A 115,343-nucleotide genomic window follows, 5' to 3' on the forward strand; every position below is an offset into this window, starting at 1 on the left:
GAGGTGTTCGGCGGTCCCCCGGTCCGGCACGGTCACCTGCACCGGAAGGTCGTCCGGCACGAGCTCGAGCAGCTCCGCGACGGCCCCGGGGCAGTCCGGATCGCCCCACAGTCCCTCGATGCGGCGGTCCCACGCGAGGGTCAGCGGATGCCGGCAGTCCACCACTCGTCCGGCCGCGACGAGCTGTCCCTCGCGGCGGATCCCCATGGTGCCGTCCGCGCCGCCGTCGGCGACGATGGTCTCCTCGACGTACGTGGCGCCGTGCGCCCGGTCGACCCCACCCGGCGGGGCCGCGCTGGCGAGCTGCTCGGTCAGGACCTCCTGCCAGTACCGCAGCTCGGGTGTGGTGAGCGGCGCCCCGGGCGGGGCCGGCTGGCAACCGGTGAAGATGTCGTCCACCTCCTGTGCTCGTGCGGTGGGCCGGATCCGGGCCCGGAACCCCGGCAGCGAGGCGACGGTAGCGCCGCCGCTGCCCCGGACGGGCCCGTCGACAGGGTGCGGGGGGTAGCCGTAGACGGGCAGGCCCAGGTGGTACCAGACACGGCTCGGCAAGTGCTCGACGGCGGCCAGCGCGAGTCGCGGTGCGCCGGTGACGACCCGTCGGTACATCCGGTCGGTGACGGCCAGCCCGGCCCGCCGCAGTCCCGTCCGCCGCCGGGCGGTCCCGGCCAACCAGCGCAGCCGGTCGGCCTCTTCGGACAGCCCGGTAAGGCTTGCGAGGCCGGCCAGCCGGTTGAGCCCGGCGCCGATCCGGTGGGTGTCGACCTGGCCACGCAGCCAGTCCCAGTCCGGCCGTTGCCGCGCCACGACGATGTAGTCCAGCAGGTCGCGCCCGATCGGGTCGTCCCGCTCCATCAGCTCGACCGCCAGAATCAGCGCCAGTGTCGAGCCGGCGAACACCGGCACGGCCTGCCCTGCGACGGTGACGGTGCGGCGCTGTGCCCACCCTGACTGTCCGATTGCGACACAGGCCGTCCGGTCGATCGCCGGCCCGCCCACGGTCAGATCCAGATACATCGGGTGTTCGAGGTCGGCCCGGGTCTTGTTGAGCGCCACCCCGAGCCAGTTGCCGCCTGCGGCGGGGTCGCGTCGGCACACGATCGGGCGGGCGACCACGTAACCGTCCTCGCCCAACACCCTGAGTGCCGGTCGGACCTCGGCGACCGTCGGTACGACGAGGTCGACGTCGTTCGCCTCGCGCGGCCATCCTCGCGGGTAGCAGGCCGCCAGGGCAGGGCCACGCAGCACGGCGAAGGGTACCCCGTGGGCGTGCAGTAGCCGGCTGACCGAGGCCAACTCGTCGGCGAGGACGGCGGCTCGCCGTCGCTGGCGTGTTGCCTCGGCCATGGCCACGTCGTCGAGTCCACCTCGCGCCGCACGAGCCCACAAATAGGGCGCCGCCACCTTGTGCCGTCGCTGGATCGGCAGATCGGTCTCCGGCAACATCTCGGCGATCGCGACCGGATCCGCCGGCTGGTCCGAGGGGCACTCGCGCAACGCGTTGGCGAGCGCCGTGACCAGTGGGCCGGCGGTGGTTTCGGTCATGGCCGTGGCACCGGGGGATAATGGTGGTCTGCGGCGAAGTGGCGTCGGATCTGCGGCGGCGGAAACGGGGCACCGCGATGCAGATAGCTCTCCACGAACCGCTGCGCGTGCAGCAGGGCGCCCGCGACGCGAGTCGGGTCGAGGCGCTCCGAGACGAGCGCCTGCGCCAGTTCGTCCAGGTCGATCATCCGGTACGTGGGGCCCATTCCCTCGACCACGATGTCCACGTACGCGTCGGTGACGTGGTAGACGGGGTCGGCCGCATCGCCGCGGGTGTCGATCTCCACCACGTCGACGTACCATTCGCCGACCCAGCCGAACGGCTCGTAGACGAGCTGGACGCCCTCGTCGAGCAGCCAGAAGTAACGACGCGGGCCAGCGTGGCGGTGGTATAGCTGGTCCCGGATCAGTACCCTGTCCACCCGCGTCGCGGGCACCGGCCGCCACTCACTGACACCGAACGCGACAGCCGAGGCGACGGCGGTCGCCGTCGTGTCTTGCGCGTTGAACACGCCCACCCCGCCCCCGTAAGACATGGAGGTAGTTCGATGCAATCGAGCATACAAGCCGGCTGCTCAGCGGGCTAGCGATCTTTGGTCGCCAGATTCTCCGCACCTGTCGGGCGATCGGTGCCGATCCCGCCGCGCGGGTCGACGCCGCCCCCCGCTGCACCTCGTCCGACGCCCTCGTCGCCCTCGGCTCACGCCCGCGAAGCGACCCGACACCGCCTCCACCAAACCCGCCCGAGGAAATCTCCCGCACGACGTCAACCATCGCTCGGACCCGCCCCAGGGATCACCGTAAATGATCATGTGCTCCGGGACCTGTCCGAATGGGGTTCGGGCAGGTCAGGTCATGTCCCTTGAGCGCCGTTGACATCCGTTCGACGCCGTTCACCCCCGCCCACCGCACCCCATGATCGAATTCATCAGGCGGGGCAGCCCGGGGGGACCACACCAGCGACGACCCGATTACCCGGCGAACGTTGCGGAATGCGCCCCCACCCACGCGGATCACCGCGCCCGCTCGGAACTCCGGATCGAACTGCCGTCTCGTCTCAGCCATGAACCGCTGTCCCCCGAGCCTTGGCCTTCACGCTACGAGGGGAATGGTGGTACCGCGGTACCACTTCCCCGTCGCCGCACGTCCATTAATCGTCGTCTCAGATTCGCTCGGTACGAACTCGGCATCGGATAAGCGATGTAGCTCGTACTGGAGGCTGTTGATGGCGGTCAACGCAGCGCCGGCCGAGGAAGCGCCGCCCGGTCAGGTGGCCGGCCGGTGGGTGCCGCTGCTGGTGGTCGTCGCCATCGGACTCGGGTTCGGGCTGCTGCTGTTCCTCGTCCGGCTGCACCTGGAGCCGGTGATGAACGTCGACCGCGGTGTCGCCCGGGAGCTCAACGAGGTCGTGTCGCCCCGGTCGTATCTGGTGAACGCGCTCAACGAGATAACCCGGCTGGGTGGGCGGCCGGTCATGCTCTGGCTGGTCGGCGTCGCCGCGCTGCTTCTGCTGATGCTCCCGCGGGTCCGCCTCGCGGTCTACCTGCTGGCCACGACCGCCGGCGCGCTGCTGCTCGACCCGTCGGTGAAGTCGCTGGTCGGCCGGGCGCGCCCGGTGGTCGAGGCACCGGTGGCGGCCGCGACCGGCAACAGCTTCCCGAGCGGGCACGCGCTCGGGTCGATGGTCGTCTACGGCGCGCTGCTGCTGGTGTTCCTGCCCGCGGTGCGCTACCGCAAGCTGTTCACCACCGCCGTCACGCTGATCGTGGTCGCCATCGGGGTGACCCGGATCGCGCTCGGCGTACACTACCTGACCGACGTGCTGGCCGGCTGGCTGCTCGGCGCGCTGTGGCTGAGCGTCACCGCGTACGCGTTCCGGCTGTGGCGGCGCGAGGCGGGGCATCCGGTGGCGCCGCTCGACCGGTGCCTGGCACCGGATGCCGCCGAGGTGATCAAACCAGCGCCGGACTCCACCCGCCCGATCCCGCACCGGTGGGTCAAGGCCACCGAGATCCTGACCGGCTGGGTGTTCACGTTCGGCATCCTGTACGTCGTCGGTTACCTGTTGAAGAACCAGACCGAGGGCACCTGGCTGGGACGTTTCGACGACGGCGTGGTCCGGTGGCTGCAGACATTGCGCACCCCCACCCTGGACGACGTGAGCTGGGTGTGGAGCAAAGCCGGCGACACCCACGCCATCCTGGCCATCTCGCTGGTGTTCTGCCCGATCGCGCTGGCCGTGTGGCGACAGTGGCGACCGGTGGTGTTCGTGGTGCTCACCATGATCGGCGAGCTCACCCTGTTCCTGTGCACCGCGGCCGCCGTCCAGCGGGACCGCTCGCCGGTGCCGCAGCTCGACAACCCGATGCCCACGTCGTCGTTCCCGTCCGGGCACATCGCCGCGACGATGTGCATCTGGGTGGCGATCGCGGTCCTGATCATGGGCCGGGTGAACAGCCGGTGGCGCTGGCTCGCCGTGATGCTCGCGGTCATCATGCCTGCCGGTGTCGCGCTGTCCCGGATGTACCGCGGCATGCACCACCCGACCGATCTGCTCGGCGCCGCGATCCTGACCGCGCTCTGGGTCGGCCTGCTGTGGTGGGTGCTACGACCCAACGCGCGCGGCGCCGGCTGAGGTGCATGGGTGACCCTGCGTCCCGTCACCTGGAACATCAAGACCGGCGGGACCGACCCGGGCGCGGCGACCGGCTCGGCTGGGGCGGCGGCATACGTACATGGCCTTCTCGGCCATGCGTATGCGCAGCCGCCACTCGTACCCCATCTTCTTGGTCACTTGTCGTCCCAGAGGTCGTTGTGGCGGCAGCGCAACGCCCGTTGCACCAGCCGGTTGCGGTACTCGTCGGATACCCCCCTCTGGCGACGTCGGATATCACAACTGTCGGAATGGGTAGGTCGTGTGGGGCCGTGTCACTGGGCGGACCCGCGACGGTCCGTCGCTGATTGGTCGATCACTGATTGGTCGATCACCAGGATCAGGGTGCGTACGTCGTCATTTCTCGGTGGCGCCCCTGCGCGCCGCTTGCCATCATGCGTCCGTGATCGATGATCCTCTCCTTGACCGCGCGCGGCGGCTTTGGACCGGCCTGGCCGGGGCGCCGGTCGCGTTCAAGGATGCGGCGATCGACGTGACAGTCTCTCCCCGGTCATTGCTGTGCCCGCCAGGTTGGGTGGGCGTCGTCGGTCTCGGAAGCGCGGCGATCGGGACCGCGCCTGATGGCGACACTGCCGAGATCGTGCGGGGTGGTCTGAGTGGTCTCCCGTTGACCGCCATGACTGACCCTGCGGTGGTCGATGGCAGGTTGCCTGTCGTCGAGATTCTGGGGCCGGCGAGCTTGGCTTACTGCGATGTGGCCGGTTTCCGCCCGGTCGGGTTCGGCCTGGTGGAGATGGTCCCGGCGGGCCCGGCCGAGCTGGGAGTTCTGCTGGCTTCGGTGCCGGCTGAAGACGCCGGCGAGTCGGGCCTGGCCGAGGTCACCTCACCGATGTTCGTCGTGCGTGCTGGGTCGGAGGTCATTGCGGCGGCGGGCTATCGAACGTGGCCGAGCAGCACCGCCCATGTCAGCGTGTTGACCCTTCCGACCGAGCGCGGGCGAGGGTATGCGCGCATGGTCGCCGCCGCAGCCGTCAGTCATGCACTGGATGGTGGTTTGTTACCTCAGTGGCGGGCCCGCCCGGAAGCGTCACGTCGAGTAGCCCGTGCGCTTGGGTTCCGTGAGCTGGGATCGCAGCTGAGCATCCGTCTCCTGCCTGCCGGCGCGGGCCCGTCCGGGGGATCTACAGCCACGTCAGCGCCGTCGTCGAGCAACGTCTCGTGGACGGCCTACAGGCCCGGTGGGAGCAACACGCTCCCCGAACCCGACCCGACGGCGCGTGACAACATTTCCGACCAGGAAGTGCGCAGCCGTGGAGCGGACAATCGGTTAACGGAAGTGGTCACCGCCGGGGACCGGGCCCGCTCCCCGAATGCTCCCCACGTAAGGGCCAGGATCGGAAACGGCCCGTTACCGAAGATCCGATAACGAGCCGTTCGACCTGCTTATATGACTGGTGGAGCTACTGCGTCGTTACTCGAACCGGCGTGATCTCCTGGAACCGCTGGTAGACGTGCTGCGGCGCGTCGAACAGAACGATCAGACCAACGAACCGGGCCTCGGTGAACCTCACAGAAGCGGTGACAACCGGCGCGTCCTGAGCGATGAGGACGTTACCGAGCTGGTTGCTGCGTACCTCGACGGGGCGGCAGTACAGGACTTGGTTGTGCGGTACGACCGGAGCCTGAGCAGCATCAGGCGGATACTTCGGGCAAACGGGGCAAGGCGCTACAAGAGGCGTGACACATAAGGCGCGAGACCAGGCTGCCACGCGCGGGCGGCCTGGTTCATGCTGTCTACCAACGTAAGCAAGGAACAACTACATATGGAACAGATCAATCAACCGAGAGGAGACAAGAACGAAATCACGACGCACGATGAGCCGGTCATCTACGACGCCACCGAGATCGGTGCCAGCATGAGCGGCATGTTCGTCGCCATCGAGGGGCCGAACGGTGTTGGCAAGACCACCGTCGCTACCCTGCTGGCTACGCGCCTGCGGGAACGGTACGACGTACCGGTGTATCTGACCACCGAGCCGTCGAACACGCCACTTGGGCGGCTCCTGCGCTCCTCGGAGGCGGTGCTGACCGGGCGGGCGCTCGCGCTGGCGATTGCCGCCGACCGCTACGCGCACCTCGACACGGAAGTAGTGCCCCTGCTGGACGACGGGCATCACGTCGTCAGCGACCGGTACGTGCAGTCTTCCCTTGTCCTGCAACGGGTTGACGGCCTGAGTCTGTCGGAGATATGGCGGTACAACGCCTACGTGCTGCCGCCCACCGTCACGTTCTACCTCGAAGACGAGCCGGACGTGATCCGGGAACGGCTCACCTCGCGGGCCGAGCTGTCCCGCCTGGAGCTGACCGGCTCTCCCGGCCGCGAGCTGACACTGTACCGCGAAGCAATGGACTTCCTGCGGCGGCACGACTGGGAACAGGTCACGGTCGATTGCCGTGGCAGGACGCCTGAGCGGATCGTCGCCGATATCCTCAAGCGGCTCGACAAGTACCAGAACTGACAGGTGGAGACGCTGTGCTCTCGATCCTGACCGTGAACATCGGAGCGGCCTCGCGCGAGCGGGCCGAGGCGATGCTGCGCTGGCTGGTAGCTCGACCAGAAGACGTGTTCATCCTGACGGAGACAAGCGGTGGCACAGGCACGGCGTACCTACTCGACCGGTTCCTGCAGGCGGGGTACGTCGTGGTGCACACCCCGGACGCCAACGGCGACCGGGGAACGGCGATCGTGAGCCGCATAGCGGTGTCCGAGCCGTTGTCCGCCCGGTTCGCGAGCGTCACCATCCCTGGCCGGGTGGCAGCCGCGGTGCTCGACACCGAGCCGACGACGGCCGTTCTTGGAGTGTACGTGCCGTCGCGTGACCGGAGCGCGGACAAGACCGAGAAGAAGCAGGCGTTCGTCGGCTCGCTGCTGGGAGCGCTTGACGAGCTGCCGCCCGAGCTGCGCGACTGGCTGGTGCTCGGCGGCGACTACAACGTCATTGCTCGCACGCACACGCCCCTGCATCCGGGCTTCCTGCCCTTCGAGTTCGGCTTGCTTGACGCCCTGGAGGCTCACGGCCTGGTCGACGCGCACGAACGGTGCTCGCCCGGCGAGCAGGCGTATTCGTGGATCGGGCGCACCGGAGACGGCTACCGGTACGACTACCTCCACGTCGGCCGGGAGCTGGCCGGACGTATCACGGGTTGCGCTTACCTGCATGAGACGCGCGAACAACGGCTAACCGACCACGCGGCCGTCACGCTGAAGCTGGGCGTGGACAAGGTGAAGCTGCTGACAACGGGCAACCCGGCCGAGGAAGAAGCGGCGACGCTGTTCTAGAAGCCGGTTACGGCGCGTCACGAAGGCGGCTCACGTCCAGAGTGGGAGACTGCCCGGCGTGAACCGCCCATCCCTCCTGCGATACATGCCTCGGTGGCTCGTAGAAGCCCTTGTCACCGCTACAGCCTTCTTCCTGGCCTACCGGCCGCTTCAGGGTCGCCCGGAAGCGCTGTCCCTTGCCCTGACCGCCATGGCCGCAGTTGGCTACACCGCCCTGACCTTCGAGCTAATGCTGCTGGGTCGCCGACAGGTACTCACGCTCACGGAGCAGGTGGCGACGCAGCGAGAGGAGCTGGAGCAAAACCAGGCCGCGCTGGAACGGCAACGGGAGGAAGCCGCGCGGCAGGCCGAGCACGCCGAGGAGGCGCGTGGCGCAGCCCAGCGTACGTTCTTGGAGAGCGTGTACGCCAGGTACGACGCATCAGCGCCGCAGGTCTCGATTTCCGTGCAGGGCGGGCAGCTTCACCGACATCTCGAAGACACGGACGGCAAGATCATTCACGCCCTGCCCGCTTACGTCGAGCAAGACGACTTCGACAACCTGAAGCTGTTCGTGATCGTGTCGATCGACTTCTACAACTTCGGCCCGAACGCCGTTCTTGTGACAAACCGTAGGCCGACGAGTGGCCGCTTCACCGATAGCAGCGACAACCCGTGGCCGGACGTTTGGCTCCTCAAGCCGTCTTATGGGCCTGACCCGGTTTGACGGACATCCGAGATCAGGGGGCTGTGGGCCCTCGGGAGGATGTTCATCATGGAAGGCATGGGTAAGAAGCCACGCCGGCCGCGCAGGGCGTTCACGCCGGAGTTCAAGGCGGAGATCGTGGAGGTGTGTCGGCGGGGTGACCGTACGGTCGGTCAGGTCGCGAAGGACTTCGACCTGACCGAGACGGCGGTCCGGGACTGGGTCAAACAGGCCGACCTCGACGCCGGGACCCGTACCGACGGGCTGGCCAGCGCGGAGCGCGAGGAGTTGGCGCGGTTGCGGCAGGAGAACCGTCGGCTGCGTGAGGACGTGGACATCCTCAAACGGGCCACGGCTTTCTTCGCGAAGGAGACCCGGTGAACGTGTACCCGTTCATCGAGGCGGAGAAGGCGCAGCAGGGCAACGTGAAGCGTGCCTGTGAGCTGTTGAAGGTCTCCCGGTCCGCCTACTACCAGCACCGTGCCGCCGGCCCGTCGCCCCGCCAGCGGGTCGACACCGAGCTGGCCGAACGGGTCGCGCAGGTGTATGACGCTTCGGCCGGCACCTACGGCTCCCCACGGATACATGCCGAACTCCGCGCCCAGGGCCGGCGGCACTCCCGCAAACGGATCGCCCGGCTGATGCGCACGGCGGGTCTGTGCGGTCGGACACCGAAGCGGTGGCGCACCACCACCGTGCCCGACCCGGCGGCAACCCCGCGCCCGGACCTGGTCGGCCGGGACTTCACCACCAGCCCCGCCGACGTCGACACCCGATGGTGCGGCGACATCACGTACATCAACACCTGGGAGGGCTGGCTGTACCTGGCCACCGTCATCGACCTGGCTACCCGCCGGGTCATCGGCTGGGCCACCGCCGACCACCTCCGCACCGACCTGCCCGCCCAAGCCCTGTCCAACGCCATCACGTCACGACGACCGACCGGGCCGGTGATCTTCCACAGCGACCGCGGCTGTCAATATACGAGCGGCCAGTACGCCCACCTCGCGAAGCGGCACAACGTCCAACTCTCAGCCGGACGCAAGGGGCAGTGCTGGGACAACGCCGTCGCCGAATCGTTCTTCGCCACCATCAAAACCGAGCTACTCGACCGGCGGGCCTGGCCCACCCGGGCCGCCGCCCGCACGGCGATCTTCGACTGGATCGAGGGCTGGTACAACACCCGCCGCCGGCACTCCACCCTCGGCTACCTCAGCCCCGCCGCCTACGAGGCCACCGCCTATACCAGCAGACCACTCGGCAAGCTAGCGTGAGATCAACTTATCGACCCTGTCCGTCGAATCGGGTCAAGTCCAGTGGTGAACGTGGGAACCGACCGGCGTCCGCCGATTCCCGTCCGTCCAGGCCGGGGCTGCGCAGGTGTGTTGCCGCTGATGGGCGGCCGGTTGGGGCGGAGGCCTCGTAGTAGTCGCGGGCGTGACGACCCGCCGCCGGGGGATCTACAGCCACGTCAGCGCCGTCGTCGAGCAACGTCTCGTGGACGGCCTACAGGCCCGGTGGGAGCAACACGCTCCCCGAACCCGACCCGACGGCGCGTGACAACATTTCCGACCAGGAAGTGCGCAGCCGTGGAGCGGACAATCGGTTAACGGAAGTGGTCACCGGGGAGCGGGCCCGCTCCCCGAATGTTCCCCACGTAAGGGCCAGGATCGGAAACGGCCCGTTACCGAAGATCCGATAACGAGCCGTTCGACCTGCTTATATAGCTGGTGGCCCTTACCCAGCACAGACTGAACAAAACGATCATCAAGTACCTACGGACCAAAGGCAGCCTGCGCTGAGTCGCGCTGTCCGATTAGGCGCACCCCATCGGGGGTCTTGCGAACCCGGACTACGAGACTCGACGACTCCTGGGCCAGGCGCCGGGCTGGAACGACATCAGCGTTTGAGCTGTTACACCCTGACAGCAGAACTTCCATTTGAGCCCACTACCACAGCCACATGCCCGATATGGGCCAGATTGGTACCCCGTCGGTGGCGATACATCGAACTCTGCTACTTCATCGAACAGAAGAAGCCCAGGCGATACACGGATATTCATAGATGGTTGGTCATCAATCATCCATGGAGGACTTGCCGGTACACTGCCCGGTTGTGCAGTCGCTCGGCGCAATTCGCTCGATACGGATCTCTGGTGTCTGTAAAGCTTCGTCCAGACCGAAAGCGGGTCGCGCGTGCCACCAAGTCGTACCCTGTCGGCAATAACGCCAATCGTTTCGCGGGCAGCACTGCTCCAGCCAAGTTGACCCGTATAGCTGTCAAAAAGTAAGCGCGCACCTATCGAAATAGCACCTGAGGCCAAACCAACCCCTAGCCTGCTGAGGAAGCCGCGCTTTGCTTCTTGCTCTGCTCTGTCCAATACTGGCCGCAGAACGGCTTCTTCGGTTTGAGCGAGGTGGCGAACGTAGCTGTCATCTGCTTGGAATCCTGGCACAGACCGGTACACCTCGAACAGCTTGGCTCGAAACTCGCTGAAGGTGTCGTCATTGCGTACATCAGTAACGATTCGGGGAGTGAGGCCCTGAAATATTGGTAGCTCGGAGTGAAGCAGCGCGTTGGCCACCCTTTGGTGCTCACTCTCGGAGAGCAACGTGTCAAGCCCTTGCTCGCAGAGGTACTGCTCGTAAGCCCAAGGCGCGGCGTACTCTGCGCCATAGCCCCGCGCCAGAAGCCACTCTCTGGAAAAATGAAGCAGGGAGGATTTGATCGCACGCCGAAGTTGGGCTTCCCTTTCCCCGCCTGCGAACACGAACATTCCGCGTACCCGATCGTCTACTGCAAGGTCAGCGGGATGGAATCGACCGGTGATTTCATCGACCTTTGGCGCTAGACGTTCGTAAAGAAGATCTCGAACCTGATCAACAGCTTCCCGGTTGCGTGCAACAAATGTTTCGCTCGGAACAAGGATGAGTGCGCCAGACTCGATGAGTGGACGAAGTGCCTGGAGCGCGGGGATGACGTTCGCTAGGAAACCCCGCGTGCCGACAACATTTGGTTCACCCTGGCTATTGAGGAAACCGGGCCGACCAGCCATCACATGGTCATTGAGATACCTGTCTGGCGAGAACCAGTCGGAAATTGGATCCTTCGCGATAACCTGCCCGCAGTACAGTAGTGACGATAGGACAAGCTCGCCTTGATCCGCGAAAAAAAAGTTGGCAGAAGGCCAGCCGCCGATGTAAATGGGAAAATTTCCCGCCTCGGCTCGCGGTGGCTCATAGGAGGCAGCGAAGCGCTGTACCTCTTCACCGAGGTGCCAGAGTGCACGTCCCGACAGCCTGTCAACGACGGACGCGCCGGACGCGCTGAGATAGTTGTCCAGGACGTCAAGGATAGTAGCCAATTCCCATGTGCTCCAAATTAGGTCATATTTCAAACTCATTATAGACTACATACGCCACCACGACAGCGTTCAATGGCAGCAGCACTTCCATTACTCTGGCTCGTCCGCCCCCAGGGCGTCCAAGACGGATTCGACCGGGTCTGCAGGGAGGAAGTGTGTGCTCAGCGCGTCCACCAGGTCAATCGCTGAGCGCAGCATCCCATCGAACGCGGCCTGGTGACCGTCCTCCTCGACCCGGAAGTGCCGAGCAGCCTTCTCGTACGCCGCGCCCTTCACATGCGCAGGTCCGCTACGAAGCGCTTGCAGATTGCGCAAGAACTCCAGCCGCGTGCCCGCGGGGTGAAAGCCCTCGGTCGCGAGGAATTTCTCAAATTTGGCGATCCCTTTGTCGCCATCGGCTACCTCGGTACGTTGCGCTAGCTCGGCTTCGTTGAGCCTCTCGATCAGAACCTTGGCAAGTGCCATGGTCTGGTTGTCAAAGTCAGCCTGGTTGCCTTCGCTCGGTATATGCAACGTCCCCAAATAATGTGCGTCGGCAGCCTTGAGAGGCTTATACAGATCCCAGTCGAAAGCTTCTGACCATCGCGTTCGGAACCGCTCATAGCGCAGCTTAAACAGCAGATCGGACGCCTCGGGGTTTAGCCACTGCCCGAGAAAGCTGCGGCCGAAGTATGTATCGCTTATCTTGCCGTCTGGCGGAATGTTGAAGCTACGCCAGTACAGCTGTTCCTTGTGCGGCATGTGGCCGAGGTCGCCGAGGAACACCGTCACGTACTGCGAGTGGTTGTTGTCGATCCGGACACTCCAGAGTCCGCCGCAAGCGATATGGCTGTCCTCCACCGAGTAGCGGCGAGCATCGCCGTAATATTTGTTGAGAACGTCCCGGCGAAAGAACACCGGAGTTAGAAACTGAGGCGCGGATGGATTCTTGCCGAAGAAGTTGCTAAGCTTTTCCTCGTCACAGGTAAAGAGAACATCGTTGCCGTCTTCGTCGAGTCCGATGATGAAATCTTCATATCTGCGCTCGGTCGTCCAAGGAGTGCGTCGACGTTTGGGGTTTCCGCGGATGACCTTCTTTCCGCGAAGGCGGGCGAATGTCTTGTACGAGGTCATCCAATCGCAGGAGTCGACGAAGTAGCGGTGGACGTAGTCGTCTGTCGTCGCCGTCCGTTCGATCCTCTCGATACCAAGTTCGGCCCTGCTCTTGGCGGTATAACGGTCGAACTCGAAGAAGAGCACCAAGCACATATCCCGCGCTGTTAGGTACTCTTTGATTGACCCAAGGCGCGCCTGCACCCTCCTGCCATCAATGCGGACCACCGGAATTTCGTCACCGGCCTCATCAAATGCGAACAGGTTGCCCGTCTTCTTGTCTTCGTAGAGGTTGTGGAAGTGGCGGAACTCCTCGGACATTTCAAAGTACGGTTCGCGCATACCGGAGAAGTCCCGTGAGTAGACAAAGGGCTCAACGGGCTGCTCGCTCATGCGGCGATACTGGTAGGCGTCGTCCCCGTACTCAACAGAGGTTCCGCCCATCGCCCCTATACGAAGATCCCAGTCCAGCTCGGATAGTGATTCGGAGAGATGGTCTGGCGAAACCAGTGCACAGAACCGCGCGTTCTTAGTTCCTGGCCCGTCGTCAATCTCGTAAAGAGTGATCCAGGCTTCCGTCCCCATGCGATCCTCGACATACTGGCGAAGGTCGACAAAGGTCAGGTATTTCTCATCATCAAGTCTGGGGTCCACGCTACCGCTCGATTCCAGATTAGAGTATCTGAACTCATTATCTCACGATCCGCACGACACAAAAACCGAAGCTACTGTCAAGGCGCTGACCCGCCCCGCTACCTCGCAGTGTTCTGCCATACGAGTGGCCGAGCCCTAAGAAACAACGTAAGGGACTCGGTCTCGATCCAGGCACCCCATCACTGCCTCATACTGACTACTGTGCACTACCAGAATCGCCAGACGTTCTGCCCGCGAGGCCGCGACGTAAAGCACCCGCCGCGCCTCGCCCCCCATGTTGCCGCTCCAAAGACTGACCCCCGAATCCTCCGGAGAGGAGTCGCGCGGCGGCGGCCCGACAGCTACGGCTACGGCCGGTGCCTGCAAACCCTTGTAACCGTGGATCGTACGCCATTGGAGTACGCCCGAACCAGGTGCGGGAACGTCAGGCCAGACATCGCGATTCGGTTTTCTCAAACCGGACGTACTTGCCCAGTTCCAACCCAGGGCGGCGAGCAGTCCTTTCACCTGTTCTTGAAACCTTGACGGCGCAGCGATGTATGGATTTGGCAGGGAGGCAAGCCGCAGAGCCCCATCGCGGAAGGTCCGCTGGTCTAATCCTGCAACCTTGAAAAAGTCCTCATCCGGACTGTGATGTAGGGATTCATTGGCCAACTCACGGAGCACCGCCTCGATCCCTATGACGGACTGAGTCCGAACTCGCGTAGTTTGGCCGAGATCCTGGAAGAGCGCTACGCTCCGTGCTAACCTCACCAGACGGCTAGAGGATCGCTCGCTTGGCTCAGGCCCTGCGGCCGAACAGGCACGCGCGACACTTTCCGCATACGCCAGAACCACCGTGTCTGCGGGAGCGATACCGGCCTTGTCGACAAGCGGAACGATCAAATCGTGAGCCTGGTTCCAGTTCGACACTTTCAGCACGAATATCGGCTGAGACTCGGCAGCCCATTTGCCAGACGCCACATCAACTGCGTCGCCGTGCCGAAGGCTGTTCACGAGGTTGCATATCGGTGGCGAGCTACGAAAATTGCCATCGAGTCGCTCGCCACGCGGGACTCTGGCAATCAACCGCCTAACGCCACTTGGCGATGCTCCGCGGAAGTCATAAATTGCCTGGTCCAGGTCGCCAACCATGACGACGTTGATTTTAGCTTCGATCAGGAACTCGATGAGTTGAATATCTGAGTCGCAGCAATCCTGCACCTCGTCAACGATCACTTCGGCGAAGCGGTTTGACAGCAGATAGCGGAGCACGCGGATATGTTTTGCGTCAGTAAGGTACTCAGCCATGAGGAGTCGAGACGCAGCGCAGTCGATAACTCCGTTGGCGTGGAGCCTGTTCCAGAGCTTGGCAGCGCTCGTCTCGGCGCGTCCACGGTCGTGCAGCCCGAGCCCACGTAGCCATGTTCGCAACTCAATGGGAGCTTGTGACGGCACTAACGTCGCCGCTCCGTCGGCGGCAAACGTGAACCATGCTAGCCGAAAGGGGGCGCTGTTAATTCCACTGACGTTGAAGGAGGTGCTCGGAACGGTATCCCACTTGTCCTTGAACGACGGCGCCTTGCCATGTATGGACGAGAAGACCGGCCGCACCAAATAGCGGTTTATGAAGCCGTCGATAGTCCCGACGTAGTTGGGGGCAGCGAGAAGATCGGGTGTATCTACACACCGGGCGCGGGCCTCATCAATGGCTGCGTTCGTGAAAGACAGAAGGGCAACTCCCCGCCGGTCTGTTACGCCTGGCCGCTCCACGAAGCGCTGGACGATACTCTGGGTCTTACCTGCACCGGGGCATGCCTCAACGAACCGACTACCAGGTTCTCGGATGAGCGCGAGTTGTGGATCCGTGAACTCGATCGGCACGCTTATGCACCGCCCTGCTTCAGAGCAGACTCGACAGCTTCCTTCAGATAGCCTGGACACTCGAAGGGCTGCCCCGCGAGGATTAGAGTGGCAACGTCGTGGGCGAACTCGCCCTTGCCGATGAAGCGTTTGGTCTTACGTAGCTTCCGATAGAAGACCTCGGCTGGGCTGTCGGCGTCCTTAACGGTGCGCCAGAATTTTTGCGAGCGAGGCTTCTGACGGCGGAAGGCTGCGCCCATCAGATCACCGTTGATAGCAAACGGTTCCATTAGGTCGGCCTCAAGCGTGAATCGGGACTGCGCGACCGTCAATGCCGACTGCGCTGACAAACTGGCGGCCAGAGCGAGCAGATCAGATTTGCGGTTTAGTACGACGAGATCGTCATCCTCGTCTTCACCTTCGGCGCCGTCGCCCTTGTTTTTCTCGTCGGGTTCTTCGTCGGCGGGAACGGGTGGATCGCCATCAGTGACCACTACCAGGTGGTCCACCAAGCGGACCCCATCCACTTCTTGGAGCATAAGCTTGACGTACGGCGCAAAATCGACACTTCCGACGTTGACTATCGATAACGCATGGAACCTCCGCCGCAATCGCTTGTGCTCTTCGGTGTCGCCCCCGTAGAGACACTTCGTAACAAGAGCGGGAAGCAATACCGCCTCCGCAATCCCCTCAACGAGAATGACGCGGTTAGCGAACAGCAACTCTGCGCGCGTGACGTCGAGGTATTGGTCGATCTTGCGGCGGTCGTCCGGTTCAAGATCGATGCTCGCCAGCGGGAGGGTGGCGGTCGTGCGAACGGTGACCTTGTTGCCCTTTGCGTCCTGTCCCTCCTCGTGAAGCGTCTTCAGCACGACGATGTTCTCAGTACCGACAGCGCTTGCGAGGTTCGGCGAGTGGGTCGTGGCGATCACCTGGATGCGTCCGGCTGGCCCTGCGCTGTCGTCGCGCAGTGATTCGGCCGCTTGGTCCCGCAGGTAGTCGAGCAGTACTGCTTGGAGCTGGGGATGGAGATGCGCTTCGGGCTCCTCGACCAAGAACAGCGTTAGCTCAGAGTCCTTGGCGTTCTGTAGCTCCAGGATGACCGTCGCCATGAACAGTAGGTTCGCGTACCCGAGGCCGGATTCCTCAATGTCCCCTGGCGTTACGTCGTGCTCGGCCATCTTGAGTCGCAGTGCCCGCGCGAGACGGTACAGCTCAAAGGTTTGGAAGCTGACGTCCACGGTCTGAGCGCGCACGCCGTCCGTTAGGTCACTGACGTGGGCCTGGAGCTTGGCGCGCGTGTCCTTGATCGCGTCATGCTTCTCCAGCTCCTTGAACGCCTCATTGGCCTTCTCTACGAAGTCCTCGCGGGGCTTTTCGTTCGTGAGGTACTTCATGATCATCGCTAACCGGCTCCCACGGGCCGAGTCCAGCTCGCGACGGGCGTCGCGCAGCGGCTCCAGGTACACGTGGTTGATCTGGTCACGCTTCTCGGGCTCAACGTCGGGACCGGCTTCCTTGCCCGCCAGGTTCTCGACGCGCGCTCTGGGGGTCGACTCGGACTTCGGGTGGAAGCGGGTGGTGTACCACGCGGACCCGGTGGACACGTCGAGCGCTGTGAGATATTGCCCATGCTGGAACTTCGTCAGTCCCGCGAATTCAGCGACGAGGTCCACATGCTCCTTGCTGCCGAAGGAAGGATCACCGTCCTCGAAGTATCGCGTACGGCGTCGGCTTAGCGGCGTCGTGGCCAGCCGGAGGGCCTCGATAACATTCGACTTGCCAGAGTTGTTCTCGCCAACAAGCAACGTCAGATTCGGCCGAAACGTCACAGCAACGTCGATGCAGGATCTAAAGTTCTTGATCTCGAAGGAGCGCAAGTACATACCCTTGAGGGGCTCGTCTTGCGGTGGAGACGATTTGGTTGACGCCACTTCGGGCATTGGTCGGGCAGGCTCCTTGCCAGTTAGATGATCTCTACTATGCTGATCTTGAAGCAACAAGAGCGGCTCGTCAAGATCGAGAATCGCCGGGCTTGAATCACCGCGTGTGGACGCCCAGGAGGATAGCGCAACGATCCTGAGTTGGGCCTTCTCGGCCAGGTTCGGGGCGAAGATTCACGTCTACGAACGCAACCAGAGGTCCGAACGGACAAGCTGCGCCAACCATGTGACTGACTCTAACCGTGGTCTGGTCAGTACCAGTTTGGCACTGAAGGCCGGAATTCCGCGCAGCGTACCTGGTGCTGACGGACTCTTGAGTCAGCGATCTGTGAAGGCAGCAAAACTCCCGCCTGGAAGCTCCATCATTGCGATGCAACGCCCAGGTGGGATGCCGGGCTTGACGCCCCCGGCGGGCGCTCGTTGCGCGAATCGCGGAGCAAGTATCTCTTCCGTCCCACTTCGATCATTCGATCACGATGTTACTTAATCCCGACCTGGAACCAACCATTGCTGTTGTCCGGCGGGCTCATCCACGTCGGGTTGCTCTGGCCGATCTGGTAGCCGCTGGTCTCGGTCGCCGAGTGGATCTCGACACGCCCGAACCCAACGTTGCGGGTCTTGATAGACCACAGATCTTTGTGGATAGTGTGGGACCATCCGTTGTCCTGCTTCTTGCTGCCGAACCGTGCGCCGCTGTGGTCGGCGGCCTGGTGCCCGTCTACCCCTCTTGCAGCTCCGCCATCGCCCGAGCAATAACCTCCCGCGCTGGCTTGCCGACGACGGCCGACGCTTGCAGGAGTGCAAACGCCCGTGAGTACACGGCGATCTCCCGAGGCTGCGTGACCTCCAACCCGGCCGACATGGTCTCGATTTGCACCATGCGTTCGTCGAAGATCCAGAAGCTGCCCTGCGCCAGGCACTTCCGCTCACCCGCGGCCGGGATGATCCCCAGGCTTACCCGAGGCAGCGACATCACGGCCAGCAGGCGGTCGAGCTGCCCGAGCATGACGTCAGTGCCTCACTGTCGCTCCTGAGCAACGCGTACGAGCTCTACCAGAGCGCCACCCCATCGATCCGACGCCAGCTGAACCAGGCAGTCTGGGGCCCGTTCACTGTGCATGAGGAGGGAGTGCGGGCCGACCTTGTCTTGCCGTTCGGTGTGCTGCTGACACCGCAGCAGGCAGGCGGCAACGAGGCGGTCGAGACCAGTGCGGAGCCGGTGTCTGCCGATGAGACAGGCGTGTCCGGTACGTCATGGTTCGAGGCGCAATTCACCGAAAACAACAACCGCGCCCCCTTGAGGGAGCGCGGTTCTAACTTGATCTATATGGTGGGCGATACTGGGTTTGAACCAGTGACCTCTTCCGTGTCAAGGAAGCGCGCTCCCACTGCGCCAATCGCCCTCGCTTGTCGCCGAGGTGGAGACGGGATTTGAACCCGTGTACACGGCTTTGCAGGCCGTTGCCTCGCCTCTCGGCCACTCCACCGAGGTTGCCCCCGACATGTGGCGGCATCTCCGAGCGGACGACGGGACTCGAACCCGCGACCCTCACCTTGGCAAGGTGATGCGCTACCAACTGCGCTACGTCCGCTTGTCATCCGGTGTTTCCTGGTGACGGATGAGAACTTTAGCCGAGGCCGCGAACAGATGCCAACTCGGGGGCCGCTCGGCGGCGCCGAGCCGGACCCGGCGGCCTTCCGGCTCCCGCCAGCCAGGCAGGAGCCCTTCATCCTACCCGCCGTTCACATCACCGCCGGTGGTGCATCCTAGGAACCTGGGATCTTGTTTCCAGGCAGGACGGCCGCGGTCGAAGTCGATGACGTCTACCTGGCAGCCCCCAGGTCGTCGAGGGCCCGTACGGCACCGCGGTGCAGCGGCACCGGCGCGGTCTTCCGGGCGGTGTCCAGGCTGATCTCCCCGGCCGCCGCGTTGGCCTGCTCCAACTGCGCCTTCCGATCGAAGAGCGCCCTGGTCAGCACGCAGACCAGGTTGGCGTCCAGGTCCTCCTTCACCAGCAGGACGTTCGGCACCACGATGGTCCTGACGTCGGCCGGGGTGCCGTACGTCGCCGCCGGGATCACCCCTTCCTCGTACACCTGGTTGATTCTCTTCAGCTCGGCGAGCAACGGCGTGACGTCCAGGAAGCTGACCCGGTCCCGGGTGGTGGTGAGCAGATCGGTGATGCCCGGGGTGGGCAGGCCGCCCGACCAGAAGAACGCGTCGATCGAGCCGTCCTTGACCCCGTCCACGGTCTTGGCCAGGTCGAGGCGCTGCGCCTGGACGTCCTTTGCCGGGTCGAGACCGGCCGCCTGGAGCAGCCGGTTGGCGATGACCTCGGTGCCCGACTTCGGCGAACCGGTGGAGACCCGCTTGCCACGCATGTCGGCGACCGAGCTGATCCCGGCGCCGTTGCGCACGATCACCTGCGTGTAGTTGGTGTGGATCCGGGAGAGTGCCTGCACCGGCTGCCGCTGCCCCTCGAAACTCCCGGTGCCCTGCACCGCGTCGGCGGCGGTGTCGGCGAGCGAGAAGGCCACCGCGTAGGTGCCGGCGACGAGCTGCTGGATGTTCTGCACCGAGGCTCCGGTCTCGGCCGCGGTGGCCTTGACCTTGCTGCCGGGAGCGTTGGAGACCTGTTCGGCGTAGGCGTTGCCGAGCGCGAAGTAGACCCCGGTGGCGTTACCGGTCGCGATCCCGATCCGGGTCTCCGCGCCCACCTCGCAGGTGACCTCCCCACCCGCGTCGGTGCTGGCAGTGTCCTGCCGGCCGCCGCAGCCGGCGGCACCGCTCAGCCCCAGGCCGGCGGCCGTGACCGCCGCCAGAATCCTCGTCGCACGCTTCGTCCGGCTTCCCGCATCCTTCGTCCGGCTTCCCACAGGCCTCATCTCGGATCCTCTCCTGGTGCGGCGTTCACTCGACGTCCTCGGTCCGGAGCCGGGCCGCCGGGAGCCGGGCCGCCGTCGGCCACGGTGGCGCCGGCCTGGTCGGTAACGGGCGGGGTGGCGGCGGCGGCCTGGTCGGTAACGGGCGGGGTGGCGGCGGCCGATCCTGTCCCGGGCGTACGGCCGCGGCGGAGCAGCGCCGTCAGCACGGCGATCGTGAGCAGCCCGCCGCCGATCCCGATCGACAGCGGGTGCAGGTAGAGCAGCAACAGGCCGGCGAGGGCGCTGAGAATCCGCTCGACTCCGCCGGCCGGTCCGACGCCCAACATCCAGCCACCGGTTGCCATGGCGAGCGCCGCGACGCCGAGGCAGCCGACCAGGCCCGCCCAGAGCACCTCCACCGGGGAGCCCCGGCCGAGCAGGTACTCCCCCGGCCCGGTGAGCACGAAGGCGACCGGGGCGAGGAAGGCCGGCAGGGCGTACTTGAGCGCCTGCCACATGGTCGGCACGGTCCGCCCGCCGGTGATCGCCGCCGCGCCGACCGCGGCCAGCGCGGTCGGCGGGGTGACCTCGGAGAGTACCGAGTAGTAGAAGACGAACATCGCCGCCGCCGGGGCCGGTACGCCGAGCGCGAGCAGCGCCGGACCGATGATCACCCAGCCGATGATGAACGAGGCGGTGACCGGCACGGCGAGTCCGAGCAGTGCGAGCGCCACCGCGGCGAGGAGCACGGTCAGCGCCAGCACCACGGCCGGGTTGTCGGTGACCGCCTCGGCGCCCCGGACCAGCAGCGAGGCGAACTGTGCGCCGAGGCCGGTCTTGGTGGTGGTGGCGGTGATGATGCCGGCCGCACCGCAGACGGCGGCGACCGGGAGCACCCCGCGCACCCCGGTGGAGAGGGCGGTGAAGAGCCGTCGTGGGGTGAGCCAGGCCCGCCGGTCGAGGAAGCTGAGCAGCACCGCCAGCCCGGTGGCGTAGACGACCGCCCGGGTGGCGCTCATCCCGAGCGTGAGCAGCACGACGATGACGACCAGCGAGGAGAAGTGGTAGCCGAACCGGCCCAGCAGCCGCCAGACCGAGCTGCTCGCCACCTCGACCGGGCGTACCGCGAACCGGCGGGCGTCGATCTCGACGGCGAGCAGGATGCCGAGGTAGTAGAGCAGGGTCGGGATCACCGCCCAGCCGAGCACGGTGAGGTAGGAGACCTCGAGGTATTCGGCGACGATGAAGGCGGCCGCCCCCAGGGTGGGCGGGGAGAGGATCGCCCCGACGCCGGCGGCGGCGAGCATTCCGCCCGCGTGCTCGGCCGGGTAGCCGGCCCGGCGCAGGATGGGCCAGGTGACCGCGCCGATGCTGACCGCCGTCGCGGTGCCGGAGCCGGAGACGGTGCCGAGCAGGAACCCGGAGGCGACGGCGGTGCGGCCGGCGGCGCTGCGGGACCGCCGGAAGGCCGCCACCGAGAGGTCGACGAAGAAGCGTCCGGCGCCGGAGAGGTCGAGCACCGCGCCGTAGATCGTGAAGAGCACGATGTAGGTGGCGGCGACGTCCAGCGGGGTGCCGTAGAAGCCGCTGCCGGAGTTGTAGAGTGCGTCGACGATCTGTCCGAAGTCGAGCCCGGCGTGCGCCACCGCCCAGCTCTGCGGCAGCAGCCCGCCGTAGTAGCCGTAACCGAGGAAGAGCAGGCAGACCACCGGCAGGACCCAGCCGGTGGTGCGGCGGCATGCCTCGATCAGCAGCACCAGCAGCAGCGCGCCCATCGCCACGTCGACCGGGGCGAGCAGCCCCTGCCGGTCGAGGAAGGCGTCGTATCCGCCGCCGGCGTCGGCGATCCGCAGCGGCAGCACCGGATAGGCGCAGACCACGAGGGCGAGCCCGGCCAGCAGCCAGTCAGGCACCGTCGGCCGGTCCCGGCGCCGCGCGGGCGGGCCCTCCGGATCGGGTACGTGAACAGCCGTTCCCGCCCGAAGCCGGCTCGTCGCCCAACCCGGCAGCCGGCCCGCGGGCCCGGCCGGCAACCGGCTCGCCAGCCCGGCCGGCAACCGCAGCCCCGAGCGGTACGTGAGGAAGACCAACGGCAGCACGCCGGTCAGAAAGATGATCAGGTAGAACTGGCTGCCCTGGGCGAGTGGCCGGAACACCTGCCAGAGCACCAGCAGCGCGACGGCGAAGGCGACCACCGCCACCCCGAGTCCGACCGGGCCGGTGAGTCGTCGGGCCGGCCGTTCCTCGTCGTCGTAGGTCACGGCGGCGGCCGTGTCCGGAGTGGCCGGTGTGACGCTGTGCCCGCCCATGCCGCCGGGGGTCTCCGGCACCTCGCGCGGGGTGGACCCGGCCGGTGCCGGCCCGGGCGCGGGCTTCGCCGCCGGCGGGGTGTCCGCCACACCGTCTGGCATGAGCGGACATTACTACGGGGTACCGATCGGTGCGGATCTTTGTCTGCCTGGCGGTCGCCCCGGCGGGCCGGGTGGTCGGTGCGGCGGGCCGGGTGGTCGGCCTGCTGCGCCGGACGGTCCGATCCCGCCGCCGACCTCGGCGATGACCGGCGCCGTGGCGCGCGGCTTCTGATGCGCTAGTGGACAGTCTGACCCGCTAGTAACTTATCCGACGTGTTGATGGCTTATTGTCCCCGCCAGAATGGGCTAACGTAGCCGCGTGACGAGACGTGCGGCAGAGGTGCGCCTGGATGCGCTGTTGCGCACCGCCTGCGACGTGATCGCAACGCGCGGACTGGCCAACACGCGCACGGCCGACGTGGCCCAGGCCGCCGGGGTGAGCCAGGCACTGGTCTTCTACCACTTCGCCACCAAGGAGCGGCTGGTCGCCCAGGCGTTCGCGTACGCCGCCGAGCAGGATCTGACCCGGCTCGACGCGGTGCTCCGCTCCGCCGCCACCCCGCTGGTCAAGCTCAAGAAGCTGCTCCGCCTCTACACCCCGCCGGGCCGCTCCCGTTCCTGGGCGATGTGGATCGACGGGTGGTCGGAGTCGCTGCGCACCCCGGAGCTGGAGAAGGTGTCGCGGCGGCTGGACCTGCGCCGGCGGGAGGGGCTCGGCGAGGTGATCGCGGCCGGGGTGGCGGACGCCGTCTTCACCTGCGACGACCCGGCCGGGGCCGCCTGGCGGATCAATGCGCTGATCGACGGGCTGGCCGTGCAGCTCGCGGTGCACGACCGGGTGATCCCGCGCCGCCAGCTCACCGAGTGGGTACGCCTCTCGGTCGCCCGCGAGCTCGGGCTGCTCCCCGACCAGTTGGACTGACCGCACTTCCCGGCGGGCGACTCCGGTTGCGGGCAGAATCGGGCCATGGACCTGTTGACGACCTACCGGCGTACGGTGGCCGACTTCGCCGACCAGGTCGGCCGGGTCGGCTCCGACCAGTGGACCGCGCCGACGCCCTGTGCTGACTGGGACGTCCGGACCCTGGTCAACCACGTCATCGGGGAGGAGCGCTGGTCGGAACCGCTCTTCGCCGGGGCGTCCCTGGACGAGGTCGGCGACCGCTTCGCCGGTGACCTGCTCGGCGCCGATCCCGCCGCTGCCGCCCGGGAGGCGGCCGAGCGGGCCTGCCGGGCGCCGGCCGACCCGGCCGCCCTCGACCGCGACGTGGAACTGTCGGCCGGGCCGACGGCGGGCCGGGAGTACCTGCACCAGTTGCTGGCCGAGCACGTGGTGCACGGCTGGGATCTGGCGGTCGCCATCGGCGTCGAGCCCCGACTCGATCCGGAGGGCGTCCGGGAGTGCGCCCGGTGGTTCGGCGGGCGGGTGCCGATGTACCGGGCCGGCGGGCTGACCGAACCCGGCGTGCCGGTGCCGCCGGACGCGAGCGACCAGGACCGGCTGGTCGCCGCCTTCGGGCGGGATCCGGACTGGCATCCGGAGATGTGAATCGATTCATGAATGTCGCGCATCCCCGGAAGGCGGTCCCGACCAGATGCGGGGCGCCGCCACCTCCATTGACAGGCCCGACCGGCCGGCGGTACCTTCGGGCGGCTTGTTGAATGGTTTCATCACCGCCTCACCACCGGGGCGCGTACGCACCCCTGGGAGGGTGTGCCGCCAGGAGCCGATGGGATAGTCGACCATGACAACTGGGACCCTGCGCAGGCCGCCGCCCCGGCCCGCCGCACCCGACGGCACCGCCGCCGGAGCCCGGGCCCGACACCGGCGCCACCGGCCCGGGATCGCGTACCTCTTCCTCTCCCCGTGGGTCCTCGGTGCGCTGCTGCTGACCGTCGGTCCGATGCTCGCCTCGCTCTACCTGTCGTTCACGGACTACGACCTCTTCACCACCCCCGGGTGGGTTGGCCTGGAGAACTACCAGCGGCTCTTCGCCGACGACGCGCGGTTCCTCGCCTCGGCCAAGGTCACCGCGATGTACGTGCTGATCTCCGTACCGCTGAAGCTGGCCGCCGCCCTGGCGGTGGCGCTGCTACTCAACCGCAAGCGGCGCGGGCAGGGCTTCTACCGGTCGGCCTTCTACGCCCCCTCGCTGCTCGGCACCGGTGTGGCGATCGCGCTGGTCTGGCGGGCGATGTTCACCGACGCGGGCGTGGTCGACTCGGTCACCGGCAGCTTCGGCTGGGACACCGGCGGCTGGATCAACGAGCCGGACTACGCGCTCTACGTGCTGATCATCCTGGCCGTCTGGCAGTTCGGCGCGCCGATGGTGATCTTCCTGGCCGGTCTGAAGCAGATCCCGACCGAGCTCTACGACGCCGCCGCGGTCGACGGCTCCGGCACCTGGCGCACCTTCCGCTCGGTGACGCTGCCGATGCTCTCCCCGATCATCCTGTTCAACCTGGTGCTGGAGACGATCCACGCCTTCCAGGCGTTCACCCCGGCGTTCATCGTCAGCGGTGGCCGGGGCGGGCCGAGCAACTCCACCCTCTTCTACACCCTCTACCTCTACGAGCGCGGCTTCTCGCAGTTCCGGATGGGCTACGCCTCTGCAATGGCCTGGCTGCTGCTGCTCGTCATAGCGATCATCACGGCACTGTTCTTCGGCACCTCGCGCCGCTGGGTGTTCTACTCCGGGGAGGACCGGTGAGCACGCTCTCCGACGGCCTGTCGACCCGCACACCGGCGGATCGCCGACCAGGTACGGTCGCGGCCCGGCTGCGTACGGCCGGCTGGCACGCACTGATCATCGGGGTGCTGGCCCTGCTGCTGTATCCGGTCGTGTGGCTGCTGGCCACCTCGGTCAAGCCGACCGACGAGATCCTGTCGAGCCTGAGCCTGCTGCCGAGCCGGCTGGCACCGGAGAACTACGCGGCCGCGGTGGACGGAATCGCCGGGATCGGCGTCTGGCGGTTCTTCACCAACTCGGTGATCGTGGCGGTCGGCGCGGTGATCGGCAACCTGGTCTCCTGCGCGCTCGCCGCGTACGCCTTCGCCCGGTTGCGTTTCCGGCTGCGCGGGCCGCTCTTCGCGTTCACCCTGCTGACCATCATGTTGCCGTACCACGTGGTGCTGATTCCGCAGTACACGATCTTCCAGAAGCTGGACCTGGTCGGCGGCTTCGTGCCGCTGATCCTGCCCAAGCTGCTCGCCACCGACGCGTTCTTCGTCTTCCTGATGGTGCAGTTCATCCGGGGGCTGCCGCGCGAGCTGGACGACGCGGCGGAGATCGACGGCTGTGGCCCGGTGCTCACCTTCCGGTACGTGATCCTGCCGCTGCTCAAGCCGGCCCTGGTCACCACCGCGATCTTCACATTCATCTGGACCTGGAACGACTTCTTCAGCCAGCTCGTCTACCTCAACGACCCCGAGTCCTACACGCTGCCGCTGGCGCTGCGCCTCTTCATCGACCAGACCAGCGAGTCGGCGTACGGGCCGATGTTCGCGATGTCGGTGCTGAGCATCGTTCCGGTGCTGCTCTTCTTCCTGGCCTTCCAGCGTTATCTGGTGGAGGGGATTGCCACCTCCGGCCTGAAGGGCTGACCGGGTCGTGTGCGGCGGCGCCGGGGACAGCGACGGTTCAGGTCGCCGGAGCGGGCCGGTCCGCGACGCGCTCTGCCGCCATGCCCAACCGCTCGACCTCGGCGCGGGTCAGTTCGCCGTCGGCGACCACGATCCGGTGCCGGCGCCGCACCGCCGTACCGGCCGGGATCGGCAGCGTCCGCGCGAAGGCGAGCGCGACGCAGACCCCGGGATAGATGCCGGTCCGCACGAACCAGTGGTCACCGTCGGCCAGGCCGGCGAAGACCAGGGTGTACGACCGGCCGCCGGCCTCGCCGACCAACGCCAGCCACGGCTCGGTGCTGCCGTTGGCCCGATCCTCCCCCTCGGCGCTGGCGGTGAGGGCCCGATGCCGTCCGGGTGCGACCCGCCAGAAGAAGCCGCCGTAGCCGGCGCCGTCCGGCCGGCCGTTGGTCGCCGGGCTGCCGAGCCGGATGTCCCGGTCGGCCGGGGCGGTGAGGGCGTAGCCGAAGTCGAGCAGCCACGCGTCGGTGCGGCCGGGCAGCTCGGCGGCGACGACCCGCCGCTCCTCGGTCAGCAGGATCCGGCCGGCCGGATCCCGCCAGCAGAGCCGCTCGGCGAACCCGCCGCCGGGAGCGGCTGTCGGCTCCGGCAGCCAGCCGTCGTGGAGGATCCGCCCGTGGTCGTCGCGCCAGGTGTAGCCGGTGCCCCGGACGTAGGTGCGACCGCCCCAGAGGTTGGTGCCGGAGACGTCCTGCATGGCGACCGAGACGCCCAGGTGCCAGCGGTGGTCCTCGGGCAGCGTGTCGGTCACCACCACCCCGGCCAGGGTACGCACCGGATGCAGGTACGGCCGGCGCCCCCAGCGTGGGTCGACCTCGGGATCGTCCAGGACGTACTCCGCGACGGTCCGGCCGCGCACCCGCAGCCGTACTCCGGTCGGCTCGTCCGCCATGCTCCGCCACCCTCCGTCCGGGGACTGTCGAGCTGCCCCGCTTCCGCGCCCGCCTCGCGTGCCGTCCGACGTACGGGTGCGCGGGAGCGTTACTGTCACGTCGCAGGCAGTCGACCGGTCCTGCGGCCGGAGCGCTGTCACCCGCACCCCATGCCGGACCGCCGGCTAATCTTGACACGTTTCAGGCCCGACGTTAGGGCCGCGGGAAGGAGGCGGTGGTGCCCGGACCAGCGGTGAGCATCCGTGACGTGGCCAGCCAGGCGGGTGTGTCGGTCGGCACGGTCTCCAACGTGCTCAACCGGCCCGACATCGTGGCGGCGTCGACCCGCAACCGGGTGCTGGCCGCAATCAACGAGCTCGGTTTCGTGCCCAACGACGCCGCCCGGCAGTTGCGCCGGGGGCGGGGCCGCACCCTCGGCCTGGTGGTGCTGGACGTGGCCAACCCCTTCTTCACCGACGTCGCCAAGGGGGTCGAGGACGCCACCGGCGCGGCGGGGATGGCGGTGATCTTCTGCAACAGCGACGGTGACCCGGTCAAGGAGAGCCGATACCTGGACCTGCTTGAGGAACAGCGGGTCCAGGGAGTGCTGATCACCCCGGTCGACGATGCCAACGAGCGGCTGGTCCGGCTCCGGGAACGCGGCGTACTGGTCGTCCTGCTGGATCGACGATCCACCCGGCCCGACGTCTGCTCCGTCGCGGTCGACGACCGGCTCGGCGGCGAGCTGGCGATGCGGCACCTCGTCGAGGCGGGGCACCGCCGAATCGCCTTCGTCGGCGGCCCGTGGCGGCTGGAGCAGGTGCGGGACCGGTACGACGGCGCGCAGCACGCGCTGCGCGAGGCGGGGCTCGCCGAGGAGCACCTGCGCCGGTTCGAGACGCCGAGTCCGACCGTGGCGGCCGGCCGGGACGCGGCGTCCCGGATCCTCGGCCAGCCCCGGTCCACCCGGGCCACCGCGGTCTTCTGCGCCAACGACCTGCTGGCGCTCGGCGTCCTCCAGGAACTCACCCGCCAGCAGGTCCGGGTGCCGGAGGACATCGCGCTGGTCGGCTACGACGACATCGACTTCGCCGCCGCGGCGGCGGTGCCGCTCTCCTCGGTACGCCAGCCGCGCCAGCGGCTGGGTCAGACGGCGGCGCGGCTGATGCTGGACGAGGCGAACGATCCGGAGAACCACCGTCACCAACAGGTGATCTTCGAACCGGAGCTGGTCGTCCGGGAGTCCAGCCGGTACGCCCGGACCCCCGCCTGAACGCTGCCGGACCGCCGGCCGGTCCGGTTCCTTGACAGTGCAGTGACGTCGCTCGTATGTTGAGTGCGGTTTGTTGAAACGGTTCATTGATTGGGAGGCCGCCGATGCGGCGCGTCTGCTTCGTCCTCCGGGTCCGGCCCGACCGGCTGGCCGAATACCGCGAACGACACGCGGCCGTCTGGCCGGAGATGCTCCGGGCGCTGGAGGCGGCCGGCTGGCACGACTACTCCCTCTTCTTGCACGACGACGGTCTGCTGGTCGGGCACTTCCGCACCGCCGATCTGGCCGCGTCGCTCGCCGCGATGGAGGCGACCGAGGTCAACGCCCGGTGGCAGGCCGAGATGGCCCCCTTCTTCGTGGGCCTTTCCGGCCGCCGCCCCGACGAGGGGTTCGTCGTCCTCGACGAGATCTTCAACCTGGACGCGCAGCTTGCCGCGCTCGACACCACGGAGGCCTGACATGACCGAGACCGACGTCCGGGCCGCGCTGCGCGCACAACGGATCGAGGTGCCCTCCTGGGCGTACGGGAACTCGGGCACCCGGTTCAAGGTGTTCGCCCAGCCCGGGGTGCCGCGCAACCCGGAGGAGAAGATCGCCGACGCGGCGCAGGTGCACGCGTACACCGGGGTGGCGCCGGTGGTCTCGCTGCACATCCCCTGGGACCGGGTCGACGACTTCGGCAAGCTGGCGTCGTACGCGGCCGAGCGCGGCGTGCGGATCGGCACCATCAACACGAACGTCTTCCAGGACGACGACTACCGGCTGGGCAGCGTCACCAACCCCGACCCCCGGATTCGGCGCAAGGCCCTGGGGCACCTGCTGGAGTGCGTCGACATCATGGACGCCACCGGCTCACGCGACCTGAAACTCTGGTTCTCCGACGGCACCAACTATCCCGGCCAGGACGACATCCGGGCCCGGCAGGACCGGCTCGCCGAGGCGCTCGCCGCCACCTACGACCGGCTCGGGCCGGGCCAACGGATGCTGCTGGAATACAAGTTGTTCGAGCCGGCCTTCTATCTGACCGACGTGCCGGACTGGGGCACCGCCTACGCGCACTGCCTCAGGCTGGGCGAGCGGGCCCAGGTGGTGATCGACACCGGCCACCACGCCCCGGGCACCAACATCGAGTTCATCGTCGCCTTCCTGCTCCGGGAGGGCAAGCTCGGCGCCTTCGACTTCAACTCCCGCTTCTACGCCGACGACGACCTGATGGTCGGCGCCGCCGACCCGTTCCAGCTCTTCCGGATCATGCACGAGATCGTCCGGGCCGACGCGCTGCGGGCGGAGTCCGGGGTCAACTTCATGCTCGACCAGTGCCACAACATCGAGCCGAAGATCCCGGCCCAGATCCGCTCGGTGATGAACGTGCAGGAGGCGACCGCGAAGGCGCTGCTCGTCGATGCCGGGGCGCTGGCCGCCGCGCAGGCCGCCGGGGACGTGCTCGGCGCCAACGGGGTGCTGATGGACGCCTACAACACCGACGTACGGCCACTGCTGGCGCAGGTCCGCACGGAGATGGGCCTCGACCCCGACCCGATGGCCGCGTACGCCCGCTCCGGTTACGCCGAGCGGATCGTCGCCGAGCGGGTCGGCGGGCAGCAGGCCGGATGGGGAGCATGAGGATGAGCGACCAGCCCAGCAACCCGGAGGTCGGCGCACTGCTCGGCCGGGGACACCGGCTCGGGGCGGACCGGCGCAACACCAACTACGGCGGCGGCAACACCTCGGCGAAGGCGACCGGCACCGACCCGGTCACCGGCGGCCCGGTCGAGCTGCTCTGGGTCAAGGGTTCCGGCGGGGACATCGGCACCCTCACCGAGGCGGGGCTGGCCGTGCTCCGGCTGGACCGGCTGCGTGCCCTGGTCGGCGTCTACCCCGGGGTGGAACGCGAGGACGAGATGGTCGCCGCCTTCGACTACTGCCTGCACGGCCGGGGCGGGGCGGCGCCGTCCATCGACACCGCCATGCACGGGCTGGTCGACGCCGCGCACGTCGACCACCTGCACCCGGACGCCGGGATCGCGCTGGCCACCGCGGCCGACGGCCCGGAGCTGACCCGGCGCTGCTTCGGCGACCGGGTGCTCTGGGTGCCGTGGCGCCGCCCCGGTTTCCAACTCGGCCTGGACATCGCCGCGCTGGCCCGGGACAACCCGCAGGCGATCGGCGTGATCCTCGGCGGGCACGGCATCACGGCCTGGGGCGCCACCAGCGAGGAGTGCGAGGCCCGGTCACTGGAGATCATCGAAACCGCCACCCGGTTCCTGGCCGAGCACGGCCGGCCGGAGCCGTTCGGCGCGCCGATCGAGGGGTACGCGCCGCTGCCCGCGGAACAGCGGCGGGCCCGGGCCGCCGCGCTCGCCCCGACGCTGCGCGGGCTGGCCAGCACCGACAGCCGGCAGGCCGGGCAGTTCCAGGTCGGGCACTTCACCGACGACCCGGCGGTGCTGGACTTCCTCTCCCGCACCGAGCACCCGAGGCTGGCCGCGCTCGGCACCTCCTGCCCGGACCACTTCCTGCGGACCAAGGTCCGGCCGCTCGTGCTCGACCTGCCGCCGGACGCACCGCTGCCGGACGTACTGGCCCGGCTGCGGGAGCTGCACGAGGTGTATCGGAAGGACTACCGGGCCTACTACGAGCGCTACGCCGGGCCGGACTCACCGCCGATCCGGGGTGCCGACCCGGCGATCGTGCTGGTGCCGGGGATCGGGATGTTCAGCTTCGGCCGGGACAGGCAGACCGCCCGGGTGGCCGCCGAGTACTACCTCAACGCGATAAACGTGATGCGCGGCGCCGAGGCGGTCTCGACGTACGCCCCGATCGACGAGGCGGAGAAGTTCCGGATCGAGTACTGGCAGCTCGAGGAGGCGAAGCTGCGCCGGATGCCGAAGCCGAAGGCGCTGGCCGGAAGGGTCGCCCTGGTCACCGGCGGCGGCTCCGGGATCGGCGCGGCGATCGCCCGGCGGCTCGCTGCCGAGGGCGCCTGCGTGGTGGTGGCCGATCGCAACCTCCAGGGCGCCGCGTCGGTCGCCGACGGGATCGGCGGCGCCGACCGGGCGGTCGCGGTGTCGGTGGACGTCACCGAGGCGACCGGGATCGAGGCGGCCTTCGCCGAGGCGGCGCTCGCCTTCGGCGGGGTCGACCTGGTGGTCAACAACGCGGGGCTGTCGATCTCGAAGTCGCTGCTGGAGACGACCGAGGCGGACTGGGACCTCCAACACGACGTGATGGCCAAGGGCTCCTTCCTGGTCTCCCGGGCCGCCGCCCGGCTCATGCTCGACCAGGGCCTCGGCGGGGACCTCGTCTACATCTCCAGCAAGAACTCGGTCTTCGCCGGTCCCAACAACATCGCCTACAGCGCGGCAAAGGCCGACCAGGCACACCAGGTACGCCTGCTCGCCGCCGAACTCGGCGAGCACGGCATCCGGGTCAACGGCGTCAACCCGGACGGCGTGGTACGCGGCTCCGGGATCTTCGCCAGCGGCTGGGGCGCCCAGCGCGCCGCCGTCTACGGGGTGCCCGAGGAGGAGCTGGGTGCCTACTACGCCCGCCGTACGCTGCTGAAGCGGGAGGTACTGCCGGAGCACGTCGCGAACGCGGTCTTCGCGCTGACCGGTGGCGAGCTGTCGCACACCACCGGGCTGCACGTGCCGGTCGACTCCGGCGTGGCCGCCGCGTTCCTTCGGTGACCGGGGCTGTGCGATGACCGGAACGACCGGTTCGGACGGCTCCACCGGCTCGACCGCCGTCGCGGCGGTGGACCTCGGTGCGGCCAGTGGTCGGGTGATGCTGGCGGAGGTCGGCCCGGCCGGCGTGACCCTGACCGAGGTGCACCGGTTCGACAACGGGCCGGTCCGGCTCCGCGACACGCTGCACTGGGACGTGCTCCGGCTGCACGCCGAGACCCTTGCCGGGCTGCGGGCGGCGGCGGCCCGCCGGTCCGACCTGGCCAGCGTCGGGATCGACTCGTGGGCGGTGGACTACGGGCTGCTCGACTCGACCGGCGCGCTGGTCGGCAATCCGGTGCACTACCGGGACCGGCGTACCGACGGAGTGCCGGAGCGGGTCGTCGGGGCGCTCGGCGCCGACTATCTCTACCGGACCACCGGGCTGCAACTGCTGCCGTTCAACACGCTCTTCCAGCTCACCGCCGAACTCGGTACGCCGGCGCTGGACCGGGCGCAGACGATGCTGCTCATCCCGGACCTGCTCGGCTACTGGCTGACCGGGATCGCGGGCAGCGAGGTGACGAACGCCTCCACCACCCAGCTGCTCGACGTGCGTACCCGGGAGTGGTCGACCGAGCTGATCGCCCGGGCCGGCCTGCCCACCCGGCTCTTCGGGCCGCTGCGCCGGCCCGGCGACCGGGCCGGCGAGCTGCGCCCGGAGGTCCGGGAGGCGGTCGGCGTCGACCGGGCGGTGCCGGTGACCGCGGTCGGCTCGCACGACACCGCCTCGGCGGTCGCGGCGGTGCCGGCCGACGGAGACCGGTTCGCCTACATCTCCTGCGGCACATGGTCGCTGGTCGGCGTCGAGCTGCCGGCGCCGGTCCTCTCCGAGCAGAGCCGGGCGGCCAACTTCACCAACGAGGCCGGGGTGGACGGCACGGTCCGGTACCTGCGCAACGTGATGGGGCTCTGGCTGCTCCAGGAGTCGCTGCGGGTGTGGCGGTCGCGGGGGGTGGCCGGCGACCTGACCGAGCTGCTCGCCGCCGCCGCCCGGCAGCCGGCGCTGGCCGCCGTGGTCGATCCGGACGACCCGGACTTCCTGCCGCCCGGCGACATGCCGGCCCGGCTCGCCCGGGCCTGCACCGAGCGGGGACAGCCGGTGCCGGAGGGGCCGGCGGCGATGACCCGGTGCATCCTGGACAGCCTCGCCCTGGCGCACCGGGTCGCGGTGCGCCAGGCGCAGCGGCTCAGCGGCCGGGACGTGGACGTGGTGCACGTGGTCGGCGGCGGTGCCCGCAACGAGCTGCTCTGCCAGCTCACCGCGGACGCCTGTGGACTGCCGGTGGTGGCCGGGCCGGTGGAGGCGACCGCGCTGGGCAACGCGCTGGTGCAGGCCCGGGCGCTCGGCGTGGTCTCCGGTGGGCTGGCCGAGCTGCGGGCGCTGCTGCGGCGTACCGGATCGCCCCGGACCTACCGGCCGGCCGCCGGCGGCGAGGCCGCGTGGCGGGCGGCGGCGGAGCGGGCCGGCCTGGCCGACGGCTGACCCGTGGGCCGACGAGCCATCTCGGGACCGGCGAAATACGCCCATCGCAGCATTCATCTGTTAAGAAGGGACTTACTGGACACGCTCGCGCCCGGAGGTTGACAGATGGCGACGGAGACGCGGCCACGATCCCGAGGGAAGCTCGCGGCTCCGCCCGGCCATCGGGCGGACCTCACCGGACTCCGGGGCCTGGCGATCGGGTCGCTGCTGCTCGGCACCGCCGGTCCCGCCGTCGTCCCGGGCGGCTTCGTCGGCGTCGACATCTTCCTCGTGCTCGCAGGCTTCCTGGTCACGGGCGCCCTGCTCAACCAGTGGCGCCGCACCGGACAGCTCGGCCTGGCCAACTTCTTCGCCCGCCGGGCCCGCCGCGTGCTGCCGGCCGGCACGCTGGTGCTCGCCGCGTCGCTGCTGCTCGCGCTGGTCTGCCTGCCGCGTGACCGGTGGTCCGCGACCGGCTGGGACGTGTTGGCCGGCGCCGGGTACGTCCTGAACTGGCGTCTCGCCGCCCAGGGTGGGCAGGCGGTCACCGCGGACGGCACGGCCGGCCTGGTGGCCCACCTCTGGGTGGTCGCGGTCGCCGCACAGTTCGTCCTGCTCTGGGCGGTGCTGCTGACCGGCGTCGCGGCCTGGGTGCTCCGCCGTGGCCGGTTGCTCGCCAGCCCTCTGCTGATCGCCGCCGGAGTGCTCGTGGTGGGCTCGTTCGCCTGGTGCGTGGCACATACCGCCGCCGAACCCGGTCGGGCCTTCCTGGCCACCACCACCCGGATCTGGGAACCGGCCCTCGGTGCCTCGCTCGCCGTGATCGGGGCGCGCCTGGCCGGCCTCCCCCGGCGCCTCGGCCTCCTGCTCGGCTGGGCAGGCCTGGCCGCCCTGGTGACGGCCGTCCTGACCCTGCAGCCCGGGCCGGCGTATCCCGGATACCTCGCCCTGCTGCCCGCGCTCGGCACCGCCGCCATCATCGCCGGTGGCGCCGCCGGCCGGCCCGTCCACTCCAGCGACACGGCAGGCGCGGCACGCATGGCCGGCGCCGCGGGTGCGGCGGGCACGGCGGCGCCTGGCCTGGTTCACCGGATGCTCGGGGCGCGACCGCTGCGCGCGGCGGGCGCGGTCAGCTATCCGCTCTACCTGTGGCACTGGCCGTTGCTGGTCGCCGCCCGGGCACGCTTCGGCGACCTGCATACCGCGGCCGAGATCGGCGTACTCGGCGGCGCCGTCCTCCTCGCCGTCCTCACCCACCGGTACGTCGAGCGGCCGCTGCGCGGCGGCGTCCTCGACGGCTGGTCACCCGGGTATGTGCTTCGGGTCGGCACCCTGCTGCCCGCCGCCGGCGCACTCGGCGGGCTGCTGTTCCAGCTCATGGCCTGGCCGCCCGACCGGCCGGCCCCGCCGCCCGCCGCGCTGGCGCCGATCACGGCCGCCGCGACACCGTCGGCAACGGCACCGGGCGCCGCCGCGCTCGGCGACTCCCCCCGGACGAGCCAGGCCGGCGTGCCGGTCGACCGGGTCGGTTCGATGACTCCGGAGCCGGCCGAGGCCGACAGCGACCTGCCCGACGTCTACCGGCACAGGTGCTTCTCCGCTGCCACCGGCAGCCAGGCCCGGGCCTGCGTGTACGGCGACCGGTCCGCCTCGTTCACGATCGCGCTGGCCGGCGACACCCATGCCGCGAGCTGGGTTCCCGCGCTCCAGGCGGTCGCGGAGGCGAAGGGCTGGCGGTTGATCACCTACCTGCGGCCGAAGTGCCCCTTCCTCGACGTGCCGGTACTCGTCGGAGACGAGGCGCAGCAGCACGCCTGCGCCGAGTGGTACCGCAACGTCCGCGCCGAGCTGACCGGGCCCGAGCGGCCCGGCCTGCTGCTGACCAGCGGTTCGCTGTACCGGCCGATGGCCGGTGGCCGAGGTTTGAGCGGGGAGGCGGCACACCGGGCTCTGGTCGGCGGCATGCGCCGGACCTGGTCGGCGCTTTCCGCCACGGTCCCGACGGCGGTGCTGCTGGACATTCCGGTCCTCGAGTCCGCGGCAGCAAGATGCGTGGCGGCGAACCCGAAGCGGCTGACCCGATGCGCCACCGACCGCGAGGACGCGCTCGTCGCCAGTGCCAGGGCCACCCAGATCGAGGCCCTGGACGACCTGCCCAAGGTCGGGGCGATCGACCTGACCGCCGCCATCTGCCCCGCCCGGCGGTGCGCGCCGGTCATCGGCGGAGTGCTTGTCTACCGGGACGACCAGCACCTCACCGCCACCTACGCCCGCACCCTCGCGCCACGGCTGCGCAGCGCGCTCGACCGGGTCGTCACGCCGTCCGCCCGGCGGCGCTGATCGCCTCGCTGCACACCTCCAGCCGAGAGTCCGCCGGCCTCTACGACTCGGGAGCGGTCACCGCGCACGAGAGCGAACGCAAGACGATCGCCCACCCCGTCGTCGACCCGGTGACTCTGGACTGCGACGTGTCGACGACGCCGGCCCGCACCCCGGCGGACAAGGCCGGGCCGGCGACGCTGCCGCGACGCGGAGTCCTCAGTCGAGGCAGAACTCGTTGCCCTCGACGTCCTGCATCACCAGGCACGACTCGTTGACGCCGTCGGCGGTCAGCAGCCGCACGCGTTTCGCGCCGAGCGGGACCAGGCGGGCGCACTCGGCCTCAAGGGCGGCCAGGCGCTCTTCACCCACCAGCCCGGTGCCGACCCGCACGTCAAGATGCACCCGATTCTTCACGACCCTGCCTTCGGGCACGCGCTGAAAGAACAGTCGCGGGCCCGCACCCGAAGGATCAACGCACGCGAACGCCGAACCCTGACGTTCGGGCGGCAGCGCACGATCGAAATCGGCCCAGCTGGCGAACCCCTCCGGCGGAGGGGGTACGACGTACCCCAACACCTCGCACCAGAAACGCGCGACACGCTCAGGATCCGCGCAGTCGAAGGTGACCTGGAACTGCTTGACCGACGCCATCGGACCACCATAGAGGTACGCGGCCCCTCACCGGCTTCTCGGGCCCGCCCCTTGGCCCGCCCTGGCCCGATTCGGGAGCGGTCCCCCCGACCGCCGTGGGGTGGCGAAGGCGCCCCGATCCTCGCCCGGCGGCTCGCACCACCGCTTCGGCCAGCTTCGAGCGGATCCCCCCGGGGGTTGCCGGGGACCAACCGGTAACCGACCGGGGGCCGGAGGCAGTCCCACCGGCCCCACCGAAGCTGGCCGGGGTGGCCTGGGCCGACGACAGGCCGGGCCAGGCAGTCGGGGGCCGCGCCGGAGCCGTCCGTGCCGGAGGTCCGGGGGTCGCGTGCGAGCTGCGGGCGGGGCTGACCGCGTCCCATCCCCTATTCCCCTAACCCGGCCCGGGACGCCCGACCCGACCGGTTAGGGCGAGAACCCGGGACCGTCCCCGATGTCCGGTACGCGGCCGACGCCGTACGGTCGTTGCCAGGTCTGGGGCGACATGCCCAGATCATTCCGCCCAACCCCCTTTGAGGAGATCGTTCACGTGGAATCGGCACCGACCGTGGAGACCCCCGCCCCGGCTGCTCCGGCCCCCGCTCCGGCCCCGGCCCCGGCCCCCGAGGCGACTCCCGACGTGGATTCGACCCCGACCCTGCACGACTTCGTGGTCAACCTGATCACGGACGTTGACCTGCGCGCCGCGTACGAGCTCGACCCGACCGGCACCCTGGCCAGCGTCGGACTCTGCGACGTGGTTCCGGGCGACGTCGCGGAGGTTATCCCGCTGGTCGTCGACTCCGTACCGCTGCAGGGCATCACCGACCTCAGCGCGGTGGAGAGCCTCGGCCTCGGCTCGCTCAGCCTCAGCCCGACCAGCGTCGTCGGCCAGGTGCAGACCGTGGCCAACCAGTTCACCGCCGGGGTCTACAGCACCAGCGCCGACGTCAACGTCGCCGGCCTCGGTGCGGTCAGCGTCGACCCCAACGGCCTGGAGGTGGGCGTCAGCTCCGCTCTGCCGGTGCTGGGCCTGGACAGCGGGCTGAAGGTGGACCTGTCCGGCGTGCACGACGTCGCCGACAGCCTCGACTCGACCGTGCTCGGCGCGGCCGGCGGTGTCGACACCGTCGACGGTGTGCTCGGCACCGCCGACTTCGCCGCCACCACGGTGACCTCCACGGTTGCCGGCACCACCAGCCTGGTCGGTGCGGGTGACCTGGGCAACGTGGTCGACCTGGGCAACGTCGCGGGCCTGGGCAACGTCACCGACCTGGGCAACATCGCGGACCTCGGCACCATCACCGACCTGGGCAACGTCGCCGACCTGGGCAACGTCACCGACCTGGGCGGGGTGGCGGACCTCGACGGCACCGTGGCCGGCGTGACCGGCACGGTCGGCGGGGTCACCGAGACCGTCGACGGGACGCTCGGCAGCATCGGCCTGGACGGCGTCACCGGCACCGTCAGCGGCGTGACCGACCTGGCCGACACCAGCGACCTGAGCGGCACGGTCGGCGGGGTCACCGGCACCGTCGACGGGACCCTGGGCAGCGTGACCGGCCTGGTCGGCGGCGCCGACCTCGGCGGCGCGACCAACCTGCTCACCGACGGCGTGCTCTGAGGCGCATCCCCGCACCACCGCGCACCTGCACCACGGCGGCGCTGTCCGGGCCAGAAAAGGCCGGTCCGGGCAGCGCCGCTCGGCTTTGCCGGCCCCCGCCGCCTCGGTCCGCTGTGGACCCGCCGATTCTTCTCCGCATTTTTCCGCCGCCGGCCCGGTCACCTGTACGTCAGAGCCGTCATGCGGACCCGGAACGCCTCTGACGTACAGCAGCTGGACGGTGGCGGGGAGTCGTTCGGTCTTGCACGGGGGCATCGATGGTGGTGCCCCCGTCCAGGATCGGACGGGGGCACCACCGTGTGCCGGTGTGCGGCGCTCAGCCCAGCTGGTTCTTGGCCTCGTCGACCACCCGCTTGGCGCCCTCGGCCGCCGGGATCCGATCGAAGATCACCTCGTCGTAGATCCGCTGGAACTCGGCCTTGACCGCGCCACCCCCCTTGGGCTGCGGCGGCGGGGTCGGCAGCAGCTTGTCGACGACCGACTGCTCGAACTCGTAGACCAGCTTGTCGTTCGGGGAGAGGCTCGGCGCGATCGCGTCTCGCACCTTGGCGTTCGCCGGCATGCCACGGGAGACCGCCAGCACCTTGCCCGCTTCCACGTCGTTGACGAGGAAGTCGACAAGCATCGCCGCCTCCTTCGGGTGCTCGCTGCGCTGGGCGACGCTGTAGGCCATCGACATCGCCGCGATCATCCCCCGCTTCGGGGTGTCGCTCGGCATCGGCGCGATCGCCAGCGGCGCCCCGTACGCGCTGACCATGCCGGTGAAGCTGGAGTCGTAGTTGACCTCGCCGGTCACACCCTTCTTGATCAGGGAGGAGTTCGTGATCGAACCGTCGAGCTGGGTGGTCAGCGCCGCCGGTGCGAGCGCGCCCACGGCCCGCATCTGACCGGTCATCGTCCAGAACTCGGTCAGCTCCGCCTCGGTGAAGCCGAGCTTGCCGTCGTCGGTGTAGATCGCCTTGTCCCGCTGGCGCAACCAGATGTCGAACCAGTCGATGGCGAAGCCGAAGTCGCCGAAGCCGGCGACCTTGCCACCGCTGTCCTGGCTCAGCTTCTGCCCGGCGGCCTGCATGTCCGCCCAGGTCCATTCCGGGGTCGGAGCAGCGACGCCGGCCTTCTCCCACAGCGCCGGGTCGTAGAAGACGCCCTGGGTGTTCTGCGCGATCGGGATGGCGTACGTCTCCTCGCCGACCTTGCCGGCCGGCAGCAGTGTCGGGGTGATGTCCCCGACCTTCAGCGTGCCGTCCTCGATGTACTCGGTGAGGTCGCGCAACGCGTTGCGGTCGGCGTACTCCCGCAGGTACGCCCGGTCCATCTGCACCACGTCCGGCGCGTCCCCACCGGCGATCTGGGTGGAGAGCTTCTGGAAGTACGCGTCGAAGGCGCCGAACGACGTGTTCACGGTGATGTCCGGGTGCTTCGCCTCGAACAGGTCGATGGCCTGCTCGGTCACCTTGGCCCGGTCCTCGTTGCCCCACCAGGTGAAGTTGAGCGTGACCGGACCGTCCGAGGCGTCGTCACCGTCGCCACAGGCGGCCAGCGGTAGGACGAGCAGCGCCGCCGCGGCGAGGGTGGCGGCCCTCGCGGCGCGGCGTACGCGTCGGTTGTGCACCATGGAAGATCTCCTTCCCAGGAGCGCCTGGCGGCCGGGGGTGCCGGGACGTCGACAGGAAAACGCTTGCCTGAACGGCGCAGAGGTGCCTGAGGCGGGCAGGAGCGAATCCTCGGTCGACGTGGGCCAGGTCGCAGGGGCGGTAATTGACGGTGGCAGGTAGTGCGGTACGGCAATGAAACGATCCAACAGAACGGGACGCTAGGTGTGACGTGGGCCGCTTGTCAAGAGACGACACTTCTGCGGGGAGGGCTCCACCTGCGGTAACGCGGGAAAACTGGCCGGCCCCGGCGGAACCGTTATCCGAACGGAATCTCCGGCTTCGGCGGCCGGATCACCACTCGTCGTGGGCGGCTCGCCGCCGGCGCCGAGCAGGCGCGAGCTCCGGCTCGGGAAGTGGGCTCCGGAACCGCAGCCGAAGCAGCAGGCCGGCGCCGAGGAAGAGCATCAGTGCACCGGCCGCGAAGCCGAGCTCGGTCAGCCCGATGCCGCCCCCACCCGCGTTGGCGGTGGCCACACCCCCGCCCGAACCGCCGTCCACCGAGGCGCCGTCCCCCGAGCCGCTGGCGCGCCCGTCCGGTCCCTCCGCCAGGGCCGGAGAATCCTCGTCCACCGGCTCGGTCGGCTCCGCCTGGACCGGCTCGGTCGGGCTCGCCGTCGCCCCGCCGGAGGCGGACCCGGCCCGCTCCGGTGTGGTCGGTGCCGGCGCACGCCCCTGCGGTGCCGCCACGTCCCGCCCGCCCACCACCTCCCGGGTGGCGCCCTGCCGGTCCAGCAGCCGGCCCTCGGCGTCGAACGCCTCGACCGTCAGCACGACCCGCCCACCCGCCGCCGCCGCGTCGACGGCCAGCCGGTACTGGGCGGTGACCGTACGGTTCCGGCACAGCGTGCCCGGGTCCAGTTCCCGGTCGGTGAGCCGGGCGCCGCCGCCCTCGCCCCGCACCTCCGTCGGGAACGTGCCGGTCTGCTCGACCCGGTCGACCCCGATCTGGTCGAGCCGCAGACCCTCGGTGCGCAGCACCAGCGACCAGCGCACCTTACGGCATCCACCGCCCAGGCTGGTCGAGACCACCGCGGTGACGGTCTCGGCGCCGCGGCCGGCGACGAACCGTCCGGGCAGTTGGGTGATCGCGGTGTCGAAGCCGGGCGCCGCCTCCGCCGGAACGGCCGGCAGCGCCGCCCAGCCCGCCGTCGCACACACGAGCGTGGCCCCGAGCCGGGTCGCGAGCCGCCACACCGTCATCACCACCGTCGCCGTCCACGTCCGTCACCACCTACCCGGTCGACGCTATGGGCCCCGACCGGCAGGCGAAAGACTGGCGTATCAGCACCATTCAGCAATGAAAGCGGCCCTCTTGACGCCGAGTACTGAACCGGTTACCCGATCGTCGCGACACGCCCGGACGCGGGGACCGCACGGCGCGAAGAAATCGGACCGGCGGCCGAGGCGGCAGGGGCGGTCCGGCCAGGGCTGGCGCGCGCCGTCTCGGCCGCTACCGGCACAATCGGCGACTGTGACCGAGAGCCCGGCGGACTTCGTCCGCACGTACGCCCCACTGGCCCCGGTCGCGGCGGTGCCCGAGATCCGGCTGCACCAGGCGGCCGAGCCGATCGGCCTCTGGGAGCTGACCGAGGGCGAGTTCCGCAGCGAGCAGCCGCCACCGTTCTGGGCCTTCGCCTGGGCCGGCGGCCAGGCACTGGCCCGCTACCTGCTCGACCATCCGGAGACGGTCGCCGGCCGGCAGGTGCTGGATCTCGCCGCCGGCTCCGGGCTGGTGGCGATCGCCGCCGCCCGGGCCGGCGCCGCCCGGGTCCGGGCCGTCGACATCGACCCGGTGGCTGCCGCCGCCGTCGAGGTGAACGCCGAGGCCAACGGGGTCGCCGTGACCGGCGACGTCGGCGACGTCCTGGACGGCGACCCGGGCGGCGCAGAGGTGGTGCTGGCCGGCGACGTCTTCTACAGCCAGGCGATGGCGCGCCGGATGCTCCGGTTCCTGATCCGGGCGTCCCGGACCGGCGCCCGGGTGCTGGTCGGCGATCCGGAGCGGGCGTACCTGCCCCGCGACCGGTTCGAACCGCTGGCCGGCTACGACATACCCGTCACGGTCGCCCTGGAGAGCGTGCCGGTGAAGCACAGCCGGGTCTGGGAGCTGAAGGTCACGCCCGGTGCCGGCGGCACCGCCGGGCGGGACCGCACTGGTTAGCGTGGTCGCGTGCTGTTCCGTAGTTGGCAGGGGGCGGTGGAACGGTCCTGGCCGGACGTGGTCCGGCTGCCGGACCACGTCGGCGTCGAGCACCTGCTGGTGACCAGGCACGCGCTGGTCCGCCAGGTGCTCGCCGATCCCGACACGTTCCGTCCGGACAACGCCCTGGACGCGATGACGCCGATCCCGGTCGCCGCGCTGCGGGTGCTGGCCAGGCACGGCTTCCGGCTCCCGGCCACGCTGGCCAACAACGGCGGCCCGAGCCACCCGGCGATCCGGGGCATCGTGGCCGAGGCGCTGCACCCCCACCGGGTCGCCGCGCTCCGGCCCTGGCTGACCGCCGTCGTGCGGGAGCGGGTCGGCCGGCTCGACGCCGCGCTCGACGCCGGCAACCCCGTCGACCTGTACGCCGACCTCGCCGCCGATCTGCCGCTGGTGGTGCTGGCCCGGCTCGTCGACCTGCCGGCGGCGCCGGCCGAGGTCGTCAAGGAGTTCACCCGGGCCGCCCTGGAACTCTTCTGGGCACCCGTCGATGCCGACCGGCAGCGCGTACTGGCCGAGGTGGTCGGCCGGTTCCACGCCGTACTGCGGGAGTTCGCCGCCACCGGGACCGGGCTGTCCGGCGAGCTGCGTGCCGCCGGCCATCCTCCGGACGTCGTCGTCGGGGCGCTGTTCTTCCTGCTGGTCGCCGGCCAGGAGACCACGTCACAGTTTCTCACCCTGCTGCTGCACCGGCTCAGCGACAGCCCGGAGGTGCTCGCCGGGCTGCACGCCGGCACGCTGGAGGTCGAGGACGTGGTCGAGGAGGGGCTGCGGCTGGAGCCGCCGATCGTCACCTGGCGGCGGGTGGCCACCCGGGACACCGAGCTCGCCGGCACCGCCGTACCGGTGGGGACCAGCGTGGTGCTCTGGCTGGCCCGCGCCGGGCGCGACCCCGCGGTGTTCGCCGCGCCGGAGGCGTTCGTCCCGGGTCAGCGCGGTTCCCGCCGGCACCTGGCGTTCGGCGCCGGGGCGCACCGCTGCGTCGGTGCGCAGCTCTCCCGGCTGGAGGCGGCGGTGGTGGTCGCGGAGACGGCGTCGCTGCTGGCCGGCGTTACCGTCACGCGGGCGCCCTGGTGCCCGGACAACCTCTCGTTCCGGATGCCGGACGCGCTGGTCGTCACGCGCCGCTGACTCCTCGGCACCCTGTGTCGACACCTCCACGACGAGGTCCGCCGCGAACGGGGCGGGCCGACGGCGCGGGTCCCCCGGCAGGGCGGCGGGGCCGCTGGCGTGGGGCACCGCCGGTCGCGCCGGCCGCCCGGATCAGCGCCGGTCGCGCCGGCCGCCCGGATCAGCGCCGGTCGCGCCGGCCGTCGATCTCGACGCCGCGCAGATAGAGCAGGACGATAAGCGCACCGCCCACCACCAGGCAGATGTCGGCGACGTTCCCGACGAAGAAGCCGGCGTAGTCGATGAAGTCGACGACGTGCCCCCGGGCGAAGCCCGGGGCCCGGAAGAGCCGATCCAGCAGGTGCGTCGCGGCGCCGCCCAGGACCAGACCGAGCGCGACCGCCCAGACCCGGTTGCGCACCTTCCAGGCGGCCCGGGTGATCGCGGCGACGGCGACCGCGGCGACGATGGTGAAGATCCAGGTGACCCCCGTGCCGATCGAGAAGGCCGCGCCCGGGTTGTAGAGCAGCCGCAGGCTGAGCAGGTCACCGAGGACTGGGAGGGGCTCCCGGCCGGTGAGCGCGGCGACGGCCCAGAACTTCGTGAGCTGATCGACCAGCACGACAACCACGGCCAGGGTGAGCACCCGGGGATACCACCGGGTGGTGCCGGGCGGCCGGACCGCCTCCGGCCTCGGCGAATCCGCCTCGACCTGCTGCATGACAGGAGACCTCCAGCACCCACGGCTGCCCGGACGGACCCCAGCCTACGTCGCGGAGCCCACCGGTCCGGAATCCGATCACACCAGCGCTCAGGCCGTCAGGCCCGCCTCGTACGCGATGATCGCCGCCTGCACCCGGTTGCGTACGCCTAGCCGGGTGAAAATGCTGCTCAGATAGCTTTTCACCGTCCCCTCGACCAGGAAGAGCCGCTGCCCGATCTCGGCGTTGGAGAGCCCGGCGCCGACCAGCGCCAGCACCTCCCGCTCCCGCTCGGTCAGCGACTCGATCCGCTCCCGGGCGGCCGGTGCCCGAGCCAGCAGCCCGGCGCCGAGCTCGATCACCCGGCGCGCCACCACCGGCGACAGGTACGCCGCCCCCTCCGCCGCCGCCCGCACCCCGGCGATCAGCTCACGCGGATCACCGGACTTGAGCAGGAAACCGCTCATCCCCTCGCCGAGCGCCCGGACGATGTAGTCGTCCTCGCCGAAGGTGGTCAGCATCACCACGGCGGTCTCCGGCACCAGCCGGCGGATCTCCACTCCGGCGGCGAGCCCGTCGAGCCGGGGCATCCGGATGTCCAGCAGCGCCACTCGGGGCCGGTGGGCCCGGACCAGCTCGACCGCGTCCCGCCCGTCGGCGGCCTCGGCGACCACCTCGATCTCCGGGTCGGTGGCGAGAATTGCCCGTACCCCGGCCCTGATCATCGCTTCGTCGTCGGCCAGCAGGACAGGGATCACACTCGCTCCTCAACTCGGGAATGTCGGCTCGCTCCGGAGGCCGGACATCAACTCGGGACGGCCCCGGTCTCTGCAGGCCCGGCGCCGGAACGGCCCGGGGTCAGCCGGAACGGCCCGGGGTCAGCCGCCGAGGCGGTTCTTGACCACGAGTCGCCCGTCCAGGAAGCAGACCTGGTAGATCACCTGCCCGAACGGGAAGGCACCGTCGGAATAGAACTCGCACCTGGCACCCGACGGCACCGCCCGCCGGGCCGCCTCCTCCGGCGCCAGGACCTGCCGCTGCGGCAGCAGGTGTCCCAGCTCGGCCCGCTCCTGGCCGAGCTGGAGCTCCTCGAACCGGTCGCTGTCCAGTACGGCGCGGAAGGTCGCGAGCGGGTAGTAGGCGAGCACCAGCAGGACGCCGATCGCCACCGGAACGGTGACCGCCGCCAACAGGCTGCGCCGGACCCGCTGCCGGGCGGAACGCAGACGGTGCGCGGTAAGCGCCCCGACCGGCCAGGCCGCCGGGCCGGTACCCTCCGGCAGCCCGCCCTCCCGCTCCGCATACTCTGCCGGGCCACCTCCGACCGCCGCCGGCCCGACCGGGTACGCCGCAGCGGGCGGCTCGGCGGCTCCCTCCGGCACGAGCCGAAGAGCGGCAGAGGCGGGAGAACGGAGCGGGGCGGAGGCGGGATAACGGAGCGGGGCAGGAGCGTCGCCGTGTCCGGCCGGCGACCGGTGCCCGGCCGGCAACTCGGCGTACACCTCGAAGCCGTCGCCGCTGGGGCCGGCCCGCAGCCTGCCACCGGCAAGGCGTACCCACTCGTCGAGCCCGACCAGGCCGGAGCCGGCGCTTCCGGCCCGGGGCGGCGGTCCGGCCGGTGGCCGGTCGTTGCCGACCCGTACGCAGGTCCGGTGGGCGCCGTAATGGAGCGTCACCGTCACGGCCGCTCCCGGCGCGTGCCGGGCCGCATTGGTCAGCGCCTCCCGGACCACGGAGTAGACCGCCCGCTCCACCATCGCCGGCGTGGCGCTCTGCGGGGCGGGCGCCGGAGAGTCCCCCTCGACCAGCAGGTGTACCGCCATCCCGGCGGATCGGGCCCGCTCGACGAGGTCGTCCACCCGCTCCCCCGCCGGCCGGATCGGCGCCCGTTCGTCGTCGTCCCGCAGCACCCCGATAACCTGCCGGAGCCGCTCGGTGGCGAGGGCCACGCTGGCCCGCAGCTCCCCCGCGGCCATCCGGTGCCGCCCGGCCAGGTCCGGCGCCATCTCCAGGGCGCCCGCGCGCAGCGCGATCAGGCTCAGGTCGTGGCCGAGCGAGTCGTGCATCTCCTGGGCGATCCGGGCCCGCTCCCGCATCCGGATCCGTTCGGCCGCCCCGCGCTGCTCCCGCTCCAGCAGGTCGGCCTGCTCCCAGCCGGCCAGCACCAGCGCCCGGTGCTGCCGGTGGTAGCGGCCGACCAGCCACGGAAAGACCCCACCGACCAGCAGCGTGCCGGCGAGCATGAACCAGATCTCCGCATCGGTGCCGAGCAGGCCGAGGTTGATGGCGCTGCCGCCGAGCCCGATCCCGGTGAAGACCAGGGCGGCCGGACCAGGACGGCGCTCGCGGAGACCGACCAGGTAACTCAGCACCGGCATCGCGAACATGAAGTTGCCGTCACCGGCCGTCGGCAGCACCACCAGGACGAGGCCGAGCAGCGGTGCCCGGCGGCTCGCCAGCACCGCGGCCCCGACCAGGAGCACCGAGCCGGCGAGCCGGAGTGGATACCAGGATGGGTGCGGCGGGGTGAGCAGCGCGATCACGATCGGTGCCGACAGCACCGCCCAGAGAACCAGGTCGAGGACCAGGTCACGTGGCCGCGGCGGTGGGCCGAAGCGCCGGAAGACGGTCCGGATCGGGGATGGGGGTCGTGCCCACCGACGGACCGGGGACGCGGGCCCGGCCCATCCGCGGACCGGGGACACGGGGCGTCCCGGCGCCGCCTCGGCTGCCCGGGTCATCACCCGGCCAGGCTACAAGCCGGCCGGCCCGGCGGTTACCACCGAACGTCAGTAGTCGCCCCCTGGTGGCGGCGAGGCTCCCCGCCCCTGCTGCGGTCGCCTGGCACCGCCTAGCTGACCTCCTCGGCCCAGGCGCGCCAGTCGTCGAGCACGCCGTAGAGCGCCGGGGTGAGCCAGCCCGGTGCGGAGCGCCGGAACACGCCCGGCTCCATCGTGCCGGCACCGTCCGGCAGCGCGCCGACCATGGTCGGGACCAGCTCCCGCAGGTTGGCCCAGTGCACCAGCTCGGGCTCGGCCGGCCACGCCCCGAGCACCACGCCGGCCGGCACGGCGCGCCGGTCCAGTGCCTCCAGGGTGAGCGCGGTGTGGTTGAGCGTGCCCAGCCCGGCGCGGGTGACCACGACCGCCGGGGCGCCGATCGTCACCGCCAGGTCGGCGAGGGTCCAAGCCTCTCCGGACGGGCGCAGCCCCATCGGCACCAGCAGCCCGCCGGCCCCCTCGACCAGCACCAGGTCGTGCTTTTCGGCGTCGGCCCGGATCTCGTCGGCGACCGCGTACAGCTCCAGCGGCTCGGCACCGGCGACCCGGGCCGCGGCGAGCGGTGCCAGCGGCTCGGGATAGCTGATCAGGGTGCGGGCGGTCATCGGCGCGGCGAGCCGGTTCACCGTGTCGATGTCGGGTTCGACGCCGGTCGCCGTGCCGGTCTGGCCGGGCTTGAGGACCGCGACCCGCAGGCCCGCGGCCTGGGCCGCCGCGGTGATCGCCGCCGTGACGACCGTCTTGCCCACGTCGGTGTCGGTTCCGGTGACCAGGATCGGCCCTCGCCACGCCACGCCGCTCACCGTCGATCACCCGGCACCACATCGCCCGGCACCACATCGCCCGGCACCGCATCGCCCGGCACCGCATCACGCGGCACCGCATCACCCGGCACCGTCACGCCCGCCGCCGACCTCGCGGGCGCCGTCGCACCCGCTGCCGACCGAGCGGGCACGATCGCTGCCGATCCCTCCGCAATCACGGTCTCGGTCACGGTCTCGGTCTCGGTCACGGTCACGGGGCACACTCCACGATCACGTCAAGGGCCCGGTCGAAATCGGAGCGGTCGATGCCGACGTTGATGGTCAGCCGCAACCGGGACCGGTTGTCGGGGGTCGACGGCGGGCGGAAGCATCCGACCACCACACCCCGGTCCCGGCAGTCGGCCGCCCAGGCCACGGCGGTCTCCGGGCCGGGCGCGGTGACCGAGACCACCCCGGCGGCCGGGCGGGAGACCTCCAGCCCGGCGGCGCCGAGCCGACGCGCCGCCGCCGCGGCCCGGTCGGCCAGCTCGACCCGGAGACCGTCACCAGCCCGGGCCAGCCGGGCGGCGGCGAGAACCCCGGCGGCCACCGCCGGTGGCGGCGCGGTGTCGTAGATGAAGGTACGACCGGTGTCGATCAGGTGCCGGACCAGTTCGGCCGGCCCCGCCACCAGCCCGCCGGCCCCGCCGAGCGCCTTGGAGAGCGTCGCGGTCACCACCACGTCGGGCTCACCGGCCAGCCCGGCGCCGGCCACCGCGCCCGCCCCGGCCGGACCGAGCACCCCGAGCGCATGCGCGTCGTCGACCAGCAGCAGCGCGCCGTGCCGGCGGGCCACCGCGTGCAACTCGGCGAGCGGGGCGAGGTCGCCGTCGACCGAGAAGACCGACTCGGTGACCACCACCGCCGGCCGGCCCGGCGCTCCGGCCAGGGCCGCCTCGACGGCGGCGACGTCCAGGTGCGGGGTTACCCGGCTCTCCGCGCCGGAGAGCTTGCAGCCGTCGATCAGCGAGGCGTGGTTGTGCGCGTCCGAGACCAGCAGGGTGCGGGGCTGCACCAGTGCCCGGACCGCGCCGAGGTTGGCGAGGTAACCGGAGGAGTAGACCAGCGCTTGCCCGGCACCGAGCCAGTCGGCGAGGCAGGACTCCAGCGCGTGATGGGCGTCGGTGGAACCGCGTACCAGCCGGGAGCCGGTGGCGCCGAGTCCGTACCCGGTCAGCGCCTCGGCCGCGGCGGCGGTGACCACCGGATGCCGGGCCAGCCCGAGGTAGTCGTTGCCGGCGAGATCGGTGACCTCCTCGGTCGTGCTTCTCGGTCGCAGCCGGCGGCTGAGACCGGCCTTGGCGCGCAGCCGCGCGCGCCGGTCCAGGCCCTCCAGCCAGCTCGGCACCGCCACTCCCCACACTGGTCCGCGTCCGCCCGTGGGCGCTGTCGGAAACCCGATCGGCGGGCGCCGTCCTCCTCCACCGGTCCAACCGGTGCCGGTGCGTGTCCGGTCCAGATCGGTGGCCTTCCGGCGCCGCCCGTGCGACCGCCTCGACCGGCGAAAATACCATCCGGCGCGCTTGCCGGCGGCCCGCCGGGCCGGCCGCGCCACGACCGGTCCGGCGGGGCGCGGAGCTGCTCCACCGGCATGCCGCATCCGGGCAGGTGGCCCGGGTCGGCCCGCATCGACGGGCGGTCCGCCTTGTAGGGTACGACCCATGCCAGACATCCTCGACCGGGCACGCACCCAGGTGCTCGACGGTGGTACGGGGCTCGACGAGGCGGGCGTGCTCGACGTGCTGCGACTGCCCGACGAGCAGCTCTCCGCCGCGCTCCAGCTCGCCCACGAGGTGCGGATGCGCTGGTGCGGTCCGGAGGTCGAGGTCGAGGGGATCGTCTCGCTGAAGACCGGCGGCTGCCCGGAGGACTGCCACTTCTGCTCCCAGTCCGGCCTCTTCGCCTCGCCGGTCCGATCCGTCTGGCTCGACATCCCGTCCCTGGTCGAGGCGGCGAGGCAGACCGCCGCCACCGGGGCGACCGAGTTCTGCATCGTCGCCGCCGTCCGGGGTCCGGACGAGCGGCTGATGAGGCAGCTGCGCGAGGGCGTCGCCGCGATCCGGGCCGAGGTGGAGATCCAGGTCGCCGCCTCGCTCGGCATGCTGACCCAGGCCCAGGTCGACGAACTGGTCGAGATGGGTGTGCACCGCTACAACCACAACCTCGAGACCTGTCGTTCCTACTTCCCCACGGTGGTCAGCACGCACACCTGGGAGGAGCGCTGGGAGACGTTGCGGATGGTCCGCGCCTCGGGGATGGAGGTCTGCTGCGGCGGCATCCTGGGGCTCGGCGAGACGGTCGAGCAGCGCGCCGAGTTCGCCGCGCAGCTCGCCGAACTGGACCCGCACGAGGTGCCGCTGAACTTCCTCAACCCCCGGCCAGGCACGCCCCTCGGCGACCAGCCGGTGGTCGAGCCGCGCGACGCGCTACGCGCCATCGCTGCCTTCCGGCTCGCGATGCCCCGGACCATCCTCCGGTACGCCGGCGGCCGTGAGATCACCCTCGGCGACCTCGGCACCCGGGACGGCCTGCTCGGCGGGATCAACGCGGTGATCGTCGGAAACTACCTGACCACGCTCGGCCGCCCCGCCGGCGAGGACCTGGCGCTGTTGGACGAGTTGAAGATGCCGGTCAAGGCGCTCTCGGCGACGCTGTGACGACGACGCCACCGGGAAGGGCGGACGTCGTGGCGGCGCCACCGGAGGACGTCGTGGCGGCGCCACCGGAGGACGTCGTGGCGGCGCCACCGGAGGCAGCGGAGACCGGACCGGTCGCGGAGCCGGCGGGCTGGTGCGACCGGTGTGGCGAGGCCGCCGGCACCGGCACGCACGACGCCTGCCGGAGCGCACGGGCCCTGGAGCCGCCGCGCTACTGCCCCCGGTGCCGGCGTCGGATGAAGGTGCAGGTGTTTCCCTCCGGCTGGTCGGCGCGCTGCGTCGAGCACGGCGGGATCGCGTCCGAGAGCTAATCGACGACAGCTGATCTCCAACGTCCGCTCGTCAACCGACTGAATCCGGCCGCTGATCCCACCCAACATTGACACTCTTTATTAAAGAGTGTTACCTATTACTGCCGGCCGGCGGCTGACCCTCGATCCCGTCCAGAGAGGGAGATTCCGCATGTCCTCCACCCGTACGGCGGTCACCAACCGCCGGAGACCGCCGCGCCGCCACGATCCGGTCCCGGTCCGGCTGCTCGCCCTCTGCCTGACCGCCGCCGGCGCGGTCGCCATGGCGGTCGCCGGCCCACAACCGGCGGCGTACGCCGCCAACGAACCGGTCAACGTCTGGCTGACCAGCACCTCCGACTCCGGCGGCCGGACGGTGACCCGGGGCCTGCAACAGCAGTCCCCGATCGCCTTCGCCGCCTCCAGCCCCGGGGCGACGCACACCATCACCGTCAACGAGAACACCCGCTACCAGCAGTTCGAGGGTGGCGGTGCCTCGATCACCGACACCACCGCGTACCTGTTCCGGGGCGGGCCGATCAGCGCGGCGACCCGGGACACGGTGATGCGCCGGCTCTTCTCCCCCACCGACGGGATCGGGCTCTCCTTCGTCCGCAACCCGATCGGCGCCTCCGACCTGTCCCGACCCGGCCACGTGTCGCTGGACGACACCTGCTGCGACCTGACCGACTTCGGCGCCAACGGCTACGACACCAACGTTCGGCTACTCACCGCGCAGGCGAAACAGCTCAACCCGGCGCTGCGGGTGAAGGGCGTGCCGTGGAGCGCGCCGGGCTGGATGAAGGACAACGGCCGGATGGACCAGATGGGCTGGTTGAAGTGGGAGTACTACCCGACGTACGCCCAGTACTTCGTCAAGTACGTCCAGTCGTACCAGGCCGCCGGAATCCCGGTGAACTACGTCTCGGTGCAGAACGAGCCGAACTGCTGCCAGGCGGGAAACCCGACCGCGATGAACTACCCGGGGATGAGCTGGAACTCCTCCGGCCTGCTGGAGTTCACCAAGAGCCACCTGCTGCCCGCCTTCCGGGCCGCCGGTATCACCACAAAGGTGATGGTGCACGACTGGAACTACGGCGACTGGGGCCAGATCGGCAGCGGGATCGTCGCCGACGCCGCCCTGCGCAACGATCCGCTCTTCGCCGGCATCGCCTGGCACGGCTACGCCGGCAGCCCGAGCGTCGGCTCCCAGGTGCACGCCCAGTATCCGTCGGTACGCCAGTTCAGCACCGAGCACTCCGGCGGCACCTGGATCGGCAACCAGCACAACGAGGATCTGGCCGACATCGTCAACTACACCCGGAACTGGAGCGGCAGCGTCGTCAAGTGGAGTCTGGCGCTCAACCAGCACATGGGCCCGCACAACGGCGGCTGCGACGTCTGCACCGGGCTGGTCACCGTGCAGGAGGGCGGCGCCCGGGCCGGCCAGGTCGACTACACCATCGAGTACTACACGACCGGGCACCTGACCAAGTTCGTCCGGCCGGGGGCGTACCGGATCGACTCGACCGCGAACGGCACCGTGCCGAACGTCGCCTGGATCAACCCGGACGGCTCCAAGGCACTGATCGCGCACAACGGCGGTACCGGCAGCCAGTCGATCCGGGTGGTCTGGGGTGGACAGTCGTTCACGTACACCCTGCCGGCCCGGACCACCGCGACCTTCACCTGGTCCGGCAGCCAGTCCGGCGACGGAGGCGGCGGCCGGACCGGCCAGATCGTCGGGCTCGCCGGCAAATGCCTGGACGTGGCCGGTGCCAACAGCGCCGACGGTACGACGGTGCAGCTCTACGACTGCAACGGCAGCGCGGCCCAGCAGTGGACCCTGGGCACCGACGGCACCGTGCGGGCGCTCGGCAAGTGCCTCGACGTCCGGGACAACTCGACCGCCAACGGTGCCCGGGTGCAGATCTGGAGCTGCACCGGCGGCGCCAACCAGCGCTGGACCGCCACCGCCGGCCGGGATCTGACCAGCGCCAGCGCCGGCAGGTGCCTGGACGTGCTGGACAACAACCCGGCCAACGGCACGCCGACGCAGCTCTGGACCTGCACCGGCGCCGCCAACCAGAAGTGGACCGTCCCCGCCTGAGCAGAAGGGTTAGGCGGGGGCCCTTCTACGACAGAAAACGATAAGAAGGGCCCCCGCCTTTCACAGCGGCGTGTTCTCCTGGCGGAGGCGCGACGAGCCGCTGCCGACAGACCAGCCGGCCACCCAGCGGCTCCCGCTCGCCGCCCGGGTCCGGTCGGTCAGGTGATACCAGTCCATCCGGCAGTGCTGCGGGGTCACCTCGACCACCCCGTAGCCGTGCCCGTCCAGCTCGGTCCAGCGCACGTGCGGGTTGGTCGACCGGATCAGGCTGACGCCGAGTCTGCTCAGCGCGTTGCCCGCCGGCAGGTTGAGGAAGTCGTCGACGTTGTCGCTGGTCACCGACGGCACGACGAACTCCGCGGCGGCTGGGTTCTGGCTGCCGGTGGACCGGGTGGTCAGCTCGTTGGCCCAGGACGTGTGGATGTCGCCGGTGAGGAAGACGACGTCGCGGGTGTTGTTCGCCCGCAGGTGGTCGACGAGTTCGTTCCGGTCGGCGTTGTAGCCGTCCCACTGGTCGGCGTTGAGCACCAGGCCGTTCTGCGGGATGCCGAGCAGCGCGCCGAGGGGGCCGAGTAGCCAGGACGGCAGCGCGCCGACGTCCAGGCGGGCGATCATCACCGGGTTGCCGACCAGCTTCCACTGCGCGGTGGAGGTCGCCAGGCCGCTCTTGAGCCAGGACATCTGGTCGTCGCCGGTGATCGTCCGGGCCGGGTCGTCGACCCCCGTCCCCGACGACTGCTCCGAGCGGTAGGTCCGCAGGTCGAGCATTGACAACTCGGCGAGGCGACCGAACCGCAGCCGCCGGTAGATCCGCCCGTTCGGGCCGGTCCGCACCGGCATCCACTCGAAGTACGCCTGCCGGGCGGCGGCCAGCCGGGCTGCGAAGCTGCCCTCGGTCGCCGGGGTGTGGTTCTCCGCCCCGTCGGACCACTGGTCGTTGGCGACCTCGTGGTCGTCCCAGGTGATCGCCCAGGGCACGGCGGCGTGCAGCGCCCGCAGGTCCGGGTCGGTCTTGTAGAGCGCGTGCCGGATCCGGTAGTCGGCGAGGGTCAGCACCTCGTGCACGGGCCGCACGGCGCGGACCACGCTGCCGCCGGCGTCGAACTCGCCGGTGCCGTACTCGTACAGGTAGTCGCCGAGGTGGACCACCAGGTTGAGGTCGCCCCGGTCGGCCAGGTGCCGGTATGCGGCGAAGTAACCGGCCTCCCAGTTGGAACAGGAGACGACGCCGAGGCGGAGCCGGTCGACTCCGGCCGTCGGAGCCGGTGCCGTCATGGTCCGACCGGTCGGCGACCAGACGCCCTGGTAGCCGAATCGGTACCAGTAGGTGGTCATCGGGGCGAGCCCGGACACCTCGACCTTGACCGTGTGGTCCCGGGTCGGTCCGGTCTGCTGGGTCCCGCTGGCCGCGATGCCGGCGAAGTCCGGATCCGTGGCGACCTGCCAGGCCACCTCGGCGGCGGGACCGATGCCAGAGCCGGGCTGCGCCTCGGGGATGGGGGTGAGGCGGGTCCAGAGCAGGATCCCGTCGGGCAGCGGGTCGCCGGACGCGACGCCGTGCAGGAAGGTCGTGGCAGCGGCCGCCCGGGCCGGATCGGCGAGGGCGGAACCGGCGAGTACGGCCGTGCCGGCGGAGGCGCCGGCGAGTCGCAACAGGGAACGACGATCGAGGGGGGTATCCGTCATGTCCTCTGTGTCTAGTAGGGTGCCGGCCGGCCTTCACCCCGTTTCCGGTGAACGTTGGGGGTCCGCAGCGGGGCAGCAGGTCGACGTCCCGGGTCGGCGTACGGTCCGGGGCCGACGGTCGCCACCTACCGCTCGGCCTGAGTCCGGGGTGACCACGCGAGCCGCAGCCGGCCCTGTTACGCGCCGTCGACCTCCCGGCTGACCGATTCGACCGGCTGCGCCGGGAGATCGGGTTCGCCGCCGGTGTCGCGGCGAACCTCGTCGGACTGGCCCAGCTCGCCGACGCACCGGTGACCGGCCGGCCGGGCGCGATCGCGCTGCTGGTCGAGGCGGCGGTCCTCGCCGAGGCCGACGGCGCCCGCGCTGCGCTGGCTCCAGGAGGCCCGCACCCAGATCCACGCCGCCTGATCCGGGTTACTCGGCCAGCTCGCGCAGCAGGGTGGCGCGGAGTTGGCGGGCCTCGGGGGCGTCCAGCTCGCCGCACCGGTCCAGCGCCCTCCGGCGCAGTCGGCGGGCGTCCGCCGCCCCCACCGGGCCCACGCCGGCCAGGGCGGCGAGGGCGTGCAGGGTCCGCGCCTCCCACCACGGACTGGGTACGCCGGCGAAGAGCGCCAGGGCCTGCCGCAACTCGTCGGCGGCCGCGTCGTACGCGCCGAGTTCCCGCAGCGCCATGCCCTGCTGGTACGCCGCGCTCGCCTCGGCGAACGCCGCCCGGCAGCGCCGGAAGAGCGCACGGGTGCGGGCGTACTCGGCGACCGCTGCCGGCCAGTCGCCCGCGCCGGCCAGGTCTGCGCCGAGGGCCATCATCGTGGCGCCCTGGGCGATCAGCGCGCCGGTGCTGCTCAGCCCGCACTCCCCGCGATAGAACTCGAGCACCTCGCGGTGCAGCTCGGCGGCCTCGGGGAACCGGCCGAGCGCGGCCAGGGCGGAGCCCTGCACGTTGGCCGCACACGCCTCGCCGAGCAGGTAGCCGACCTGGCGGAACAACCCGACGGCCTGGCGGGCGGAGTCGACGGCGTGCAGGGCTCGGCCCGAGCGGATGAAGATCGAGGCGGAGTAGGCCAGCGCCCACGCCTCCTCCCGGCGGTCACCGATCCGCCGGGCCAGTTCCAGCGCCTGCTCCAGCGCGGCCAGCCCGTCGGAGTTGCGCTCCCGGCAGTAGTAGCGCGCCCAGCCGAGGAAGTTGAGCAGCACCGCCTCGTCCCGGGCACTGCCGAGCGCGCGGGCGGCGGTCACTCCGAGCGAGAAGACCTCGTCCCAGGAGTGCCGGTGGGTGGCCGCGTCGGAGTACCAGTGCAGCGCCCGAGCCACCCGTACGACGTCGGCGTGCCAGCCCTGCCGGGCCGCGTCCCGCAGCGCCGCCGGCCAGTTGCCGGACTCCCGATCCAACCAGGCGGCCGCTTCCCGGTCGTCGTCGAACGGGTTGCCCTTGCGGCACGCGCCCGGGGAGAACATCGCCCCCGCCTGCTCGGTCCGGCGCAACAGCCAGCCGACCATCCGGTCGTGCGCCGCACTCCGCCGCTCCGGAGGGTCGTCGCCGGCGAGCCGCTCGTGGGCGTAGAGGCGTACCAGGTCGTGGAACTGGTAGCGGTCGCCGAGCGACAGCAGCAGGCCGGCGTCGACGAGATCCTCGGCCGCCTGGGCGGCGCTCTCCTCGTCGCAGCCGGCGGCGGCCGCGACGAGCCCGGCGTCGAAGTCTGCGCCGGGGATCAGCGACGCCCGCCGGAACACCGCTGCGGTCAACGGGTCGAGCTGCCGGTACGACACCTCGAACGCGGCCCGGACGTCGAGGTCCCCGGCGGTGAGGACGGTCAGCCGCCGTCGCTGGTCGCGCAACTGGCCGACCAGACGCGCAACGCTCCACTGTGGGCGGCCGGCCAGTCGGTTGCCGGCGATCCGCAGCGCCAGCGGCAGCCGTCCGCAGAGCCGGACGAGCTGCTCGGCGGCGGCCGGCTCGGCGGCCACCCTGCCGGCCCCGAGGATCGAGGCCAGCAGCTCCCGCCCCGGTTCCGGCTCCAGTACGCCGAGCGGCACCCGTACCGCGCCGGTGAGCCCGGTCAGCGGGCGCCGGCTGGTGACCAGGACCAGACAGTGCTGCCCGGCCGGCAGCAGGGGGCGCACCTGCCCCTCGTCGGCCGCGTTGTCGAGCACCAGCAGCAGGCGGCGGTCCCGGGTCAGGGTGCGGAACAGGCCGCTGCGCTCGGCCGGCGGCACCGGCAGCCGGGCGTCCGGCAGGCCGAGCGAGCGCAGCAGCCCGGCCAGCGCCTCGGCCGGATGCACCCGACCCCGTTCCGGCGCCGCCGCAGGTCCGTTGCCGGCCGTCGCCTGCACGCCGCCTCCGGCCGCCGCCGGTCCGCCTCCGGCCGCCGCCGGTCCGTCTCCGGCCGCCGCCTGCGCCCCGCCGCCGGAGTCGACCACCGCTCCGGCCAGGTCGACGAAGAGCTGCCCGTCCGGAAAGCTCGGACTGAGCAGGTGGCCGGCCGCGACGGTCAGGCTGGTCTTGCCGATTCCTGGTGGCCCGTGCAGCACCACGAGCCCGGCGGTGCCGGTACGGCCGGCCGCGAGATCGGCGACCACGGTGCGCAGCACCGCCAGTTCGGCGCCCCGGCCGGCGAGGTCGGGCACGGCGCTGGGCAGTTCCCCGGGCACGACAGTGGCGGGCGTACCGTCCGGCGGGATGCGTTCGGTGCGGGCGGCGGCGAGGAAGTCGGTCCGGTCCGCGCCGTCGAGCCCGAGGGCGTCGGCGAGCAGCGTGGCGGTGCGCCGCTGCGGGGACCGGACACGGCCCCGTTCCATCTCCCGGATGCTCCGGACGCTCGAACCGGAGCGTTCCGAGAGCTCCTCCTGGGTCAGCCCGCCACGGCGCCGGAGCGTCCGGAGCAGGTCCCCGAACTGGTCGTGCTGCGGCTGGCCCACCGGCTCCCCCCAACCACCAGTGCGCGCCCCCACGCGCACCGCACCTGCTGTCGATGCTTGCACATGCGCCGCGGTGCCGGCATCGGCCCGGCTGTGAGGTCCACCATGTACAGCCGGTGACGCCACCGGAGGCGACGCAGGCGACGAACGTGCGCGGCGTCTCCGGCCAGGCAGCACCGTCTCCGTCGTCCACATGACGATTCACCACGGCAATAGGTGTAAAAGCGGACGTAAGCACCCGGAAAGAGCGCTCTCAGAAAGGAACCTTAACCGTTTAATATTGACGTCATCTTATCGACATGGGAATGATCGGTCCTGGCGCGTACCCCGATCGGTTCTGGAGGGCACGACATGCGTCCACATGCGCGATCCCGAACACCATTGATAGCCCTGGTCAGCGGCCTTCTGGTCGCCTCGCTGCTACCTGCCGGCAGCGCGTCGGCGGCCCCCGACACCGCCGCCGACAGCACCGCCTCCGGCGGCTCCGGCTGGCACGGTGGCCGGCCCGACTACCGCAACCCCCGGCTGCCGATCGACCGCCGGGTCGACGACCTGCTCCGCCGGATGACGCTGCCGGAGAAGGTCGGCCAGATGGCCCAGGCCGAACGGCTGGCGGTCGACGCCGATCCCACGCTGGTCGCCCAGTGGGGACTCGGCTCGCTGCTCTCCGGCGGCGGCTCCACCCCCACCCCGAACACCCCGGAAGCCTGGGTGTCGATGGTCAACGACTTCCAACGGCAGGCGTTGAGCACCCGGCTGGGCATCCCGATCATCTACGGCGTCGACGCCGTGCACGGGCACTCCAACGTCTACGGTGCCACCGTCTTCCCGCACAACATCGGTCTCGGCGCGACCCGCAATCCCGCCCTCGTCCGGGAGATCGGCAGGGCCACCGGCGAGGAGGTCAGGGCCACCGGCATCCCGTGGAACTTCGCCCCCTGCCTCTGCGTGTCCCGGGACGAGCGCTGGGGTCGGGCGTACGAGAGCTTCAGCGAGAACCCGGCGCTGGTCAGCGAGATGACCAGCTACATCGACGGGCTGCGCAGCGCCGGCGTGCTCGCCACCATCAAGCACTACGCCGGTGACGGAGACACCGAGTACGACCACGCCGCCGCCGAGGCCAACGAGAGCCTGCCGCCCGGCTCCCAGCGGTACGTCATCGACCAGGGCGTCACGGTGACCAGCCGGGCCGAGTTCGCGCGGACCAACCTCGCCCCGTTCTGGACCGCGCTGCGCCGGCACGACGTCGACAGCGTCATGCCCTCCTTCTCCAGCGTGGACTGGATCGAGGACGGGGTCGGCAACCCGGTGAAGATGCACGCGCACAAGGAACTGCTCACCCACGTGCTCAAGGGGGCGCAGCGGTTCAAGGGCTTCGTCATCTCGGACTGGGAGGGGATCAACCAGATCCCCGACCCGATCGAGCCGGACGTGGCCGGGCTCACCGCGTACAAGGTGCGGACGTCGGTCAACGCCGGCATCGACATGTTCATGGTGCCGAACAACGCCAAGCAGTTCATCGACCTGCTCCTCGCCGAGGTGCGGGCCGGCCGGGTCAGCCAGGCCCGAATCGACGACGCGGTACGCCGGATCCTCCGGGCGAAGTTCGAGATCGGCCTCTTCGAGCACCCGTACGCCTCGACCCGCGACGTCGACGAGGTCGGCAGCCGCGAGCACCGGGCGCTGGCCCGGCGCGCGGTCGCCGAGTCGCAGGTGCTGCTGAAGAACAGCAACCGGGCGCTTCCGCTGCGCAAGGACGCGAAGATCTACGTGGCCGGACGCAACGCCGACGACATCGGCAACCAGGCCGGTGGCTGGACCATCACCTGGCAGGGCTCCTCCGGCGACATCATCCCGGGCACCACCATCCTGGAGGGCATCCGCGAGGTGGCGCCGCGCGCCGAGATCACCTACAGCGCGGACGGCTCGGCACCGACCGACGGCTCCGACGTCGCCGTCGTGGTGGTCGGCGAGACGCCGTACAGCGAGGGGTTCGGTGACGTCGGCGGGCCGGAGTGCACCTGGTGCTCGGCGCCGCAGCAGGAGGAGAAGTCCCTCTCCCTCCAGCCCGGCGACAAGGCCGTGATCGACAAGGTCTGCGGGGCGATCGACACCTGTGTCGTACTCGTCGTCTCCGGCCGGCCGCAGGTGCTCACCGACCAGCTCGGCGAGATGGACGCCCTGGTCGCCTCCTGGCTGCCCGGCAGCGAGGGAGCCGGCGTCGCCGACGTCCTCTTCGGCCGGCGGCCGTTCACCGGCAAACTCTCGGTGAGCTGGCCGGCGAGCGAGGCCCAGGTGCCGATCAACATCGGCGACCGCAACTACCGCCCGCTCTTCCCGTACGGGTACGGGCTGCGTACCCGCTGAGACCGGTCCGTCGGAGCCGCCGCCGGCCTCCCCACCTCCGGGGAGGCCGGCGGCGCCGGCCGAAACATCCCGGTAGGGTGCGGCCCCGTGACGAACATCGAATGGTCCACAGTACGCGAGCGGGTGACCGCGCTCTCCCGTACCCCACCCGACAGGGTCTTCGGCGCCTACGGCCACGAGTGGGCGCTCGAGCCGCCGCTGCGCCCGGCCGAGCTGGCGGAACTCGAGGAGCAGCTCGGCGTCCGGCTGCCGGAGGACTACCGCAGCTTCCTGCTGGAGGTGAGCCGGGGCGGGGCGGGGCCGTTCTACGGGCTGTTTCCGCTACGTCGGGTGGACGGCCGCTGGGGCTGGCACGGTGACGGCGGTGACCTCACCGCGCTCGACACCCTCGCCGAGCCCTTTCCACACACCGCCCCGTTCAACCCGGCCGCCGGCCTGCCCGAGCCGCCGGACCCCGAGGAGTTCGACACCGTCGAGGAGTTCGACGCGGCCGAGGACGCCTACTGGGAGCTGCACGACCGGGTGGCGTACGACCCGAAGCACACCGTCGGCACCCTCTACCTGAGTCACCTCGGCTGTGCCTACCGGCAGATGCTGGTGGTCAGCGGACCGGAACGGGGCACGATGTGGGCCGACGACAGCGCCGACGACAGCGGCTTCTCGCCGTTGGCCGGCCCGGACGGCGAGCGGGTGAGCTTCGCCCGCTGGTATCTGGACTGGCTCGACCGGGCGACCGCCGAGGCGGGTGCCCCGGCACGCTGAACACCGCCGGAGGCGGACGCACCGGCACACCGCCGGAGGGTACCGGCACACTGCCGGAGGGACGGAGCGGCACACCGCCGGAGGGACGGAGCGGCACACCGCCGGGGTGGGTCGCGCACCGGGTCGGGGCCGCCGGGCAGCCTGCTGGGGTACTGCCCGACGGCCCCGCCGGGGACCGGCCAAGGGACGGGTCAGCCGGTCGCGCAGGCCACGCCGTTGAGCGTGAACGACGTTGGCCGGGGGTTGCTGCCGGTGTGCGTACCGTTGAAGCCGAAGCTGGTCGAGGCGCCCGGGGCGAGCGTCCCGTTGTAGCCCACGTTGGTCGCGGTCACCGCCGTGCCGGACTGGCTCACGGTGGCCGACCAGACCTGGGTGATCCGCTGCCCGGCGGTCAGGGCGAAGGCGAGGGTCCAGCCGTCGATGGTGCCGCTGCCGGTGTTGGTGATCGTGACGGTGCCACTGAACCCGGTGCTCCAGTCGTTGCCGGTCCAGCCGATCCGGCAGCCGCCGGCCGGCGCGGTCGGGGTGGTCAGCGAGACCGGGGCCGACGCCGCCGAGACGTTGCCGGCCGCGTCCACCGCCACCACGTAGAACTGGTACGCGGTGCCGGCCGTCAACCCGGTGACCGGGTACGTCGTGCCGGTCACCGTGCCGAGCAGCACGTCCGTCGCGCCGGCCCCCCGGTAGACCCGGTAACCGGTGACCCCGACGTCGTCGGTCGACGCGGTCCAGCTCAGGGTGGCTCCGGTCGCGGTCACCGCCGAGGCGGTCGGGGTGCCGGGCGCGCTCGGCGCGGTGGTGTCGGGTTCGGACGGGTCCGGCGGCTCCGACGCCGCCGGTGCGGTACCCCAGATCAGCGTGCCGTCCTCGTAGAGGGTCACCTTCGGGTTCGGCCCGGCGGTGGTCTGGTACGACGGGTCGTTGCTCGGATCCCAGGTGCCCCCCTCGGGCACCCCGATCTTGAACTGCACCTCCATCCGGTGCGCCGACTGCCCGGCCGGGGCGATGGTGTGGCCGGAGCAGTCGACCTCGACGTACCAGATGTCGCCGGAGAGCTGCCGGGCGGCGGTCGGCGCCGGGCAACCCTGGGTGTAGGAGCTGGTCACCTGGATCGGGCCGCTCCCCTCGGGCCGGAAGTAGTACCGGAACGAGGAATCGGTCAGCGCCCGGGCCGGGAAGGCGGACCTGTTGTAGACGATCGCCTTGATGCCGGTGGCCCTCGGCTCGGCCTGCATCACCGTGGTCTCCACGGTGATCTCGTCGATGTCCGGCGACTCGGCCGGTGGGAAGCTCGGCAGCGGCGTGCCGCCGTACTCGGAGACGAGCCGGGCCAGCGCGGAGGTGAGCCCGGCGTTGTAGTCGGTGGCGACCTCGTTCATCACGTAGTCGCTCCGGCTGTCGGTGTAGGCGTCGTTCGGCGCGGACGGCCCGCCGACCAGCGCGCCGTAGAGGGTGTGCCGGGTCGCCTCCGGCACCTGCATGCTGTCCCACCAGGAGCCGTGCGCGGTGCGGTGGTGCGGGTTGCGCGGCGGGTTGGCACCGAAGCCGATCAGGTAGCTGGAGTTGCGCGGGTTGTCGCCGAGGGCGTAGTCGATCTGCCGCACGGCGAAGTCGTGGTAGCGGGCCTTCCGGGTCGCGTCGGTGGTCCGATCGCTGTAGACCAGGGCCGCGAACGCGGTGTTGGCGGCGTAGCGCAGCGCCCCCCAGGTGTCCAGCACCGCCATTCCGCCCGGCGAGGTGCGCACCTTCTCGCCGTTGACGCCGACGGTCCAGTAGTCGAGCCAGCGGTTGGCGTCGTCGACGTACTTCTGCTTCCCGGTCAGGTTGGCCAGCAGCACGTACGCGCCGAACTGCTTGTTGTCCCAGGCCACCGTCCACTTGTAGAGCCGGTTGCTCTGCTGTGGTTCGGTGCCGAGCCGGTCGTACTCGGTCTCCGCCTTCGTCAGGTAGCTCGCCTCGCCGGTGGCCCGGTGCAGCCAGATCGCGGCCCAGACCAGTTCGTCCTGATAGCCGCTCCAGGACCGGTAGAAGTTCGTCGCGTCGGTGATGCACTCGTGGTAGGCCCGGCGGACGGTGTCGGCGAAGGTGTAGAGCTGGCGGGCGTGCGTGAGCAGCCGGTCGGCGTAGGCCGGGTCGGTGGGCCGGAAGACCATCGAGGAGGCGGCCATCGCCGCCGCCGTCTCGCCGGCCAGGTCCGAGCCGCCACAGCTCGCGTCGATCCGGTACGCCGGCCGCGCCATCGGCAGCACCTCGGCCGGCCCCCACCACTTGTGGTCGTCGTCGCCCTTGCCGACCTGCCCGTAGAGCACGTTGGCGGACGGGTGCGCCCTGATGAAGTAGTCGTTGACGAAGCGCAGGTTGTCGAGCAGGTGCGGGAGCTGACCGGACGCCTGGTAGCCGCTGCGGTACTCGACGGCGCCCCAGGCCAGCATGGTGGCGCTGAACGCCATCGGGAAGCCGAACTTGACGTGGTCACCGGCGTCGTACCAACCGCCGGTGAGATCCAGCCCGACGCCGGAGCCGTCGGTCAGCGCGGAGTCGCCTCGCCAGGAGACCCGGTTCCAGGCGGGCAGCGGGCCGGACTGCTGCGCCTCGTAGAAGAAGAGCGACTTCTGCAGCGCCTCGGCGTAGTTGAAGGCCGGCGCGGCGACCGGGGCCGGCGCCGATCCGGCTCCGGGGGCCGCGCCGGCTGCCCATGGGGCCGCCGCGGTGACTGCCGCCGGCGCTGCGGCGGGTGGCGCTGCGGTGGCCGGGGTGAGGTTGGTGAGCATCAGTGCGGCGGCGGTCAGTGCCGAGGTACCGGCGGTCACCGCCCGGAGGTACCAGCGGCCCGGCCGCTGGCCGCGGTCGGGCCGCTGCCGGCCGTCGGGTCGCTGCCGGCCGTTGAGGCGTTGCCGGGCGCCTGGTTTCGGCCGGGGACCGGGCCGGGGACGTTGCCCGTTCGGCCGGGCCGGGGTGCTGCGGTCGCGCACTAGAATTGCTCCTGTCCGTGGAGCCGCGCGCGGCGACGCGTAGCGGAGGACACGAGGGGCGGATGTGGGCGCATCCGCCCCTCTCCCTGCGCGGGGCACGACGCGGGTGCGGGGGCTACTGCGGTCTGCGGTGCGTTGGCGCTGGCGCTGCTCTCGGTGGTCTGCGGATCTGATCCATCGGAGCCCCGGGAGCGCTCCCATGGATAGCCAACAATGTAACTGCGCCATTGCCGGTTTGTGAAGGACCCAAACCGGCGACGGCGGGACCGCCGGGCGGGAGCGGGCACGACGGATCACCTCGAGGAACGCCTTTCCGCTAGGTTGACGCGACTCACACCATCTACCGCCATCGATCACCTTCCCGCATCTGCCCAGCTCGGAGCAGTGAGTGACGAGTCAGTAGCCGGCATCGCGGGGGCAACTGGCGGAACGGACGTCCTGGGATACGAGCGTACGGTTGCCGCCGCCGAACGGGCCGGGAGACAGTACGCCCAGCTCAGCGGTGCCATCGACGCCGCCGCACGCTGCTCGTTCCCGGCCGCTCGAGCCTCGGACACCGGCGCCGCAGCGGCCGCCAACCTCTGGGAGACAGCGATGGCACTGCGCCTTGCCGACGGCACCGCCTGGCCGGAGATTCTGGCCCGCGCGGTGCAGGCCACCCCCGAAGCCTTCGATCTCGACGGTCCCGGCGGGACCGTCACCCTGCGCAACCTGATGACCGGCGCCTGGCAGTCGGTCGGCACGCCCACCCCGGTGCGTACCCCGGTGGACAACACCGTGCTGGTCAACCTGGCCCGGGTGGACGCGGACGCGGCCAGGGCCGCCGTCGGGTTCGCCACCGAGCAGCACCGCGACTGGGCCGACCTCCCGCTGGCCGCGCGGAAGGTCCGGGTCGGCGACGCGCTCGACGAGCTGAGCCGGCACCGCGACCTGCTGGCCCTGCTGCTGGTCTGGGAGATCGGCAAGCCCTGGCGGCTGGCCTGCGCCGACGTCGACCGGGCCCTGGACGGCGTCCGGTGGTACGTCGAGGAGATCGACCGGATGCTCGCCGACGGCCGCGAGCCGCTGGCCGGCCCGGTCAGCAACATCGCGAGCTGGAACTACCCGATGAGCGTGCTGGTCCACGCCGAACTGGTGCAGCTGCTCGCCGGCAACGCGGTGATCGCCAAGACCCCGTCGCAGGGCGGTGCGGTCTGCCTCACCGTCGCGCACGCGCTGATGCGCCGCGCCGGGCTGCCCGCCACCCTGCTCAGCGGCGGCGGCGAGGAACTCTCCGAGGTGCTGGTCCGGGCGCCGGAGATCGGTGCAGTGGCCTTCGTCGGCGGTCGCTCCAACGGCGGCAAGGTGGCAGCCGCCCTGCTCGACACCGACAAGCGGCACATGATCGAACAGGAAGGGCTGAACGCCTGGGGCATCTGGGACTTCTCCCAATGGGAGAGCCTCGCCGCGCACCTGAAGAAGGGCTTCGAGTACGGTAAGCAGCGCTGTACCGCGTACCCGCGCTTCGTGGTGCAGCGGGACCTGGTCGACCAGTTCCTCGACACGTACCTGCCGGTGGTCCGGTCGGTCCGGTTCGGGCACCCGCTCGCCGTCGACGAGGACTGGTCCCAGGGTGATCCACTGCCCGAACTCGACTTCGGCCCGCTGATCAGCGCCGCAAAGGCCGACGAGTTGCGCCGCAAGGTCGAGGAGGCGGTCCGGGGCGGTGCCGTACCGCTCTACCGGGGCAAACTGGACCGTGCGCCCTTTCTCCCCGGGCAGGACACCTCGGCGTACGTGGCGCCGTCGGTGCTGCTGGCGCCGCCGGGCCGGTCCCGGCTGATGCACGCCGAGCCGTTCGGCCCGGTCGACACCATCGTGGTGGTGGACACCCCCGACGAGCTGCTGGCGGCGATGAACGCCAGCAACGGCGCGCTGGTGGCCAGCCTCGCCTGCGACGACGAGGAAGAGGCTGCCAAGCTCGCGGTCGACCTCCAGGCCTTCAAGGTCGGCATCAACCGCCCCCGCTCGCGGGGCGACCGGGCGGAGCCCTTCGGCGGCCGGGGCGCCTCCTGGAAGGGCGCCTTCGTCGGCGGCGACCTGCTGGTGCATGCGGTCACCGTCAGCCCCTCGGCCCCGCGCCTGTACGGCAACTTCCCCGACTACAACAGCTACCCGGCGACCTGACCCGCCCGGCTACCCGGGCTGACCCGCCCGACCGCGCGCGACGGCGGGCCGAGCCGGAAAGGGGTCCCTCCGGCCGTCCTACCGGAGGGACCCCATCTCGCCCCAGTCAGGCGGTTCCGGCGGCCCGGTCCCGAACCAGGACCGGGCCGCTGGGTCTCTGCCCGCGCCGCTACGCCTCGGCGACGGCGGCGGGAGTCTCGGTGGCGGGCGTCGGCAGACCACGCTGCCGCGACGTGACCCGCGGGTCGGCCAGCGGCATCGTCAGGGTCACCAGGTTGCCGTCGCGGTCGACAGCGCCCGGCCGGTACATCCGGTCCAGGATCCGCAGCATCGCCACGTTGTCGGCGGAGGTGTGCGCCAGCAGCGCGGCGTAGCCGGCCCGGGTGCCGTACGAGACGAGCCGGCGCAGCAGCGCACCGCCGAGGCCACGGCGCTGCCAGCCGTCCTCCACCAGCAGGGCCAGCTCGGCGAGCAGACCCTCGGCGGTAAGCGTCGCCGTCGCCACCACCTGCTCGGGCCGGCCGCCCCCGGTCTCGTCGCTCAGCGCCAGCAGCGTGACCCCCTGCGCCGGGGACAGCAGCCGGCGCAGCCGGTCGGCCGTCGGCCGCCCCAGCGCCGGGTAACGCCGGTGCAGGCTCCGCGCCGAGCAGCGTGCGTGCATCGCCGCCACACCGGGCAGGTCGTCGGGGGTCGCCGGGCGAACGGCCAACTCGGCACCGTCGGGGAGCACCAGCGTCACCCGCTCGGCGGCCTGCCGCACGGCCGCGCCGGCCAGATCCACCAGCGCCTGGGCGCGGGCGTACTCGGCCGGGGTGAAGCTCGGGGCGGCCCGGAACACCTCGAAGCAACCGCCGTGCGGGTCGGGCAGCCGCATCGCCCCGGCACCGTGCTCCGGCCCCGGCGCGCCGGAGACCGGCCGCCAGGTGACGGAGTCGGCGCTGAGCAGGCTGCGCAGCGACTCACCGAGGGCATCCGGGTCCCGGACCAGCCGGCTCGCCAGGCCGAGCACCCGGGTCGGCTGGTCGGCCAGCCCCTGCGCCTCGCTGCGGGTCACCCAGCAGTTCCGGCCGCGTCCGCGTTCCACCGCCGCGACCAGGTCATCGGCGGTCAACTCGGCCGGCGCGTCGACCAGGAAGTCGTCGACCGCCCCCGCCTCGGTGGTGTGCACCTGCACGGTGAGGATGTTGACGCCGCGCAGCGCGAGACTCGCCGTGAGTACGGAGAGGAATCCCGGCCGGTCGGCCACCGTCGCTCTGATCCGCCACAGTGTCATCTGCACTCCTTCCCGGATCCAGCCTGCCCGCTCGCTGTTACCCGTCGGTTGCTCTGCCGTGACAGGTCACGCTCACTCAGCCGCCCCGCCTCGTGACCGTTCAGCCGCCCCGCCTCGTGACCGTTCAGCCGCCCCGCCTCGTGACCGTTCAGCCGCCCCGCCTCGTGACCGTTCAGCCGCCCCGCCTCGTGACCGTTCAGCCGCCCCGCCTCGTGACCGTTCAGCCGCCCTGGCCATAACGCTCAGTCGTGCCGCTGTAACGTTCAGCCGTGTCGGCCCGTGATGGCCGGCAGCCGCCCGACCGCCGGAGCGGCCGCGGCGGGGCGGACCGGCGCCACGGCGGATCCGGAGGTCATCGCCGTCATCCCCGCCGCGCCACCCGGACCGGGCGTTGGCGCGGCCGGTGCGGCCGGCGGGGGCGCCGCCTCCGCTGCGTCGACCTGCTCCGGCGCCGCCGGTGGCGCGCTGACCAGGTCGAGCCGGTCACCGAGGATGGTGGCGGCCGCCCGGACCAGTTGGGCGATCCGATCCACCTCGGTGACGTGGAAGCCGGCCGCCGTCAGCCCGTCGCCGTCGACCCGGGCCAGCATCAGCACCAGCCCGGCCCGGCCGAACGGGGCGACCGCGTAGTGGGTCCCCGCCGGGCCGTTCAACGACCGGGCCCGCAACGGGGTCACCTCGGGAAGGTGGAGCGGGCTCGGCGCCCGCCAGCTCGCGTACGCCACCGCCGGCGCGCCGCTGCCGCGGACCGTTCCCGCGCCCATGCCGGTGCGGGCCGCCCAGTCCGCCGGCACCACGGCCGCGGCGGCCCAGTCGGCGGCGAGCAGGCCGGGTACCGCGTCGACCAGCGTGGCCAGCCCGTCCGTCGGGTTCGCGGCGATCTGGGCGAGCAGCTCCGCGTCCTGCCCGCCGCCGTTCGGCGCGCCGATCGCCCGCCACATGCCGTTGACCCGTACCCCCGGGATGGCACCGAGGCCGGCGCAGAGCCGGTCGACCCGGGATGCGCCGGGCCAGACCACCGTGAAATCGTCCACGGCCCGGCCGCCCAGCCGCTCCAGCACCACGACCTGAACGATGTCGGCACCTGCGACGCCCAGCGTACGAGCGACCTGACCGAGCGTTCCGGGTCGATCCGGCAGGGTCACCCGAACCCTCAGCAACATGTCCGTCCCCTCCGTCGGCGGACCGGCGCGCGTTCCGCCGGCGAGCTGTCAACCAGGCTGCCCTATGACCATTTCGCCCCTGTTGCCGTGGCATGTCCCGGCAGCAACGACCCGTGTTCACCCAGAAGACGCAGGGTGCTCACCGTCCCCCGCGTCAGCCGGCGGGCCGATCCGCGTCTCGCGGACGGGCGACCGTGCCGCAGCGGGCCGGCGGGGCTTGACTGGACGGCCCAGATGCCATCAACTGTCCGGATGACCGATCCGCCGGCCACCGCCGTCCGGCCGGAACCCCCCGCCAGGTCACCGTCCGGGCTCGACCTCGACCGGCTGACCGAGCATCTCGCGGCGCACCGGCCCGAGCTGCTGACCGGCCCGCTCCGGGCGGAGCTCTTCGCCGGTGGCCGCTCCAACCTCACCTACCTGGTCCGCGCCGGAGAGCACGAGTTCGTGCTCCGTCGCCCGCCGCTGGGGCACGTGCTGGCCACCGCGCACGACATGGGCCGGGAGTTCCGGGTGATCTCGGCGCTGGCCCCGACCGGGGTGCCGGCGCCCACCACCCTGCTGCACTGCGCCGACGAGGCGGTCCTCGGAGCGCCGTTCTACCTGATGGAACGCGTCCCCGGGGTGGTCTACCGCAACCGCAGCCAGACCGACGCGCTGACGCCGGCCCAGCGCCGGCAGCTCGCCCTGGCGATGATGGATGTGCTGGCGACGCTGCACGGCGTGGACCCCGCGGCCGTCGGCCTGGCCGACTTCGGCCGGCCGGAGGGCTTCCTGGCCCGGCAGGTCCGCCGCTGGGGCGGGCAGCTCGACCGGTCCCGCAGCCGGCCGCTGCCCGGCATCGACGAGCTGCGCGACCGGCTCGCCGCGACCGCGCCGGAGGGCGCGAACGCCGGGCGGATCGTGCACGGCGACTACCGGCTGGACAACCTGGTCGCCGGGTGCCAGGGCGACACCACCACGACCATCTCATGCCGCGCGGCCGCGGGCACACCGGGATCCGGGCCGGAGGCGGAGGCGGAGGCGGAGGCGGTGGGGGTCCGGGCGGTACTCGACTGGGAGATGGCCACCCTCGGCGATCCGCTCGCCGACCTCGGCCTGCTGGTGACCTACTGGGAGGTGCTCGGCGACTCCGACGCGGCGGCCGGCAACCCGGTCGCCGACGGGCTCGGGCCGCGGGCCGGCTTCCCGGCCGCCGCCGAACTGATCGACCGGTACGCCGAGCGCAGCGATGTCGACGTCGGCCCGCTGGACTGGCACGTGGCGCTCGGCTGCTTCAAGCTCGCCGTCATCTGCGAGGGCATCCACTATCGGCACACCCTCGGGCAGACCGTCGGCGAGGGGTTCGACCGGATCGGCGCTCTCGTCGACCCACTGGTCGCGCAGGGCCTGGCCGCGCTCGGCCGGCACTGACCTGACCCGACCCGACGGGTGCCACGGACCCGACGGGTGCCGACCGGCCTCAACACCACCGACCGGCCCCAACGCCCCCCGACCTGCCCCAACGCCCCCGACCTGCCTCAACACCACCGACCGGCCCGACGGCCAGCGACCCGCCCGACGGGTGCCGACCCGGCCGGACTACCGAGGAGCACCGATGGACTTCGGCTTCGACGCGCGCACCGCCGAGCTGCACGAGGCGTTGCACGACTTCCTGACCGACCGGATCCTGCCGGCCGAGGCGGTCTTCGCCGAGCAGGTCGCCGCCGCCGCGCAGGCTCCGCCCGACCCGGCGACCGGCGCCGGGCCGTGGAGCCGGCCGCCCATCCTCGACGAGCTCAAGGCCGAGGCCCGCCGGCGCGGCCTGTGGAACCTCTTCCTGCCGGATCCGGAGTACGGTGCCGGGCTCACCAACCTCCAGTACGCCCCGCTGGCCGAGCTGACCGGACGCAGCCCGCACCTGGCGCCGGAGGCGCTCAACTGCGCCGCCCCGGACACCGGCAACATGGAGCTGCTCGTCGACTTCGGCAGCCCGGCCCAACGGGAGCGCTGGCTGCGCCCGCTGCTCGACGGCGAGCTGCGCTCGGCGTTCTGCATGACCGAGCCGGAGGTCGCCTCCTCGGACGCGACGAACATCGCCACCCGGATCGTCGCCGACGGCGACGACTACGTGATCACCGGACGGAAGTGGTGGTCGACCGGGGCGATGGATCCGCGCTGCGGGATCTTCGTCGTGATGGGCAAGACCGACCCGGATGCGCCCCGGCACCGGCAGCAGAGCATGGTGCTGGTGCCCCGGGACACCCCGGGGGTGACGGTGCACCGGGGGCTGACCGTCTTCGGCTACTCGGACGGGGCGCACGGTGGCCACGCCGAGGTGAGTTTCGACGACGTACGGGTGCCGGCGGACCACCTGATCGGCGCGCCCGGTGACGGCTTCGCCATCGCGCAGGCCCGGCTCGGTCCGGGCCGGATCCACCACTGCATGCGCCTGGTCGGGATGGCCGAGCGCGCCCTCGAACTCCTCTGCCGGCGCGTCGCCGACCGGGTCGCCTTCGGCAGGCCCCTGGCCGAGCAGGGCGTGGTGCAGGACTGGATCGCCGAGTCCCGGGTCCGGATCGAGCAGGCCCGGCTGCTGGTGCTGAAGACGGCCTGGCTGATGGACACGGTCGGCAACCGGGGCGCGCACGCCGAGATCCAGGCGATCAAGATCGTGACTCCGGCGATGGCCGAGTGGGTGCTCGACAAGGCGATCCAGGCGTACGGCGGGGCCGGCGTCAGCCAGGACACCCCGCTCGCCGCGCTCTGGGCCGGGGCCCGGACCCTGCGTCTGGCGGACGGCCCGGACGAGGTGCATCGGGCCGCGCTGGCCCGACGTGAGCTGCGGCGTTGGACGGGCGACTGAACGCCGCGTGCGGACGGGGCGGGCCTCAGGCGGAGGTGCGGTGCACCAGGTGGGTGTCGAGCAGCACGTAGGGCACCTCCCGCTCCTCCCGGCGGATCCGCGAGACGAGCAGCCGGGCCATCTGCCGGCCCATCTCCTCCATCGGCTGGAAGACAGTGGTCAGCGGCGGCTCGGTCTGCCGGGCGATCGGGGCGTCCTCGAAGCCGACCACCGCGACGTCCTCCGGGATCCGCCGGCCCGCCTCCCGGAGCGCCCGCAGCGCGCCGCAGGCCATCAGGTCGGAGGCGACGAAGACCGCGTCCAGCTCCGGGCAGCTGTCCAGCAGCCGCCGCATCGCCGCCGCGCCGCTGGTCTCGCTGAAGTCGCCGTACGCGATCATGCCGTCGCTGACGTACCCGCCGCTGTCGCGTACCGCGTCCTGGTAGCCGGTCAGCCGGGCGACGCCGACGCCCATGTCCTGCGGGCCGGCGATCGTCGCCACCCGCTTGCGGCCCTGGCCGACGAGGTGCTCCACGGCCTGCCGGGCGCCACCTGCGTTGTCCACGTCGACGAAGTACGCCCCCGCCGGGTTGCCGAGCATCCGGGCCGGCCGCCCGCCGAGCACGGTCGGCAGCCCGCGCTGCTCCAGCAGGGTCGGCAGCGGGTCGGCGTCGTGCAGCGAGAGCAGGAGTACGCCGTCCACGTGCTGATTGGTCAGGTGGTGCTCGACCCGCTCCCGCTCGGCCGGTGACTGCGCCATCGCCAGCCAGAGCTGCATCGGGGTCTCCAGCAGCGCGGAGCTGATCCCCCGCACGATGCCGGCGAAGAACGGCTCGCCGAAGACCCGCTCCTCCGACTCGGAGACCACCAGGGCCACCGAGTCGGTCCGCTGGGTGACCAGGGCCCGGGCCGCCCGGTTGGGCACGTAGCCCAGTTCGGCGATGGCGCGCTGCACCGCCGCCCGGGCCTCCGGACTCACCTGGGGCGAGCCGTTGACGACGCGGGACACCGTGCCTCGCCCCACTCCGGCGCGGGCGGCGACCGCATCCAGGGTGGGCCGCCCGAGCGAGCGGGTGCGCTGGGTTGTCATCGTCTGTCCCTCCGACGTCGGGTGTCCGGCGCCGACCGCGTGCGGGTCGGCGCCGGACACCCCCAATACTGCTTGACCACGCCTATTGTGCGGCCAAACCGTTACGTCGGATCACGTCGGCGTACCAGCGGGCGCTCGCCTTGGGAATCCGGCGCTGGCTCTCGTAGTCGACGTAGATCATGCCGAAGCGCTTGGTGTAGCCCCACGCCCACTCGTAGTTGTCAAGCAGCGACCAGGCGAAATAGCCCCGGAGCGGCACACCGGAGGCGATCGCGGACAGGCAGGCCCGCAGGTGTGCGTCGAAGTAGTCCCGCCGGCCGGTGTCGTCGACCCGGCCGTCCACCACCTCGTCGACGAAGGCGGAGCCGTTCTCGGTGATGTAGAGCGGAAGCTCGGGGTAGTCCCGGTGCACCCGCTCCAGGGTCTCGGTGAGCCCGGGCGCGTCGATCTCCCAGTTCATGTCGGTCACCGGCACCCCACGGGTGACGAACCGGACCTGCTCGCTGCCGGGCCAGCTCGACTGGGCCCGCCAGTACGGCTCCGGCTCGACACCCTCGATCGGAGCCGCGACCACGTGCCGGCTGTAGTAGTTGATGCCGAGGAACGACATCGGGGTGGCGATGGTCTCCAGGTCACCGTCCTGGACGTGGCCGAAGTCGCTCACCGGCGCGAGGTCGGCGACCACGTCCGCCGGGTAGCTGCCCCGCAGCACCGGGTCCAGGAAGATCCGGTTGGCCAGCCCGTCGATCCGGCGCGCCGCGTCCGCGTCACCCTCCGAGGGGGTCTGCGGGGAGACCGCGTACAGGTTGAGGGTGACCCCGACCTCGGCGTCGGGCCTGGCCGCCCGGATGGCCCGGGTGGCCAGGCCGTGTCCGAGCATCAGGTGGTGCGCCGCCCGAACCGCCTCGCCCGGATTGGTACGGCCGGGTGCGTGCACCCCGGAGCCGTAGCCGAGGAAGGCGGAGCACCACGGCTCGTTCAGGGTGATCCAGTGCCGGACCCGGTCGCCGAGGGCGGCGACGGTCAGCTCCGCATACTCGGCGAACCGGGCGGCGGTGTCCCGGTTCGGCCAGCCGCCGGCGTCCTCGATCGCCTGCGGCAGGTCCCAGTGGTAGAGGGTGATCCACGGCTCGATGCCGTGCTCCAGCAGCTCGTCGACCAGGGACCGGTAGAAGTCCAACCCGGCGGGGTTGCCCGGCCCGTGCCCGTCGGGCTGGATGCGGGGCCACGCCACCGACAGCCGGTACGCCTCCAGCCCCAGCTCGGCCATCAGCTTCACGTCGTCGCGATACCGGTGGTAGTGGTCGCAGGCGACGTCGCCGGTGTGCCCCTGCAGGACCCTGCCCGGGGTGTGACTGAAGGTGTCCCAGATCGATGCGCTTCGACCGCCCTCGTGCACCGCCCCCTCGATCTGGTATGCCGCGGTGGCCGCGCCCCAGACGAAGCCGGGCGGGAAGGCCACGCCTTCGCCCTGCTCGAGCAGTTGGGTGGAGTGTGGGCTCGCAGGGTTGCTCACGACTTGACGGCGCCTTCCATGATGCCGCCGATGATCTGGCGGCCGAAGATGATGAACACGATCAGCAGCGGCAGGGTCGCCAGCGCGGTGCCGGCGAACAGGGCTACATAATCCGTCTGGTACGGGCCGGACGAAAGGATCTTCAACGAGTACTGCACGGTCGGCGTGTCGGGAGTGAGCACGACGAAGGGCCAGAGGAACTCGTTCCAGGTCTGCATGAAGGTCAGCAGGCCGAGTACTGCCGCGGCCGGGCGCAGCGCCGGCAGCACGACGTTCCAGTAGACCCGCCAGGTGGAGCAGCCGTCGAGCCTGGCCGCCTCGATCAGCTCGTCGCTGACCGCACCCATCGCGTACTGGCGCATCATGAAGACCCCGAAGCCCTGCACCAGGAATGGCACGATGACCGCCTGGAGGGTGCCGGTCCAGCCCAGCTCCACCATCATCAGGTAGAGCGGGATGATGCCGAGCTGGGTCGGGACCATCATGGTGAGGATGATCACCAGTAGCAGGGCGTTCCTGCCCCGGAAGCGCAGCTTCGCGAAGGCGAAGCCGGCCAGCGTGGAGAAGAAGATCACCGAGATGGTGACCACCGTCGAGACCACGAACGAGTTGACCAGGCCGTAGATGAACGCGGCGTCCTCGTTGGCGAGCATCCGGTCGATGTTGCTGAAGAGCTGCCCGCCCGGGGTCGGCGGCATCTCGTAGACCGCGCTGTTGTCCCGGGAGGCGATGATGAACGACCAGAGGATCGGAAAGATCGAGAGTACGCAGCCGATGACCAGCGCGAGGTAGGTCAACGGGCTGGCCTGCCAGAGCCGGGCGCCGGGCATGCCGCGGCGACGGCGGCGGGCGGGCGGTGCCGGTGCGACCGTCCGGGGCAGGGTCTGCATGGTGGTCACTTCTGCTCCCCCTTCACCGAGCGGCGGACCAGCGCAAAGTTGATCACCGCGAAGACAATGATCATAAGGAAGAGCAGCCAGGACATCGCGGCGCCGGATCCGTACTCGAAGTTGCCGGTGAAGGTCCGCTCGTAGATGTACATCGCCAGCGTCTGGAACTCGTTCGCCGCGCCGCCCCGGATCAGACCGTAGCCGTACATCAGGGGCTCGGTGAAGAGCTGGAGGCCGCCGATGGTGGAGATGATGATCGTGAAGAGGATGGTCGGCCGGATCAGCGGCACGGTGATCTTCCAGAACTGCCGCCAGGCGGAGGCGCCGTCCAGGGCCGCCGACTCGTAGAGGTCCTTCGGAATCGCCTGCATGGCACCGAGGTAGATCAACGCGTTGTAGCCGGTCCATCGCCAGTCGACCATGAAGGCGACCGCGAACCAGGAGGCGAAGCGGCTGTCCCGCCAGGCGATCGGGTCGACGCCGACGGTGCCGAGCAGCCAGTTCACCAGACCGTACCGGTCGGCGAAGATCAGCCCGAAGATGATGCCGACGGCCGCGACCGAGGTGATATTGGGGATGAGGATTCCCATCCGGAAGAGGGTCCGGCCCCGCATCTGCCGGTTGAGCAGGTTGGCGATCATCAGCGCGACGATGAGCTGCGGCACCGTACTGACCACGAACATGCCGACGGTGTTGTAGACGGCGTTCCAGAACTGCGCGTCGTCCAGTACCACCCGGTAGTTCTCCAGGCCGACGAACTCCTTGGTGTCGCTGAGCAGGTCGTACTCGAAGAACGAGACGTAGACGGTGTAGAGCACCGGGAAGAGGCCGAAGGCCCCGAAGAGGAGGAAGAACGGGGCGACGTAGAGGTAGGGGGAGTACTTGATGTCCCAGCGACCGAGGCGGTAGGACCGTCGGCGGTCATCGGGAGCGGGGGCCGGGGGTGGCGCGGCAGCGTGCCTGGGTGCCGCGCCGACAGCAGAGCTCATTGCGGGTCCTTCCGGGGAGGGAGCGGCGCGTGACCTCGCGGTGGTGCCCACACCCCGAACGGGTGTGGGCACCACCGCCGGCCCGCGGGCAGAGCCTCACCCGTGGGCCGGCAGGTCACCATCGACTCAGCTGGTGGCCTTCTTGGCCTCATCCATCGCCTTCTGCCAGGCCGCGTCCGAGCTGAGCTGGCCACGTTCGGCCGCCTGCATCTGCGGCTCGACGATGGTCTCCCAGACCTGCTGGTGCTTGGCGCCGAGGAAGACCGGCTTCATGTTCTTGACGCTCTCGCCGAAGATCTGGCCGGTCGGGGCCCCGCTGAAGTACTCGCTCTTCTTGTCCTTGAAGGCGGGGTCCTCGATGCCGGCGATGCTCGACGGCATCGCGCCGGCCTCCGTGAACGCCGCCAGGTGGCCCTCCTTGCTGGTCAGGTACTTGGCCAGCGCGAATGCCTCCTTCGGGTGCTTGCTCTGGGCCGGGACGGCGAGGTAGGAGCCGCCCCAGTTACCGCCACCGCCGGGGATCGTGGCGATGTCCCACTTGCCGGAGTTGGCCGGGCCGGACTTCGGGGCGATGACGCCCTCGGTCATCCACGCCGGGCACGGGATGGTGGCGAACGCCGAGTTCTTGAAGGCGGCGTCCCAGTCGGCGCTCCAGCGCTGCGCCTTGGCGGTCAGGCCCTCGGCGGCCATCTGGAGGCCCATGTCCCAGGTCTCCTTGACGACCGGGTTGCTGTCGCCGATGAACTTGTTCTCCTTGTCGAAGAAGAAGGTCTCGGAGTTCTGCATGACGCGCGGCTGCATCAGGCTGGTCCCGCTGTCCAGCCAGGCGGCCTTGGCCTTGCCGTTGGCCTTGAACTCGCGACCCAGCGCGATGTAGTCCTCCCAGGTGCTGATCCGCTTGGAGACCTCCTCGCGGTCGGTCGGCAGACCGGCCTGCTCGAACAGGTCCTTGCGGTAGCACATGGCCAGGCCGCCCACGTCGGTGCCGAGCGCGATCAGCTTCTTGCCGTCCGGAGTCATGGCGTTGTTCCACTTCCACTCCGGCCAGTTCGACTTCAGCTCGTCCGCCCCGAGCTCGAGCAGGTTGGCGAACTTGTCGTGGTTCTGCACGTACTGCAGGAGCACGCCCTCTTCCAGCCCGACCACGTCGCCGGCGCCGCTGCCCGCGGCGAGCCACTGCACGAGCTTCGGCTGGAAGTCGCGCAGTTCGCCCATCTTCTGGTGCTCGACCTTGATGTTCGGGTTGGCCGCCTCGAAGTCCTTGATGGCCTGGTCGTAGCCGAAGTTCTGGAAGGTCTGCAGGACCAGCTTGACCTCTCCGCCCTCGCCGCTGGACCCCCCGTCGCTGCTCTTGCTACAGGCCGCGCTGCCGAGAGCCACGCCCGCGGCGAGCGCGGCGACCGCAGCAGTGCGGAGCCGGCGCCTGATGACGCTCATCCCTGACCCCTCTCAGGTGGGTAACTCGTGTTGTGGTGGCTGGAATTCGTGTGTCGGTGGTGGTGCTCCGGTGGTGGGTGTGCCTGACGGCGCAGTTCGTTGCCGATGTGGCTAAGGGCACAAACCGCCGGGAGCGCTCCCATGAGATTGCCGGCGCGTTTCGGGGGTGTCAATGGGCCGCTGGGAGCGTTCCCATTTCGTTACCGTCGGCGCTGGGGCACTCACCAGGCAAAGCGGGCGTTATCACTGAGGTAACGGGCACGGCGACGTGTCGCAGGTCCCGCCCGGGGGACGGGTCAGCTCAGCCAGCGTGCGAGGGTGCTCGCCCGGCCCGGATCGAAGGCCGCCGGGTCGAAGGGCCGGCCGAGCCAGCTCCGCAGCGAATCGTGCTCCGGATGGTCCGGGTCGGCGACCGCGACCAGGAACTGCCGGTAGCCGAACGGCCCGCCCACGTCCTCGGGCGGGCACGCACCCGCACCCGCCGAGCAGACCGGATAGCGCTCGTCGGGGTCGGCGCCGAAGACGTCCTCGACGGTCACGTCATGCTCCCACCAGTCGCCGAAGTCGTAGGTGTAGAGGAAACGGCCGCCCTTGGTCGCCACCGCGTCGAGCCGGGTGTCCAACTCGTCGCGGAGCGTCAGCTCTCCCTCCGGATCCGGCACGCCGTACTGCACCCCGTCGATGTCGAACGAGTGCAGGTGGCAGTTCTGCCAGCCCAGTACGGACTGGAACACCCGGTGCACCCGGTCCAGGGTGTAACCGCCCGGCACCAGCACGCGCCGCCAGACCGGCGGCGTGACGTCGGCGAGCGACACCTTGAGCTGGAAGATCTGACGGCGCATCGTCTCCCACCCTCTCGGCATAGGCTTACCGGCATGATCTGCCGAGCCTGCCGGGACAACAGGCACGACCACTGCCGGGGCCGCAACTGGTGCGACTGCCAGCACCGTACCCCCGCACCCGTCCCTCCGGTCACCGGTCCGGCGAGCGAATGAGCGGTAATGTCGGAATAACCCGGGTGTGGCCCGGGCCGGCGACGGCCGCCCTGGATGACTCGGCACTGATCACCCTCTATCCTCGCACCGACCGGCCACACCTGCGAACGAACTTCGTCGCCAGCATCGACGGCGCGGTGGAGCTGGACGGCCACTCCGCCGGCCTCTCCAGCAGGCCGGACAAGCGCGTCTTCGGACTGCTGCGGATGGTCTGCGACGCGCTGCTGGTCGGCGCCGGCACGCTGCGCAACGAGGGCTACCGGGCGGTACGCCTTGACGAGCGGCGGCGGGCCTGGCGCCGCGAGCACGGGCTGGCCGACTACCCCACCCTGGTCGTGGTCTCCCGGGCGCTGAACCTCGACCCCTCCTCGGCGGCCTTCACCGACGCCCCGGTCCGCCCCGTGGTGCTCACCCACCAGCGGGCCGACGCGCCGCCGGGACTCGCCGACGTCGCCGACCTGCTCCGCTGCGGCGAGGAGCAGGTCGACCTCGCCGCCGGCCTGACCGAGCTGCACCGCCGGGGTCACCGGCAACTGCTCTGCGAGGGCGGGCCGCACCTCTTCGGCTCGCTGACCGCCGCCGACCTGGTCGACGAGGTCTGCCTGACGGTGGCGCCGATGCTCACCGGTCCGGGCGCCGGCCGGATCACCGCCGGGGAGACCACCGGGCCGCGCGGGATGGCACTGCGGCACGTCCTCGCCGCCGCCGACGAACTCCTGCTCCGCTACACCCGCTGAGGTGCAAGGAAGGGCCCCCGCTACAACAGAAAGCGATAAGCGGGGGCCCTTCCTTTCAGCCCTGGGCGGCGTTCCAGCCGACGAGTTCGGCGGGGCGGTTGGTGATGATCCCGTCGACGCCGAGGTCGTCGAGCTGGCGCCAGGTGGCGGGGCTGTCGACGGTCCAGACCATCGTGGCGACCCCCGCGCGGTGCAGGTCGCCGACGATCGCCGGCCGGCCCAGCAGCGCGGCCGACGAGGGGTTGTAGGTGGCCAGCCCGAGCTCGGCGGAGATCCCCACCGGGTCGGCGTCGAGGGTGCTGCGGAGCAGGCCGAGCGGCAGCTCGGGGGCGAGGTCCCGGGTGTGGCGGAGCACGTCGACCTCGAAGCTCTGCACCAGTACCCGGTCGGTCATCTGCTGCTCCCGGACGACCGAGACGATCCGGGCCACCTCGGACCGGCTGTGCGCGCCCTTGATCTCCAGCAGCAGCCGGCCGCCCCGGGTACGCAGGTCCGCCAGCTGCTCGGCGAGAGTCGGCATCCGTATCCCGGCGTAGTGCGGCGCGAACCAGGAGCCGGCGTCCAGCGTCCTGAGTCGGGCGCTGGTCAGCGAGCGGATCGCGCCGGTGCCGTCGGTGGTGCGGTCGACGGTCGAGTCGTGCAGCACGAACGGCACGCCGTCGCTGCTCGGCTGCACGTCGTTCTCGATCCAGTCCGCCCCACCCCGGCGGGCGATCTCCTGGGCGACCAGGGTGTTCTCCGGGGCGACCGCCGAGGCACCCCGGTGCGCGATCACGGTGAGCGGGCTGCCCGGCGGGCGGATCAGGGCGTTCGGCGCCAGCTCGGTGATCCGGACGTCGTCGAAGGAGACGGTGGCGCCGTTGACGAAGAGCGCCTGTCCGGCGGTGCCGGAGCGGCGCAGGCTGCCGGTCCGCAGCAGTTCCCGGCCCTCGAAGAACCACCGGGCCTGGCCGCCGTGCACCTCCACGGCGACCCGGACGTCGCGCCCGGTGCCGGCGGCACTCGGCGCGGCGGCGGTCTCCGTCACGTTCCAGGCGTTTCCGGTGGTGCGTTCGGCAAACTCCAGGCCGTTGCTCGCGGTGGTGCCGCTGCGCATGGTGGCGATCCACCACGGGGTCGCACCGGTCGCCGGCACGTCGAGGCCGAGCGCGGCCCACCGGGTACTCGCAGTCACGGACTCGAAGCGTACGGTCGCCTCGAACCGGAAGTGTTCGAGGTAGGCACCAAAGGTGATCTTGTTGTTCTGGCTGGAGCCGGTGGAGGTGCCGTGGAGCCGGCCGTTCTGCACCCGCCAGGTGCCGTCGACCGCGCGCCAGCCGGCCGGCAGCCCGCCGCCGTCGAAGCTCTCCGAGACGTGCACCCGCCCTGGCTCGGCAGCCGCCGCAGCGGGCTCGACCGTGCCGCCGGACGCGGCGCCGACACCGGCAGCCAACAGCAGGGCGGAGAGGAAGGCGGCGCCGCGGTGGCGCCGGGCGGAGGATGCCGGACGGTCCGGATACGACCGCGGATTGAAGCTCGTCATGGCGTAGCAAGGTAGTGAGCCCTGCGGATCGCCCCACCAAGATCAGGTTACGGTGGCGGAAAGTAATCGTGTACTGCCACCTGCGCCACGAACCGCGCGAGTGTGTGCCGTTCCTCGACCTGTCCCGCCGCGTCGCGTGGCACGCTGTCGCATCAGTGAGGCAGGATGCGACTCGTGTGTCGTGATCTGATCCTCCACCACGCCGGGTCGGTCCGGTGACCGAGAGCCGGCCGGACGGTCCGGGCGTCGAGGTCGGCCGGGTGCTCGGCACCGCCGACGCCACCCCGTTGCAGTTCTGGACGGCCGTCACCCCGGGCAGCTACCTCCAGCTCGACGACGTGGTGGTGACCCGGCGCGAGCTGCCCGACCGTGAGCCGGTCACCATCGCCGGGGTGGTCACCCAGGTCCGGGCCCGGCACGAGGGCGCGCAGTTCGACTCCGACGTCTTCGCGATCGCCGACGGCACCCTGCCGGCGATGGTGCAGGAGGCGGCCGAGATCACCACCACCCGGGTGGACCCGGAGCTCTACGTCCCGCCCTCCCCCGGCGCGGTGGTGCACCGGGCCGAGGGTGAGGCCCGGTCGGCGGCGCTGCACTTCGACCGGATGGAGCGCCGGGTGCCGATGGGGATCGGCCGGGACGGCGTGCCGGTCTTTCTCAACGCCGACTTCCTGGACGGCAGCCGGGGCGCGCACGTCTCCATCTCCGGTATCTCCGGAGTGGCCACCAAGACCAGCTTCGCGACCTTCCTGCTCTACTCGGTCTTCCGCTCGGGGGTGCTCGGCGGCGACGCGGTCAACGCCAAGGCACTGATCTTCAACGTCAAGGGCGAGGACCTGCTCTTCCTCGACCACCCGAACAGCCGGCTCGACGAGGCCACGACGGAGACCTACGCGAAGCTCGGCCTTTCCGCCGGTGCCTTCCCGGACGTACGGGTCTACGCCCCGCCCCGGGCCGGGGACTCCTCCGGCACGCCCGACGTGAGCAGCCGGCTCGCCGGGGTCGACAGCTTCTACTGGACGCTCACCGAGTTCTGCGCCGACCGGCTGCTCCCCTACGTCTTCGCCGACGCGGACGACGAGCGCCAGCAATACACCATGGTGGTGCACTCGGTCGCCGCCCACCTGGCCCGGTACGCCCAACCCGCCGACGGTGGCGTCAGCATCGACGGGGTGCGGATCCACTCCTACCCCGACCTGGTGGACCACGTGGTCGAGCAGCTCACCGACGACGAGACCCGGTCGGAGTGGGCCGGCAGCGCGGTCAACATGGGCACGGTCAACGCCTTCGCCCGGCGCCTGATAGGCAGCAAGAAGGACCTGGCCCGGCTCATCCGCGGCGACCTCGCCACCCGCCGCCCGCACAGCGTGAACACCGCCGAGAGCGCCCAGGTGACAGTCGTCGACCTGCACAACCTGCCGGACCGGGCGCAGCGGTTCGTGGTGGGAGTGACCCTGAAGACCGAGTTCGAGCGGAAGGAGAAGGCCGGCACCGCCAAGCCGCTGCTCTTCGTCGTCCTCGACGAGCTGAACAAGTACGCGCCCCGGGAGGGCTCGTCGCCGATCAAGGAGGTGCTGCTCGACATCGCCGAGCGGGGCCGCTCGCTCGGGGTGATCCTGATCGGGGCGCAGCAGACCGCCAGCGAGGTGGAGCGGCGGATCGTCACCAACTCGGCGATCCGGGTGGTCGGCCGGCTCGACCCGGCCGAAGCGTCCCGCCCGGAGTACGGCTTCCTCCCCGCCGCGCAGCGGCAGCGGGCGCTGCTGGCCAAGCCCGGCACCATGTTCGTCAACCAGCCGGACATCCCGGTGCCGCTCTGCCTGGACTTCCCCTTCCCGGCCTGGGCGACCCGGGTCTCCGAGGCCGGCGCCGCGCCGGCCGGCACGCTGCGCTCGATCACCCAGGCCGCCGACCCGTTCGCGGTGGTCGGCTCCCGGGCCGGGGCGCTCTCCGACGACGACATCCCCTTCTAGCAACCGGACGGTGGGCCGTGAAGATCCTGCACACCTCCGACTGGCACGTCGGGAAGGTCCTCAAGGGACAGTCTCGGACGAGCGAGCACCGGGACGCGCTCGCCCAGGTGGTGGAGGTCGCCCAGGCCGAGTCGCCGGACCTGGTGATCGTCGCCGGTGACCTCTACGACACCGCCGCACCGACCCCGGAGGCGACCCGGCTGGTCACCCGGGCGCTCTCCGCGCTGCGCCGCACCGGCGCCCAGGTGGTGGCGATCGGCGGCAACCACGACAACGGGCCCGCCCTGGACGCGCTGCGGCCGTGGGCCGAGGCCGCCGGGGTGTCGCTGCGCGGCAGCGTCCGGGACAACCCGGCCGAGCACGTGATCGACGGCAGCACCGCCGACGGCGAGGCGTGGCGGCTGGTCGCGCTGCCGTTCCTCTCCCAGCGGTACGCGGTCCGCGCCGTCGAGATGTACGAGCTGACCGCCGCCGAGGCGGTGCAGACGTACGCCGACCACGTCGGGCGGGTGCTCGGGCGGCTGACCGAGGGCTTCGACTCCCCGGACCGGGTGCACCTGGTCACCGGGCACCTGACCGTGGCGGGCGCCCGGACCGGCGGCGGCGAGCGGGAGGCGCACACCGTGCTCAACTACGCCGTACCGGCGACGGTCTTCCCGAGCGGCGCGCACTACGTGGCACTGGGCCACCTGCACCGGGCCCAGCAGGTGCTCGGCCCCTGCCACATCCGCTACAGCGGCAGCCCGCTCGCGGTCGACTTCGGCGAGGAGGAGAACCGCTCCTCGGTCAGCATCGTCGAGGTGACCAGCCGGACGGCCGCCCGGGTCCGCGAGGTGCCGATCACCGGCGGAGCGCCGCTGCGCACCGTACGCGGAACACTCGCCGATCTCGCGAAGGTCGACGACCCCACGGCCTGGCTGCGGGTCTTCGTCCGGGAAGCCCCCCGGGCCGGGCTGCGTGAGGAGGTGCAGGAGCTGCTGCCCCGCGCCCTGGAGGTGCGGATCGACCCGGAGATGCTGCCGAACGCCGGCGCGACCCGGGCCGCCCAGCGGGCCGGGCGCTCCCCCCGGGAGCTCTTCGGCGACTACCTGACCAGCCGGGGCCAGGCCGACGACGGGGTACGCGAACTCTTCGACGAGCTCTACGAGGAGGCGTCCAAACAGTGACCCGCGACAGGGTGATCGGACAGTGACTGACGAGGAGGCGACCAGATAGTGCGTCCACTCCGGCTCGACCTGGCCGGCTTCACCGCCTTCCGGGACGCCACCACCGTCGACTTCACCGACGCGGACTTCTTCGCCCTGGTCGGACCGACCGGTTCGGGCAAGTCCAGCGTGCTCGACGCGATCTGCTTCGCCCTCTACGGCACGGTCCCGCGCTGGGGCGGTGCCCGGGGCATCGCCAACGCGCTCGCCCCGTCCGCCGTGGAGGCCCGGGTCCGGCTGGTCTTCGAGTCGGCCGGCGCGCGCTACGTCGCCACCCGGGTGGTCCGGCGGGACAGCCGGGGCAACGTCAAGACCGGCAACGCCGGACTGCAACTGATGCCGCCCGGCTTCGACGTGACCAAACTGGACACCGGGATGAGCCCGGAGGACCTCGGCGAGGTGGTCGCCGGCACCCCGGCCGAGATGGACGAGGCGGTGCTGGAGGCGGTCGGGCTGCCGTACGAGCAGTTCACCAGCTGCGTGCTGCTGCCACAGGGGCAGTTCGCCGACTTCCTGCACGCCAAGCCGGCGACCCGGCAGCAGATCCTGGTCAACCTGCTCGGCCTCGGCGTCTACGAGCAGGTGCAGAAGCTGGCGACCGGCCGGGCCGGCCGGGCCGACGCCGCCCTCGCCGCCGTGGACCGGATGCTCGACGGGCTCACCGGGATCGACGACGAGGCGCTGGCCGCCGCCACCGGGCGGGTCGAGAAGATGCGGGAGCTGGCCGGCGGGGTCGACGCCGCCGTGCCCGAACTCCGGGCCGCCCGGACGGCCGCGACCGAGGCGGAGCGCGCACTCGCCGCCCTCGACGCCGACCTGGCCGAGCTGGACCGGATCCGGCCGCCGAGGGAGCTGGCCGGGATCGCCGAGGCGGTCGCGGTCGCCCGGACGGCGGCGACCGAGGCGTCGGCGGCGGTGGCCGGCGCCGAGGAGCGCGAGGAGAAGCTCCGGGGCGAGCTGGCCGGCGCCGGCGACCCGGCCGCGCTCAAGCTGCTGCAACAGGCACACACCGAGCGCAGGAAGGTGGCCGGCGAGGCGGCGACGCTGGCCGGCGCGCTGGACTCCGCCGACGCCGACCACGCCGCGGCGGTGGCCGCACTCGACCACGCCCGCGCGGCGGCGCAGCGGGCCGGCGCCGAGCTGGAGGCGGCCCGGGCCGCCTACCAGGAGGCACAGACCGCCGACCGGGCCGCCGCGCTCCGGGCACACCTGCACGCCGGGGCGCCCTGCCCGGTCTGCGCACAGCCGGTGACCGAGGTGCCGCCGCTGCCGGCCGGCTCGGCGGTGGCCGCCGCGAAGAAGGCCGGCGAGGTCGCCCGGGCCACCGCCGACGCCGCCGAGAAGCTGGTCGTCGAGCGGGACCGGGCCGCCCGCGAGCTGGAACGTACCCTGCACCAGGCCCACGCCCGGCACGAGCAGCTCACCGCCCGGCTCGCCGACCTCGACTCCCGGCTCGCCGACTCCCCCGGCCCGGCCGCGCTGCGCGAGCAGCTCGACCTGCTCACCCGGCTCCGCCGCGACCTGGACGCGGCCGGCGGCGCGGTACGGACGGCCCGGGAGGCCGCCCGGCGGGCCCGGGCCGGGGTGGAGGTGGCCGAGGAGCGGCTGCGCGGCGCCTGGCACGCCTTCGACACCGCCCGGGACCGGGTGGCCCGGCTCGGCCCGCCCGCCGCCGACCGGGCGGAGATCACCGCCGCCTGGGCCGTGCTCTGCGACTGGGCCGCCGAGGCCGGGCAACGGCGACGCGCCGAGCGGGCCGAGGCCGCCACGGCGGTCTCCGGAGCGCACGGCACCGTCGACGCGGTGACGGAACGGATCGCCGGGCTCTTCACCGCCGCCGGGCTCGACCCTCCGGCCGCCGACGTCGACCCGGTACGGCTGGCCGTGGTCGCCGTGGAGCGGGCCGAGGCCGAGCACCGCCGGCTGGTCGAGCGGCGCGAACAGGCCCGGGAGCTGACCGGGCAGCGGGCCGGGCACGAGCGGGAGTCCCGGGTCGCCAAGGCGCTCGCCGGGCACCTGCGGGCCAACAACTTCGAACGCTGGCTGCTCGCCGAGGCCCTCGACATGCTGGTCGAGGGCGCCTCCCGGATCCTGCGCGAACTCACCGGCGGGCAGTACGACCTCGCGCACGACAAGGGCGAGTTCTTCGTCGTCGACCACCACGACGCCGGGCTGCGCCGGGCCGTCCGGACGCTCTCCGGCGGCGAGACCTTCCAGGCCTCGCTGGCGCTGGCGCTCGCCCTCTCCGAACAGCTCGCCGGGCTCTCGACCACCACCGCCAGCCTGGAGTCGATCGTGCTCGACGAGGGCTTCGGCACCCTCGACGCCGCCACCCTGGAGACCGTCGCCGCCACCCTGGAGAACCTCGCCGCCCGGGGCGACCGGATGGTCGGGGTGGTCACCCACGTGCCCGCGCTCGCCGAGCGGATCCCCGTCCGGTTCGAGGTGCGCAAGGACGCCCGCAGCTCCCGGGTCGAACGGACCGGCCGGTGAACGCGTCGGGCCCGCCGGTGAACGCGTCGGACCCGCCGGTGAGCGCGTCGGACCCGCCGGTGAACGCGTCGGACCGGCACGGCACGCCGCCGCGTCCCGGCACCCGGCTCTTCGTCGACGCCTGGGATCCGGCCTACGGCGCCTCCTTCGAGGCGGCCGGCGGCCCGGCGGCACCGAGCAGCGCCCAGGTGCAGGCCGACGTCGAGCTGCCGGCCGACGAGTGGCGCCCGCTCACCGCACCGGAGACGGTCGCGCCGCCGGACGTGGTCCTGCTGGTCGACGGGGTCCGCCGGATCGACGCCAGCGTCTGGACGGAGGAGCCGGACGGCACCTCCTTCGCCGGCCTGGCCGCGTCGTACGCCGCCGGGGTGGTCCGGTGTGACCTCGGGCGGGGCGCGGCGGAGCTGGCCGGCGCCGAGGTGGAGCGGGGTCTCTTCACCGCCAGCCCGTCGGCCCGGGACGTGGTCGCCGGGCAGATCCGGTACGCCGTTCACCGGCTCAGCGGCACCGGCGAGCCGAGCAAACTGCCGGCGGCGGTGCAGGGGCCGCTGACCGCGCTGGAGGTGAAGGTCTCCGGCGCGGTACGCGACGACGGCGACCTGCTGGTGGTGGACGGCCCGCTGCGCAGCCGGCGGCAACTGCCGCGCACGATCGGCTACATCAAGACCCAGCACAGTCAATACCTGGAGGCGCGGCACACCGCACTGGTCACCGGGCTGCGCCCCCGGGAACGCTCCCCGGTGTTCCGGCTCGGCACCGCCTGGGGCGGCTACTCCTGGTATCTGCGGCTGCCCGGCGCCGGGCGCGGCCCGTGGGCCGGGATCGTCCGGGTGGAGTGCTCGGCCGACCTGGCCGAGCAGCAGGCGATCGAGCTCGCCGACCTCTCCCTGGTCACCCTGCCGAGGTTCGCCTCGACGGCCTACAAGGATCCCCGGGCCCCGCAGAACCTGATCCCGATCGCCGGGCTGGAGCGCCGGCTGCGGGCCCGGCTCGGCGACGGCCGCCTGCTGCACCGCGCCCTGACCCTCGCCACGCTGTCTTAGCTGTTAGGAAGGGCCCCCGCTACAACAAAAAGCGATAAGCGGGGGCCCCTCCTTACACTCGAACCGTGGGACGGAAGCGGCGGGCCGACGCGGTCGCGGTGAAGGTGGGCAGCGGGCTGGCGGAGCTGCGCCCCGATCCGGACCGTCCGCGCTCCTACACGTTGCTGGTCGACGGGGCGCCGCAGTCGCACGTCGACCTCACCGACCCCACGCACCTGGAGTTCGAGTACGTCCGCCGGATCGCCATCGTGCTGGACCTGATCGCACCGGCCGGCGAGCCGCTGCGGGTGCTGCACCTCGGCGGCGGGGCGATGACGTTGCCGCGCTATCTCTCGGCCACCCGGCCCGGGTCGGCGCAGCGGGTGGCGGAGATCGACGGGAAGCTGGTCGACCTGGTCCGCAAGGAGCTGCCGTGGCCCGCCGACCCGAGGCTGCGGGTCCGGGTCGGCGACGCGCGCGAGGTGCTCGGCGCGAGCCGGGACGGCAGCTACGACGTGGTGGTGGCCGACGTCTTCGCCGGTGCCCGCACGCCGGCGCACATATCCTCTGTGGAGTTCGCCGGCGAGGCGGCCCGGGTGCTAAGCCCCGGCGGTGTCCACCTGGTGAACGTCGCGGACGGCCCGCCGCTGCGCTACGCCCGGGCCCAGGTCGCCACGGTCCGCTCGGTCCTGCCGGAGACCTGCCTGATCGCCGACTCGGCGGTCCTGCGCGGCCGCCGGTACGGCAACCTCGTGCTCGCCGCCAGCCGGGCCGCCCTGCCGGTGGCCGAGCTGGTCCGCCGCACCGCCGGGGACTGGTTCCCCGGCCGGGTGCTGACCGGCCCCGACCTGGACCGCTTCGCCGACGGTGCCCGGGTGGTCACCGACTCTGCCGCCCGGCCTTCCGCACCACCGCCGCCGGGTGGCTTCATCATCGCCAGTTAGGCAGTCCGGCACACCAGTTCGGCAACCCGGCACCAGTTCTGGCAACCCGGCACCAGTTGGGCAACCCGGCGGTCCGGACAAGTTCCCGGCGGCGCGTTGATCCGGCCGGGGCCGGAATCCGTACTTCACGGCGGACTCGACCGGGCCCGGCACGAGGGCCCGGGTCGGACGCGTTCGACGCGGAGGTATGGGTGCGATGCAGGCGGTAGCCGGCGGATGGTATGGCGAGACGGTCATGCCGGGGCGATTGTGCGCCACCTCGCAACGCCGGTCAATTCGGTCCCGCAAAGGTCTCGACGCGCGGGCGATCGGACGGAATGATGAGCCGGTGACATCGCGACCGGCTGCCGGCCGCCACAATTCGACCCCCGCCGAGACGAGGCATTCCGACGAGCTCGTTCGCGTGCTCTACGAGGAACATGCCAAACCTCTGCTGATGTTCGTCCTGCGGCTGACCGGCGGCGACCGCCAGCGCGCCGAGGACGTGGTGCAGGAGACGCTGCTACGCGCCTGGCGCAACGCACATCGGCTGGGCGCCAACGGCCAGTCGTCGTTGCGCCCGTGGCTGGTCACCGTCGCCCGGCGGATCGTGATCGACGACCACCGCAGCGAACAGGCCCGCCCCGCCGAGACGTACGACCGCGACCTCGAGGGGTTCTCCGAGTCCGACGACACGGATCGGGTGCTACGGATGATGACCATCACCGACGCACTGCGTACGCTGAGCCAGCCGCACCGGGAGGTGCTGGTGGCGACGTACTTCCAGGGACGCACGGTGCCGGAGGCGGCCGAGGAGTTGGGGCTGCCGCTCGGCACCGCGAAGTCCCGGGTCTACTACGCACTCCGGGCGCTCCGGGCAGCCCTGCTGGAGCGGGGGGTGACCGAGTGAGCACCGAGATCCACTGGGATGTCGCGTCGTACGCGCTCGGCGTCCTGGACGAGCGGGACACCCTGCGCTTCGAGGAGCACCTGGCGAGCTGCGCGCAGTGCGCGCACGAACTGGAATCGCTGCTGCCGGTGGTGGACCTGCTGGGTGAGATCGACGGCCACGACCTGATGGTGGCGGAGCGCTCCGAGACGGACGGCGTTCTCTTCGAACGGGTCGTGGCGGCGGTCGGCGCCGACCGCCGCCGAGCCCGGAGCAGGCGGCTCTACGGTCTCGCTGCCGCGTTCGTGCTGGTGGCGATGCTGAGTGGGCTGGCGTTCCTCGGTGGGACCCGGGTCGGCGACACCGGGACGACCGCGCAGCCGAGCCCCGGCAGCACCGGAACCGTCCCGGGCAGCACCGGCCGCCCCGGCACGGGCGGGCCGACCGGCGAACGCTTCGTCGCGACCGACCCGGCCAGCGGCGTGCACGCCGAGGTACGCCTCGGGGCGACGCCCTGGGGCACCCGGGTCTCGTTCGCGCTGAGCGGGCTCTCCGGCCCGCAGGTCTGCCGTCTGGTGCTGATGCACGAGAACGGGGAGACCGAGGTGATCTCCAGTTGGAAGGTGCCGCCCGCCGGGTACGGCACGGCGGCTCAGCCCAACGCGCTGGTGCTGGAGGCCGCCACCGCCACCGACCAGGACGACATCGACAGGCTCCAGGTGCAGGTACTCGACGACGGCGATGCGGAGCCGCTCGTGACGGTACCGCTCTGACAGTTGCCGGCAGCCGGACAACCAGACGTTTCCGCCGTCCGCCGGAATAGTCACCGACGACCTGGCGGGTGATGCCCGTCGGCCGGCAAACAGGATGTCGAGGCCGCTCATGATTTGTACGTGCGGCACGGCCCGACGGTTCAACGTTCCGCTGTGAAATTGTCCACTGCAAATTGCCTCATCCGGGCGGCACGGCCAACCGTACTTCCCGGCAACCTGTCCAGCAAAAGGAGGGGATGTGGCAGCGATGAAGCGGAGCGGCATCGTTATCGCCAGCGCGGCGCTGGCCGCGACGACGGCCTGCGCGCCCGCAGGAACCACCCCGAACAGTCCAGTCGGCGGTGCGGAGCCGGCCGCGAACGCGGTGTCCGATCCCGCCGCCGAGCCGAGTGCCCCACCGGCCCCGACACCCGTCGAGGTGGCCGAGGTGGACCTGACTGCCGGCCTGGTCGGCAAGCGGGTTCCCCGGATGGGGCAGGTGGTGACCGACGACAAGGGCTTCGTGCTCTACCGGTTCGACCGCGACTCGGCCAAGCCACCCACGTCGAACTGCGCCGGTGAGTGCGCCAGGTTGTGGCCGCCGGCGCTCACCAATGGCACGCCGGACATCGCCGGCATCGCCGCCGACAAGGTCGGCACGGTGACCCGGGAGGATGGCACCAAGCAGGTCACCATCGGCGACTGGCCGGTGTACCGCTACATCGGTGACAAGAAGCCCGGCGAGTGGAAGGGCCAGGGCGTCGGCGGCACCTGGTTCGTGGTGACGCCGGCCGGCACCAAGAACCTGAGCTGCCTGCCCACCGGTACGCCGAAGGCGGTCGCGCCGCCACCGGCCAAGGACGACGCCGCGGCCGAGGAAGGCGGCGGCGAACTCAGCTACTGACCGTCCACTGCCACGGGTGCAGTTCCACAGACCCGGCGGCCGGCCGTTGCCAGGGTGGGCGCGGTCGGTCGCCGTCGTGATCCTGGACGCGACGCGCGGCAACGGTCGCTGTCCGGCTGTGACGCCGGCCCTGCTCGGGGCCGGCGTCGCGGCCTGTGGCGGCCCGGTCGGCGGCAATCCGGCGACGACCGGTGGGACCCGACGGCGGCAATCCGGCGGCGACCGGACGGTGGTCAGCGGTGTGGCCGGCCAGGCCACTACGGGCCACCGCGGATGGTTAGCTCCCGGAAACATAATTTCCTTTTAAGTGGACCTCAAGAGATCCCTATCTTCCCTATCACGGTTTGACTCTCAGGCAACGCATTCCGTACGGTTTTTTTCGCAACCGAACCGGCTGAATATTCGGAAAGGCAGGAAGATGACGTCGATATACGCGTTGCCACAAGGCGACTACGATCGTCGTCCGCTCCGCCGATCTCCGTTGCCGGCGCCGCGCCCGGTGACCCCCGCCGGACCGGCAGCGCGCCGCTCGCCGGCTCCCGGGCCCGCCTCGCCGTCGGCCCGCCCAGCATCCCGCCCCCCTGCTGACGGCCCATCTGGCCGTCGGCACCACCAGCCTGGTCCCGCGGAAGTCCGACCTAGCTGACCGAACCCTCTAAGGAAGAGGTGGCACCACGTGAAGAACACCCCCGTCCGCTCCTCACGGCGGCGCTCGAACCGACCACCACGCAACAAGCGCCTGATCGCCGTGCTGGCCACGCTGGGCGTGTTCGGCGCGATCGTCACGGTGACCCAGGTCTCGAACGCCGGCACCTGGAACCGGTGGGGTCGGCCCACTGCGGCACGGCCCTGTCCGACGCCCCCGGCCGCCACCCCGCCCGCGGCGGACCCGTCCACCTCGCCCGGTGCGGCCGACCCCTCCGCCTCCGCAGTCCCCGAGGGCCCCGGCACGGCGGCGCAGCCGCAGACCCGGTCGTACCGTGACCACGGCGCCATCCACCACCCCGGCGACGGGCAGGAGCCGGGCACCCTGGCCCAGCGCGGCCGCCCCGGCGGCGGCAACGCCAACTGCACCCCCAGCCCGGGTACGTCCAGCGCCGCACCGGGCAACCCGGCCGCCTCGGAGCCGCTGGGCGCGGACTGCTCGGGCAGTGAACTGGAGACGCACGACGGCTTCCAGAACGGCGAGCGTTGCGTCGGCACCGCGTTCGGCGAGGTCGGTGCCCCCGAGAAGAACCCGACCCTGCTGATCACCCAGGCGCCGAACTCGGTCCGGGTCAACCAGCAGTTCACGCTGCGGGTCAGCACCCGCAACCTGGTCCGGGACCGGTTCCTGCCGGCCGGGCAGGGCGGCTACTACAAGGAGAGTTCCTTCCTCAACGAGGACGAGCTGGTCCGTGGCCACTTCCACTCGGCCTGCCGGATGCTCGGCAGCACCCGTTCCGCGCCCGACCCGGCGCCGGCCCCGGCGTTCTTCGTGGCGACCGAGGACAGCCAGGGTGGCGCCGAGCCGGACACCGTCGTGGTGACCGTGCCCGGGCTCACCCAGCGGGGTACCGCGCAGTGTGCGGTCTGGGCCGGCGACGGTTCGCACCGGATCCCGATGATGGCCCGCGCCAACCAGGTCCCGGCGTTCGACGCGGTCCGGATCACCGTCCGGTGACTCGTGCCCGGCCGGCACTTCCCCCGGCCGCCGGCCTGAGCGGTTGACCGCTCCCGCCACATCCGCACCACCGGCGGGATCCCACCCCGGGCACCCGCCGCCAGGAAGGTCCGACGACGGGTATCCGAGAGGAGCAAACCGGATCGGGCAAACCTGAACCCGCTACAGGCCGGACGGCACCGGAACGCGCACGGGCGTTCCGGTGCCGTCCTGTTCCGTGGTCCTGCCCTGTTCCGTGGTCCTGCCCTGTTCCGTGGTCCTGCCCCGTTCCGTCGTCCTGCCCCGTTCCGTCGTCCTGCCCCTGGCTCGAGGCCGGTGACCGGATCATCGGCTGGTTCCCGCCGTCGCGGTGGCTGGGACGGAGGCGGGCGCCCATCCAGGAGCCGTGCCGGGCCGCCGCTCCGGCACGGTCCCGCCCGCGTGGCAGAGTGTCCGGGTGACCGACACCGAGCCGGCGGCACGCCGGGTGCTGCGCCCACCGGAGCACTACCATCTCGGCGCTTCCCTCGGCTCGCTGGCGATGGGGGCGCACGACCCGTGCGCCCGGTTCGTCGCCGGGACGTTCTGGTGGGCGACCCGGACTCCGGCCGGTCCCGGGACCCTGGCGCTGCGCCGGCTCGGCGGTGAACTGACCGCCGAGGGTTACGGGCCGGGTGCCGGCTGGGTGGTCGACCGGGCCGACGCCGTGGCCGGGCTCCACGACGATCTCACCGGCTTCGACCGCCTCGCCGGCGGGCACCCGCTGGTGGCCCGGCTGGCGCGTACGCACCGCGGGCTCCGGTTACCCGCCACCGGGCAGCTCTTCCCCCGGCTCCTCCGGGCGATCCTGGAGCAGAAGGTCACCGGCAAGGAGGCGTTCATGGCGTACGCCTCGACGGTGCGCCGGTTCGGCGTCCCCGCCCCCGGTCCGCTGCCGAACCTCTGGGCCCCGCCGGATCCGGCGGCGATAGCCGACACGCCGTACTGGGTGTTCCATCCGTTCGGGGTGGAGCAGCGGCGCGCCGAGACGCTGCGCCGGGCGGCCGCCGAGGCGGACCGGCTGGAGCGGTGCGCCGATCCGGCGGAGGCGACCCGTCGGCTCACCGCCATCGCCGGGATCGGCCCCTGGACCGCCGCCGAGGTGGTCCGGTTCGCCTTCGGTGACCCGGACGCCGTGAGTGTCGGCGACTACCACATCCCCCACATGGTCGCCTGGGCCCTGGCTGGCGAGGCACGCGGCGACGACGCCCGGATGCTGGCCCTGCTGGAGCCGTTCCGGGGCCACCGGGGCCGGGTCTGCCTGCTGCTGGAGGCCGGTGGCCACCACGCGCCCCGGTTCGGCCCCCGGATGCCGATCCGCTCCTTCGCCCGTTTCTGAGCCTCCGGTGTGATCCGGGTAGCCGGTGACCCCGGAGGGGTGTGGATCCGGCGGAGGTTTGGGGAACGATAGCGGAATGTCGAACACCGCAGAGGGCAGCACCACCGAGGGCAGCTACGTCAGCCAGGGTGGGGAGTTCACCCGGGACCAGCGCTACATCGCCACCCGGATCACCGCCGACGGGCGGGACGGCTATCCGGTGGAGCCCGGCCGGTACCGCCTGGTGGTGAGCCGGGCCTGCCCGTGGGCCAACCGGGCGATCATCATCCGCCGGCTGCTCGGCCTGGAGGACGTGCTCTCCATGGGTGTCACCGGGCCGACCCACGACGCCCGGAGCTGGACGTTCGACCTCGACCCGGGCGGCCGTGACCCGGTGCTCGGCATCGAGCGGATCCAGGAGGCCTACTTCGCCCGCTTCCCGGGGTACGAGCGCGGAATCACCGTGCCGGCGATCGTCGACGTGCCGACCGGGCAGGTGGTGACCAACGACTACGCCCAGATCACCCTCGACCTGTCGACGCAGTGGCGGGCGTACCACCGGGACGGCGCCCCGGACCTGTATCCGGAGCCGCTGCGCGCCGAGATCGACGAGGTGAACGGGGTCGTCTTCGCCGACGTCAACAACGGCGTCTACCGGTGCGGCTTCGCCGGCAGTCAGGAGGCGTACGCAAAGGCGTACCAACGGCTCTTCGACCGGCTGGACTGGCTCTCGGCCCGGCTGTCGACCCAGCGCTACCTGGTCGGTGACACCATCACCGAGGCGGACGTGCGGCTCTTCACCACGCTGGTCAGGTTCGACGCGGTCTATCACGGTCACTTCAAGTGCAACCGGCAGAAGCTGACCGAGCAACCGGTGCTCTGGGCCTATGCCCGGGACCTCTTCAGCACGCCGGGATTCGGCGACACGATCGACTTCGACCACATCAAGCGGCACTACTACGAGGTGCACCGGGACATCAACCCGACCGGGATCGTGCCGCTCGGGCCGGATCTGTCGAACTGGCTCGAGCCGCACGGCCGTGAGGCGCTGGGTGGCCGCCCCTTCGGCGCCGGCAGCCCGCCGCCACCACCACGTGCCGGCGAGGTCGTCCCCGCCGGGCACACCCCGCTGCCGGCCGCCTGAGGCTGCCCGTCCAGGGCCGGGCCCGACCGCGACCGTCCCTCGGGCGTGAGATGAAACGGCCATTCACCTAGATTCATGCCACGACGGTGCGGTGGTCCGTGCCCGAACGTCCCGAATAGCCGCATAATGCAACGCAGACCGCTGGGGCATCCGGCCCAAAGCGGCATAAATGGAGCGAAAGGCCCTTATAGTGAAGCTGACGTTCATTCGGAAGACCGCGCAGAGCCAGGTCAACAACTGCCCGTCGCTGTACCGCACGGACCGGGACACCTTCATCGTGCAGGGGTGGCGGGTCTCCGACCCCGAGGCCCTGGCCCAGCTCGACATCCCCGCGCACGAAACCGCGGTGGAGGTGCCGGCCGACGTCCTGGCCGAGATCGCGAAGAGGCTCTAGCTCTGCGCCGACTCCGGTAACCAGATTCGGTTCACGAGGCCCGGCCGGCCGGACGTTCATGCAGGTCGGCCAGGGTCACCGGAGTACGGGCCAGCAGCAGCCGCTCCAGCGCCGCGATCGTGTCCACCTCACCGACGACGTCCACCCCGCCGACATCCCGGCGATAGCGGTACGCCAGCCGGTAGAGATACCTCCCGCCGACCCGCTCGACACTCACCTGCCACCGGCCGCAGCAGGCGCACACCCAGCCCCGCATCCCGAGAAGATAGCCCTGACCAGCGCAAACGTTCCGAGCGCGGTACCCGGCACGGGACGGGTGGGGCCGGTGGGGCGGGCGTGCCGCGCTTCTGCTCCGCAGGGCACCCCGGTACGTCGCCCATCTGGTTGACTTGGCCGGGTGGAGCTGCCGATCAACCCGCCGGTCGAGCCGATGCTGGCCAGGAGCGTGCCGAGGATTCCCACCGCGCCCGGGATGAGCTACGAGCCGAAGTGGGACGGCTTCCGCTGCATCGTGTTCCGGGACGGCGACGAGGTCGAGCTGGCCAGCCGGGGCGGCAAGACGCTGACCCGCTATTTCCCCGAGGTCGTCGCCCAGGCCCGGGCACAACTGCCGGCCCGGTGCGCGGTCGACGGCGAGCTGGTGGTGATCCGCCGGGACGGCCCGGACGGTGGCCCCCGGCTCGACTTCGAGTTGCTCAGCCAGCGCATCCACCCGGCCGCGTCCCGGGTCACCATGCTGGCCGAGACCACCCCGGCCGATCTGGTCGCCTTCGACCTGCTGGCCGTCGGCGACGAGTCGCTGCTCGACCTGCCCTACCAGCGGCGCCGGGCCAGGCTCGCCGACGAGCTGCGCGGGGTCGTCCCACCGGTGCACCTCACCCAGACCACCACCGACCCGGAGACGGCGAGCCGCTGGTTCGAGATCTTCGAGGGGGCCGGGCTGGACGGGTTGATCGCCAAGCCCGCCGACATCCCGTACGAGCCGGGGAAGCGGCTCATGTTCAAGGTCAAGCACACCCGGACGGCCGACGTCGTGGTCGCCGGGTTCCGCTGGCACAAGTCCGGCCCGGTGGTCGGCTCGCTGCTGCTCGGCCTCTACGACGACAGCGGCACCCTGCACCACGTCGGCGTCTCGGCGTCGTTCAGCGCCGCCCGCCGGGCCGAGCTGCTGGACGAGCTGGCGCCCTACCGTGAAGGGGTGACCGACCACCCGTGGGCGCACGGCGACCACAGCGGCGGGCAGCGCATCCCGGGCGGGCCGAGCCGGTGGTCCGGCACCAAGAGCCTGGAGTGGGTGCCGCTCCGGCCGGAGCTGGTGGTCGAGGTCGGCTACGACGCGATGGAGGGCGACCGGTTCCGGCACACCGCCCAGTTCGTCCGCTGGCGGCCCGACCGGGACCCGGCCTCCTGCGGGTACGACCAGCTCGACCGCCCAGTCCGGTTCGACGTCGACCAGGTGCTCCGGGGCGATCCGCTCGCCTCCGGCGCGTAGCCTGTCGATCGATACGATCACGGAGGATTCCCTTGGCCCGCTCCCACCCTCGCCGGCTGGCCCTCGCCGGCTTCCTGGCCGTCGTGGTGCTCACCGCCGGCTGCACCATTCCGCTGTTCCGGCCGGACGCCGAGGACGAGCCTGGCGGCGCCGGGGCGCCGGCAAACGCCACCGGCGCGGACTGGCAACCCTGCCCGGAGGTGCCGCGCGAACTCGTCGGCCGGACCGCGCCGAACATGCGGTACGAGTGCGCCACCATCTCCGTACCCGATGACTGGGCCACGGCCGGCGCGGCCGGTGCCGGTGGCGGAAAGCTGGAGATCTCCCTGCTGCGGATCCGGTCCAGCAAGCAGCGGGACCGGATCGGCTCGCTGCTGGTCAACCCGGGCGGGCCGGGCGGTTCCGGCGTCGACGCGGCGGTCTACCTCTCGTTCGGGTCCAGCTTCGGCGGCCTGCCCGACGAGGTCACCCGGCGCTTCGACATCATCGGCTTCGACCCCCGGGGCGTCTCCCGCTCCTCCCCGGTCAAGTGCGTCTCCGACGCCGACCTGGACCGCGCCTTCGGCTTCGAGCCCGACCCGGACGACCAGGCGGAGTTCGACGAGCTGATAGCGCTGAACCGCACGATCGGCGACGCCTGCGGCGCCAAGTACGGCGAGCGGCTGCGGCTCTTCTCCACCGAGCAGGCCGCGCACGACATGGACGCGATCCGCGCCGCCGTCGGCGACGAGAAGCTCAGCTACCTCGGCTACTCCTACGGCACCCTGCTCGGCGCCACCTATGCGCAGCTCTTCCCGCGCAACGTCCGGGCGCTGGTGCTCGACGGTGCGGTCGACCCGGAGCAGGACATCGTGGCCGGCTCGGAGAGCCAGGCCAGGGGCTTCGAGCGGGCCTTCACCAACTTCACCACCTGGTGTGCCGACACTCCCGGCCGATGCCCGGTCGCCCCGGACGCGCGGGGTGCGGTGACCGACGCGCTGGAGAAGGCCCGGGTCTCCCCGGTACGCGGCGACGGCGGCCGGGAGGCGACCGCCGGCTGGATCTTCTACGCGGTCATCTCCTCGCTCTACACCGAGGCCGGCTGGCAGAAGCTCGCCGCCGCGATCGACTCGCTCGCCAAGGGTGATCCGGAGGAGGTCTTCGAACTCGCCGACTCGTACGCCGAGCGGGGCGAGGACGGCCACTACACCAACCTCTTCGACGCCAACCTCGCGGTCAACTGTGCCGACGAGGAGAACCGGGTCGGCGTCGACCGGATCCGGTCGTTGCAGACGGAGTGGCGCACGAAGTATCCCCTCTTCGGCGCCCCGCTCGCGGTAGGGATGCTGAGCTGCGAGTTCTGGCCCGCGCAGCGGGATCCCTACCCCACCGGACCCGCCACCGGCGCGCCGCCGATCGTGGTCGTCGGCACCACCGGCGACCCGGCCACCCCGTACGAGCAGACGCCGAAGCTGGCCGGGATGCTCGGCGTCGGTGTCGTGCTGACCTGGCGGGGCGAGGGACACACGGCGTATCCGCAGACCCGCTGCATCACCGACGCGGTCGACGAGTACCTGATCGAGCTGAAGCCGCCGAGCGCCGGCACCACCTGCCCGGCCCGCTGACCCGACACCGCCCACCCGCCCGCAGGCGGACTGCGACCAGCGGGTGACTCCAGGCGGGCGCACAAGCGGGGCAGCTCGACAGTGTGCGCATCGGACGCCTGGAGCGGCGAGCCCGTGCGGAGGGCCGGTGTGCCAGGCTGGGCCGGTGAGTGAGCTGATCTTCCGGAGCGCGCGCCGGGCGGACGTCCCGGCCATCGTCACGATGCTGCTCGACGACGAGGTGACCGCCAGCCGGGAGGCGGCAGAGGCGGCAGAGCCGACGGAGCCGACGGGTGAGGAGGTCGACGCCGCCTACTGGGCCGGCTTCGAGGCGGTCGACGCCGATCCGCGCAACGAGCTGATCGTCGCCGAACTCGACGGCGAGGCGGTCGGCACGATGCAGCTCACCTTCATCCCCTCGGTCAGCCGACGCGGCGCCGAACGGATGCAGATCGAGGCGGTCCGGGTCCGCGCCGACCGGCGCGGCGGTGGCATTGGCCGGCGGATGATGGCCTGGGCGGTGGACCGGGCCCGGGAACGCGGCTGCCGGCTGGTCCAGCTGACCACCGACAAGCGGCGTACGGACGCGCACCGGTTCTATGCCTCGCTGGGCTTCGAGGCCAGTCACGAGGGCATGAAGCTGACGCTCTGACGCAGGCCGCCGGCAGAAGAGGAGGCTCAGTAGTCGCGTCCATCCGCCTGGTGCGAGCTCGGCGGCCGGGTCGCGGACCAGCGGCGGCAGCTCGGGTACCGTCGAAAGTGGCGGTCCGGGGTTACGGCCCAGGCCGTCGCCACCCCAGCCGTAACCTGGGAAGGCCAATCACCATGCCCCGGATCGTCGATCCACGCTTTCCGATCCTGCTACGCACCCTGCGTCAACAGCGCGGACTGACGCTGCGTGCCCTCGCGCCGTTGGTGCTGTCGAGCCGGAGTCACCTAGCCGACTTCGAACACGGCCGGAAGCGACCGACCAGGGAGACCGCCGAGCGGCTTGACGAGGTTCTCGGCGCTGACGGTGCTCTAGCCGCCATGGTCCGGGAGGAGCTTCCCTTCGGTTCCGGGGAAGCCGATCGACTCCAGTACGCAGCGCGTAGCGGGCGGGTGGATGCCGCCACCGTGGAATCTCTCGCCGCTGTACTGGCTCACCAGCGACGTCTGGAGGATGCCGTCGGGTCATCGGCCATGGTCGCCCCCGTGCTGGCGCAGCTACGTCTCATCGAGGCGATGGTGAACGGCGCCCGGCAAGATGAGACGTGGCGCCCCCTGATCGACACGGCGGGTCAGTGGGCCCACTTCGCCGGGTGGCTGTGCACGACGACCGGCGAGCACGACCAGGGCCGCGCCTGGTATCAGCGGGGACTGGAGTGGGCGACCGAGGCGGGAAACCCCCATCTGCTGGCCACCATCCTGTCGATGCGCGGGCATCTCGCCTGGGTGCGGGGACAGTTCCCCGCGATGGTCGGGCATTCCCGTGCGGCGGCCTGGCAGCCGGCCAGCCTCGGCGTCCGCGCTCTCGCCGTGCAACAGGAAGCCCGCGGGTTGGCTCTGTTGGAGGATGCCCGCGCCGCCGAGGACGGTCTCGACCGGGCAGAGGAATTGGCCGTACGGGCGACGGACCATCCCGAGGCAGAGCCCGACTGGATGTACTTCTACGATCCGACGTTCTTCCAGCTTCAGCGCGGCTTGGCGCAGCACTACCTGGGCCGGTCTGACCGGGCTGCCGAGTTGCTGTCGGGCGGCCTGGACCGGCTGCCGGCGGAGGTCCGGCAATCCGATTGGATCGGCTGGTACGTGGTCCAACTCGCCAGCGCCCATGCAGCCTCTGGAGAAGCGGATGTGGCGCGTAGTCGGATCGGTGAGGCCCGGTCCATCGCGGACGCGACGGGTGCCACGCGACTGTCCCGGGACGTCGCAGAGGTCGAGCGCGCCCTCGACGACTGAGCTTGTCCGCGGACACGCGGCAGACAGCGCAGGGATTCCGCCGATCGACCGCCGGCAGCGACGCTGACCACGGGGAGTTCGGCCTGTGTGGATCGTCGCCATCCGGGTCGCGGCGCCCCGGCCGGTCCGGAGCTTCGTCCCCCGGACGCTCCGGACCGGTCACCGGATCAGGTTGAGAGTGGCGCTCCGCGACTGGTTTCCGGGGCGCCACGACCCAGGAGGTGACGCGACAGTGGATCTCATGGACCGGTGGCAGGCGGATCGCCGGATCGAGGAACAGCACCAGGACGGCGGCCGGTGCACCGAGTGCGCACCGCGCGGCGGGTGCCTTCGTCTGCTCGCCGCCGTCCGCCGCCGCGTCGACCGGGCGGACACCGGCACGATCCGGGTCGGCCTCGGGCGGCTGGTGTGAACCCCACCGACGGACCACCCGGACTCGCGATCGACACCGCACAGCGGATCGTCCTCGGCCACGCCACCGATCCGCCCGCACCCTGCACCCAGTGCCGGGAACGGCGCTGCTGGCTGCTGGAGACCGCCGTCAAGGTCGTCGCGTTCGCCGGTGAGCCGATCGACCCGACCCTGTACGCCGCGATCACCACCGCCGCCCGCCGGATCGCCGACGTGCACGCACCGGACGACGACCGGCTCTGCTCCCCGTGCCTGCTGGAGGAGTGCGAGCCGCTGGAGATCGCGACCGCCTGGCTGCACGTCACCGGAGAGCGGACGGCGGGGCGCCGGACCGCCGTCGACGTCCTCACCCCGGACCTGGCCGAGGCGCGGCGGGTGGTGCGGCAGCACCAGGGGTACGGCTGCCCACAGTGCACACCGACCGGATGTCCGGCCGAGGACGCGGCGGTACCGGTGATCTTCGACGACGTGGCGGGCCGGTGGCCGTCCGGCCCGAAGACCCTCGACGAGGTGGAACGGATCGCCCGCGAGATGCGCGGCGGGTCGGGGCCTACCACAGCGAACTCTTGATCAGGCGGCTGTCCACAGGGCGTCCGGTTGTCCACAGTCCGGCCGTCTGTCGTGGCGTGACGGCAACGGCGTCGGGCACGCTGCCGGTGTCTGCGTGGCCACCCTCCGACCGCCGAACATGGTCGGCACATCCTGAGAGGGGACGGAGGGGGCCGCCGTCGGCTGCACATGGGTTGTCATGGCCAGTCAGGGATGCATGGGATGTTTCACCTAAATGTCTGTCGCGTTGATGACGGGAGGCGGCGGTTGCCGGCGAGGCTTTCTACGATGCTGCGATCTGGGCACGTTCTCGTTGACGCGGCTGTGATCGACCACTTCTGTTAGTCGATCTTCTGGCCAGGTAACCTCAAACTGTATTGCCCCTGTTCTGCGAAACACATCAAAACGGTGAAATGCACCCCCTCAAGCCCCAACTACTTGCGAGATTTGATCGGGCAGCTCAAGCGGGCTACATGCTGGGAGGAGGACGACTGATCATGCGACAGCATCGGATCGCGATCCAGATGACGCTCGAAAGCACCCCACATGGCACCGACGAACAGTTCGAGGAGTTCCTCGACGCAGTACAGGAGCACCTGGACGGACTCGACGGCGAGATACAGATGGCCGCCAGCCTCGCCGAACGCACCGTGGAGTTCGCCACGAGCATCGAAGCACCCGACTTCGAGAGCGCCGCAAACTCCCTGCTTGTCCACCTACGCACCGCGCTCCACGCGGCCGAGTGCCACACCGACGACTGGCCCCAGTACGTGGCGACCGAGCGAAACCTGCGGGAGCTGCAAGACGCCTGACCAACCAACGCCGCACGCGATGAAGCGCCCCCGCTTCCTCCGGGAGGAGAGAGCGGGGGCGCGCTGCTGTGGCGGCCGCGGCGGTCAGAGGCCGAACGGCCCCGGGGTTGCCGCCGCTGTTACGACGTCGCCGAGCCTGGCAACCTCGCGCGTGTCCGGCACCCCTCGGTCGCCGGTCACTCGGTGTCTCCGCCGGTGGACCGCTTTGCGCGGCTGGGCTGCACCCGTTTCGGCTCGCCCGGCATCTTCGGGTGGTCGGGCGGGTAGGGCAGATCGCCGGAGCCGTCCCGGTCGTCCCGGTCGGCCCACTCCAGCAGCGGGGTGATGTCCCACGGGTCGTCGTCGATGCCGGCGTGCGGGTCACCGATCGAGGCCATCCGTTCCGGCACGGTCTTCAGGTCGAAGTCGTCCGGCTCGACGTCGGGCAGCTCGTCCCAGGTGACCGGGGTGGAGACGGTGGCCCGGGCGTTGGCCCGCAGCGAGTACGCACAGGCGATGGTGCGGTCCCGGGCCATCTGGTTGTAGTCGACGAAGACCTTCTCACCTCGCTGCTCCTTCCACCACGCGGTGGTGACCAGGTCGGGGCGGCGCCGCTCGACCTCCCGGGCGAACGCGATCACCGCCCGGCGTACCTCGGTGAAGGTCCAGCGCGGCGCGATCCGGAGGTAGACGTGCACGCCCCGGCCGCCGGAGGTCTTCGGCCAGCCGGTGGCGCCGAGCTCGTCGAGGAGCCCGCGCACCTCGCCGGCCGCCTCGACCGCGTCGGCGAAGTCGGTGCCCGGCTGCGGGTCGAGGTCGATGCGCAGCTCGTCGGGGCGGTCCACGTCGCTGCCCCGGACCGGCCAGGGGTGGAAGACCACCGTGCCCATCTGGGCCGCCCAGGCGACGTGCGCGAGGTCGGCCGGGCAGAGCTCGTCGGCGCTCCGGCCGCTCGGAAACTGGATCGTCGCGGTCTCGATCCACGGCGGCACGCCCCGGGCCGGCACCCGCTTCTGGTAGAACATCTCCCCCTCGATGCCCTCGGGGAAGCGCTGCAACGCCGTCGGCCGGTTGCCCAGGGCGCGCATGATCCCGTCGCCGACCGCGAGGTAGTAGTCGAACATGTCCTTCTTGGTGAACCCGCGCCGGGGGAAGTAGACCCGGTCCGGGCTGCTCAGCCGCACGGTGTGCCCGGCCACCTCGACCTCGATGGGCTTCGCCTTCGCGCTGCCACCAGCGCCGCCACCAGCCATGCGCCGACCCTATGCCACCGGTCCGACGCCGGTGACCCGACACGGAACCCCCGGTCAGGACAGGCCCGGGTCAGGACAGGCCCGGGTCAGGACAGGGAGCGCGCCTCCGGTTCCCGGCTGCCGTGCCGGTGCGCCTCCCAGACCTGGCAGATCAGCACCAGCTTCTGCTCGAACCTCGGGTCCCGGTCGAAGAGGCCACCGTCGTACGGTGCGTGCAGCCGGAGCATCCCGCCGTCGGTGAGATAGACGGCGACGACGGTACGGTCGCGGCGCCGCTCCGCCCGGATGTCGGCCACCCGCAGCCACGGCACGAAGGCGTACGTCCCGTAGGCCCGGCCCCGCAGCCCGGCCTCGTCCAGCCGGGTCCGGGCCAGGACGCGGTCGGCGGCACCGCACAACACGCCGAGCGGCAGCGGTGCCAGCACGGCGATCCAGGCCAGCTCGGTGAGCTCCCGCTGCCCCGGCAGGGCGCTCACGAGAACTATCACGGCACCGCTGCCGAGCCCGCCCCAGCGCAGCCCGCGTACCACCGCCTGCCGCCAGCTCAGCCGGAACTCCGCCAGCACCGGCGGGTGCTGGCGGCGCCGTCTACCCCCGCCCGGCCCGGTGGCCGCCCGCATGCCCTGTCAACGACTCGCCCGCCAACCGGTGATTCGTCGCCCGTTCCCCGCTGTTTCCCGTTGTCGGCGCCGCTGCTTCCGGTGATCATCGCCGCTGCGCCGGTCGGCGGTCTGCGCCGTACCGTAGAGGCATGACTGACAACGATGTCCGGGACGACGCGGGAAACCGGCTGCCCGACAGCGAGCAGGAGTGGCGGGTCCGGCTCACTCCGGAGGAGTTCCGGGTGCTCCGCCAGGCGGGCACGGAACGCCCCTGGACCGGCGAGTACGTCGACACCACGACCCCGGGCGTCTACCGCTGCCGGGCCTGCGGCACCGAACTCTTCACCAGTGACACCAAGTTCGACTCACACTGCGGCTGGCCGAGCTTCGACCAGGCGCTGCCCGGTGCGATCCGCTACCTGGAGGACCGCTCGCTCGGCATGGTCCGGATCGAGGTGAGGTGCGCCACCTGCGACTCGCACCTCGGGCACCGCTTCGACGGCGAGGGCTTCACGCCCACCAACGCCCGGTACTGCATCAACTCCATCTCCATGCGCCTGGACCCGTCGGCCACGTAGAATTCGGTCAGATGTGTCTAATGGGGGGAATTTGACATGGCAACCTGCGAGGTCTGCGGGAACGACTACTGGCTGGCGTTCGAGGTCCGCACCACGAGCGGGGACGTGCACACCTTCGACTCGTTCGAGTGCGCCGCGCACAAGCTCGCGCCGGTCTGCGAACACTGCGGGATCCGGATCCTCGGCCACGGTGTCGAGGTCTCCGGCCGCTTCTTCTGCTGCGGGCACTGCGCCCGCGCCGTCGAGGGCGAGCGCGGAGCGGAGATCCGGGACGCCGTCGGCGCCCGTCCCGCCTGACCCGCCTACCATCGCGGGATGCACCCCTCGCAGTCGCCACCGCGCCAGTCGGCTCCCTCGGAGCGTGTCGAGTTCCGGGTCGCGTCCTTCGCCGACCTCGACACCCGGACCCTGCACGACCTGCTGAGGCTACGGGTCGACGTCTTCGTGGTGGAGCAGGAGTGTGCCTATCCCGAACTCGACGGCCGGGACGTCGAACCGGGCACCCGGCACCTCTGGCTGGCCCGCGACCGCGCACCCGTCGCGTACCTGCGGCTGCTCGCCGACCCGGGCGGGGTCGAGCGGATCGGCCGGGTGGCGGTGGCGCGGGACGCCCGGGGCGGCGGGCACGCCGGGCGGCTGATGAGCGAGGCACTGACCGTGGTCGGCGCCCGGCCCTGCGTACTGGACGCCCAGGCCCACCTGGTCGGCTTCTACGCCCGCTACGGCTTCGCGCCCAGCGGCCCCGGGTACGTCGAGGACGGCATCCCGCACGTGCCGATGCGCCGCGAGCCCGCCTAGCACCCAACCACCGCCGCGACCCTTGCCGGACAAAGATATAGATGAGAGTCTATGTGTGTCCGGCCCCTGACCATCCAAACCGGCGAGTGCGGCCCGGAGTCCTCCACACCCGAGCCCACCCGCAAGCCCGCCCCGGACCGGGGAGCCGGTCCGGGGCGGGTGCGGTGGACGGGCGGATCGCGCGGCGGCGGCCCGGCGCGACCTCGCCGGACCCGACCGCTACGGCAGGGCGTTGACCAGCTCGCCGATGCCACGGCGCCGGCCGGTGAAGAACGGCACCTCCTCGCGGACGTGCCGGCGCGCCCGAGAGGCGCGCAGGTCGCGCATGAGGTCGACAATCCGGTGCAGCTCGTCGGCCTCGAAGGCGAGCAGCCACTCGTAGTCGCCGAGCGCGAACGAGGCGACCGTGTTGGCCCGGACGTCCGGGTAGCCGCGCGCCATCCCGCCGTGCTCGGCCAGCATCTCCCGACGCTCGGCGTCGGGCAGCAGATACCACTCGTAGGAGCGGACGAACGGGTAGACGCAGACGTAGCCCCGGGGCGCCTCGCCGGCCAGGAACGCCGGCACATGACTCTTGTTGAACTCGGCCGGCCGGTGCAGCGCCATCTGCGACCAGACCGGCGCCAACTGCCGACCGAGGGTGGTGCGGCGCAGCCGGGCGTACGCGTCCTGCAGGGCGTCGCTGGAGGAGGAGTGCCACCAGATCATCACGTCCGCGTCGGCCCGCAGCCCGGAGACGTCGTAGCTGCCGCGTACCACCACGTCCTTGCCGGCCAGCTCCTCGAAGAGCGACTCGATCTCGGCCGCGATCCGGTCCCGGGCCTCCGGCAGCGGGGCGGTCGCCCGGAACACCGACCACATGGTGTAGCGGATGCTCTCGTTCAGCTCGCGTAGCCGCGCCGCGTTGCTCTGTTCCCGTCCACCGGTCTGTTCCGCAGTCATACCGTCGATACTCCCAGCACTTTGATGATCTCCTCGGCCGCGGTCTCGCCGGAGCGTACGCAGACCGGAATCCCCACCCCGTCGTAGCCGGCACCGGCGAGCGTCAGGGTGGGGTGGGCGGTCCGCAGCGCCGCCCGGGCCGCCGCCACCCGGTCCAGGTGCCCCGGGGCGTACTGCGGCAGCGAGCCGCCCCAGCGCTGCACGGAGCTGTCGACCGGCGCCGGCAGCCCGGCGCCGAGCAGTTCCGAGAGCTCCTGACGGACCGCCGAGACCAGCTCGTCGTCGGCACGTTGCAGCAGGTGCTCCTCGCCGTGCCGGCCGACCGACGCGCGCAGCAGGACGGTCCCGTCCGGCCGGCGCAGGTGGGCCCACTTACTGGTGAAGAAGGTGGCCGCCTTGACCAGGGTGCCCTCGTTCGCCGGCACCAGGAAGCCGGAGAGGTCTGCCGGGATCCCGCCGGCCGCCGGGACCCTGCCGGCAGCCGGAGCCCCCGCTGCCAGCGCCGGCGACAGGTCGCCGCCGAGCGGACCCGCCGCTGCCGCGGGCCCGGGCAGGGCGAGACTGACCAGCGCCACGCTGGCGTAGTCGAGCCTGCCGACCAGCGCCCCGGCCGCGACGTCGAAGCCGCCGAGCAGCCGCGCGGCGGGCCGGGCCGGCAGCGCCAGCAGCACGGCGTCGACCTCGACCAGTTCCGGATCGCGGGTGGGGCCGATCACCAGCCGCCAGCCGTGCCCGGCGGGAAGCAGCTCCCGGACGGTCGCGTCGAGCCGGATCCTGGCCCGGGCCGCCTCGGCGGCGGCGGCCACCAGCCGGCCGATCCCGCCGTCGACGGTGGCGAAGACCGGGGTGCCGGCCGGCCGGGGAGCGGCGGCCAGGGCCGCCCGAACCGCCCCGGTCAGGGTCGGCTCGGTGCGCGCCGCCCGGGCCAGCCCGGGCATCGTCGCGGCCAGCGACAGCTCGTCGGCGCGGCCGGCGTACACCCCGCCGAGCATCGGGTCGACGAGCCGGTCGACCACCTCGTCGCCGAGCCGGCGCCGGACCAGCTCTCCGACGGTCGGATCCTCGTCGGGGCCGAGCAGCGGACGGCCCTCGTCGGTGTCCCGCTCCGCCGCCGGCCGGGCCACCGCCGCCACCGCGGCCAGGTCTCCGGGTACGCCGACCAGGGTGCCCGGGGGCATCGGCCGAAGCTCGCCACCGATCGCCAGGGCGGCCCGGCCGGTCGCCGGGTGCACCAGCGCGTCGGCCAGCCCCACCCGCCGGGCCAGCGCGACCGCCGCCGAGTCCCCGCCGGCCGGGTCGCGCACCAGGAAAGCCTCGGCGCCCAACTCGACAGTCGAACCGGCAAGCGAGCCGGTACGCAGCTTGCCGCCGAGCGCCCCGGACCGCTCGTACAGCAGAATCTCCGTGTCGGCGGGAAGCCGGTCCCGCAGCCGGACGGCGGCGGCCAGCCCGGTGATCCCGCCGCCCAGCACGGCGATCCGCAGCCCGCCGGCCCGTGTCGTCTCCGTCACCCCCCGTGCCTGCCTTTCGCTCAGCTTTCGGACGCCTCGTGGACCAGGGCGACCACCCGGGTCAGCACGTCGGGATCGGTCTCCGGGAGTACGCCGTGTCCCAGGTTGAAGACGTGCCCGGGTGCGGCGGCGCCCTCGCCGAGCGCCCGGCGCACCTCGGTCTCGACCACCGGCCACGGGGCGAAGAGCACGGCCGGGTCCAGGTTGCCCTGCACGGCCCGTTCCGGCCCGACCCGCACCGTCGCCACATCCAGCCGGGTACGCCAGTCCACCCCGACCACGTCCGCACCGGCCTCGCCCATCGCGCCGAGCAGCTCGGCGGTGCCGACCCCGAAGTGGATGCGTGGCACGCCCGCGTCGGCCAGCCCGCGCAGCACCGCCGCCGAGTGCGGCAACACGAACCGGCGGTAGTCGGCCTCGGAGAGCGCCCCGGCCCAGGAGTCGAAGAGCTGCACCGCCGAGACGCCGGCCGCGACCTGCACCCGGAGGAAGGCGAGGGTGATCTCGGCCAGCCGGGCCAGCAGCGCGTGCCAGACGTCGGGGGCGCCGTGCATCAGTGCCTTGGTCCGGACGTGGTTGCGGGACGGGCCGCCCTCGACGAGATAGCTGGCGAGCGTGAACGGCGCTCCGGCGAAGCCGATCAGCGGGGTGGCACCGAGCTCGGCGACGAGCAGCCGGACCGCCTTGTCCACAAAGGAGACGTCCGAGGGGTCGATGGGCCGGATCCGGTCGACGTCGTCGAGGGTGCGCACCGGCTCGGCCACCACCGGACCGGTCCCGGGCACGATGTCCAGCTCCACCCCGGCGGCCGCCACCGGCACGACGATGTCGCTGAAGAGGATCGCCGCGTCGACGCCGTGCCGGCGTACCGGCTGGAGGGTGATCTCGGCGACCAGCTCCGGCCGGCGGCAGGACTCCAGCATGCCGATCCCGGCCCGTACCGCACGGTATTCCGGCAGCGAACGCCCGGCCTGCCGCATGAACCAGACCGGGGTGTACGGCACCGGCTCACGCCGGCAGGCCCGGACGAACGGCGAATCGGCCGGGCCGCCCGGGGCCGGCTGGTCGTCCCGGGCCGGAGTGCCCGCAGTCGTGGTGCTCATCGGCGCAATCGTGCCACGGCCCGCGACACCGGCGACGGCCACCGTCCGGTTTTGTGGCCCGCCAGACGCGCTGTGGCACCGGCCGACCGGCGCGGCGCCCCACCACAGCACCGACGATCGGCTTAGGCTGCGAATATGGCCTCGCCGATCGTCCAGCCGGAGACCTTCGCCCGTGCGGTGGCCGGGCTGCGGTCGGCGACGCCACGTGCGGAGATCCTGCTGGAAGAGGTCGGTGCCCCGCAGCGGCTGGCCCCGTATGCCTTCGCGTTGAGCGCCACGGTGAGCCGCGACGGCGAGGAGGTGGCCACCGGCCGGCTCATCCTGCTGCACGACCCGGCCGGACACGACGGCTGGGAGGGTACCCTGCGCCTGGTCACCTACGTCACCGCCGAGCTGGAGATCGACCTGGCCGCCGACCCGCTGCTGCCCGGCGTCGGCTGGACCTGGCTGACCGACGCGCTCCAGGCGCGCGGCGCGGCCTACCGGGCACTCGGTGGGACGGTGACCCAGACCATGTCCACCCGGTTCGGCGAGCTGGCCGGCCCGCCGGCAGCCGGCGACATCGAGATCCGCGCCTCCTGGACTCCGATCGACGACGACCTGCGGGCGCACCTGCTGGCCTGGTGCACCCTGCTCGCCTCCACCGCCGGGCTCCCGCCGCCCGGCGTCAGCGTGCTGCCGCACTCCCGCCCGGCCGGCGCCGCCTGAGTCCGGCCCGAGTCCGGCCCGAGTCCGGCCGGGGGCGAGGCGGGACGTGGACGGCCGGGGGCGAGGCGGGACGTGGACGGCCGGGGGCGAGGCGGGACGGTCGAACCCAGCAGCCCCAAGCGTTTCGGCGGCCCCGCATGTCCCAGCCGACCCGACTCGCCGGGCCGGCTGCGCCAACCGAATCGGGGCTGAGACTAGGGTTGTCAGGTGACCGACGAACCACCCCTGCGCCGTCGGGCCGCGCAACGCCGAGCAGGGGACGAGCCGCACAGCCTTCCGGCGCCCGCGCCGGAGCCCGAGACAGTGGGGCCCGACCCAACGCCCGGCGGGCCCGTACCGCTCCTCGCCCCTCGCGACGGCACCCCGATCCCCGTCGAGACACCCGCCGGCCTGGCCGACGTGGTGGCCCGGTTCGCGGCCGGCACCGGCCCCGTCGCGGTCGACGCCGAGCGCGCCTCCGGCTACCGCTACAGCCAGCGGGCCTACCTGGTGCAGCTCCGCCGGGCCGGAGCCGGCACCGCGCTGGTCGACCCGCTGCCGCTCGGCGACCTGAGCACCCTCGACGAGGCGATCGCCGACGCCGAATGGGTGCTGCACGCCGCCAGCCAGGACCTCGCCTGCCTCGCCGACCTCGGGCTGCGGCCGAGGCGGCTCTTCGACACCGAGCTGGCGGCCCGGCTGGCCGGCTTCGAGCGGGTCGGCCTGGCCGCGCTGACCGAGCAGCTCCTCGGCTTCACCCTGGAGAAGCACCATTCCGCGGCGGACTGGTCGAGCCGGCCGCTGCCGGAGTCCTGGCTGACCTACGCCGCGCTCGACGTGGAGATGCTCACCGACCTTCGCGACGCGCTCGCGGCCGAGCTGGAGCGGCAGGGCAAGCAGAAGTGGGCGGCAGAGGAGTTCGCGGCGCTGGTCGCCTGGGGCGCCCAACCGCTGCGGCAGCGGCCGGACCCGTGGCGGCGCACCTCCGGCATCCACCGGGTGCGTGGGGCGCGGGCGCAGGCCCGGGTCCGCTCGCTCTGGTACGCCCGGGACGAGATCGCCGCCCGCCGCGACTCCGCTCCCGGCCGGGTGCTCCCGGACGCCGCGATCATCGCCGCCGCAGAGATGGACCCGAAGGACGAGCGGAGCCTGCTGATGCTGCCCGGCTTCGGCGGCCGGTCGGTACGCCGGCTCGTCCGGACCTGGCTGGACGCCCTCGCCGACGCCCGGCAACTGCCGGACGACGCGCTGCCGGTGAGCCCGACGGTCGAGGGTCCGCCCCCGCCGCACCGCTGGGCCGAGCGGGATCCCGCGGCGGCGGCCCGGTTGGCCCGGTGCCGGGAGGTGGTCGTCCGGATCGCCGCCGCGCACACCCTGCCGCCGGAGAACCTGATCACCCCGGACTCGGTCCGGCGGCTGGCCTGGACCCCGCCGGACGAGATCACCCCGGACATCGTCGCCGAGACCCTGCGCGGCTACGGCGCCCGGAACTGGCAGGTCGAGCTGATCGCCGGGGAGCTCGCGGGAGCGCTGGCCGAGCCCGCCTGAGTCGGCGACCGGGGGCGCGGGCATACCGGGCGCCGCAGGCGCCCGGTCACCCGAGCAGTTCGTGCTCGTGTCCCCCGGAGCCGAGCAGTTCGTCCCGGATCCGGCACCACTGCACGGCATGCCGGATGCCGTCGACGACGGAATACTCCGGCTTCCAGTCGAGCAGCAGGCGGGACCGGGTGCTCCGGGTGAAAGAACCGGGTCCGTCACCGGGACGGGGCGGCGCCTCGCGGCTGCGTACCGGTCCGACCGTCGCCGCGAAGGCGGCGACGAGCTCCCGCACGGTGATGCCGTCCCCGCTGCCGAGATTGACCGCCTCCACCGCGCGCTCCCCGCCGGGCGGCAGGATCTCGTCGAACCGGCGCAGCGCCTGGACGTGTGCCCGGGCCAGGTCCCAGACGTGGACGTAGTCCCGGATCCCGGAGCCGTCCCGGGTGGGCCAGTCGGTGCCGGTGATCGAGAATTCTCCGCCGCCGTTCCAGGCGTCGATCAGCCTGCCCAGCGCGTGTGTCGGCCGCACCACCTGGAGGCCGGTACGCAGCAGCGGATCGGCCCCGATCGGATTGAAGTAGCGCAGCGACAGCGCCCGCAGCGGGGTGGCCCGGGCGGTGTCCGCGAGCACGCTCTCCATCATCGCCTTGGTCCGGGCGTACGGGCTGACGGGCTCGATCGGTGAGTTCTCGTCGACCGAGAAGTCGGCGCCGACACGGTAGATCGCTGCCGACGAGCTGAAGACGTAGCGGGTGACCCCGTTCCGGAGCACGTGTTCGAGAAAGTCGAGCGACTTGGCGACATTCTCCCGGTAGTAGCGCAGCGGCTCGCTCACCGACTCGGGCACCACGATCAGCGCCGCCGCGTGCACCACGGCGGCGATGTCCGGATGTTCGGTGAAGATCCGGTCGAGCAGCGCCGCGTCGGCGATGTCGCCGCAGTAGAAGGCCCGCTCCCGGGTGAACTCGACCCGGCCGGTGCAGAGGCTGTCCAGGATCACCGGCTCGATGCCCTCGTCGAGGCAGGCCGACGCGACGGTGCTGCCGATGAAGCCGGCGCCGCCGGCCACGAGCACCTTCACGCCGACTCCGGACCGATCGAGAGGTTTACCATTGCTCAGCCTTTAACGGGCGATAGCGGGATTGTCGGGCACCCAGCCGGACGATATGTGGCCCGAGCCACACCGGGGGTGCGAACGGCACTAGTTACTGGCTAGTAGCATCCGAGGTGTCCGCCCACCCCGGCCCCTGTGGCAAGGAGGCTCCAGTGCCCCGTGAAGTCCGCGACGTCGTCTTCGTCGACGGCGTCCGCACCCCGTTCGGCAAGGCGGGCGGGATGTACGCCCACACCCGCGCCGACGACCTGGTGATCCGCTGCATCCGCGAGCTGCTGCGGCGCAACCCGCAGCTGCCGCCGGAGCGCGTCGACGAGGTGGCGGTCGCCGCCACCACCCAGACCGGCGACCAGGGCCTCACCATCGGCCGGACCGCCGCACTGCTCGCCGGGCTCCCCCGGACCGTGCCCGGCTACGCCATCGACCGGATGTGCGCCGGCGCGATGACCGCGGTCACCACCGTGGCCGGCGGGATCGCGATGGGCGCCTACGACGTGGCGGTCGCCGGCGGCGTCGAGCACATGGGCCGGCACCCGATGGGCGAGGGCGTGGACCCCAACCCGCGGATCCTGTCCGAGAAGCTGGTCGACCCCTCCGCCCTGGTGATGGGCGCCACCGCCGAGAACCTGCACGACCGGCTCCCGCGGATCACCCGGGAGCGGGCCGACGCGTACGCGCTCGCCTCGCAGGTCAAGACCGCCAAGGCGTACGCCAACGGCAAGCTCCAGCCCGACCTGGTGCCGGTGGCGACCCGCGACCCGGAGGCCGGCTGGGGGCTCGCCACCGTCGACGAGGCACCCCGGGACACCTCGCTGGAGAAGCTCGCCACCCTGAAGACGCCGTTCCGCCCGCACGGCCGGGTCACCGCCGGCAACGCCGCCGGACTCAACGACGGCGCCACCGCCGGGCTGCTCGCCGCCGAGGAGGTCGCCCGGGAACTTGGACTGCCGGTGGCGATGCGTCTGGTGTCGTACGGCTTCGTCGGGGTGGAGCCGGAGGTGATGGGGTACGGCCCGATCCCCTCCACCGAGAAGGCGCTGCGGATCGCCGGCCTGACCATCGACGACATCGGCCTCTTCGAGCTGAACGAGGCGTTCGCGGTGCAGGTGCTGGCCTTCCTCGACCACTTCGGCATCGCCGACGACGACCCCCGGGTCAACCAGTGGGGTGGGGCGATCGCGGTCGGGCACCCGCTCGCCTCCTCCGGCGTACGGCTGATGACGCAGCTCGCCCGCCAGTTCGCCGAGCACCCGGAGGTGCGGTACGGCGTCACCGCGATGTGCATCGGTATCGGCATGGGCGGCACGGTCATCTGGGAGAACCCGAACTGGGAGGGCGGCGAGAAATGACGGTTCCGCGTAACCCGAACGAGGTGGTCACCCGGTCGCTGCTGCGCCTGGTGGACGTGCCGGGGCTGGACCGGCCGGCCGCACTGATCACTCTGGACAACGGCTTCGACCACACCAGACCGAACACCTTCGGCCCGACCGGTCTCTCCAGTCTGGACGAGGCGGTCACCGCGGCCCTGGCGGCGGAACCGGCCTTCGTCGCGGTGACCGGCAAGCCGTACATCTTCTGCGTCGGCGCGGACCTGACCGGCCTGCCGATGCTGGCAAACCGCGACCAGGCCCGCGAGATCGGCCGACTCGGCCACCGGGTCTTCGGCCGGCTGCGCACCAGCGCGGTGCCGACGTTCGCCTTCGTCAACGGCGCCGCCATGGGCGGCGGGCTGGAGCTGGCGCTGCACTGCCACTACCGGACCCTCTCCGGCGGCGCCTCCGCGCTGGCCCTGCCCGAGGTCTCGCTCGGCCTGGTGCCGGGCTGGGGCGGCACCCAACTGCTGCCCAACCTGATCGGCATCGCCGGCGCGGCCCAGGTGGTCATCCAGAACCCGCTGATGCAGAACCGGATGCTCAAGCCCAAGCAGGCCGCCGAGCTGGGCATCGCGGACGTGCTGTTCGAGCCGGCCGACTTCCTGGAGCGCTCGCTGGAGTGGGCCGCGCAGGTGGTGCGCGGCGAGATCCGGGTGACCCGGCCGGAGGTCGACCGGGAGATGTGGGACGGAGTGCTCTACTTCGCCCGGCAGACGCTCGACGAGCGGCTGCACGGGGCGGTCCCGGCCGCGTACCGGGCGCTGGAGCTGCTGGGCCTGGCCCGGGAGGCACCGGTGGCCGGCGGTGACGACCCGGACGGGCTGCCCGCCGGGATGGCCGCCGAGGTGGAGGCCCTGGCGGACCTGGTCTTCAGCGAGGAACTGCGCAGCGGCCTCTACTCCTTCGACCTGGTGCAGCGCCGGGCCAAGCGGCCGGCCGGTGCGCCGGACCGGGAGTTGGCCCGGCCGGTGACCAAGGTCGGCATCGTCGGCGCCGGCCTGATGGCCTCGCAGCTCGCGCTCCTCTTCGCCCGCCGGCTCCAGGTGCCGGTGGTCCTCACCGACCTGGACCAGTCCAGAGTGGACTCCGGTGTCGGCTGGGTGCGTGCCGAGATCGACAAGCTGGTCGGCAAGGGCCGGCTTCCCGAGGGTACGGCCGCCACGCTGCGCGGCCTGGTCAGCGGCTCGGTCGACAAGGCCGTCTTCGCCGACGCGGACTTCGTCGTCGAGGCGGTCTTCGAGGACCTGGCGGTGAAGAAGCAGGTCTGGGCCGAGCTGGAGAAGATCGTCTCCCCGGAGGCGGTGCTGGCGACCAACACCTCCTCGCTCTCGGTCACCGCGATGGCCGCGGATCTGGAGCATCCGGAGCGGGTGGTCGGGTTCCACTTCTTCAACCCGGTGGCGGTGCTGCCGCTGCTGGAGATCGTCCGGGGCGAACGCACCGACGAGGCCACCCTGGCCACCGCCTTCGCGGTCGGCAGGGAGCTGCGCAAGTCCTGCGTACTGGTCGCCGACGCCCCGGCGTTCGTGGTCAACCGGCTGCTGACCCGCTTCCTCGGCGAGATCTTCGCGGCCGTGGACGCCGGCACCCCGCCCGAGGTGGCGGATGCCGCCCTCGACCCGCTCGGCCTGCCGATGCGGCCGCTGGCGCTGCTGCAGCTCGTCGGGCCGGCGGTGGCGTACCACGTCGGCGGGACGCTGCACGCCGCCTTCCCGGACCGCTTCCCGGTCAGCGAGAACCTGCGGCGGATCGCCGAGTCCGGCAGGCCGCTGGTGGTCGACGGCGACATCAACCCCGAGGTGGCCAACCTGCTGGAGGTCGGCTCGGCCCCGCTTGCCGCCGAGGAGGTACGCCGGCAGGCGCTGGACGCGCTCGCCCAGGAGATCCGGCTGATGCTGGACGAGGGTGTGGTCGCCGAGCCGCAGGACATCGACCTCTGCATGATCCTCGGCGCGGGCTGGCCGTTCCACCTCGGCGGCGTCACGCCGTACCTGGACCGGACCGGCACCTCCGAGCGGGTCACCGGCGGTCGCTTCCTGCCCCCGGGCCTGGCCAGCCTCCCCGGCTGAGCACGACCACCCACCCGTCCCCCCACGATCGCGGTGATCAGGGACCTGTCCCGGCGGGTCGCACCGAACACTGTGCGACCTGGTCCCTGATCACCGCGATCTGCCCGGACACCGGCGATACGCGGAAATGCGGCGATCAGCCGGTGGTCTGCCCGGCCGGGCGGGGGCGCCGGCCGGGCAGGGTTAGAGGCTCACCCACCGCACTGGACGGCAACTGGACGGCGACTGGACCCGCCGCCGCCCGACCGCTGATCCCAGATCGGGCGACGCGCTAGCAGGTAGGGCTGGGCATTACCATCCCCTTGCCACCTGGAGTTGTCCGCCCGCCGGATGATCACTTTGGACCGGTCAGCCTGATGATCGTTTTCGCTGGTGCGCGGGACCTGCCGGTATGCGAGCCTCTCCGTGGAAGTTCCACGGCAGCCACCGGCAGCGAAGGTCCTCGGCACCGCGTACCCCGCCGCCGGTGACCATACGACCGGAGGGAGAACCGTGGCGAACCTGGACGTCACGCTCAAGGGCGCGATGAGCATCGACGGTGCGATCGGCGTCGCGTTGGTCGACTACACCAGCGGCATGACGCTCGGTGTCGCAGGGGGGACTGCCGAACTCGACCTGACGGTCGCCGCCGCCGGCAACACCGAGGTGGTGCGGGCCAAGATACGCACGATGGAGATGCTCAAGCTCAACGACACGATCGAGGACATCCTGATCACGCTCGGCAGCCAGTACCACGTGATCCGGCCGCTGCGCTCGCACTCGGGCAAGGGGCTGTTCCTCTACCTGATGCTCAGCAAGAGCCGCGCCAACCTCGCGCTCGCCCGGCACCAGTTGCGCGGCATC

The 115,343-nt window shown here is 71.4% G+C and carries 93 protein-coding genes, 3 tRNA genes and 2 pseudogenes (2 of these 98 running past the window's edge); 56 read left to right on the top strand and 42 right to left on the bottom strand.

Annotation, left to right across the window (positions count from 1 at the left end):
• Positions 1–1,545: the 5' portion of a GNAT family N-acetyltransferase gene (locus tag ACN28C_RS28215; protein WP_422770551.1), read on the bottom strand. 537 nt of this gene lie to the left of the window's left edge; 1,545 of the gene's 2,082 nt are visible here — the first part of the coding sequence; it begins with the start codon at positions 1,543–1,545; the stop codon falls past the left edge of the window.
• A complete protein-coding gene (locus ACN28C_RS28220) occupies positions 1,542–2,057 on the bottom strand; it encodes a DUF402 domain-containing protein (protein ID WP_422770552.1) in 516 nt (171 codons plus the stop codon). The genes ACN28C_RS28215 and ACN28C_RS28220 overlap by 4 nt, the downstream gene beginning before the upstream one ends.
• 713 nt (positions 2,058–2,770) lie before the next feature.
• Between ACN28C_RS28220 and ACN28C_RS28225 the strand changes: the two genes are divergently transcribed.
• The 7 genes from ACN28C_RS28225 (at position 2,771) to ACN28C_RS28255 (ending at position 9,458) form a co-directional block, all read left to right on the top strand.
• The gene (locus ACN28C_RS28225) at positions 2,771–4,180 is read left to right on the top strand and encodes a phosphatase PAP2 family protein (protein WP_422770553.1); all 1,410 of its coding nucleotides are present in this window, start codon (positions 2,771–2,773) and stop codon (positions 4,178–4,180) included.
• 421 nt (positions 4,181–4,601) lie between these two features.
• The gene (locus ACN28C_RS28230; protein WP_422770554.1) at positions 4,602–5,585 is read left to right on the top strand and encodes a GNAT family N-acetyltransferase; all 984 of its coding nucleotides are present in this window, start codon (positions 4,602–4,604) and stop codon (positions 5,583–5,585) included.
• Between the two features lie 397 nt (positions 5,586–5,982).
• Complete coding sequence (tmk, locus tag ACN28C_RS28235; protein WP_422770555.1) at positions 5,983–6,678, top strand: dTMP kinase; 696 nt, start codon at positions 5,983–5,985, stop codon at positions 6,676–6,678.
• A 14-nt stretch (positions 6,679–6,692) separates the two neighbouring features.
• Positions 6,693–7,499 (top strand): endonuclease/exonuclease/phosphatase family protein, encoded by an 807-nt coding sequence (locus tag ACN28C_RS28240; protein ID WP_422770556.1) that lies wholly within the window; start codon positions 6,693–6,695, stop codon positions 7,497–7,499.
• 58 nt (positions 7,500–7,557) lie between these two features.
• Positions 7,558–8,205 carry a hypothetical protein gene (locus ACN28C_RS28245; protein WP_422770557.1) on the top strand — a complete coding sequence of 216 codons (648 nt, stop codon included), beginning with the start codon at positions 7,558–7,560 and terminating at the stop codon, positions 8,203–8,205.
• Between the two features lie 57 nt (positions 8,206–8,262).
• Positions 8,263–8,565 (top strand): transposase, encoded by a 303-nt coding sequence (locus ACN28C_RS28250; RefSeq protein ID WP_018735371.1) that lies wholly within the window; start codon positions 8,263–8,265, stop codon positions 8,563–8,565.
• Positions 8,562–9,458: an IS3 family transposase gene (locus tag ACN28C_RS28255; protein WP_422768992.1), complete on the top strand. Its 897-nt coding sequence runs from the start codon at positions 8,562–8,564 to the stop codon at positions 9,456–9,458. The genes ACN28C_RS28250 and ACN28C_RS28255 overlap by 4 nt, the downstream gene beginning before the upstream one ends.
• Positions 9,459–10,036: 578 nt before the next feature.
• On the opposite strand, the gene ACN28C_RS28260 is transcribed toward ACN28C_RS28255, so the two are convergent.
• The 10 genes from ACN28C_RS28260 to ACN28C_RS28305 all read right to left on the bottom strand — a co-directional run bounded on the left by ACN28C_RS28260 (position 10,037) and on the right by ACN28C_RS28305 (position 22,355).
• Entirely contained in the window at positions 10,037–11,587 is a 1,551-nt protein-coding gene (locus ACN28C_RS28260; RefSeq protein WP_422770558.1) for a hypothetical protein, read from the bottom strand.
• Positions 11,588–11,638: 51 nt separating this feature from the next.
• On the bottom strand, positions 11,639–13,294 hold the full coding sequence (locus ACN28C_RS28265) for a hypothetical protein (protein WP_422770559.1): 1,656 nt from the start codon (positions 13,292–13,294) through the stop codon (positions 11,639–11,641).
• Between the two features lie 135 nt (positions 13,295–13,429).
• On the bottom strand, positions 13,430–15,157 hold the full coding sequence (locus ACN28C_RS28270; protein WP_422770560.1) for a UvrD-helicase domain-containing protein: 1,728 nt from the start codon (positions 15,155–15,157) through the stop codon (positions 13,430–13,432).
• Between the two features lie 2 nt (positions 15,158–15,159).
• Positions 15,160–17,016, bottom strand: a complete 1,857-nt coding sequence (locus tag ACN28C_RS28275) for an ATP-dependent nuclease (RefSeq protein ID WP_422770561.1) — start codon at positions 17,014–17,016, stop codon at positions 15,160–15,162.
• A 781-nt stretch (positions 17,017–17,797) separates the two neighbouring features.
• Complete coding sequence (locus ACN28C_RS28280; RefSeq protein ID WP_422770562.1) at positions 17,798–18,085, bottom strand: Scr1 family TA system antitoxin-like transcriptional regulator; 288 nt, start codon at positions 18,083–18,085, stop codon at positions 17,798–17,800.
• Between the two features lie 322 nt (positions 18,086–18,407).
• Positions 18,408–18,482 (bottom strand) — tRNA-Val (locus ACN28C_RS28285).
• A 13-nt stretch (positions 18,483–18,495) separates the two neighbouring features.
• A tRNA-Cys gene (locus ACN28C_RS28290) sits at positions 18,496–18,566 on the bottom strand.
• A 32-nt stretch (positions 18,567–18,598) separates the two neighbouring features.
• Positions 18,599–18,671 (bottom strand) — tRNA-Gly (locus ACN28C_RS28295).
• Positions 18,672–18,903: 232 nt separating this feature from the next.
• Positions 18,904–19,965, bottom strand: coding sequence for a TAXI family TRAP transporter solute-binding subunit (locus ACN28C_RS28300; protein ID WP_422770563.1), 1,062 nt, complete (start codon positions 19,963–19,965; stop codon positions 18,904–18,906).
• Positions 19,962–22,355 carry a TRAP transporter permease gene (locus tag ACN28C_RS28305; protein WP_422770564.1) on the bottom strand — a complete coding sequence of 798 codons (2,394 nt, stop codon included), beginning with the start codon at positions 22,353–22,355 and terminating at the stop codon, positions 19,962–19,964. Before ACN28C_RS28305 ends, ACN28C_RS28300 begins: the two co-directional genes overlap by 4 nt.
• Positions 22,356–22,614: 259 nt before the next feature.
• On the opposite strand from ACN28C_RS28305, the gene ACN28C_RS28310 reads away from it, so the two are divergent.
• The 4 genes from ACN28C_RS28310 to ACN28C_RS28325 all read left to right on the top strand — a co-directional run bounded on the left by ACN28C_RS28310 (position 22,615) and on the right by ACN28C_RS28325 (position 25,899).
• Positions 22,615–23,217 (top strand): TetR/AcrR family transcriptional regulator, encoded by a 603-nt coding sequence (locus ACN28C_RS28310; protein WP_422770565.1) that lies wholly within the window; start codon positions 22,615–22,617, stop codon positions 23,215–23,217.
• Between the two features lie 45 nt (positions 23,218–23,262).
• A complete protein-coding gene (locus ACN28C_RS28315) occupies positions 23,263–23,844 on the top strand; it encodes a TIGR03086 family metal-binding protein (protein ID WP_422770566.1) in 582 nt (193 codons plus the stop codon).
• A gap of 196 nt (positions 23,845–24,040) precedes the next feature.
• Positions 24,041–25,006: a carbohydrate ABC transporter permease gene (locus ACN28C_RS28320; RefSeq protein WP_422770567.1), complete on the top strand. Its 966-nt coding sequence runs from the start codon at positions 24,041–24,043 to the stop codon at positions 25,004–25,006.
• On the top strand, positions 25,003–25,899 hold the full coding sequence (locus ACN28C_RS28325; protein WP_422770568.1) for a carbohydrate ABC transporter permease: 897 nt from the start codon (positions 25,003–25,005) through the stop codon (positions 25,897–25,899). The genes ACN28C_RS28320 and ACN28C_RS28325 overlap by 4 nt, the downstream gene beginning before the upstream one ends.
• A 37-nt stretch (positions 25,900–25,936) precedes the next feature.
• Here ACN28C_RS28325 and ACN28C_RS28330 read toward each other — a convergent pair whose 3' ends face one another.
• Entirely contained in the window at positions 25,937–26,833 is an 897-nt protein-coding gene (locus ACN28C_RS28330) for a PmoA family protein (RefSeq protein ID WP_422770569.1), read from the bottom strand.
• Between the two features lie 218 nt (positions 26,834–27,051).
• Between ACN28C_RS28330 and ACN28C_RS28335 the strand changes: the two genes are divergently transcribed.
• The 6 genes from ACN28C_RS28335 to ACN28C_RS28360 all read left to right on the top strand — a co-directional run bounded on the left by ACN28C_RS28335 (position 27,052) and on the right by ACN28C_RS28360 (position 35,616).
• The gene (locus tag ACN28C_RS28335; RefSeq protein ID WP_422770570.1) at positions 27,052–28,086 is read left to right on the top strand and encodes a LacI family DNA-binding transcriptional regulator; all 1,035 of its coding nucleotides are present in this window, start codon (positions 27,052–27,054) and stop codon (positions 28,084–28,086) included.
• 104 nt (positions 28,087–28,190) lie between these two features.
• A complete protein-coding gene (locus tag ACN28C_RS28340) occupies positions 28,191–28,544 on the top strand; it encodes an L-rhamnose mutarotase (protein ID WP_422770571.1) in 354 nt (117 codons plus the stop codon).
• A 1-nt stretch (position 28,545) separates the two neighbouring features.
• The gene (rhaI, locus tag ACN28C_RS28345) at positions 28,546–29,709 is read left to right on the top strand and encodes an L-rhamnose isomerase (RefSeq protein WP_422770572.1); all 1,164 of its coding nucleotides are present in this window, start codon (positions 28,546–28,548) and stop codon (positions 29,707–29,709) included.
• 2 nt (positions 29,710–29,711) lie between these two features.
• Positions 29,712–31,775, top strand: coding sequence for a bifunctional aldolase/short-chain dehydrogenase (locus tag ACN28C_RS28350; protein ID WP_422770573.1), 2,064 nt, complete (start codon positions 29,712–29,714; stop codon positions 31,773–31,775).
• 13 nt (positions 31,776–31,788) lie between these two features.
• Complete coding sequence (locus ACN28C_RS28355; protein WP_422770574.1) at positions 31,789–33,297, top strand: rhamnulokinase; 1,509 nt, start codon at positions 31,789–31,791, stop codon at positions 33,295–33,297.
• Between the two features lie 105 nt (positions 33,298–33,402).
• The gene (locus tag ACN28C_RS28360) at positions 33,403–35,616 is read left to right on the top strand and encodes an acyltransferase family protein (protein ID WP_422770575.1); all 2,214 of its coding nucleotides are present in this window, start codon (positions 33,403–33,405) and stop codon (positions 35,614–35,616) included.
• 198 nt (positions 35,617–35,814) lie between these two features.
• On the opposite strand, the gene ACN28C_RS28365 is transcribed toward ACN28C_RS28360, so the two are convergent.
• A complete protein-coding gene (locus ACN28C_RS28365) occupies positions 35,815–36,249 on the bottom strand; it encodes a VOC family protein (RefSeq protein WP_422770576.1) in 435 nt (144 codons plus the stop codon).
• 529 nt (positions 36,250–36,778) lie between these two features.
• Between ACN28C_RS28365 and ACN28C_RS28370 the strand changes: the two genes are divergently transcribed.
• Positions 36,779–37,852 (top strand): IniB N-terminal domain-containing protein, encoded by a 1,074-nt coding sequence (locus tag ACN28C_RS28370; RefSeq protein WP_422770577.1) that lies wholly within the window; start codon positions 36,779–36,781, stop codon positions 37,850–37,852.
• Positions 37,853–38,168: 316 nt separating this feature from the next.
• Here ACN28C_RS28370 and ACN28C_RS28375 read toward each other — a convergent pair whose 3' ends face one another.
• Positions 38,169–39,467, bottom strand: a complete 1,299-nt coding sequence (locus ACN28C_RS28375; RefSeq protein WP_422770578.1) for an ABC transporter substrate-binding protein — start codon at positions 39,465–39,467, stop codon at positions 38,169–38,171.
• Between the two features lie 331 nt (positions 39,468–39,798).
• Positions 39,799–40,707 carry a hypothetical protein gene (locus ACN28C_RS28380; RefSeq protein WP_422774834.1) on the bottom strand — a complete coding sequence of 303 codons (909 nt, stop codon included), beginning with the start codon at positions 40,705–40,707 and terminating at the stop codon, positions 39,799–39,801.
• Positions 40,708–40,978: 271 nt separating this feature from the next.
• On the opposite strand from ACN28C_RS28380, the gene ACN28C_RS28385 reads away from it, so the two are divergent.
• The gene (locus ACN28C_RS28385) at positions 40,979–41,668 is read left to right on the top strand and encodes a class I SAM-dependent methyltransferase (RefSeq protein WP_422770579.1); all 690 of its coding nucleotides are present in this window, start codon (positions 40,979–40,981) and stop codon (positions 41,666–41,668) included.
• Positions 41,669–41,677: 9 nt separating this feature from the next.
• A complete protein-coding gene (locus ACN28C_RS28390) occupies positions 41,678–42,841 on the top strand; it encodes a cytochrome P450 (RefSeq protein WP_422770580.1) in 1,164 nt (387 codons plus the stop codon).
• 160 nt (positions 42,842–43,001) lie between these two features.
• Here the strand turns inward: ACN28C_RS28390 and ACN28C_RS28395 are convergent, their stop codons facing one another.
• The 6 genes from ACN28C_RS28395 to ACN28C_RS28420 all read right to left on the bottom strand — a co-directional run bounded on the left by ACN28C_RS28395 (position 43,002) and on the right by ACN28C_RS28420 (position 48,452).
• Positions 43,002–43,541 carry a signal peptidase II gene (locus ACN28C_RS28395; RefSeq protein WP_422770581.1) on the bottom strand — a complete coding sequence of 180 codons (540 nt, stop codon included), beginning with the start codon at positions 43,539–43,541 and terminating at the stop codon, positions 43,002–43,004.
• Positions 43,542–43,631: 90 nt separating this feature from the next.
• Positions 43,632–44,279, bottom strand: coding sequence for a response regulator (locus ACN28C_RS28400; protein ID WP_422770582.1), 648 nt, complete (start codon positions 44,277–44,279; stop codon positions 43,632–43,634).
• A gap of 120 nt (positions 44,280–44,399) precedes the next feature.
• Positions 44,400–46,082, bottom strand: coding sequence for a sensor histidine kinase (locus ACN28C_RS28405; protein WP_422770583.1), 1,683 nt, complete (start codon positions 46,080–46,082; stop codon positions 44,400–44,402).
• A gap of 290 nt (positions 46,083–46,372) precedes the next feature.
• Positions 46,373–47,077: a dethiobiotin synthase gene (gene bioD / locus ACN28C_RS28410; RefSeq protein ID WP_422774835.1), complete on the bottom strand. Its 705-nt coding sequence runs from the start codon at positions 47,075–47,077 to the stop codon at positions 46,373–46,375.
• 23 nt (positions 47,078–47,100) lie between these two features.
• Positions 47,101–47,319 (bottom strand): hypothetical protein, encoded by a 219-nt coding sequence (locus tag ACN28C_RS28415; protein WP_422770584.1) that lies wholly within the window; start codon positions 47,317–47,319, stop codon positions 47,101–47,103.
• Entirely contained in the window at positions 47,316–48,452 is a 1,137-nt protein-coding gene (locus ACN28C_RS28420; protein ID WP_422770585.1) for an 8-amino-7-oxononanoate synthase, read from the bottom strand. The genes ACN28C_RS28415 and ACN28C_RS28420 overlap by 4 nt, the downstream gene beginning before the upstream one ends.
• Positions 48,453–48,765: 313 nt before the next feature.
• Here ACN28C_RS28420 and bioB point away from each other — a divergent pair, with 313 nt between their 5' ends.
• The 3 genes from bioB (at position 48,766) to ACN28C_RS28435 (ending at position 52,161) form a co-directional block, all read left to right on the top strand.
• Complete coding sequence (bioB, locus tag ACN28C_RS28425; RefSeq protein ID WP_422770586.1) at positions 48,766–49,761, top strand: biotin synthase BioB; 996 nt, start codon at positions 48,766–48,768, stop codon at positions 49,759–49,761.
• A gap of 77 nt (positions 49,762–49,838) precedes the next feature.
• Complete coding sequence (locus tag ACN28C_RS28430) at positions 49,839–50,072, top strand: hypothetical protein (protein WP_422774836.1); 234 nt, start codon at positions 49,839–49,841, stop codon at positions 50,070–50,072.
• A 151-nt stretch (positions 50,073–50,223) separates the two neighbouring features.
• Positions 50,224–52,161, top strand: coding sequence for a lectin (locus ACN28C_RS28435; protein WP_422770587.1), 1,938 nt, complete (start codon positions 50,224–50,226; stop codon positions 52,159–52,161).
• Between the two features lie 60 nt (positions 52,162–52,221).
• Here ACN28C_RS28435 and ACN28C_RS28440 read toward each other — a convergent pair whose 3' ends face one another.
• From ACN28C_RS28440 to ACN28C_RS28450, 3 genes are all read right to left on the bottom strand, one after another.
• Positions 52,222–53,847, bottom strand: a complete 1,626-nt coding sequence (locus ACN28C_RS28440; RefSeq protein ID WP_422770588.1) for an alkaline phosphatase D family protein — start codon at positions 53,845–53,847, stop codon at positions 52,222–52,224.
• A gap of 176 nt (positions 53,848–54,023) precedes the next feature.
• Positions 54,024–54,236: a hypothetical protein gene (locus ACN28C_RS28445; RefSeq protein WP_422770589.1), complete on the bottom strand. Its 213-nt coding sequence runs from the start codon at positions 54,234–54,236 to the stop codon at positions 54,024–54,026.
• Between the two features lie 25 nt (positions 54,237–54,261).
• The gene (locus ACN28C_RS28450; protein WP_422770590.1) at positions 54,262–56,763 is read right to left on the bottom strand and encodes an ATP-binding protein; all 2,502 of its coding nucleotides are present in this window, start codon (positions 56,761–56,763) and stop codon (positions 54,262–54,264) included.
• Positions 56,764–57,144: 381 nt separating this feature from the next.
• Here ACN28C_RS28450 and ACN28C_RS28455 point away from each other — a divergent pair, with 381 nt between their 5' ends.
• Both ACN28C_RS28455 and ACN28C_RS28460 read left to right on the top strand, forming a co-directional pair.
• Positions 57,145–59,130, top strand: coding sequence for a glycoside hydrolase family 3 protein (locus ACN28C_RS28455; protein WP_422770591.1), 1,986 nt, complete (start codon positions 57,145–57,147; stop codon positions 59,128–59,130).
• 87 nt (positions 59,131–59,217) lie between these two features.
• Entirely contained in the window at positions 59,218–59,892 is a 675-nt protein-coding gene (locus ACN28C_RS28460) for an SMI1/KNR4 family protein (protein WP_422770592.1), read from the top strand.
• Between the two features lie 191 nt (positions 59,893–60,083).
• Here the strand turns inward: ACN28C_RS28460 and ACN28C_RS28465 are convergent, their stop codons facing one another.
• Complete coding sequence (locus ACN28C_RS28465) at positions 60,084–62,663, bottom strand: glycoside hydrolase family 9 protein (protein WP_422774837.1); 2,580 nt, start codon at positions 62,661–62,663, stop codon at positions 60,084–60,086.
• Positions 62,664–63,458: 795 nt separating this feature from the next.
• Here ACN28C_RS28465 and ACN28C_RS28470 point away from each other — a divergent pair.
• Positions 63,459–65,030 (top strand): aldehyde dehydrogenase family protein, encoded by a 1,572-nt coding sequence (locus tag ACN28C_RS28470; RefSeq protein WP_422770593.1) that lies wholly within the window; start codon positions 63,459–63,461, stop codon positions 65,028–65,030.
• Positions 65,031–65,199: 169 nt separating this feature from the next.
• Here ACN28C_RS28470 and ACN28C_RS28475 read toward each other — a convergent pair whose 3' ends face one another.
• A complete protein-coding gene (locus tag ACN28C_RS28475) occupies positions 65,200–66,303 on the bottom strand; it encodes a GNAT family N-acetyltransferase (protein ID WP_422770594.1) in 1,104 nt (367 codons plus the stop codon).
• Between the two features lie 455 nt (positions 66,304–66,758).
• A pseudogene (locus tag ACN28C_RS28480) lies at positions 66,759–67,466 on the bottom strand (amino acid-binding protein); the annotation flags it as partial.
• 309 nt (positions 67,467–67,775) lie between these two features.
• On the opposite strand from ACN28C_RS28480, the pseudogene ACN28C_RS28485 reads away from it, so the two are divergent.
• Together ACN28C_RS28485 and ACN28C_RS28490 are read left to right on the top strand one after the other, a co-directional pair.
• Positions 67,776–68,879, top strand: a pseudogene (locus ACN28C_RS28485) (phosphotransferase family protein); the annotation flags it as partial.
• Positions 68,880–69,063: 184 nt separating this feature from the next.
• Positions 69,064–70,311: an acyl-CoA dehydrogenase family protein gene (locus ACN28C_RS28490; RefSeq protein ID WP_422770595.1), complete on the top strand. Its 1,248-nt coding sequence runs from the start codon at positions 69,064–69,066 to the stop codon at positions 70,309–70,311.
• 25 nt (positions 70,312–70,336) lie between these two features.
• On the opposite strand, the gene ACN28C_RS28495 is transcribed toward ACN28C_RS28490, so the two are convergent.
• From ACN28C_RS28495 to ACN28C_RS28520, 6 genes are all read right to left on the bottom strand, one after another.
• The gene (locus tag ACN28C_RS28495) at positions 70,337–71,380 is read right to left on the bottom strand and encodes a LacI family DNA-binding transcriptional regulator (protein ID WP_422770596.1); all 1,044 of its coding nucleotides are present in this window, start codon (positions 71,378–71,380) and stop codon (positions 70,337–70,339) included.
• 82 nt (positions 71,381–71,462) lie between these two features.
• Positions 71,463–72,896 carry a GH1 family beta-glucosidase gene (locus tag ACN28C_RS28500; protein WP_422770597.1) on the bottom strand — a complete coding sequence of 478 codons (1,434 nt, stop codon included), beginning with the start codon at positions 72,894–72,896 and terminating at the stop codon, positions 71,463–71,465.
• Entirely contained in the window at positions 72,893–73,726 is an 834-nt protein-coding gene (locus ACN28C_RS28505) for a carbohydrate ABC transporter permease (RefSeq protein ID WP_422774838.1), read from the bottom strand. The genes ACN28C_RS28500 and ACN28C_RS28505 overlap by 4 nt, the downstream gene beginning before the upstream one ends.
• 65 nt (positions 73,727–73,791) lie before the next feature.
• Positions 73,792–74,775 (bottom strand): carbohydrate ABC transporter permease, encoded by a 984-nt coding sequence (locus ACN28C_RS28510; RefSeq protein WP_422770598.1) that lies wholly within the window; start codon positions 74,773–74,775, stop codon positions 73,792–73,794.
• Between the two features lie 126 nt (positions 74,776–74,901).
• On the bottom strand, positions 74,902–76,212 hold the full coding sequence (locus ACN28C_RS28515; protein ID WP_422770599.1) for an extracellular solute-binding protein: 1,311 nt from the start codon (positions 76,210–76,212) through the stop codon (positions 74,902–74,904).
• 296 nt (positions 76,213–76,508) lie between these two features.
• Positions 76,509–77,054: a plasmid pRiA4b ORF-3 family protein gene (locus ACN28C_RS28520; protein WP_422770600.1), complete on the bottom strand. Its 546-nt coding sequence runs from the start codon at positions 77,052–77,054 to the stop codon at positions 76,509–76,511.
• A gap of 149 nt (positions 77,055–77,203) precedes the next feature.
• On the opposite strand from ACN28C_RS28520, the gene ACN28C_RS28525 reads away from it, so the two are divergent.
• Positions 77,204–77,944, top strand: a complete 741-nt coding sequence (locus tag ACN28C_RS28525; protein ID WP_422770601.1) for a pyrimidine reductase family protein — start codon at positions 77,204–77,206, stop codon at positions 77,942–77,944.
• A 55-nt stretch (positions 77,945–77,999) separates the two neighbouring features.
• Here ACN28C_RS28525 and ACN28C_RS28530 read toward each other — a convergent pair whose 3' ends face one another.
• Entirely contained in the window at positions 78,000–79,466 is a 1,467-nt protein-coding gene (locus tag ACN28C_RS28530) for a glycerophosphodiester phosphodiesterase (protein ID WP_422770602.1), read from the bottom strand.
• Positions 79,467–79,681: 215 nt separating this feature from the next.
• On the opposite strand from ACN28C_RS28530, the gene ACN28C_RS28535 reads away from it, so the two are divergent.
• The 12 genes from ACN28C_RS28535 (at position 79,682) to ACN28C_RS28590 (ending at position 94,164) form a co-directional block, all read left to right on the top strand.
• The gene (locus ACN28C_RS28535) at positions 79,682–81,439 is read left to right on the top strand and encodes an ATP-binding protein (protein ID WP_422770603.1); all 1,758 of its coding nucleotides are present in this window, start codon (positions 79,682–79,684) and stop codon (positions 81,437–81,439) included.
• A 17-nt stretch (positions 81,440–81,456) separates the two neighbouring features.
• Positions 81,457–82,605 carry an exonuclease SbcCD subunit D gene (locus tag ACN28C_RS28540; RefSeq protein WP_422770604.1) on the top strand — a complete coding sequence of 383 codons (1,149 nt, stop codon included), beginning with the start codon at positions 81,457–81,459 and terminating at the stop codon, positions 82,603–82,605.
• Between the two features lie 48 nt (positions 82,606–82,653).
• A complete protein-coding gene (locus tag ACN28C_RS28545; protein WP_422770605.1) occupies positions 82,654–85,137 on the top strand; it encodes an AAA family ATPase in 2,484 nt (827 codons plus the stop codon).
• 59 nt (positions 85,138–85,196) lie between these two features.
• The gene (locus ACN28C_RS28550) at positions 85,197–86,180 is read left to right on the top strand and encodes a hypothetical protein (protein ID WP_422774839.1); all 984 of its coding nucleotides are present in this window, start codon (positions 85,197–85,199) and stop codon (positions 86,178–86,180) included.
• A gap of 65 nt (positions 86,181–86,245) precedes the next feature.
• Entirely contained in the window at positions 86,246–87,103 is an 858-nt protein-coding gene (locus ACN28C_RS28555) for a spermidine synthase (RefSeq protein ID WP_422770606.1), read from the top strand.
• Positions 87,104–87,299: 196 nt separating this feature from the next.
• The gene (locus tag ACN28C_RS28560; protein WP_422770607.1) at positions 87,300–87,992 is read left to right on the top strand and encodes a sigma-70 family RNA polymerase sigma factor; all 693 of its coding nucleotides are present in this window, start codon (positions 87,300–87,302) and stop codon (positions 87,990–87,992) included.
• On the top strand, positions 87,989–88,744 hold the full coding sequence (locus ACN28C_RS28565) for an anti-sigma factor family protein (RefSeq protein ID WP_422770608.1): 756 nt from the start codon (positions 87,989–87,991) through the stop codon (positions 88,742–88,744). The genes ACN28C_RS28560 and ACN28C_RS28565 overlap by 4 nt, the downstream gene beginning before the upstream one ends.
• A 247-nt stretch (positions 88,745–88,991) precedes the next feature.
• Positions 88,992–89,627, top strand: a complete 636-nt coding sequence (locus ACN28C_RS28570) for a hypothetical protein (protein ID WP_422774840.1) — start codon at positions 88,992–88,994, stop codon at positions 89,625–89,627.
• Positions 89,628–90,303: 676 nt separating this feature from the next.
• A complete protein-coding gene (locus ACN28C_RS28575) occupies positions 90,304–91,290 on the top strand; it encodes a Pecanex-like protein 1 (RefSeq protein WP_422770609.1) in 987 nt (328 codons plus the stop codon).
• A 436-nt stretch (positions 91,291–91,726) separates the two neighbouring features.
• Positions 91,727–92,647 (top strand): DNA-3-methyladenine glycosylase family protein, encoded by a 921-nt coding sequence (locus tag ACN28C_RS28580; protein WP_422770610.1) that lies wholly within the window; start codon positions 91,727–91,729, stop codon positions 92,645–92,647.
• A gap of 76 nt (positions 92,648–92,723) precedes the next feature.
• A complete protein-coding gene (locus ACN28C_RS28585) occupies positions 92,724–93,770 on the top strand; it encodes a glutathione S-transferase family protein (RefSeq protein WP_422770611.1) in 1,047 nt (348 codons plus the stop codon).
• A 190-nt stretch (positions 93,771–93,960) separates the two neighbouring features.
• Positions 93,961–94,164, top strand: a complete 204-nt coding sequence (locus ACN28C_RS28590; RefSeq protein WP_422770612.1) for a hypothetical protein — start codon at positions 93,961–93,963, stop codon at positions 94,162–94,164.
• 31 nt (positions 94,165–94,195) lie between these two features.
• On the opposite strand, the gene ACN28C_RS28595 is transcribed toward ACN28C_RS28590, so the two are convergent.
• The gene (locus tag ACN28C_RS28595; RefSeq protein WP_422770613.1) at positions 94,196–94,420 is read right to left on the bottom strand and encodes a hypothetical protein; all 225 of its coding nucleotides are present in this window, start codon (positions 94,418–94,420) and stop codon (positions 94,196–94,198) included.
• Positions 94,421–94,561: 141 nt separating this feature from the next.
• Here ACN28C_RS28595 and ACN28C_RS28600 point away from each other — a divergent pair, with 141 nt between their 5' ends.
• The 7 genes from ACN28C_RS28600 (at position 94,562) to ACN28C_RS28630 (ending at position 100,952) form a co-directional block, all read left to right on the top strand.
• Positions 94,562–95,656 (top strand): ATP-dependent DNA ligase, encoded by a 1,095-nt coding sequence (locus ACN28C_RS28600; protein WP_422770614.1) that lies wholly within the window; start codon positions 94,562–94,564, stop codon positions 95,654–95,656.
• 32 nt (positions 95,657–95,688) lie between these two features.
• Positions 95,689–97,260 carry an alpha/beta hydrolase gene (locus ACN28C_RS28605; protein WP_422770615.1) on the top strand — a complete coding sequence of 524 codons (1,572 nt, stop codon included), beginning with the start codon at positions 95,689–95,691 and terminating at the stop codon, positions 97,258–97,260.
• A gap of 202 nt (positions 97,261–97,462) precedes the next feature.
• Complete coding sequence (locus ACN28C_RS28610; RefSeq protein WP_422774841.1) at positions 97,463–97,891, top strand: GNAT family N-acetyltransferase; 429 nt, start codon at positions 97,463–97,465, stop codon at positions 97,889–97,891.
• Positions 97,892–98,064: 173 nt separating this feature from the next.
• Entirely contained in the window at positions 98,065–99,180 is a 1,116-nt protein-coding gene (locus ACN28C_RS28615) for a helix-turn-helix domain-containing protein (RefSeq protein WP_422770616.1), read from the top strand.
• Positions 99,181–99,265: 85 nt separating this feature from the next.
• Positions 99,266–99,592, top strand: a complete 327-nt coding sequence (locus ACN28C_RS28620; RefSeq protein WP_421491684.1) for a hypothetical protein — start codon at positions 99,266–99,268, stop codon at positions 99,590–99,592.
• Positions 99,589–100,161, top strand: coding sequence for a hypothetical protein (locus ACN28C_RS28625; protein WP_422770617.1), 573 nt, complete (start codon positions 99,589–99,591; stop codon positions 100,159–100,161). The genes ACN28C_RS28620 and ACN28C_RS28625 overlap by 4 nt, the downstream gene beginning before the upstream one ends.
• Positions 100,162–100,637: 476 nt before the next feature.
• Positions 100,638–100,952 carry a hypothetical protein gene (locus tag ACN28C_RS28630; protein WP_422770618.1) on the top strand — a complete coding sequence of 105 codons (315 nt, stop codon included), beginning with the start codon at positions 100,638–100,640 and terminating at the stop codon, positions 100,950–100,952.
• Between the two features lie 176 nt (positions 100,953–101,128).
• Here the strand turns inward: ACN28C_RS28630 and ligD are convergent, their stop codons facing one another.
• Both ligD and ACN28C_RS28640 read right to left on the bottom strand, forming a co-directional pair.
• Entirely contained in the window at positions 101,129–102,184 is a 1,056-nt protein-coding gene (ligD, locus tag ACN28C_RS28635; RefSeq protein WP_422770619.1) for a non-homologous end-joining DNA ligase, read from the bottom strand.
• A gap of 86 nt (positions 102,185–102,270) precedes the next feature.
• Positions 102,271–102,750, bottom strand: coding sequence for a hypothetical protein (locus ACN28C_RS28640; protein WP_422770620.1), 480 nt, complete (start codon positions 102,748–102,750; stop codon positions 102,271–102,273).
• A 185-nt stretch (positions 102,751–102,935) separates the two neighbouring features.
• On the opposite strand from ACN28C_RS28640, the gene msrB reads away from it, so the two are divergent.
• Genes msrB through ACN28C_RS28655 form a run of 3 tightly spaced genes read left to right on the top strand, consistent with a single transcriptional unit; the run spans position 102,936 to position 104,162 of the window.
• On the top strand, positions 102,936–103,364 hold the full coding sequence (gene msrB / locus ACN28C_RS28645; protein WP_422770621.1) for a peptide-methionine (R)-S-oxide reductase MsrB: 429 nt from the start codon (positions 102,936–102,938) through the stop codon (positions 103,362–103,364).
• A gap of 36 nt (positions 103,365–103,400) precedes the next feature.
• A complete protein-coding gene (locus ACN28C_RS28650; protein WP_422770622.1) occupies positions 103,401–103,661 on the top strand; it encodes a Prokaryotic metallothionein in 261 nt (86 codons plus the stop codon).
• Between the two features lie 18 nt (positions 103,662–103,679).
• Entirely contained in the window at positions 103,680–104,162 is a 483-nt protein-coding gene (locus ACN28C_RS28655) for a GNAT family N-acetyltransferase (RefSeq protein ID WP_422770623.1), read from the top strand.
• 219 nt (positions 104,163–104,381) lie between these two features.
• Here ACN28C_RS28655 and hemQ read toward each other — a convergent pair whose 3' ends face one another.
• The 3 genes from hemQ to hemE are packed head-to-tail and all read right to left on the bottom strand — an operon-like array spanning position 104,382 to position 107,718.
• On the bottom strand, positions 104,382–105,104 hold the full coding sequence (hemQ, locus tag ACN28C_RS28660) for a hydrogen peroxide-dependent heme synthase (RefSeq protein WP_422770624.1): 723 nt from the start codon (positions 105,102–105,104) through the stop codon (positions 104,382–104,384).
• Positions 105,101–106,615 carry a protoporphyrinogen oxidase gene (hemG, locus tag ACN28C_RS28665; RefSeq protein WP_422770625.1) on the bottom strand — a complete coding sequence of 505 codons (1,515 nt, stop codon included), beginning with the start codon at positions 106,613–106,615 and terminating at the stop codon, positions 105,101–105,103. The genes hemQ and hemG overlap by 4 nt, the downstream gene beginning before the upstream one ends.
• Positions 106,616–106,635: 20 nt before the next feature.
• A complete protein-coding gene (gene hemE, locus ACN28C_RS28670) occupies positions 106,636–107,718 on the bottom strand; it encodes a uroporphyrinogen decarboxylase (protein ID WP_422770626.1) in 1,083 nt (360 codons plus the stop codon).
• Between the two features lie 135 nt (positions 107,719–107,853).
• Here hemE and ACN28C_RS28675 point away from each other — a divergent pair, with 135 nt between their 5' ends.
• Positions 107,854–108,426: a DUF3000 domain-containing protein gene (locus ACN28C_RS28675; protein ID WP_421491674.1), complete on the top strand. Its 573-nt coding sequence runs from the start codon at positions 107,854–107,856 to the stop codon at positions 108,424–108,426.
• 207 nt (positions 108,427–108,633) lie between these two features.
• Positions 108,634–109,953 (top strand): ribonuclease D, encoded by a 1,320-nt coding sequence (locus ACN28C_RS28680; RefSeq protein WP_422770627.1) that lies wholly within the window; start codon positions 108,634–108,636, stop codon positions 109,951–109,953.
• 46 nt (positions 109,954–109,999) lie between these two features.
• Here ACN28C_RS28680 and galE read toward each other — a convergent pair whose 3' ends face one another.
• Complete coding sequence (gene galE / locus ACN28C_RS28685; protein WP_422770628.1) at positions 110,000–111,025, bottom strand: UDP-glucose 4-epimerase GalE; 1,026 nt, start codon at positions 111,023–111,025, stop codon at positions 110,000–110,002.
• Between the two features lie 185 nt (positions 111,026–111,210).
• Here galE and ACN28C_RS28690 point away from each other — a divergent pair, with 185 nt between their 5' ends.
• The 3 genes from ACN28C_RS28690 to ACN28C_RS28700 form a co-directional block, all read left to right on the top strand.
• A complete protein-coding gene (locus tag ACN28C_RS28690; protein ID WP_422770629.1) occupies positions 111,211–112,407 on the top strand; it encodes a thiolase family protein in 1,197 nt (398 codons plus the stop codon).
• A complete protein-coding gene (locus tag ACN28C_RS28695; RefSeq protein ID WP_422770630.1) occupies positions 112,404–114,500 on the top strand; it encodes a 3-hydroxyacyl-CoA dehydrogenase NAD-binding domain-containing protein in 2,097 nt (698 codons plus the stop codon). The genes ACN28C_RS28690 and ACN28C_RS28695 overlap by 4 nt, the downstream gene beginning before the upstream one ends.
• A gap of 492 nt (positions 114,501–114,992) precedes the next feature.
• Positions 114,993–115,343, top strand: partial view of a hypothetical protein gene (locus tag ACN28C_RS28700; RefSeq protein WP_422770631.1) — the 5' portion only. It continues 21 nt past the right edge of the window; the window shows 351 of its 372 coding nt (coding positions 1–351); it begins with the start codon at positions 114,993–114,995; its stop codon lies off the right edge, out of view.

The organism is Plantactinospora sp. WMMC1484 (assembly GCF_049315195.1).
In the GTDB taxonomy this organism is placed as follows: Bacteria; Actinomycetota; Actinomycetes; order Mycobacteriales; family Micromonosporaceae; genus Plantactinospora.

Excerpts from the sequence above, each read along its gene's own strand:
- ACN28C_RS28475 (WP_422770594.1), bottom strand. The coding sequence starts at position 66,303 with ATGACACTGTGGCGGATCAGAGCGACGGTGGCCGACCGGCCGGGATTC.
- ACN28C_RS28340 (WP_422770571.1), top strand. The coding sequence starts at position 28,191 with ATGCGGCGCGTCTGCTTCGTCCTCCGGGTCCGGCCCGACCGGCTGGCC.
- ACN28C_RS28615 (WP_422770616.1), top strand. The coding sequence starts at position 98,065 with ATGCCCCGGATCGTCGATCCACGCTTTCCGATCCTGCTACGCACCCTG.
- ACN28C_RS28315 (WP_422770566.1), top strand. The coding sequence starts at position 23,263 with ATGGACCTGTTGACGACCTACCGGCGTACGGTGGCCGACTTCGCCGAC.
- ACN28C_RS28435 (WP_422770587.1), top strand. The coding sequence starts at position 50,224 with ATGTCCTCCACCCGTACGGCGGTCACCAACCGCCGGAGACCGCCGCGC.
- ACN28C_RS28585 (WP_422770611.1), top strand. The coding sequence starts at position 92,724 with ATGTCGAACACCGCAGAGGGCAGCACCACCGAGGGCAGCTACGTCAGC.
- ACN28C_RS28675 (WP_421491674.1), top strand. The coding sequence starts at position 107,854 with ATGGCCTCGCCGATCGTCCAGCCGGAGACCTTCGCCCGTGCGGTGGCC.
- ACN28C_RS28320 (WP_422770567.1), top strand. The coding sequence starts at position 24,041 with ATGACAACTGGGACCCTGCGCAGGCCGCCGCCCCGGCCCGCCGCACCC.
- bioB (WP_422770586.1), top strand. The coding sequence starts at position 48,766 with ATGCCAGACATCCTCGACCGGGCACGCACCCAGGTGCTCGACGGTGGT.
- ACN28C_RS28490 (WP_422770595.1), top strand. The coding sequence starts at position 69,064 with ATGGACTTCGGCTTCGACGCGCGCACCGCCGAGCTGCACGAGGCGTTG.
- ACN28C_RS28695 (WP_422770630.1), top strand. The coding sequence starts at position 112,404 with ATGACGGTTCCGCGTAACCCGAACGAGGTGGTCACCCGGTCGCTGCTG.
- ACN28C_RS28630 (WP_422770618.1), top strand. The coding sequence starts at position 100,638 with ATGCGACAGCATCGGATCGCGATCCAGATGACGCTCGAAAGCACCCCA.
- ACN28C_RS28305 (WP_422770564.1), bottom strand. The coding sequence starts at position 22,355 with ATGCCAGACGGTGTGGCGGACACCCCGCCGGCGGCGAAGCCCGCGCCC.
- hemQ (WP_422770624.1), bottom strand. The coding sequence starts at position 105,104 with ATGACTGCGGAACAGACCGGTGGACGGGAACAGAGCAACGCGGCGCGG.
- ACN28C_RS28440 (WP_422770588.1), bottom strand. The coding sequence starts at position 53,847 with ATGACGGATACCCCCCTCGATCGTCGTTCCCTGTTGCGACTCGCCGGC.
- ACN28C_RS28300 (WP_422770563.1), bottom strand. The coding sequence starts at position 19,965 with ATGAGGCCTGTGGGAAGCCGGACGAAGGATGCGGGAAGCCGGACGAAG.
- ACN28C_RS28225 (WP_422770553.1), top strand. The coding sequence starts at position 2,771 with ATGGCGGTCAACGCAGCGCCGGCCGAGGAAGCGCCGCCCGGTCAGGTG.
- msrB (WP_422770621.1), top strand. The coding sequence starts at position 102,936 with ATGACTGACAACGATGTCCGGGACGACGCGGGAAACCGGCTGCCCGAC.
- ACN28C_RS28495 (WP_422770596.1), bottom strand. The coding sequence starts at position 71,380 with ATGACAACCCAGCGCACCCGCTCGCTCGGGCGGCCCACCCTGGATGCG.
- ACN28C_RS28650 (WP_422770622.1), top strand. The coding sequence starts at position 103,401 with ATGGCAACCTGCGAGGTCTGCGGGAACGACTACTGGCTGGCGTTCGAG.
- ACN28C_RS28655 (WP_422770623.1), top strand. The coding sequence starts at position 103,680 with ATGCACCCCTCGCAGTCGCCACCGCGCCAGTCGGCTCCCTCGGAGCGT.
- hemE (WP_422770626.1), bottom strand. The coding sequence starts at position 107,718 with ATGAGCACCACGACTGCGGGCACTCCGGCCCGGGACGACCAGCCGGCC.
- ACN28C_RS28610 (WP_422774841.1), top strand. The coding sequence starts at position 97,463 with ATGCTGCTCGACGACGAGGTGACCGCCAGCCGGGAGGCGGCAGAGGCG.
- ACN28C_RS28560 (WP_422770607.1), top strand. The coding sequence starts at position 87,300 with ATGCAGGCGGTAGCCGGCGGATGGTATGGCGAGACGGTCATGCCGGGG.
- ACN28C_RS28360 (WP_422770575.1), top strand. The coding sequence starts at position 33,403 with ATGGCGACGGAGACGCGGCCACGATCCCGAGGGAAGCTCGCGGCTCCG.
- ACN28C_RS28505 (WP_422774838.1), bottom strand. The coding sequence starts at position 73,726 with ATGCCCGGCGCCCGGCTCTGGCAGGCCAGCCCGTTGACCTACCTCGCG.
- ACN28C_RS28470 (WP_422770593.1), top strand. The coding sequence starts at position 63,459 with ATGGCACTGCGCCTTGCCGACGGCACCGCCTGGCCGGAGATTCTGGCC.
- ACN28C_RS28330 (WP_422770569.1), bottom strand. The coding sequence starts at position 26,833 with ATGGCGGACGAGCCGACCGGAGTACGGCTGCGGGTGCGCGGCCGGACC.
- ACN28C_RS28250 (WP_018735371.1), top strand. The coding sequence starts at position 8,263 with ATGGGTAAGAAGCCACGCCGGCCGCGCAGGGCGTTCACGCCGGAGTTC.
- tmk (WP_422770555.1), top strand. The coding sequence starts at position 5,983 with ATGGAACAGATCAATCAACCGAGAGGAGACAAGAACGAAATCACGACG.
- ACN28C_RS28280 (WP_422770562.1), bottom strand. The coding sequence starts at position 18,085 with ATGCTCGGGCAGCTCGACCGCCTGCTGGCCGTGATGTCGCTGCCTCGG.
- ACN28C_RS28525 (WP_422770601.1), top strand. The coding sequence starts at position 77,204 with ATGAGCGGTAATGTCGGAATAACCCGGGTGTGGCCCGGGCCGGCGACG.
- ACN28C_RS28465 (WP_422774837.1), bottom strand. The coding sequence starts at position 62,663 with ATGCTCACCAACCTCACCCCGGCCACCGCAGCGCCACCCGCCGCAGCG.
- ACN28C_RS28515 (WP_422770599.1), bottom strand. The coding sequence starts at position 76,212 with ATGAGCGTCATCAGGCGCCGGCTCCGCACTGCTGCGGTCGCCGCGCTC.
- ACN28C_RS28570 (WP_422774840.1), top strand. The coding sequence starts at position 88,992 with ATGAAGCGGAGCGGCATCGTTATCGCCAGCGCGGCGCTGGCCGCGACG.
- ACN28C_RS28510 (WP_422770598.1), bottom strand. The coding sequence starts at position 74,775 with ATGAGCTCTGCTGTCGGCGCGGCACCCAGGCACGCTGCCGCGCCACCC.
- ACN28C_RS28520 (WP_422770600.1), bottom strand. The coding sequence starts at position 77,054 with ATGCGCCGTCAGATCTTCCAGCTCAAGGTGTCGCTCGCCGACGTCACG.
- rhaI (WP_422770572.1), top strand. The coding sequence starts at position 28,546 with ATGACCGAGACCGACGTCCGGGCCGCGCTGCGCGCACAACGGATCGAG.
- ACN28C_RS28365 (WP_422770576.1), bottom strand. The coding sequence starts at position 36,249 with ATGGCGTCGGTCAAGCAGTTCCAGGTCACCTTCGACTGCGCGGATCCT.
- ACN28C_RS28260 (WP_422770558.1), bottom strand. The coding sequence starts at position 11,587 with ATGAGTTTGAAATATGACCTAATTTGGAGCACATGGGAATTGGCTACT.
- ACN28C_RS28530 (WP_422770602.1), bottom strand. The coding sequence starts at position 79,466 with ATGACGAGCTTCAATCCGCGGTCGTATCCGGACCGTCCGGCATCCTCC.
- ACN28C_RS28355 (WP_422770574.1), top strand. The coding sequence starts at position 31,789 with ATGACCGGAACGACCGGTTCGGACGGCTCCACCGGCTCGACCGCCGTC.
- ACN28C_RS28380 (WP_422774834.1), bottom strand. The coding sequence starts at position 40,707 with ATGACGGTGTGGCGGCTCGCGACCCGGCTCGGGGCCACGCTCGTGTGT.
- ACN28C_RS28395 (WP_422770581.1), bottom strand. The coding sequence starts at position 43,541 with ATGCAGCAGGTCGAGGCGGATTCGCCGAGGCCGGAGGCGGTCCGGCCG.
- ligD (WP_422770619.1), bottom strand. The coding sequence starts at position 102,184 with ATGGCTGGTGGCGGCGCTGGTGGCAGCGCGAAGGCGAAGCCCATCGAG.
- ACN28C_RS28595 (WP_422770613.1), bottom strand. The coding sequence starts at position 94,420 with ATGCGGGGCTGGGTGTGCGCCTGCTGCGGCCGGTGGCAGGTGAGTGTC.
- ACN28C_RS28350 (WP_422770573.1), top strand. The coding sequence starts at position 29,712 with ATGAGCGACCAGCCCAGCAACCCGGAGGTCGGCGCACTGCTCGGCCGG.
- ACN28C_RS28375 (WP_422770578.1), bottom strand. The coding sequence starts at position 39,467 with ATGGTGCACAACCGACGCGTACGCCGCGCCGCGAGGGCCGCCACCCTC.